Source organism: Micromonospora sp. NPDC002575 (assembly GCF_042889525.1).
Taxonomy (GTDB): Bacteria; Actinomycetota; Actinomycetes; order Mycobacteriales; family Micromonosporaceae; genus Micromonospora; species Micromonospora carbonacea.
The window spans coordinates 1-99,337 of record NZ_JBIARA010000023.1 but is presented as its reverse complement, the minus strand read 5'-3'; the positions used below and the strand labels follow the sequence as shown (position 1 = coordinate 99,337).

Sequence of the window (99,337 nt, the reverse complement as noted above, 5' to 3'; positions counted from 1 at the left end):
TTATCAAGCACCCTGTTGAGTTCTCAAAGAACAACCACACACCATCCGAAACCCCCACACCCGGGGGCCCCATCCGGGGCATCTCGTTCCATCCGCGCCCCCCGCTTCCGCGCCGGGCACTTTTACTACGTTACCCTCCGGTTTCCGCACTGTCAAACCGGAGAATCCCGATCCGACCCGCTTCCACCCGAATTACGGGCACCACTCGCTCACCGGCTTGCGCCGGCTTCACCCGTGGTTTCCGGCAGGCCGGCCGCTGCGGTCTCCCGCACGCTCGCCCGGTTCCCTACCGGCGGTGAACCTTACCCGGTCGGTCTCGCCTCACCAAATCCGCCCTGCGGCAGATCCGGGGCACCGCCCGGACCGAATCATGACGGGTAGTCCCGTCGTGACTCGATGTCGATCGCCGCGCTCCGGCCTCGGGGGCTTTCCGCCCCGTTTCGCCCGTTCCGCGCTGGCAGAGAGAAAGTTACGCCCCCGACGGATTGGTCGTCAAATCCGCCGGGGGCGTCCCGCGTCACACTTCCCACGCGCCGCTATCCGCGCAGCTCCACGCCGGCGAACGACTTCTTCCCGCGCCGCAGGACCAGGTACCGGCCGTGCAGCAGGTCCTCCGGGGTCGGCCGCGCGTCCACCTCGGTGATCCGGGTGTTGTTGACGTACGCGCCGCCCTCGGCGATCACCCGACGCGCCTCCTTGGCGCTCGGCACCAGACCCGACTCCCGCAGCAGCCCGGCGACGTCGGGCAACTCGTCGACGTGCACCAGCCCGGCCTCGGTCAGGGCCGCCCGCAGCGTCTCCGGGGTCAGGTCGTCCAGCGAACCCCGGCCGAAGAGGGCCTGGCTGGCGGCGACGGCCTGGGCCATCTCCCGCTCGCCGTGCACGAGGGCGGTCAGCTCCTCGGCGAGGGCCCGCTGGGCCAGCCGGGCCGACGGCCGCTCCGCGGTCTCCTTCTCCAGCTGCTCGATCTCGTCCCGCGAGCGGAAGCTGAAGTAGCGCAGGTAGCGGACCACGTCCCGGTCGTCGGCGTTGAGCCAGAACTGGTAGAACGCGTACGGGCTGGTCAGTTGCGGGTCGAGCCAGACGGCGCCGCCCTCGGTCTTGCCGAACTTCGTGCCGTCGGCCTTGGTCACCAGCGGCGTCACGAACGCCTGCACGGGGCCGGCCCCCCGTCGCCGGACGTAGTCGACCCCGGCGGTGATGTTGCCCCACTGGTCGGAGCCGCCGAACTGGAGCTGGCAGCCGTGCCGGCGGTGCAGCTCGTAGAAGTCGTGGGACTGGAGCAGCTGGTAGCTGAACTCGGTGAAGCTGATGCCGGTCTCCAGCCGGGCCTTCACCACCTCCCGGGCCAGCATCTTGTTGACCGGGAAGTGCTTGCCGACGTCGCGGAGGAACTCGACCACCGACATCTCGCCAGTCCAGTCCAGGTTGTTGACCAGCCGCGCCGCGTTCTCGCCGGCGTAGGACACGAAGGGCGAGAGCTGGTCGCGGATGCGGTCGACCCAGCCGGCCACCACCTCGGGCGGGTTGAGCGTGCGCTCGGCGCTCTCCTTCGGGTCGCCGATCTGCCCGGTGGCCCCGCCCACGAGCAGCAGCGGCCGGTGCCCGCCGAGCTGGAGACGACGGGCGGTGGCGACCTGCATGAGGTGGCCGACGTGCAGGCTGGCCGCCGTCGGGTCGAAGCCCACGTAGAAGGTGGCGCTCCCGCCGTCGAGCAGCGCGCGCAGCTCGTCGAGGCCGGTCGAGTCCTGGATGAGGCCCCGCCACCGCAGGTCTTCGGTCAGAGAGTCCCGCCCGGTCGGCGGGAGGCTGCTGTCGGTCACGGTCACCGATTCTCCCCCATCGCCGGAACCGGCTGGTACCGGGTTTGCCGCTGATCACGGTTGGCTACGCTGGCCCTCCCGAGGCGAGGAGGAGCCGCCGTGGAGATGCCCGAGCTGACCGGGGGCTTCGTCGCCCTGCTCGGCCTGAAGTTCGACGAGGCGAGCGCCGACCGGGTCGTCATCCGCTGGCTGGTCCGCCCGGACCTGCACCAGCCGTACGGCATTCAGCACGGCGGGGTCTACTGCGCGGTGGTGGAGACCGCCGCGAGCGTCGGCGGGGCGCTGTGGCTGGGCCCGCAGGGCCGGGTGGTCGGCGTGTCGAACCAGACGGACTTCCTGCGTGCGGTCCGCGAGGGCGAGCTGACGGCCGTGGGCACCCCGGTGCACCGGGGCCGCAGCCAGCAGCTCTGGCAGGTGGAGATCTCCGACGACGCGGGGCGGCTGGTCTCCCGGGGCCAGGTGCGTCTCCAGAACCTCGTGGGCTGACCCTCGCCCCCGCGCCGCTGCCCGATTAGGGCCTGACGGGCGTTTCGGTGCCTGAGGCGCGTTACGTCCCTATATCGTCGCGGCGATGGCACCCGTCGACCCGCGCCCGAGGTGAGGAAGCTCCTCGCCGCGACGCTCGGCGTGCTCTCCGCCGTCGGCGGGTTCGTGGACATCGGGGACCTGGTGGCGGCGAGCCAGGCGGGGGCGCGCTTCGGCATGGCGCACGCCTGGGTGCTGCTGCTCGGGGTGGTGGGCATCTGCGCGTACGCCGAGATGGCCGGCCGGGTCGCGGCCGTGAGCGGCCGGGCGGTGTTCGACCTGGTCCGGGAGCGGCTGGGGCCCCGGGTGGCGCTGCTGAACCTGGTGGCGTCCTACCTGGTGACCGTGCTGACCCTCGCCGCCGAGTTGGGCGGCGTGGGGCTGGCCCTGCAACTGGCCTCCGGGCTGAGCTATCTGCTCTGGGTGCCGGTGGCCGCGGCGGCGGTCTGGCTGGTGCTGTGGCGGATGCGCTTCCAGCTGATGGAGCGGGTGTTCGGCCTGGCGGGGCTGGCCCTGGTGGGGTTCGCGGTGGCGCTGTTCTGGCTGCCCACCAACTGGGCGGAGCTCGGGCGCTCGGCGGTGCACGGCGGGGCGGCGGGGCAGGGCTGGGGCGCGTACTGGTTCGTGGCGGTGGCGTTGTTCGCCTCCACGGTCAGCCCGTACGAGGTGTTCTTCTTCTCCTCGGGCGGCGTGGAGGAGCGGTGGAGCGCCGCCGACCTGGCCGACGCCCGGTCCAGCGTGTTGGTCGGGTTCCCGGTGGGCGGGTTCCTCGCCCTGTCGCTGATCGCCACGGCGGCGGTCGTGTACCACCCGGGCGGGGCGTCGCCGGACTCGCTCACCCAGGTGGCGCAGCCGGCCGTCCTCGCGTTCGGGGCGGCGGGGCTGGCGGTGGCGGCGCTGGCGTTCTTCGCCGTCACGTTCGGCGCCGCGCTGGAGACGGGGCTGTCCGCCGCGTACGCCGCCGCCCAGTATTTCGGCTGGCAGTGGGGCAAGTGGGTGAGCCCCCGCGAGGCGGCCCGGTTCCACAGCGTGCTGCTGGCCAGCGTCCTGCTCGGGGTGCTGGTGCTGCTGACGACGATCGACCCGGTGACCCTGACGGAGTACATGCTGGTCCTCAGCGCGGTGGTGCTGCCGCTGACGTACCTGCCGATCCTGATCGTGGCCAACGACCGGACGTACCTGGGCGACCGGGTGAACGGGCCGCTGGCGAACCTGCTGGGGGCGGTGTTCCTGCTGGTGATCGTGGTCGCGTCGGTGGCGGCGGTCCCGCTGGCGGTGGTGACGGGGATGGGGATGGGCCGGTGAGGATGCAGCTCGGCCGGCAACTGCTCGACCGGCAGATCGTCGACCGCGACGGCCGGCTCGTCGGCAAGGTCGACGACGTGGAGTTCGGCGTCGACGGCGACGGCGTGCCGTACGTGGCCGCGCTGCTGACCGGGCAGGGTGCGCTCGGGCAGCGGATCGGCGGCCGGATCGGGCGGCTCCTCGTCGCGGTGGCCGCCCGGTTCACCGAGGACCGGGCGGTGACGCCGCTGCGCATCCCGTACCGGTTGGTGGACCGGGTGGACAGCGCGGTGCGGCTGCGGGCCTGCCTCGACGACCTGCCCCCCTCGCCGGTGGAGCAGTGGCTGCGCCGGCACCTGATCGACCGGATCCCGGGGGCCGAGCGTGCGGGCGGGTGAGTTGCTCGGCCGCACCGCGTACGACCTGCACGGCCGGCGGCTGGGCCGGGTGGTGGACGTGGTGGTGCGCGGCGCGGTCCCCGACGGGCGGCTGCGGCTGACCGACGTGGTCGTCGCCGGGCGCTGGTACGCCCGGGTCAGCGGGCGGCTGATCGGCGCGGAGCGGCACCCGTCGGGGCCGTGGCTGATCCGCCTGGTCGCCCGGGCGCTCAGCGGCAGCAGCCGCCAGGTGCCCGCCGACGCGGTCCGGTTGGTGCCGCCCGTGCCCGGCTTCCCGTTCGGCGCGGCGCAGCCGGGGCAGCCGCATCCGGGGCAGCCACCACCGTCGGAGGGGCCGCCTGCGCAGCCGGAGGGACCGGCGGGGCCGGAGGGGCCGGAGGGGCCGGGCTGAGGGTCAGCCCCGGGCCGGGTCGAGGGCGGGCTGGGCGTCGGGCTCCGTGTCGGATTCCGTGTCGGGCTGTGCGTCGGCGTCGGGCTCGGCCGGGGCGGGGACGCGGCGCAGCCGTACCGCCGTGATGGCCCGCTGGTCGATGTCGGCGACCTCAAGGGCCCAGCCGTCGATGGCGACGTCCTCCCCGGGCACGGTGGGGATGTGCCCCAGCAGGGTCAGGACCAGGCCGGCGACCGTCGTGTAGTCGCCGGAGGGGCGGCCGGGCAGCTCGACGCCGACGTCGACAAGGTCGTGCACGGGGAAGGTGCCGGGCAGCAGCATCGCGCCGTCGGCCTCGGTGCGCACGGCGCGCACGTCCCGGTCGGTCTCGTCGTAGATCTCGCCGACGATCTCCTCGAGGATGTCCTCCAGGGTGACGATCCCGTCGACCGCGCCACGCTCGTCGACGACCAGGGCGATGTGCTGCCGTTCCGCCTTGAACTGGCGCAGCGCGTCGACCACCGGCAGCGAGTCGGGCAGCAGCATCGGCGGGCGGGCGCACTCGTCGACGGGCCGGTCGTCGGGCACCCCGACCAGGTCGCGCAGGTGGATCACGCCGACGGCGTCGTCGAGGCCACTGTGGCGCACCACCGGCGCGCGGGAGTGCCCGGTGGCGGCCAGCACCAGCCGCGCGGCCTCCGCCGTGGTGCCGCTGTCGAGCGTGAAGACCTGCAACCGGGGTACGAGCACCGCGCGCAGCCGCCGGTCGGTGATCTCGACCGCCCCGGCGATGATGGTCCGCTGTTCCTTGGTGAAGCCGTGGTTGCCGGCGACGATGTCGCGCAGCTCGTCCGGGCCGATCTCGTCCGGCTCGTGCCGGGGGTCGAGCCCGACGAGGCGGACCACCAGGTCGCTGGTCGCGCCGAGCGCCCAGACGGCGGGGCGGGTGAGGCTGGCGAGCAGGTCCAGGGGGCGGGCCACCAGCAGCGCCCAGCGCTCGGCGGCCTGCATGGCGATCCGCTTGGGGGCCAGCTCGCCGAAGACGAGGGTGACGAACGTCAGCACCAGGGTGACCGCGACGATCGCGACCGTCTCGGCGGCGGAGCCGAACACGCCGAGCAGCGGCACGAGGGGCTTGGCCAGGGAGACCGCCGCGGCGGCCGAGGCGAGGAAGCCGGCGAGGGTGATGCCGATCTGGATGGTGGCGAGGAAGCGGTTCGGGTCCTTGGCGAGGCGGGCCAGCACCCGGCCGGCCCGGCCGGTGCGTTCGAGTCGCTGGACCTGGCTGTCGCGCAGCGAGACCAGCGCCATCTCGCTGCCGGCGAAGATCGCGTTGAGGACGACCAGGACTCCGACCAGGGCCAGTTGGCTCCAGTAGCTCTGCACGCCCGGTTCTCTCCCTCGCTCCGACGGCCCCGGTCGGCGACGACCGGTGGTGACGCCGTCCGGCGGGCCCGGGCCGGCGTACGCCCCTCTTTGCCCCGTCGGCGGGTCGGCGAATCCTCCGGGCCGCCGAGCGCGGGCCAGGCCCGGTGTGTCCGCCGGCCGGCCGCGCCGTCGGGGACGGTCAGGCCCGGGCGGCGGCGGGCAGGTCGAGCACGTACGCGTCGTCCTCGGCGCGGAAGCCGAGCCGGTGGTAGTAGGGGGCGACCATGCCGGGCGGGCTGACCACGCGGCGGAAACCCCGGTCGGTGAACAGGCTGCTGCGCCGGTAGACGAACTCGCCGGGGGTGAAGTCACGAAACGGCGGGGTGACGTAGTCGAGGTCGACCTGGGCGGTGTCGCCGCCCTCGGCGTGCGCGAGGACCACCCCGACCACCTCGTCGGCGCGGACCACCAGGAACGCGGAGCGGCGGGCGGTGTGCTCGCCCCAGTGGAAGCCGGGGTTGAACCGGGCGATGTCGGCGGCGTGCACGCGCAGGGTGTGTGCCAGGAACTGGTCGTCGACGCCGACCTCGACCACCTGGTACGTCTGCTCGTCGTGCCGGGTCGCGAGCATCCTGCGCAGGTACCACACGTTGATGACGGCGAGCACGACGTTCAGCCCGACCATCGGCCACACGGCGAGGGCGGCGTTGTAGCCGATCAGCACGACGCAGCCGACGAGGTTGAGCGCGCGCAGGCGGAGGATGCGCGCCTGAAGCAGCGACCAGACCAGCAGCGCGGATCCGGTCCAGCCGATCATGTCCAGCCAGTTCACCCCGCGAGACTAGTGCCCGCCCAGCTCAGGCGGCCAGTTCGAGGACCCACTCCTCGACGACGGCGCGGCGGCCGTTGGCGTACCCGCTGTCCTCGCCGACGACGACGAAGCCGCACTTGCGCAGCACCGCGAGGGAGGCGGCGTTGTCCTTGGCGGCGCGGGCGCGCACCGGGCGGCGCGGCAGCTCGGCCAGCAGGGCGGCGAGGGCGCCGGTGGCGTGGCCGCGACCCCAGCGGGCCCGGTCGATCCAGTAGCTGACCTCGGTCTGGTCGTCGACGGGGAAGGCGGCCACGTGGCCGACGACGGCGTCGTCGACGGTGACGGTGCGGGTGACGATCGCCGGGTCGGCGCGGATGCGCCGCCAGTGCGCGTCGAACGCCGCCCGGTCCGCCGGGTCGACGGGGCCGAACGCGGCCACCCAGTTGGCCTGCGCGTCCTGCTCGAAGGCGAAGAAGTGCGGCAGGTCGTCGTCGCGCACGGGGCGCAGGCGCAGGGCCTCGGCAGGCGCGGCGCTCGGGCGCAGATCCTCGGCGGTCACGCAGGCAGGGTACCGGCGGGGTGGGACAGCCCGTGACCCGCCGCTCCACCGACCGGAATGCCTGACCGCCAACTGGGCGCCCGGTGGTCCCGCGACATCATTCCGCCGGGTGGCGTGATGATGACAGGATCGGGTGCCATGAGGAGATCACGGACGTCTCATCGGCTCCTGGGCCGGTTGACCCCGGCGCGGGCGACGGGCGCGGCGGCCACCGGCGCCCAGGCGACCGGGGCCCAGGCGACCGGGGCGCGGGCGGCGGGCGCAGCCGCCGTGGGGGCGATGGCCGTGGGGGCGATGGCCGTGGGGGCGACAGCCCTGGCCGTCGCCGCGATCGGTCGGCTGGTGGTCCGCCGGGCGATCATCCGAGAGCTGCGCATCGGTCGGCTGGAGGTCGACGAGTTGATCGTGCACCGCCGCGTCGACGGCGACGCCACCCGGCACCCCACCGAAGACGGGTAACAGCGGAGCCCCGCCCCGGCGGCACGGCACACGGTGATCAAGAGGTTTGCGTCATCGCCGAGGTCAATCCGGACGCTTTTCTCTTGATCACCCCCTTCCGGGGCGAGCCGGGCCAGAACCCCCGCCCGATGTCCCGGGTCAGCCCGTCGGGGGCAGGGCCATCGGGTAGCCGTACAGGTCGAGCAGGCGGATGCGGGCCGACTGGAGCCGGTCCACCACCACGCTCATGAACCGGGTGGTGAGCTGCCGGCCGAACGCGTCGTCGTACTCCATCATCCGGCGCACCCCGGCGGCGGTGAACTCCACCGCGGGGGTGCGGCGCACGGCGACCGCGCCGAACTGCCACCGGTACGGCGGGAACAGCCAGGACCAGCCGAGCACCCCGCCCGGGCCGATCGTGTCGATGCCCACGTCGCCGCGCCCGGGGACGGGGAAGTCCAGGGCCACCTCGCCGCCCCGGACCAGCCAGAACCGCTCGGCGGGCTGACCGGCCCGGAACAGCCTGTGCCCGGGGTGCCACACGACGGGGCGGGCGTACCCGGTGAGCCGGGGCAGCCACTCCTCGGGCACGCCGGTCAGGAACGGGTGTTCGCGGAGCATGTCCAGCGGGGTCATGGCGGCTTTCCTCGTCGTGGAAGGGGCCCGGCGCGCGGGCGCGAGCGTGTCGCCGCCCCTGAACCTCGTGACGGTGGACATCTTCGACCTCCTTGTCGATGTCCTGCCTCCCATCCGACTCCTCCGCGGCCTGCGGCGTCAGGGCCGTTGGTCCCGGGCCACGCGGGAGGAACGCCTCTGCCGCCAGGCCGGACGGCGGCGCGACCGTGGAGGCGGCGCGACGTGGAGGCGGCGCGGCGTGTCCGGGCAAATGCCGGTGCTGGGCGGGGGCCCACGCCGACAATGACCTGTGAGCGAGCACCGGGAGAGCTGATGAACCTACCTGTCGTGGCAGGGGTGGACGGATCCCCGTCGAGCCTGGTCGCCGCCGAGCACGCGGCGCAGCAGGCCGCCTGGCGGTCCCGGCCGCTGCTGCTGGTGCACGGTTACCTGCACCCGCTCGGCTACGGCGTGCCGCTCAACCCGTACGACATGGGGTTGCCCGCGCCGACCGAGGAGGCCCGGCGGATGCTGGACCGGACGGCGGAGGACCTGCGCGGACGCTGGCCCGGCGTCGCCGTCGAGGTGCGGCAGGTGGCCGGCGGTCCCGCCGCGACCCTGGTGGCGGAGTCCCGCCGGGCGGAGCTGGTCGTGGTCGGCAGCCGGGGGTTGGGCGGCTTCGCCGGCCTGCTGCTCGGCTCCGTCGGCGCGCAGGTGGCCGGGCACGGGCACTGCCCGGTGCTCGTGGTGCGGCCCGAGGAGCAGCCGATCCCGGCCGGTGGCCCGGTGGTCGCCGGGGTGGACGGGTCGGAGCCGGGGCGGCTCGCCGCCGGGCTCGCGGCCGACGAGGCGGCCCGCCGGGGCACCGGCCTGGTGCTGGTGCACGTGGCGACAACCGACGACGCCCGCGCGGTGCCGGACGAGGTGGCGGAGTCCGGGGCGGCGGCGCGGGCGGAGTCGGCGGACCTGCTGGACGCCACCGCCGCCGAGGTGACGGCCGCCCACCCCGGCCTGGCCGTCGAGCGGCGGCCGATGCGGGCCGCCAAGCCCGAGCGGGCCCTGATCGAGTTGAGCGGCGACGCGGCCCTGATGGTGGCCGGCTCGCGCGGGCGCGGCGGCTTCGTCGGCCTCGTGCTCGGCTCGGTCAGCCAGGCGCTCGTACAGCATGCGCACTGTCCGGTGCTGGTCGCCCACCCGCAGCCGGCCGACGCGGCGTGACCTGGACGGCCGCCCCGCCGGCCCCGGGCGGTCAGGAGGGGTCGCGGCCGGCGAGCAGTTCGTCGAAGCCGGCGGTGAGCGCGAACGGGTCGGGCGGCGCGGCGGGGGGCCGGCGCGCCACCTGGTCGGCCAGTTCGCCGGCCGCGCGCACGATCCGGGAGCGCAGGGCGCCCTCGGCCGACGCCTGCGACCAGTCCTCCGTGGCGGCGAAGACCGCCGTGGGCACGACCACCGCCCTGAGGTACGCGAACATCGGCCGGACGGCGTGTTCCAGGGCGAGGGAGTGCCGGGCGGTGCCGCCGGTGGCGGCGATCAGCACGGGCCGGTCCGCCAGCGTCGTGGCGTCGAGCACGTCGAAGAACGACTTGAACAGGCCGCTGTAGGACGCGTTGAAGATCGGCGTGACCGCCACGACGCCGTCGGCCGCGGCGAGCGTGTCCAGCGCGTCGCGCAGGGCGGGCGGCGGGAAGCCGGTGAGCAGGTGGTTGACCACGTCGTGGGCGTGGTCGCGCAGGTCGATCGGGCGCAGCTCGACCTCGACGCCCCGCCGGGCCAGCTCGTCGCGGGTGGCCGCGGCGAGCTGGTCGGCGAGCAGCCGGGTCGACGAGGGCTGGGAGAGCCCGGCGGAGACCACGGCGAGGGTACGGCGGCTCATCGCCCCACCTCCGCGCCGGTGCCGACGGCGTCGGCGGGGCCGGCAGCCGGGTCGACGGCGGCCTCGGCTGCGGCGGCGTCCCGGGCGGCCTTCAGCGACGCGTGCGTCGGGGCCTCGGGCACGTGCGCGGGCCGCAGGGCGGCGAACTCCCGGCGCAGCACGGGGACCACCTCCTCGCCGAGGAGGTCGAGCTGCTCCAGCACGGTCTTCAGCGGCAGGCCCGCGTGGTCGATCAGGAAGAGCTGCCGCTGGTAGTCGCCGACGTAGTCGCGGAAGCCGAGCGTGCGGTCGATCACCTGCTGCGGGCTGCCGACGGTCAGCGGGGTCTGCGCCATGAAGTCCTCCAGCGCCGGCCCGTGGCCGTAGACGGGGGCGTTGTCGAAGTACGGGCGGAACTCCCGCACCGCGTCCTGCGAGTTGCGCCGCATGAAGACCTGGCCGCCGAGGCCGACGATCGCCTGGTCCGGCGAGCCGTGCCCGTAGTGGGCGAAGCGCTCCCGGTAGAGGCCGACCATCCGCTGGGTGTGCTCCTTGGGCCAGAAGATGTGGTTGGCGAAGAAGCCGTCGCCGTAGTAGGCGGCCTGCTCGGCGATCTCGGGGCTGCGGATCGAGCCGTGCCAGACGAACGGCGGCACCCCGTCGAGGGGGCGCGGCGTCGAGGTGAACGACTGCAACGGGGTGCGGTGCTTGCCCGACCAGTCGACCACGTCCTCGCGCCAGAGCCGGCGCAGCAGGTCGTAGTTCTCGATGGTCAGCGGGATGCCGGCCCGGATGTCCTTGCCGAACCACGGGTAGACCGGACCCGTGTTGCCCCGGCCGAGCATGAGGTCGACCCGGCCGTCGGCGAGGTGCTGGAGCATCGCGTAGTCCTCGGCGATCTTCACCGGGTCGTTGGTGGTGATCAGGGTGGTGGCGGTGGAGAGCAGCAGCCGCTCGGTGCGGGCCGCGATCCAGCCCAGCATGGTGGTGGGCGACGACGGCACGAACGGCGGGTTGTGGTGCTCGCCGGTGGCGAAGACGTCGAGGCCGACCTCCTCGACCTTGCGCGCGATGGTCACCATCGCCTTGATCCGCTCGTGCTCCGACGGCTCCCGCCCGGTGGTCGGGTCGACGGTCACGTCTCCGACGGTGAAGACCCCGAACTGCATGACGACTCCTCGTGTGGCTGCCGGACCGTTCCGGCCCCGGACGCAGCGCACAACATATTTGACGAGTCAACTATTCCGCCGCTCGGGGGGTCCCGGTCCCGCTGACCGGACGCGGCGGCGGGCCGGGGCAGGTGGGCGGGGCGGGCGCGGATGGGGACGCGGGTCAGCCGCCGGCCACCGACGGGAGCACCTGCACCTCGGCACCCGGCGGGACGGGCGCGTCCAGCCCGCCCAGGTGGCGGCAGTCCTCGCCGTCGACGTAGACGTTGACGTGCCGGCGCACCTCGCCGCGCTCGTCGCGCAGCCGCCGGGCCAGTCGGGGCCACCGCACCGCCAGCTCGTCGAGGACGTCGCGCAGCGTGCCGGCCGCCGCGACGGTGAGCCGCGTCGCGCCCCCGACCTCGCCGCGCAGCGGCCCCGGCACCAGGACGGTGACCACTCAGACCTCCGCCGCGCGGACGCAGAGCACGTCGGGCAGGTGGGCGGCGACCAGCGACCAGGAGTCGCCCTCGTCGCGGCTGGCGTAGACCTCGCCGGAGCGGGTGCCGAAGTAGACGCCGGTCGGGTCGGCGTCGTCGGCGCACATCGCGTCGCGCAGCACCGCCGGATAGAACGGCCCGGCGGGCAGGCCCGCCGAGAGCGCCTCCCACGTCCCGCCCGCGTCGGCCGAGCGGTAGACCCGGCACCGCTCGTCGACCGGGAAGCGCCGGGAGTCGGCGGCGAGGGGGAACGACCAGATCACCCCGGGGCGGCGGGGGTGGGCCACCATCGGGAAGCCGAAGTCGCTGGGCAGGCCGGCGGCGATCGACACCCAGGTGTGGCCCCCGTCGTCGGAACGGTAGACGCCGTGGTGGTTCTGCGCGTAGAGCCGCTCCGGGTCGCCGGCGTCCCGGGCGACCTTGTGCACGCACTGGCCGAACTCGGGCCACTCGTCGGGCAGGAAATAGGCCCGGATGCCCGTGTTGCCCGGCGCCCAGCTCGCGCCCGCGTCGGCGGAGTGGTAGACCCCGCCGGTCGACATGGCCACCGTGATCCGTGCCGGGTCGTGCGGGTGCGGCAGGACGGTGTGCACCGCCTGGCCGCCGAAGCCCGCGCCCCACTGCTCCCGGTGCGGGTGCTCCCACAGCGCGCGGACCAGCGCGAAGGTGCGCCCCGCGTCGGTGGAGCGGAACAGCGCCGACGGCTCGGTGCCGGCCCAGAGCACGTCCGGCTCCGCCGGCCCGGCGGGCGCGAGCTGCCAGACCCGACCCAGGATCGCCCCGGTGTCGACCGGGAACGCGACCGGGGCCTGCTCCGGCTCCTGCCAGGACGCGCCCAGGTCGTCGCTGGTGGCCACGCTGGGCCCGAAGTGGGAGCTGGTCACCCCGGCGAGCAGGCGGGGCACGTCACGCCGCGCGTCCACCGCCACCGCGTATACCCCGGTCATGGGGTGGTAGGGGCCGCTGAGCTGCCAGGTGCGGCGGCCGTCGGTGCTGGTGGCGAGGAAGAGGCCCTTGCCGGTGCCGATCGCGAGCAGGGTCGTCATGGCGCGTCCTTCGCGGAGCCGGGAGCCGGATGGCGTGATTATCGCCACCGGGTCCGACAGAAACCGGCCGACGCACCGGCAGCGCCGGGGCCCAGCCGCAGGTCAGCGGCACCAGACACCTTGAGGGCGGCCCCGGCCGGTGTTCCATCAGACGGGGTCGATCGCGAGATCAATGACGTGGTCATCCTCGATGCCGAAGACGAACGCGAAGGACAGCGGCCCGCCGGGGAAGTCACCATCCCCGGAGGCCACCAATCGGTGACCTGTGAACGAGGTCGGCGTGATCACGACCTTGGGGTCGATCAGGTGCGACTGGATCCACGCGCGGATCTCGGCCTCGCCGGCCCAGGTTCTCCCGTCATCGCGCACGGTGGCACCGTCGCCGAAGACCGCGGCCAGCGCGGTCGCGTCGTGCGCGTTGTTGGCCGCGATGAAGTTCTCGACGGCCTTGGGCAGGATGATGTCGTTCATTCCTGTTCTCCGGTTCTTTCAGCCGTCAGGATGCGGTCACGTCCTGGCGGATTTCTGCCGCGCCTCAGCAGCACGGTGACGATGCGGGCGGCGACCCCCGCGAGTGGCAGACGCCGACTTCGGGAAACGGGCTCAGAAGTCCGCGCTGCGGGAGAGCTTCTCGTTCGCGCGCAACTCGGCGAGGGCGTTCTCGTGCATCGCGACAACGACGTCGTAGCCGGAGTTGCCGAGCACGATCCGGTGTGGCGGAACGGGTGCGTTCATCGCGGTGATCACGGCCTGCACCCCGCGTTCGGGGTCGCCCGCCTGCTTGCCGTCTTGGTCCACGAACGCCGCCTTGACGCCCTCGACCATCGGCACGTAGGCGTCGACGGTCTCGTTGACGGGCTCGTTCTGGAAGCCGGCGTAGGCCCTGGTGCGGAACGCTCCCGGCTCCACGACGAGCACGCGCACCCCGAACGGCTCCACCTCCTGGCGCAGTGTCTCCGACAGTCCTTCGAGCGCGAACTTTGCCGCCGAGTAGTAGCCGAAGCCTTGTGCGCCGACGAGGCCCGCCACCGACGACATGTTCACGATCCAGCCGTCGCCGCGCGCCCGCATACCGGGCAGCACCGCGCGGATCACGTCGACCACGCCGAACAGGTTGAGGTCGAACGCGCGGCGGACCGTCTCGTCCGGGGACCCCTCGACCGAGCCGAACCAGCCCCGGCCCGCGTTGTTGACGAGCACGTCGATCCCGCCGAACCGCTCCTCGGCCGCGTCGACCGCCGCTCGCACCTGCTCGGCATCGGTGACGTCGAGCGGAAGGACCTGCACCCGGTCGCCGTACGTTGCAGCCCATTCCCGCAGTTCAGATGGCCGGCGCGCGGTCACCACGACCTGATCGCCCCGTTCCAGTGCAGCCTCGGCGTAGGCCAGGCCGAACCCGCCGGGCGTCCCGCCCGTGATGAACCAGGTCCTCATGGACTTCCCCTCTCGCTATAGCAAACAATGTAGCGCTATGTAAGCTACTATAGCAAGTATGCAGAACGCACGAGATCGACTCCTGCTGGCCGCGGCAGAACTGCTGCAAGCCGGCGGCACGGTGTCCACGAGGGCGGTGTGCGACCGCGCCGGGGTGCAGGCCCCGACGCTGTACCACCACTTCGGCAGCAAGCAGGGCCTGATCGACGCCGTGGCGAACCACGGATTCACCCAGTACACGGCGGTCGAGAGCTCCGGCAACCCGCTGGACGACCTGCGCGAGGGCTGGGACAGGCACGTGCGGTTCGGGCTGGAGCACCCGTCGTTCTACGGTCTGCTCTACGGCCGTGTCGAGCCGGGAAAGCCCTGCGCCATCACCGCTCCCGCACACGCCGCGTTGCGGGAGCGATTCACCGCCGCCGCCGCCCAGGGCATGCTCAAGGTGCCGGCGGACGACGCCGCCGAGCAGGTGCTCGCGGCCAACGTTGGCGTCACGCTCACCTTGATCAGCCAGCCGGAGCCGGACTTCGGGCTGTCCGGACGCGTCCGCGAGGCCGCGCTGGCCGGCGTCCTGCACACACCTTCCGCCGACACCCCCACGACCCGCGCAAGCGCGGCCCTGACGTTGCGTGCGCTGACCGACAACGACCCGGGCGACCTCACCCCCGGCGAACGCGGACTGCTCGGCGAGCTGCTGGACCGCCTGGCCCGCTGAAGCACGCGATGCTTCTCCGAGGGGCCGCACGCCCTCGTCACCCCGGACGCGCGGCCCCACCCGGATGTGCCACTGCGCCACGTGGCCAGCTGGGGCTCGATGCCCACAAAGCAGGTGACCCCACCGTCTGCTTTCCTGGAAGCATGACCTACGCCTGGCTCGGCGCGCCCGCGGCTGCTGTCGCCGAAACGGCACGCGCCCTCCTCGGCTGGCTGGCTGTCGCCAACGGCGTCACCATCCGGATAACCGAGACCGAGGCGTATCTGGGTTTGGGGCAAGACCCCGCCAGCCACGCCCACCGCGGCCGCACCGCGCGTAACGCGGCCATGTTCGGCGCAGCGGGTCACCTCTATCTCTACCGCATCTACGGGCTGCATACCTGTGCGAACGTGACCTGCGGACCGGTGGGCGAGCCTGCGGCGGTTCTCTTGCGGGCTGGGCATGTCGTGCTTGGTGTCGACCTGGCCCGCTCCCGGCGGCCTGCGGCCAAACGCGACGTCGACCTCGCCTCAGGGCCGGCCCGCTTCGTTGAGGCGCTTGGCTTGCAGATGACGGCCTACGGGACGTCGGTCGTTGATGGCACCGGCCCGCTGACCCTGCATCCTCCGACTGAGCCGGTCCCGGACGAACGCGTCCTGGCCGGCCCTCGAGTCGGCGTAACCGCTGCACACGATCTGGCGTGGCGATTCTGGGTCGCCGGCGACCCGACCGTCAGCGCCTACCGTCGGCACGTGCCCCGTAGCCGGGCGGGGCGTCGCCATGTCGGCGACATGGGGGCTTCCCCGAGCCGGGACCACCCCATGTCGCCGACCTGGAGTCGATCACCCTTGAACGACACGTTGACAACGTATCGTTCAAGTGATGGCATCGGGGCATGAGTCTGGAGCAGCAGAAGTCGTTCGCCGCGCCCGATCCGGGGCGCGCACGGGCGCACCGCACCCACGCCGCGCTGGCCCGGATCGCCGAGCGGCACGCGGGCGACGAGGCGCGCCGCCGCCGCTACGCCCACCCGCACGTGCTGGACCCGTACGAGGCGGTGGCCCTGGTGACCGCGCTCGCCGCCGGTGGCGCGGAGCTGGCCGACGGCGAGGAGCCGGTCGACCAGGCCGACCTGGTCGCCGCGCTCACCCTCGTGCCGCACCTGCGCGCCGAGGTGGACGCGCTGGAGGCCGGCCTGCTGCGGCTCGCCCGCGACCGGGGGCTGACCTGGCAGGGAATCGCCCACGGGCTGGGGCTCGGCTCGGCGCAGGCCGCCCGGCAGCGCTACGAACGGCTCACCGGCCGGGTCGGCGGCACCCCGGACACCGGCGACCACAGCGACGGGGAGGCGTGATGGACCGCGCGGAACTGATGGCGTACTGCCTGGGCAAGCCCGGCGCGTGGCTCGACCAGCCGTGGGACGCCGAGGTCGTGGTGAAGGTCGGCAGCAGGATCTTCGCCTTCCTCGGCCCGGACTCCGACGACCGGGTGGGCCTCAAGTGCGCCCCGACCCGGGAGCTGGCCGACGAGTGGCTGCACCGGTTCCCCGGCGACGCGGTCGCGTCCTCGCACGTCGGCCGGTTCGGCTGGAACAGCCTGCGGCTGGCCGGGGCGATCGACGACGACGAGCTGCGCGAGGCGGTGGACACCTCGTACGAGGCGGTGGTGGCGAAGCTGCCGCGCCGCGAGCGCCCGACGACGCCGGCCTGATCCCGGCCTGACCCCGGCCGTCGGGGCGGGGTCAGCGATCCGGGTCGCCATCGGGGGCGGGGGCGGCACCGCCCCGGGCCCGGTTGAGGAAGCGTTCGCGCAGGTCGGGGCCGCGCCCGGGGCGAAGCTGGGCAAGCTGGGCGCGCGCCTCCACCTCACCTCCACCGCCACCCGGACCACCACTGCGGACGCCTGCCGGGCGAGCTGCCTGAGGCTGGCGCGCAAGATCGTGCTCAGTCCCGGAAACAGTGGTATCGCCGCCACGTTGATCCCACTCTTTCCCTGATCGAGCGGGCTCCCCGGCAGCGCGCCGGGGAGCCTTCGTCGTAGCAGGGTCGTAGGCGGGGAGGTCAGCGGGGCACGACGGTCTCGGCGGCCCACTCCCGCCAGCCCGCCAGCCTGTCGGCGGCGGTGGCGAGCTGGTCGGCGACCGGCCCCGGGCCGGTGGAGCCGGGGGTGGTCCGGGCGGCCAGGGCCGACCGCACCGACAGCACGTCGCGCACCGACGGGTCGAGGTGCTCGCTGACCGCCGCCAGGTCGGCGTCGGAGACCTCGTCGAGGGCGCAGTCCCGGACGGCGCAGAGCGCCACCAGCTTGCCGGTGATCTCGTGCGCGTCGCGGAACGGCACGTTGCGCCGGACCAGCCAGTCGGCGACCTCCGTGGCCAGGGAGAAGCCGACGGGGGCGGCGGCGGCGAGGCGGTCGACGCGTACCGTCATCGTGGAGATCATCCCCGCGAGGGCCGGCAGCAGCAGTTCCAGGGTGTCGACCGCGTCGAAGGCCGGCTCCTTGTCCTCCTGCATGTCCCGGTCGTACGTCATGGGCAGGCCCTTGAGCATGGTGAGCACGGCCATCAGCCCGCCGACGAGCCGGCCGGACTTGCCCCGGGCCAGCTCGGCGATGTCGGCGTTCTTCTTCTGCGGCATGATCGACGAGCCGGTGGCGAACGCGTCGTCCAGCTCGACCCAGCCGAACTCCTGCGACGTCCAGAGCACCACCTCCTCGCCGAGGCGGGACAGGTGCACCCCGATCAGCGCGGTGACGAAGAGGAACTCGGCGACGAAGTCCCGGTCGGCGACGGCGTCCATCGAGTTGGCGAACGACGTGCGGAAGCCCAGCTCCTTCGAGACGGCCACCGGGTCCAGCGGCAGCCCGGAGCCGGCGAGCGCGCCCGCGCCGAGCGGGCTGACCGCCGTGCGGTGGTCCCAGTCGCGCAGCCGTTCCAGGTCGCGCAGCAGCGGCTGCACGTGGGCCAGCAGCCAGTGCCCGAAGGTGACCGGCTGGGCGTGCTGGAGGTGGGTCATCCCCGGCGCGGCCGTGTCGACGTGCCGGGCGGCCTGCTCGACCAGGGCCTCGGCCAGCTCGACGAGGCGACCGGCCACGCCCCGGGCGTGGTCGCGCAGGTAGAGGCGCAGGTCGGTGGCGACCTGGTCGTTGCGGGACCGGCCGGCGCGCAGCTTGCCGCCGAGGCTGCCGAGGCGTTCCAGCAGCCCCCGCTCCAGGGCGGTGTGCACGTCCTCGTCGTCGACGGTGGGCCGGAACGCGCCGGAGGCGCAGGCCGCCTCCAGGTCGTCCAGGGCCGCCAGCATCCTGCCCAGTTCCTCGGGGTCGAGCAGGCCCGCGCCCGCGAGGACCCGGGCGTGCGCGCGGGACCCGGCGATGTCGTACGGGGCGAGGCGCCAGTCGAACTGCACGCTGACCGACAGCCGGGCCAGCGCCTCGGAGGGGCCGCCGGCGAAGCGGCCACCCCACAGGCTCGTACGGTTGGTCGCGGCGCTGTTCTCGGTGAGGCTCTTGTCGTCCACGCCGCCCATTGTCGTTGCCACGGTCAGCAGCCTCCCCACCGGGCGTCCCGCGCGGCGGCCAGCCTGCTCGGCAGGCCCCACAGCTGCACGAATCCCCTCGCCAGGGACTGGTCGAAGGTGTCGCCGGTGTCGTAGGTGGCCATGCCGAAGTCGTACAGGCCGGCCTCGGAGCGCCGGCCGGTGACGGTGGCCCGGCCGCCGTGCAGCACCAGCCGCACCTCACCGCTGACCTGCCGCTGGGCATCGTCGATGAACGCGTCCAGGGCCCGCTTCAGCGGGGAGAACCACAGGCCGTCGTAGACCAGCTCCCCCCAGCGCTGGTCGACGCCCCGCTTGAACCGGGCGAGGTCGCGTTCGACGGTGACCGCCTCCAGCTCCTGGTGGGCGGTGATCAGCGCGATCGCGCCCGGGGCCTCGTACACCTCGCGGCTCTTGATGCCGACGAGCCGGTCCTCGACCATGTCGAGCCGGCCGACGCCCTGCGCGCCGGCCCGCCGGTTGAGCTCCAGGATCGCCTGGTACGGGGTGACGGTCTCGCCGTCGATCGCCACCGGCACGCCCGCGTCGAAGGTGATCACGACCTCGTCGGGGTCGCGCTCCAGCGCCGGGTCGGCCGTGTACGCGTACAGGTCCTCGACCGGGGCGGTCCAGATGTCCTCCAGGAACCCGGTCTCGACGGCCCGGCCCCACAGGTTCTGGTCGACGGAGTACGGCGACTTCGCCGACACGTCGATCGGCAGGCCCTTCTCCTCGGCGAAGGCGATCGCCTTGTCCCGGGTCCACGCGAAGTCCCGGGCCGGGGCGATGATCTTCAGGTCGGGGGCGAGCGCGCCGAGGCCGACCTCGAAGCGGACCTGGTCGTTGCCCTTGCCGGTGCAGCCGTGCGACACGATCGTGCCGCCGTGCCGGCGGGCGGCGGCGACAAGGTGCCTGACGATCAGCGGCCGGGACAGCGCGGAGACCAGCGGGTAGCGGTCCATGTAGAGGGCGTTGGCGCGCATCGCCGGCAGGCAGTAGTCGGCGGCGAACTCGTCGCGCGCGTCGACCACCTCCGACTCGACGGCCCCGCAGTCCAGGGCGCGCTGCCGGATCGTGTCGAGGTTCTCGCCGCCCTGCCCGACGTCCACCGCGACGGCGACGACCTCGGCGCCGGTCTGCTCGGCCAGGTAGGGAATCGCGACGGAGGTGTCCAACCCCCCGGAGTACGCGAGGACGATCCGCTCGGTCATGGTGTGGCGTTCCCTTCCGCGCTCTCCTCGCGGCGGGACCACGCGGTGAGCTTCTCGCCCAGCGCGGCCCCGCCGACGGCCTCGCGGGCCACCACGAGGATGGTGTCGTCGCCGGCGATGGTGCCGACGACCTCGGGCAGGCCCGCCCGGTCCAACGCGCTGGCCAGGTAGTGGGCTGCGCCCGGCGGGGTGCGCAGCACGGCGATGTTGCCGCTGGAGTCGACCTCGTTGAGCAGCTCCCGCAGCAGCCGGATCAGCCGCGCCGGGGCGGCCTCGGCGTCGCGCAGGGGCCGGTGGCCGTCCTCCGGGATGACGTACACGGGGCGGCCGTCGCCGCCGCGGGCGGTGACCGCGCCGAGTTCCTTGAGGTCCCGCGACAGGGTGGCCTGGGTGACGGCGACGCCGTCGCCGGCGAGCAGATCGGCCAGCTCGGTCTGCGAGCGGACCGCCCTGTCGCGGATCAGCTCGACGATGCGGGCGTGCCGGGCGGCGCGGGTCAGCGGGCCGGTCACGCCGACTGCTCCAGCAGGTACGTCAGCACGGCCTTCTGCGCGTGCAGCCGGTTCTCCGCCTGGTCGAACACGGCGCTGGCCGGGCCGTCGAGCACCTCGTCGGTGATCTCCTCGCCCCGGTGCGCCGGCAGGCAGTGCAGCACGATCGCGCCCGGCGCGGCGTGCGCGAGCAGCTCCGCGTTGACCTGGTACGGCAGGAACGGGGTGATCCGGTCCAGCCCGTCGTCCTCCTGCCCCATCGAGGTCCACGTGTCGGTGGCCAGCACGTCGGCGTCGCGGGCGGCGGCGACGGGGTCGCGCAGCACGCGCACCGACCCGCCCGTGCCGGCGGCGATCTTCTCCGCGCGGGCCACCACGTCGGGGTCGGGGTCGAACCCGTCGGGGCCGGCGACGCGCACGTGCATGCCGGCGGTCGCCCCGGCCAGCAGGTACGACTGGGCCATGTTGTTCGCCGCGTCCCCCACGTACGCCAGGGTCCGGCCGTGGGTGCCGCCGCACCGCTCGCGGACGGTGAGCAGGTCGGCGAGGAGCTGGCAGGGGTGGAAGCCGTCGGTGAGGGCGTTGATCACCGGGACGCTCGCCCCGGCGGCGACCTCGGCGATCCGGTCGTCGCCGTGGGTGCGCAGCACGATCGCGGCCACGTAGCGGGAGAGCACCCGGCCGGCGTCGGCGAGGGTCTCGCCCCGGCCGAAGTGGGTGACCTGGGTGTCCACCACGAGGGGGTGGCCGCCCAGCTCGGCGATGCCGGCGTCGAAGGAGATCCGGGTGCGCAGGCTCTGCTTGTCGAACAGCACGGCCACCGACCTCGGCCCGGCCAGCGGCCGGTGGGCGAACCGTTCGGCCTTCATCCGGGCGGCGAGGTCGAGCACGGCCGCCTGTTCGGCGGGCGAGAGGTCGTCGTCGCGCAGCAGGTGGCGGGTCACGCGGGGGCCTCCTCGGTGGCGGCGGGGGCTTCCTCGTCGGCCGCCGCAGCGGCGGCGAGGGCGGGGGTGTCGGGAGTCGGTGCGGCGGCGTCGAGGGCGGCGGGCAGGGCGGCCAGGAACGCGTCGGCCTGCTCGACGGTGAGAATGAGCGGCGGGGCGAGCCGGACCACGCCCGGCTGCACCGGGTTGACCAGGAACCCGGCGTCGCGCAGGGCCGCCGCGAGCGGGCCGGCGGCGTCGGCGGTGAGCACGATGCCCAGCAGCAGGCCCGCGCCGCGCACCTGCGCGACGAGGGGGTGGCCGAGCGCCTCGACGCCCCGGCGCAGCCGCTCGCCGACCCGCTTGACGTGGTCGAGCAGCCCCTCGCTGGCGATGGTGGACACCACCGCGAGGGCGGCGGCGCAGCTGACCGGGTTGCCGCCGAAGGTGGCGCCGTGCGAGCCGGGGCGCAGCAGGTCGGCGGCGGGGCCGAAGGCCAGGCAGGCGCCGATCGGCAGGCCGCCGCCGAGGCCCTTGGCGAGGGTGACGATGTCGGGTTCGACGCCCTCGGCCTGGTGGGCGAACCAGTGCCCGGTGCGGCCGACGCCGGTCTGCACCTCGTCGAGCACCAGCAGCGCGCCGTGCCGGGCGGTGATCCGCCGGGCCTCGGCCAGATAGCCGGGGGGCGGGACGACCACGCCGTTCTCGCCCTGCACCGGCTCCAGGATGACCATGGCCGTCGCGTCGGTCACCGCGGCGGCGAGGGCAGCCGCGTCGCCGTACGGGACGTGGGTGACGTCGCCGGGCAGCGGGCGGAACGGGTCCGCCTTGGCGGGCTGCCCGGTGAGCGCGAGCGCGCCCATGGTGCGGCCGTGGAAGCCGCCGACCGTGGCGACCACGTGCGAGCGGCCGGTGAGCCGGGACAGCTTGAAGGCGGCCTCGTTGGCCTCCGCGCCGGAGTTGGCGAAGAACACCCGGCCGGGGCGGCCGGCGAGGGCCAGCAGCAGCTCGGCGAGGGCCACCGGCGGCTCGGCGACGAACAGGTTGGACACGTGCCCGAGGGTGGCGACCTGCCGGGACACGGCGGCCACCACGGCCGGGTGGGCGTGGCCGAGGGCGTTGACGGCGATGCCGCCGAGCAGGTCGACGTACTCCCGGCCGGCGTCGTCGACCACGACGGCGCCCGAGCCGGAGACCAGCGCCAGCGGAGGCGTGCCGTAGTTGTCCATCAGCGACTGCCGCCAGCGCTCCACCAGCGTGCTCACGACGGAACCACCATTGTGCCGAATCCTTCCGAGGTGAAGACCTCAAGCAGTGTGGAGTGGGCGACCCGGCCGTCGACGACGTGCGCGGCGGGCACCCCGCCGCGTACCGCCCGCAGGCACGCCTCCATCTTGGGGACCATCCCCGATTCCAGGGACGGCAGCAGCTCCGCCAGTTCGTCGGCGGTGATCTCGCTGACCAGGCTGTCGGTGTCCGGCCAGTTGGCGTAGAGGCCCGGCACGTCGGTGAGGACGACCAGCTTGCGGGCCCCGAGTGCGATCGCCAGGGCGGCGGCGGCCGTGTCGGCGTTGAGGTTGTGCAGCACCCCGTCGGCGTCCGGCGCGACGGTGGAGATCACCGGGATGCGGCCGGCCGCGATCAGGTCGGTCACCGCCGACGGGTTCACCGACTCGACGTCGCCGACCTGGCCGACGTCGACGGCCCGCCCGTCCACGTACGCCGGGCGGCGCACGGCCGTGAACAGGTTGGCGTCCTCGCCGGAGAGGCCGACGGCGAACGGGCCGTGCGCGTTGATCAGCCCGACCAGCTCCCGGCCGACCTGGCCGACCAGCACCATCCGGACCACGTCCATCGCCTCGGGGGTGGTGACGCGCAGGCCGCCGCGGAACTCGCTGTCGATGCCGAGCCGGCCGAGCATGGCCGAGATCTGCGGGCCGCCGCCGTGCACCACGACCGGCCGGATGCCGACGTAGCGCAGGAAGACCATGTCGGCGGCGAACGCCCGCTGCAACTCGGGGTCGATCATGGCGTTGCCGCCGTACTTGACCACGAGGGTGGCCCCGGACAGGCGGGCCAGCCAGGGCAGCGCCTCGATCAGCGTCTCGGCCCGGGCCTGGGCCCGGGCGAGGTCGTCGACGGCGCTCACGTCGAGTACGCCGAGTTCTCGTGCACGTACGCGTGGGACAGGTCGTTGGTCCACACGGTGGCCCGGGCGTCCCCGGCGTGCAGGTCGATGCGGATGACGACGTCGCGGCCGGCGAGGTCCACCTTGGACCGGTCCTCGGCGGCGGCGCCCGAGCGGCACACCCAGACGCCGTTGACGGCGACGTCGAGGGCGTCCGGCTCGAACGCGGCGGCGGTGGTGCCGACGGCGGCGAGGATGCGGCCCCAGTTCGGGTCGTTGCCGAACAGCGCCGTCTTGACCAGGTTGTTGCGGGCCACCGACCGGCCCACCTCGACCGCGTCGTCCTCGTCGGCCGCGCCGACGACCTCGATGGCGATCTGCTTGGTCGCGCCCTCCGCGTCGGCGACCAGTTGCTGGGCCAGGTCGTGACAGGCGGCGGTGACCGCCGCCGTCAGCTCGGCCTCGGTGGGCTCGACGCCGGACGCGCCGCTGGACAGCAGCAGCACCGTGTCGTTGGTGGACATGCAGCCGTCGGAGTCGACCCGGTCGAAGGTGACCCGGCAGGCGGCGCGCAGCGCGGCGTCGAGCGCCGCCGGCCCGGCCACCGCGTCCGTGGTGAGCACGCACAGCATGGTCGCCATGGCCGGGGCCAGCATGCCGGCCCCCTTGGCCATCCCGCCGACGGTCCACCCGCCGCCGGCCGCCACGGTGGTCTTCGGGCGGGTGTCGGTGGTCATGATCGCCTCGGCCGCCGCCGCGCCGCCGTCGCGGGACAGGGCGCGGATCGCCGCGCGTACGCCGGGCAGCAGCTTGTCCATCGGCAGCCGCTCGCCGATCAGGCCGGTGGAGCAGACCGCCACGTCGCCGGCGCCGAGCCGCAGCCGGGGGCTGGCCGAGGTGAGCGCGGCGGCGGTGTGCTCGGCGGCGGCGTGGGTGTCCTGGAAGCCGGCCGGGCCGGTGCAGGCGTTCGCGCCGCCGGAGTTGAGGATCACGGCCCGGGCCACCCCGCCCCGGACGACCTGCCGGGTCCAGAGCACGGGGGCGGCCTTGACCCGGTTGGCGGTGAAGACCCCGGCTATCCCGGCGTCGGGGCCGTCGTTGACGACGAGGGCCACGTCGGCGGCTCCGCCGCTCTTGAGGCCGGCGGCCACGCCGGCCGCCCGGAACCCCCGGGGCGTGGTGACGGTCACTGGGCCTGCCTTTCGTTCGCGGCTGCGGGACTGCGCTGCGCTGCGCTGCTCGCGCTCACGGTGCGACTCCGTAGGTGGACAGGCCCGTGGTCTCCGGAAGCCCGAGCATCAGGTTGGCGCACTGCACGGCCTGGCCGGCGGCGCCCTTGCCGAGGTTGTCGATGGCGCTGACCACGATCACCCGGCCGGAGTCGACGTCGACGGTCGCCTGGAGGTGGCAGGAGTTGACGCCGAGGGTGGCGGCGGTGTGCGGCCACGTCCCCTCGGGCAGCACGTGCACGAACGGCGAGTCCGCGTACGCCGCCGCGAGGACCGCCCGGGGGTCGGCGTCGCCGGCCGGCACGGCGGTGACCGTGGCGAGGATGCCGCGCGGCATCGGCGCGAGCACGGGGGTGAAGGACAGGCTGGTCGCGCCGGTGGCCTGCTTGATCTCCGGCACGTGCTGGTGCGCGCCGACCTTGTACGGCGACAGGTCGCCCATCACCTCGCTGCCGAGCAGGTGCGCCTTGGCGGCCCGGCCCGCGCCCGAGGTGCCGGAGGCGGCGACCACGACCACGTCGGCGGGGGCGACCGCGCCGGCGGCGACCAGCGGGGCGAGCGCGAGGATGGTGGCCACGGCGTAGCAGCCGGTGTTGGCCACCCGGGTCGCGGCGGCGATCTCCGCGCGCTGGCCGGGCAGCTCGGGCAGGCCGTAGACCCAGGCCCCCGCGTGCTCGCCGCCGTAGTACCGTGACCAGGCCGCGGCGTCGCGCAGCCGGTGGTCCGCGCCCAGGTCGACGACCCGGACCGACTCCGGCAGGGCGGCGGCCAGCGCCGCCGACTCGCCGTGCGGCAGGGCCAGGAAGACCAGGTCCGCGTCGGCCAGGGCCGCCGGTTCGGTCGCCGCGAACACCAGGTCCAGCCCGGCGAGCTGCGGGTGTACGGCGGTGACCGGCGCGCCGGCCTGGCTGTGCGCGGTGGCGGTGACCAGGTCGAACTCGGGGTGGCCGGCGATCAGGCGCAGCAGCTCGCCCCCGGCGTAGCCGCTCGCCCCGGCGACCGCAACTCGGATACCCATTCTAACCTCCGCATGACTATGCAGAGAAGGTTACCCGTTCATTACGCCGCATCGCAAGGTCATACACCCCACTGCATGAGCATGAGGAGCGGCTGCTGGCGTGCCAGCGTCCCGCCGCGTGCCCCGCGCACCGCCCCGATGCGGTTAGCAGGGGCCCCTTCCTATACAGAAAGCGTTAAGAGGGGGCCCCTGCTTACACCTCAGGCGCCGCGGAGGGTAGCGCCGAAGCGCTCGGCCGCGCGGGCCACCGCCGCGTCGCGGGCCGCCACCGCCTCCTCGACCGTCAGCGTGCGGTCGGGGGCGCGGAACGTCAGCTTGTACGCCAGCGACCGCCGCCCCGCCCCGAGCTGCTCGGAGGCGTAGACGTCGAACAGCCGCACGCCCTCCAGCAGCTCGCCCGCGCCCTCGACGAGGGCCTGCTGCACCTGCGCCGCCGGCACCCGCTCGTCCACCACGAGGGCCACGTCGATCAGGGCCGGCGGGAAGCCGGAGATCGTCGGAGCCGGGGCGACCGGGGCGGCCGGCAGCGCGTCGAGGTCCAGCTCCATGGCGCTGGTGCGCTTCGGCAGCTCCAGCGCGGCCAACACCGCCGGGTGCAGCTCGCCGGCGTGCCCGACCACGACACCGTCGACGAGCAGCTCGGCGCAGCGGCCGGGGTGCCACGGGGCGTGCTCGGCGGCGCGCACCTCGACCCGGTCGGCGGGCAGGTCTGCGGCGGCCAGCACCGCCCGGCCGGCCTCGATCGCGTCCGCCCAGCCGGCCGGGCGGCCCGCGCCCCACCAGCCGGCCGGCTCGACGTCCCCGGTCAGCACCACGGCGACGTGCCGGGGCTGGTCGGGCACGACCGCGTCGGCGGCGGCGAACTCGGCGTCGGTGGGCCGCCGGTCCACGCCCATGGCGGGCGGGGCGCCGACGCCGGGGCGCGGGTGGAAGACCGCCCCGATCTCGTACAGGGCCAGGTCGCGGTGGCCCCGGCCGAGGTTGCGCCTGAGGATGCCGAGCAGCGGGCCGAGCAGCGTGGTGCGCAGCAGCGGCTCCTCCTCCGACAGCGGGTTGGCCACCCGCACCGCCGCCCGGCGCGGGTCGTCGGCGGGCAACCCGAGCAGGTCGGCCAGCGAACCGGCGACGAACGGGTGGGCCAACACCTCCACGTACCCGCGTTCGGCCAGCGAGCGGGCCACCGCCCGGCGGCGGCGCTGCTGCCAGGTCAGGCCGCGCCCGGGGGGCGCGGTGGGCAGCACCGACGGCACCCGGTCGTACCCGTCGAGGCGGACCACCTCCTCGACCAGGTCGGCCGGGTCGGTGAGGTCCGGCCGCCAGCTCGGCGGGACGACGGTGAGCACGTCCGCGCCGCCGGCCGGCACGCCGGCGGTGCCCGGGTCCTCGCCGAGCCGGTCGACGCCCCGGGTGACGTGGCAGCCGACCTGCTCCAGCAGCGAGACCACCCGCTCCGGGGAGTAGGCGACGCCGACCCGCCGGCTCGGCAGGTCCACCGGCAGGGTGACCGGGTTACGCGGCCGGACGTGGTCGAGGTCGAGGATCTCGGCCCCGGCGGTGCCGCCCGCGTGGGCGGTGAGCAGCCCGACGGCCCGTTCGATGGCGACCAGCGGCAGGGCCGGGTCGACGCCCCGCTCCCAGCGCTTCGCCGCCTCGCTGAACAGCTTGTGCCGGCGGGCGGTGCGGCCCACCATCACCGGGTCCCAGTGGGCGGCCTCGAAGAGCACGTCGGTGGTGGACGCGACGACCTCGCTGGTCTCGCCGCCCATCACGGCGGCGAGCGAGACCGGACCGGTGTCGTCGCAGATCACCATGTCCTCGTCGGTGAGGGTGCGGGCCACCCCGTCCAGGGTGGTCACCTTCTCCCCCGCCGCGGCGCGGCGCACCACGAGCGGGCCGCTGATCCGCGCGGCGTCGAAGGCGTGCATCGGCTGGCCCAGTTCGAGCATCACGTAGTTGGTGATGTCGACCGGCAGCGAGATGCTGCGCACCCCGGCGACGGTGAGCCGCTGCCGCATCCAGCCGGGGGTCTGCGCGGTCGGGTCGATGCCGCGCACCATCCGGGCGGCGAACCGGTCGCAGCCGACGGTGTCGCGGACCTCCACCGGGTACGCCGGCTCGGCCGTCGCGCCGGGGGCCGGGGCCAGCCCCGGGTCGCGGAACGGCACGCCGAGGGCGTGGGCCAGCTCCCGGGCGATGCCCCGGACGCTGAGCGCGTACCCCCGGTCGGGGGTGATCTCCACCTCGACGACCACGTCGTCGAGGCCGACGACCGGGCGGGCGTCGTCGCCGGGCTTGGCGGGGGTGTCCTCGGGCAGCACGATGATGCCCGAGTGGTCGTCGCCCAGGCCCAGCTCCTTGGCGGAGCAGATCATGCCGTTGGAGTTGCGCCCGTACGTCCTGCGCGCGCCGATGGCGAAGCCGCCGGGCAGCACGCCGCCGGGGAGGATCACCACGACCCGGTCGCCGGGGGCGAAGTTGCGCGCCCCGCAGACGATCTCCTGTGGCTCGCCGGTGCCGTTGGCCGCGCCCACGTCGACCCGGCAGAACCGGATCGGCTTCTTGAAGCCGGTCAGTTCCTCGATGTCGAGGACCTCGCCGACGACCAGCGCGCCGGTGACCGTGGCCCGCAGGTCCACGATCGACTCGACCTCGATGCCGAGGTCGACCAGCGCCTGCTCCAGGTCGGCGGCGGGCAGGTCGGCGGGGAGGTCGAGGTACTCCCGCAGCCAGCTGACAGAAACTCGCATGACTCTCAGACCACCGTCTCGTTGTCTCGTGCCCGCACCGTCTACGCCCCGGCCCCGAACGCGCGGGTGAACCGCACGTCGCCCTCGGCCATGTCCCGCATGTCGCTGACCCCGTGGCGGAACATCACGGTGCGGTCGATGCCCATGCCGAACGCGAATCCGGAGTAGACCTCCGGGTCGATCCCGCAGGCGCGCAGCACCCGGGGGTTGACCATGCCGCAGCCGCCCCACTCGACCCAGCGCGGCCCGTCGCGGTGCTCGGGGAACCACACGTCGAACTCGGCCGACGGCTCGGTGAACGGGAAGTAGTGCGGCCGCCAGCGGGTCTTCGCGCCCTCGCCGAACATCGCGCGGGCGAAGTGGTCGAGGGTGCCGCGCAGGTGGGCCATGGTGATGCCCTTGTCGACCACGAGGCCCTCGACCTGGTGGAAGACCGGCGCGTGGGTGGCGTCGAGCTCGTCGGTGCGGTAGACCCGGCCGGGCACGACCACGTAGATCGGCGGCTTGCGGGCCAGCATGGTGCGCGCCTGCACCGGGGACGTGTGGGTGCGCAGCACCAGCCCGGAACTCTGCGCGCCGGCGGGCGGGGCGATGTGGAAGGTGTCCATCAGGCCCCGCGCCGGGTGGTCGGCGGGGATGTTGAGGGCGTCGAAGTTGGTCCACTCCAGCTCGACCTCGGGCCCCTCGGCCACCTCGTAGCCCATCCCGACGAACAGGTCGCTGATCTGCTCCATCAGGGTGCTCAGCGGGTGCCGGGCCCCGCGCGGCCGGCGGTCGTAGGGCAGGGTGACGTCGACCCGCTCGGTGGCCAGCACCCGCTGCGCCTGCTCGCGGTCGAGGACCTCGGCGCGGGCGGCGTAGGCGGCCTCGATCGCCCGGCGGGACTCGTTGACCCGCTTGCCGGCGTCGGCCTTCGCGGCCGGCGGCAGCGCGCCGATCTCGCGGCGGGCCAGGGCGACCGGGGACCGGTCGCCGAGGTGCGCGGGGCGCAGCGCGGTCAGCGCGTCCGGGTCGGCGGCGGCGGCGAACGCCTGCTCGGCGTCGGCCACGGCGCCGGCCAGGGCGTCCGGGTCGAGCAGGGCGACCTGCTTCGGGTCGTACGGATCGTTGCGGTAGGTCATGGCGTACGGGCACTCCTCACGGCGGCGCCGGCCCTGCGCGGGCGGCGAGGCGAGTCTACGGACGCGCGGCTTCGCCGCAGCCCGCCGGTGGGGAGTTCGCGCAGGGGAAGGGTCAGGCCCGCCGCCCGCCGACACCGGCGGGCTGGCTAAACGAACGCCGTGGCGCGTTCATCATCTCGGGCGACTCCCTGCTGGATGGCCGCACCGCACCCGTCAGGGGCGGCGGCGCAGTGCTCTGGCTGAAGCGTACAGGCAGACGGCGGCGGCCGCAGCCAGGTTGAGGCTCTCGGCGCGCCCGTGCAGGGGCACCCGGACCCGGGCGTCGGCGGCGGCGGTCAGCCCCTCGGGCAGCCCGTGCGCCTCGGAGCCGAACAGCCAGGCGGTCGGCGTCGCGAGGGCGCCGGCGTCGGCGAGGTCGTCGAGGTCGCGGTCGCCGTATCCGGTGGTGGCGAGGACCGCCAGGCCCGCGGCGCGCAACGCGGCGACGACCGCGAGGGGGTCGCCGGCCCGGACCACGTCGACGTGGAAGAGGCTGCCGGCGGAGGCCCGCACGCACTTGCCGTTGTACGGGTCGACGGCGTCGCCGGCGAAGACCACCGCGCCGGCCCCGGCGGCGTCGGCGGTGCGCAGCACCGTGCCGGCGTTGCCCGGGTCGCGGATCTCGGCGAGCACCGCCACGAGGCGCGGGCCGGCGGCGAGGGCTTCGGTCAGCGGCACGTCGAGGTGCCGGCAGACGGCGACGAGGCCCTGCGGGGCGACGGTCTCGGCGAGCGCGGCGAGGGCGTCGTCGGTGACGTCGGACACCGGCACGTCGGCGGCGACGGCGCGGGCGGCCAGGTCGGCGTGCCGGTCGAGGGCTGCGGGGGTGCCGAACAGCTCGGCGACCGTGCCGGGGCGGGCCAGGGCCTCCCGGACGGCCTGCGGGCCCTCGGCGAGGAACCGGCCGGTGGCGTCGCGGTCGCGGCGGCGGTGCAGCCGGCGGGCGGCGACGACCCTGGGCGTACGCGGGGTGAAGGGCATGGTGTGCGGCTCCACAGCGCGACCGAGGCGCCCGCCGCGCGTCGTGGACGACACGGGGGGCGCCTCGGTCGGGTGCTGGCGGATCAGGCGGCCTGGGCCGCCGCGCCACCGGTGCCCTCGGCCGCCACGGCGGCGCGGGCGACCTCGACGATCGCGGCGAAGGCCGCCGCGTCGTTGACGGCCAGGTCGGCGAGGATCTTGCGGTCGACCTCGACGCCGGCCAGGCGCAGGCCCTGGATCAGCCGGTTGTAGGTCATCCCGTTGGCGCGGGCGCCCGCGTTGATCCGGGTGATCCACAGCTGCCGGAAGTCGCCCTTGCGGTCGCGACGGTCCCGGTAGGCGTACTGCATCGAGTGCAGCACCTGCTCCTTGGCCTTGCGGTAGAGCCGGGAGCGCTGACCGCGGTAGCCGCTCGCGGTCTCCAGCAGGGTACGACGCTTCTTCTGGGCGTTCACAGCCCGCTTGACGCGTGCCATCTCAACTCCTTCTTCGGTTCAGGTGGCGCGCGTCAGCGGCCGAGCAGCTTCTTGATGCGCTTGGTGTCGGCCTTGGCCAGCTCGACCGTGCCGGTCAGCCGACGGGTCCGGGTGGAGGACTTCTTCTCCAGCAGGTGGCGCTTGCCGGCCTGCTCGGCGACGACCTTGCCCTTGCCGGTCACCTTGACCCGCTTGCCCATACCCGTGTGGCTCTTCATCTTCGGCATGTGGAACGTCTCTCCCCTGTTACTGACCGCTGGTGTCGGCGGTCGTGCCGGTCTCGCCGGCTGCTGCGGTCTCGCCGGCCGCCGGGGTCCCGCTGGCCGCCGGAGCCGCGGACTCCTCCGCGGCCCGCTCCCGGCCGGCGCCGCGGGACGCCGTGGCGGCGACCGCGGATGCCTTGACGGCCCGGTGCGGAGCGAGAACCATGATCATGTTTCGGCCGTCCTGCTTCGGGGCGGCCTCCACGTAGCCCAGCTCCGTGATCTCGGATTCGAGGCGACGCAGGAGCCGGTAACCCAGCTCCGGGCGGCTCTGCTCCCGACCGCGGAACATGATCGTCACCTTGACCTTGTCGCCGGCCTTGAGGAACCGCACCACGTGACCCTTCTTGGTCTCGTAGTCGTGCGGGTCGATCTTCGGCCGGAGCTTCATCTCCTTGATGACGGTCTGCTGCTGGTTACGCCGCGCTTCGCGCGCCTTGAGTGCGCTCTCGTACTTGAACTTGCCGAAGTCCATGAGCTTGCACACCGGCGGGCGCGCCATCGGCGCAACCTCGACCAGGTCCAGGTCGACGTCCGCGGCCAGCTGAAGGGCGCGCTCCAGCGGGACGATGCCCACCTGCTCACCCTCGGGACCGACCAGTCGGACCTCACGTGCCCGGATCTGCTCGTTCACGCGTGGTTCGACGCTGATGGGGCCTCCTCGAGTCGAGTGCTCTGCGGTGGCCGACTCCCGCGGCCCCCGTGGTGGGGGCCGACCCGGAAAGCAGAAGGCCCCGGCGCATGCCAGGGCCCGCTCGACCGGTCGGCACGATCACAGGATCGCGCATCCGGGCCCGGGACGTGCCCGAAACCGGTGACCGGGACCCGGCCACCGACTGGGGCGACTCGGGTGGGAGCAGGCGCTCCGCTTCAGGACTGCCCACACGTGCAACACGGGGGCAGTCTGGTCGACTCAGCAACACTACACCCCCGCCGGCCCGACGCCCAAACCGGGCACCCGGGCCCGGCGCGGCGGGTCAGCGGCCGGCCGCGCCCTCGGCCAGCGCCTCGAGGTGGGCCCGGTGCAGCCGGCGCAGGGCGCGCACGCCCTCGACCGCCAGCTCCTTGTCGGCCGCCTGGAGGGCCATCATCGGCACCAGGTCGTCGTCGTGCAGCTCCAGGCTCGCCCACGGCGCGCCCCGGTCGAAGCGCACCCCCCGCACGACCTCCCAGGGCAGCTCGTACGAGCCGAGCACGTTGCGCACGCGCACGCCCAGCGCGTCGGCCTCGACGCGGGGCCGGGTGAACAGCAGCACGCCGAGCGCGCCGAGGACGCCCAGGCCGATCATGGCGAGCTGGTCGCCGCGCTGGAAGGTGCCGTAGCCCTCGCCGGTGGGGCCGGTCAGGGACGTGGCCACCAGGCTGAACACGACCAGCAGCGCGGCGGCCGACACCCAGCAGACCAGTCGGATCCGGCGGGGACGCAGGGTCAGCGGTGCGGTTTCGCTCACCCGCCCAGTCTGCCACCCACCGGCGCGGGGCCGGTGCGCGGTCCCGCCGTGTCGCCGGCCCGACGGGGTGCGGGGCTGCGGCCGGCGACCACCACCGCCAGCAGGGTCAGCAGCGCGCCGGCCAGCACCGGCCAGCGCAGCCCGGCCCCGCCGGGCAGCACGACGTCCAGCAGCAGCGCGCCGCCGAGCTGCCCGGCGACCAGGGCCAGCCCGGTGCGCAGCACCCCCACGGCGCGCACGCCGAGCATCAGGGCGAGGACGATGCCGACGCCGTACAGGCCGCCGACGTAGAGGAACCAGTCGTGCGGCCAGGTCGGCGGCGGGCCGGAGAAGGCGCCGACGAACGCGGCCACCAGCACGACGACGGGGGTGCCGACGGCGAAGTTGACCGCGATCGCGGCGGTGGTGGTGCCCGCCGCCGACACCCGCCCGTTGAGGGCCGACTGCACCGCCACCGCCGCCCCGCCTACGACGGCGATCAGGACCCCGCCGACCGCGACCCCGCCCACCGGACGGCCGAGCTGGGCCAGGGCCACGGCGAGGACGCCGAGCAGCGCGCCGGCCACCCGGGGCCCGGTCAGCCGCAGCCGGCCGAGCGGGGCCAGGCCCGCCCGGTCCGCCGCGAGCCCGCCGAGGCTGCCCCCGGCCACCTGGGCGATGGTGAAGACCGCGATCCCGAGCACCGGGACGACGTACGTGGCGACGGTCACGACCGCCGCCCCGCCGAGCCCGCCCAGGTACGACCACCACGGCAGCCGGGCCCGGCGCAGCGCGTCGAGCCCGGCCCGGGTCGACGGCAGGCCCAGCAGGCCGACGAGGATCACCAGGCAGCCGCCGAGGTTGTTCACCAGCGCGCCGAGGACCGGTTCGCCGAGCCGCTCCCCCAGCACCGCGTTGCCCGCCGCCTGGGCCGCCGACGCCGCCCCACCGAGCACCACGGTGGCGAGGGCGGCGGCCGGCGGCAGCGGCCTCACAGCCGACAGGCGTGGATGTTGGTGACCAGGATGGCGCGGGCGCCCAGCTCGTACAGCTCGTCCATGATCCGGTGCACGTCGTCGCGCTGCACCATCGCCTGCACCGCCACCCAGCCCTCGCGGTGCAGGGGCGAGACGGTCGGCGACTCGATGCCGGGGGTCAGCGAGCTGGCCCGGTCCAGCAGCCCGGCCGGCACGTCGTAGGCGAGCATCACGTAGCGGCGGGCGACCAGCACCCCGTGCAGCCGGCGCAGCAGCTGCGCGGCCTGCGGGTGCTCGGGGGCGTCGACCCGGCGCACCAGCACCGCCGAGGAGCGCAGCAGCGGGTCGCCGAAGACGACCAGCCCGGCCTGGCGCAGCGTGGCGCCGGTCTCCACCACGTCGGCGACGACGTCGGCGACGCCGAGCCGGATGGCGTTCTCGACCGCGCCGTCGAGCCGGATCACGTCGGCCTTGACGCCGAGGTCGGCGAGGTACCGCTCGACCAGCCCCGGATACGCGGTGGCGATGCGGTGCCCGCCCAGCTCCTGGACGCCCGTGACGTCCTGCGGGCGGGCGGCGAACCGGAAGGTGGCCCGGCCGAACGCCAGGTCGACCACCTCCTCGGCGGGCGCGCCCGAGTCGATCAGCAGGTCCCGGCCGGTGATGCCGACGTCGAGGTCACCCGAGCCGACGTAGGTGGCGATGTCCTTCGGCCGCAGGTAGAAGAACTCGATGTCGTTGGCCTCGTCCGGGCAGACCAGGTCCTTGGGGTCGGCGCGCTGGCGGTAGCCCGCCTCGCGCAGCATCTGGGCGGCCTTCTCGGCCAGGGCGCCCTTGTTGGGTACGGCGACACGCAGCATGACGGAGTGCTCCCTCGATCGGTGGAGATGATCAGCGGACGGCGCACTCACAGATGTCGGTAGACGTCCTTCAGCTCCAGCCCGGTGGCGAGCATCAGCACCTGCGCCTGGTAGAGCAGCTGGGAGATCTCCTCGGCCGTCCGCTCCGGGCCCTCGTGCTCGGCCGCCATCCACGACTCGGCCGCCTCCTCGACGACCTTCTTGCCGATGAAGTGCACCCCCTTCTCCAGCGCGGCCACCGTGCCCGAGCCGGGGGTGCCGGCAGCGGCCTTGGCCTGCAGCTCGGCGAACAACTCCTCGAACGTCTTCACGGGGTGCGATTCTTCCAGCACCCGCCCGCCCCGGCGCGCGGCGGGTCCGCCGGTCCCACCGGCCCGGGCTCCCCGCCACGGCGGCGGGACACACCTGCGCGACGGCCGTCGATGGCTCTACGCTGTCCGCCATGCTCAGCTCCCGTACCGTCGCGCTCGCCGCCGCCGGCACCGTCCTCGTCGCGGTAGCCGCCTGCGCGCCCCAGGACGACGACGCCCCCGTCACCGCACCCACCCCCGCCGCCACCGCGGGCCCGGACTGCCAGAAGGACAAGCTGCCCACCCGGACCCCGGGCAAGCTCACCATCGCCACCGACGAGCCGGCGTACGAGCCGTGGTTCGTCGGCAACAAGCCGGAGACCGGCGAGGGCTTCGAGGCCGCCGTGGCCTACGCGGTGGCCGAGAAGCTCGGGTACGACCGCGCCGACGTCACCTGGACCCGGGTGAAGTTCGACGTCGCGGTCGCCCCCGGCCCCAAGGAGTTCGACTTCGACATCAACCAGTTCTCCATCACCGAGGAGCGCAAGAAGGCGGTCGACTTCACCGGGCCGTACTACCTGGTCCGGCAGGCCGTGATCGCGCGGAAGTCGGCGAAGATCGCCGGGAAGACGTCGCTGGCCGACCTGCGGGACGCCAAGCTCGGCGCGCAGGTCGGCACCACCAGCTACCAGGCGATCACCGACATCATCAAGCCGAAGGCCAAGCCGCAGGTCTACAACAGCAACGACGACGCCAAGAAGGCCCTCCAGAACGGGCAGATCGACGGCCTCGTGGTGGACCTGCCGACCGCGTTCTACATCACCGGCGCGGAGATCACCGACGCGACGGTCGTCGGGCAGCTTCCGCAGGTCGGCACGCCCGAGGTGTTCGGGCTGCTGCTGGACCACAACTCCCCGCTCACCCCCTGCCTCAGCGGCGCGGTCGGCCAGCTCACCGCCGACGGCACGCTCAAGAAGCTGGAGCAGAAGTGGCTGACCCAGGTCGCGGGGGCGTACGAGCTGACGTGATCCTCGCACCGCACGAACCCTCCGCGGCGCAGCGGCGGCGGCAGGCGCACCGCCGCCGCCAGACCGTCACCAGCGTGCTGGTCGCCGCCGCCTCCACGGCGGCGCTCGGCACGCTGCTCGTCGTCGCGGTCACCGGCGCGCCCGGGTGGGACCGGGTCCGCGCGTCCTTCGCCGACCCGGCGATCGCCTGGAACGCGCTGCCCGAGGTGCTCGCCGGGCTCTGGCTCAACGTGCGGCTGCTGGTCTGCTGCGCGGCCGGCGCGTTGCTGCTCGGCCTGCTCGTGGCGATCCTGCGCACGCTGCGGGGCCCGGTCTTCTTCCCGGTCCGGGCCCTCGCGGCCGGCTACACGTACACGTTCCGGGGCCTGCCCCTGATCATCGTGCTGTACGTGCTCACCCTCGGCGTGCCCGGCCTGCGGTTGCAGGGCATGCCGCCGGTGCTGGTGCTCGGCGGGCTGGCGCTGGTGCTCACCTACGGCGGCTACCTGGCCGAGGTGTTCCGGGCCGGCATCGAGTCCGTGCACCCCAGCCAGCTCGCGGCGGCCCGGTCGCTCGGGCTGACCTACCGGCAGACGATGCGGCACGTGGTGCTGCCGCAGGCCGTCCGCCGGGTGGCCCCGCCCCTGCTCAACGACGTGGTCGCGCTGCAGAAGGACGTCGGGCTGGTCTCCCTCGCCGGGCCGATCGACGCGGTACGCGCCGCGCAGATCGCCACCGCCGAGACGTTCAACTACACGCCGTACATCGTGGCCGGGGCGCTGTTCGTGCTGCTCGCGATCCCGCTGATCGCCGTCACCGACTGGGTGACGCTGCGGGCGGCCCGCCGGCAGGGAAGGGGCTGACCAGATGACGCTGCTGCGGTGCCGGGGGCTGCGCAAGACCTTCGGCGGCCACGTGGTGCTCGACGGGCTTGACCTCGCCGTCGACGAGCACCGGGTGGTGGCGCTGATCGGCGCGTCCGGGTCGGGCAAGTCGACGCTGCTGCGCTGCGTCAACCTCCTGGAGGAGTTGGACGACGGCACCATCGAGCTGGACGGCCAGGACATCTCCGACCCCCGGGTCGACCCCGACCGGGTGCGCCGGCGCATCGGGATGGTGTTCCAGGCGTACAACCTGTTCCCGCACCTGAGCGTGCTGGACAACGTCACCCTCGCCCCGGTGCGGGTGCACCGGCGGCCCCGCGCCGAGGCGGAGGCGCAGGCCCGGGAGCTGCTCGACCGGGTCGGGCTGGGGGCCAAGGCGAACGCCTACCCCGACCGGCTCTCCGGCGGGCAGCAGCAGCGGGTGGCGATCGTACGGGCGCTGGCCAACTCGCCCCGGCTGATGCTGCTCGACGAGGTCACCTCGGCGCTGGACCCGGAGCTGGTCGGCGAGGTGCTGGCCCTGGTGCGCGAGCTGAAGGCCGACGGGATGACGATGGTGCTGGCCACCCACGAGATGGGCTTCGCCCGGGAGGTCGCCGATCAGGTGTGCTTCCTCGACGGCGGGCGGGTCGTCGAGTCGGGGCCGCCGGAACGGGTGCTCGGCGACCCGACCGAGCCCCGCACCCGCCAGTTCCTGCGCCGCATCATCGAGGCGGGACGCCTCTGACGGGCCGACCATCTGGTCCTCGACGTGCGGATCTGCCGATGACGGTGCACAGGTCCGGCCGGCGGCGTGCCGGCAGCCGTCGGATGTCGTCGGCGCTAGTCGCCGGGCCGGGTCTCGGGCGGCGAAGGCGAGAGCGCCGCGCTGAAGCGGGCCGCGACCGTGGCCACGGCGGCATGGAGTTCGGGGCCTTCTTCCACCGAAAAGTCGAAGGGGACAACGGCGAGCCACTCCTGGGCGTACATCGCGGGGTTTCGGGTGCTGCCGACCAGTACGCACCGGTCGCCGTCCGGCGCGAGGCGGCCCATCGGCGGCCGGATCCACGGTGCCACCTTCTCCCGCGGCGCGTGGAACACCACGCGGGTGGGATACTTCCAGCCCGCGCCGAGATTCTCCTCGAGTGCGGCAACAGGATCCAGGTCGTCAGGCGGCGTGAAGCCGTGCGGCATCTGCCGCACGGCCCGAACCCGGTCGATACGGTACGTGCGGATCGCGTCCGCGCGGTGCGAGTGGCACAGCAGGTACCAGCGTCCATACCGCACCACGACTGCCCACGGGTCGACCTCGGCGTCCCACTCCTCGCCGCTCTCGCCTCGATAGGTGACCAGGACGCGGCGCCGGTCGGCGACGGCGGCGACCAGGGCGCTTGTGATGGCGGGGTCAGGGCGGGCCGAACGTCGGTCAGGGGCGGCCGAGGCGTACGCCCGCAGCGCCGCCGCCTGCCGTCCGACGCTGTCGGGGAGAGCCCGGATGACCTTGCTGAGCGCCGAGCCGACCAGGTCGTCGGCGTCGATGGCGGCCGGCTGCCCGTCGAGCACGGCCATGACCAGGCCGAGCGCTTGCTCCTGGGTGAAGACGACCGGCGGCAGCCGGGTGCCGCGGCCCAGCCGGTAGCCCCCGTGCGGCCCGCGGGCCGACTCGACCGGGATGCCGGCCTCGCGAAGGATGCCGACGTAGCGTCGCGCGGCCCGCTCCGTCACGCCCAGGAGAGAGGCGAGCTGGTCGGCAGTCACGCCGGGACGTGCCTGCAGGATCTCGAGCGCGCGCAGAGCCCGGGCGGTAGGGCTCGGACCGCTTCGCACAGCGGAAAGAGTACCGGAAGTAGAACGTCCGGAATCGCCTCTAGGGTGATTCCATGACTGCGGAACAGATCGTGCTCCTGGGTGGCCTGTGGCTCGACGGGTCGGCGTGGACCAGCGTCGCGGGCGAGCTGGAAGAGAGGGGCCGCCGTGCGGTGCCGGTGACCCTGCCGGGGCAGGGCGACGGAAACATGGCGGCGACGCTGGCCGACCAGCTGACCGCGGTGCTTGCCGCCGTGGACGCGGGTCCCGGCAGGTCGGTGGTGGTGGGGCACTCCGCAGCCTGCACCCTGGCCTGGATGGCGGCCGACGCGCGGCCCAGGCGCGTAGCCAAGGTCGTGCTGATCGGCGGATTCCCCGCAGGCGACGGGCGGCCGTACGCCGACTTCTTCGAGATCAGCGACGGTGTCATGCCGTTCCCCGGCTGGAAACCGTTCGACGGGGCGGACGCAGCCGACCTGGACGAGCAGGCCCGGCATGCCTTCGCGGCGGCGGCGATCCCGGTTCCCGAGGGCGTGGCCAGGGGCATCGTACGGCTGACAGACGAGCGGCGATTCGACGTCCCGGTCGTGGTGGTGTGCCCGGAGTTCACGCCTGCCGAGGCGCAGGAGTGGATCGCCGCGGGAGACGTACCGGAGCTGGCCCGGGCCAAGCACGTCGAGCTGGCCGACATCGACTCCGCACATTGGCCGATGATGACGCGGCCCACAGAACTGGCGCAGATCCTCGCCGCGGTCTGACAGGGCACGGAGAGCGCACGTGCGGCGTCGTGGTCTGCTGCCGGCTCCACAGCGTGACTCTGCGCTGGCTGACTCGGCGCGGAGAGGGTCAGCTATGCCGGCTTCGGGGGCGGTGTGAGCCAGGCCAGGGGTTGACCGGCGAGCGCGGCGTCCGCGAGGCGGTGCGCGGAGTCGGTCCTGAGCGCGGCGCGGCTGCTGTCGATCCAGCGTTGGACGTTGTCGATGCCCTGGTGGCGATACTCGACGGCTTGGACGAGGCATTCGAGTTTGTCGGCGTCGCGGGCGACGATGGCGTCGAGGGTTTCGCCGGCTTCGTACTCGGTGACGGCGGCGGTGATGGTGTCGATGACGGCGGGTGGGCAGCCGGCGACCTGGTCTGCGGTGATGGCGGCGTTGGAGGTGGCAGACAGGTAGCGCTTGGCGATGTGGGGCAGGTCGGTGGTGCGGGTCTCCTGGGTGTCGTGCAGGACGCAGAGCATCGTGACCCGGGCGGGGTCGGCTCCTTCCATGGCGGCGAGGATCATGCCGACCAGGGCGGTGCGGTGGGAGTGTTCGGCGATGGTTTCGGGGTGCTTGACGCCGGCGAACCACCAGCCGGTGCGGGCGGCGCGTTTGAGCACGCCGGCCTCGAAGATGAACCTCATCGCGGCGGCGTGCTGGTCCTCGCTCATCTCCCCGTCCCCGTGCCGGTGATGCCCTCTGTCCGCAGGCTGTAGACGATAGCGGCCTGGTTTCGCCTCAACGTCTCCGCAGCGACTTCCCCGAGTCAGGAGGCCGCAGCGGGTCCTTACGGGGTAAGCCATCGACAGCGGCGGTGTCGAGCGTCGACCGAAGAGGTCGGACCGCTCGTGGGGGTGGCAGTGGGCTATGTCGCCGTCGTGTTGTAGCGATCGAGGGTCGTCTTGGATGTCGAGGCGTCGCGGAAGACGAGTTCCCACGGGCCGGTGTTGATGTCCATGTCCTTGCCGAACCCGACCCACTTTCCGGCCATCCGTCGGCCGGTGGGCTCGGCCAGCAGTTGGATCGCGCCGTGGTATCGGGCACCCCGGTAGTAGCCCGTCGGGTCGGTCTGCTCCACCCACGTGCCGGTGACGACGGCGCCATCCACGGTGAGGTCCAGGGAGAGCGACGATGCCGCCGAGCCGGGCAGGCTGCGCGCGGTCAACCGGTCGCCGTGTTGAAGCAGCACCACGAAGTGCTGCCCGGCGAAGGAGTCGCCGCGACCACTGGAGTGGTACTGGTAGCGGCTGAGCCACACGCCCTCGTACGACCTGTGGGCTGGGGGCGGGCTGGGCTTCGGTGTCGGCGTGGCCAGGCTGGACATGGGGGAGGTCAGGTCGTGGCCGCCGTGCTGGTCCTGGGTGACGTGTTCGCCGGGCACCGCGGCGAAGCCGAGCAGCGAGATGGGTAGGCCGGTGACGACCTCCAGCGCGCGGGCGTAGACGGGTCGTGGTGCGGCAATAGCGCCGGATTCCCAGCGTTGGACGAGTCGCTTGTTGGCGTCGTTGGGCTCGCCGACGCGGTGACCGGCGGCCTGGAGCGCGCGGGCGAAGTCGTCCTGGCTCATGCGCATCCCGGTGCGGACGGCGCGGAGCGCGGTGTTCGGGGTGGTCACGCCCGCCACGATACCGGCATGTCGCCGAAACGTCGCCTCCTAAGTGTCTGGATTGTCGCTTCGTGTGCCGTCGCGTCCAGCGACGTTACGGCGTCATCGTTGATGGCGCGTCGGCATGCTGCCGCCGCGCCGACGGAGGTTGGGGCGATGCGCAGTCACGGCGAGGAGCCGCCCGGCGGCCACCGCCACCCGCGACGTCCTGCGCGCCGCCCGACGCCCGCGTCATGTCGGCGACATGGCGGTATCAACCGGCCCGGAATACCGCAATGTCGCCGACATGGCGACGCCCAAACACCGCCCCGCCCGACGCCCAAGCGCCCCACGCACGCCGACACCCCACGCCCAGCCCAGCCGGGCCAGGGCGGGTCAGTGGCCGAAGCCGACCCGGTGGCCCGCCGCCGCGTCCAGGCCGCGGACCGCCAGCGCCGCGTCCAGCGCCGCCACCGTCGCCGACCAGCCCTTGTCCTCGGCGGAGCCCGGCAGGCCGGCCCGGTCCCGGGCCTGCTCGATCGTGTCCACCGTGAGCACGCCGTGCGCCACCGGCTTGCCCTCGTCGAGGGCGACCCGGGTCAGCCCCTCGGTGACCGACTTGCACACGTAGTCGAAGTGGGCGGTGGCCCCGCGCACCACCACGCCGAGGGCGACCACCACGTCGAAGCGGCGGGCCATCGCCTGCGCCACCACCGGCAGCTCCACCGAGCCGGCGACCCGAGCCACCACGGCCCGCGCCCCGCACGCCTGCGCGGCGGCCACCGCCCGGTCGAGCATGTGGTCGGTCAGCTCACCGTGCCAGCGGGCGGCGACCACGCCGACAGTCATCCCGGCGGCGTCGACCGCCGCCACCCCCGGCTCACCGAAACCCGCCATCGCCCTACGCTCCGATCTCGTCGCTCGCCACCGGGCGGCCCAGCGGCCCCTCGGTCGTCTCGTCCAACTCGCCCAGCAGGTGGCCCATGCGGTCCCGCTTGGTACGCAGGTAGCGCACGTTCTCCGGGTGCGGCCGGATCGGCAGCGACTCGCGGCCGGTGACGGTCAGGCCGTACCCCTCCAGCCCGGCCCGCTTGGCCGGGTTGTTCGTTAGCAGCCGCATCGACCGCACGCCCAGGTCGTGCAGGATCTGCGCGCCGGTGCCGTAGTCGCGGGCGTCGGCCGGCAGGCCCAGGTCGAGGTTCGCGTCCACGGTGTCGCGGCCCAGGTCCTGCAACTGGTACGCCCGCAGCTTGTGCAGCAGGCCGATCCCCCGCCCCTCGTGCCCGCGCACGTAGAGCACCACCCCGCGCCCCTCCGCGGCGACGCGGGCCAGCGCGGCCTGCAACTGCGGGCCGCAGTCGCAGCGCAGCGAGCCGAACGTGTCGCCGGTGAGGCACTCGGAGTGCACCCGCACCAGCACGTCCTGCCCGTCGCCGAGGTCGCCCATGACCAGGGCGACGTGCTCGGCCGGGTCGTGCTCGGCGCGGTAGCCGAAGGCCGTGAACACCCCGTGCGGGGTGGGCATCCGGGCCGCCGCGACCTGCTCGACCTGCTTCTCGGTGCGCCGCCGGTAGGTGATCAGGTCGGCGATGGTGACCAGGGTCAGGCCGTGCTCGGCGCAGAACTTCTCCAGGTCCGGCAGGCGCATCATGGTGCCGTCGTCGTTGACCAGCTCGCAGAGCACGCCGGCCGGGCGCAGGCCGGCCAGCCGGGTCAGGTCGACGGCCGCCTCGGTGTGCCCGGGGCGGCGCAGCACCCCGCCGGTGCGGGCGCGCAGCGGCACCACGTGCCCGGGCCGGGCCAGGTCGGTCGGGTCGGTGGACGCGGCGGCGAGCAGCCGGATGGTGTGCGCCCGGTCGGCCGCCGAGATGCCGGTGTCGACGCCCTCCCGGGCGTCCACCGTCACCGTGTACGCGGTGCCCCGGCGGTCCTGGTTGGTGTGGTGCATGGGCGGCAGGTCCAGCCGGTCGCACTCGTCCTCGGTCAGCGGCACGCAGACGTAGCCGGAGGTGTAGCGGACCATGAACGCGACCAGCTCCGGGGTGGCCAGCTCGGCCGCGAAGATCAGGTCCCCCTCGTTCTCCCGGTCGGCGTCGTCGACCACGACGACGGGCCGGCCGGCGGCGATGTCCGCCACGGCCTGCTCGATGCTGGCGAAGGTGGTCATGCCACGACCTCCGAGTAGGTGGGTGACAGGGTGGCGGGGGCCGGGCGGGCGGCGCGCGAGGTGCGCCACCAGGAGACGAAGCCCCACACGCAGAGCGCCCCGTAGACGAGATACATGGCCGCCGACGGGTAGAACCCGCCGCGCAGCAGCAGCGGCACGCCGACGGCGTCCACGGCGATCCAGACCAGCCAGAACTCGACCCACCCGCGGGCCATGCCGTAGGTGGCGAGCAGGCTGCCGGTGAGGATCCACGCGTCGGGCAGCGGCCCCCACGAGCCGAGCGCGGCCAGCACGGGGTACGCGGCGGCGGTGCCGGCCGCGGCGGCCAGCAGCAGGCCGAGGCGCTCCCGCCGGGTGGCCCAGCGCGGGGCGACCGCCCCGGCGTCGCCGCCGGAGCCCGAGCGGCGGTTGCGCGTCCAGCGCCACCAGCCGTAGCCGCTGACGGCGAAAAAGAACACCTGCCGGCCGGCCTGGCCGTAGAGGTCGTGGGCCTGCGGGGTGGCGAACGCCCCGCCGAGGAAGACGGTGAGCAGCAGCGCGTTGCCGACCATGCCGACGGGCCAGGCCCAGACCAGCCGGCGCAGCCCGAGCAGGGCGGAGGCGAGGCCGAAGGCGTTGCCGACGATCTCGCGGACCAGCACGGGCGAGCCGGCGACGTGCACCTGGGCGTCGAGCAGCCAGCCGAGCGGCCCGGTCATTGGGTGCCCCCGCCGGCCGCGCGGTCGCCGAGGAGCCGCTCGACGTACTTGGCGAGCACGTCGACCTCCAGGTTGACCGGGTCGCCGACGGCGCGCTCGCCGAGGGTGGTCAGCTTGAGGGTGGTGGGGATCAACCCGACGGTGAACCAGTCGGGCCCGACGTCGGCCACGGTCAGCGACACCCCGTCGACGGTGATCGAGCCCTTCTCCACCACGTAGCGGGACAGGGCGGCGGGGAGCCGGAAGCGGACCGTCTCCCACTGCTGCGCCGGCTGGCGGGACAGCACCTCGCCGACGCCGTCGACGTGGCCCTGCACGAGGTGCCCGCCGAGGCGGCTGTTCAGCGCGGCGGCGCGCTCCAGGTTGACGCCGACGCCGGGGCGCAGCCCGCCGAGGGCGGAGCGGCGCAGCGTCTCGCCCATCACGTCGGCGGTGAAGACGTCGCCGTCGACGTCGACCACGGTCAGGCAGACCCCGTTGACGGCGATGGAGTCGCCGTGCCGGGCGTCGCTGGTGACCAGCGGTCCCCGGATGGCGACCAGCGCGGAGTCCGCGCCGGTCTCGGCCGTCCGGACGACCTCGCCCAGCTCCTCGACGATGCCGGTGAACATGTCAGCCCTCCCTCTTCCGGGGCAGCGCGGTGATGCGCAGGTCCGGACCGACCTGCGTAACGTCGGTGATCTCCAGGTCGATGGCGTCGGCGATGGTGGTCACGCCGGCGTCGGCCAGCGCGGTCGGCCCGGCGCCGAGCAGCTTCGGCGCGACGTAGGCGACGACCCGGTCGACCAGGCCGGCGGCGAGGAACGCGCCGGCCAGCTTCGGGCCGCCCTCCAGCAGCGCGGCCCGGACCCCCCGGTGGTGCAGCTCCGCGAGCAGCGCCGGCAGGTCGACCCGGCCGTCCGGGCCGGCGCCGACCTCGGCGGCGGTGGCGACCCACGTGCGGGCGGCGCCGTCGCGGACCCGGGCGTCGGCGGGGGTACGCCCGGAGGTGTCCACGACCACCCGCAGCGGCTGCCGGATGGCCAGGGTGCCGTCGCGCAGGTTGCGGGCGGTGAGCCGGGGGTCGTCGGCGAGCACGGTGCCCACCCCGGCGATGACCGCGTCGACCGTGCCGCGCAGGGCGTGCACGTCGATCCGGGCGGCCTCGGAGGTGATCCACATGCTGGTGCCGTCGGCGGCGGCGGAACGCCCGTCGAGGGTGGCGGCATACTTCCAGACGACGTACGGCCAGCCCCGGCGCATCGAGGTCAGCCAGGCGACGTTGCCGGCCTCGGCCTCGGCGGCGCGCACCCCCATCTCGACGTCGACGCCGCCGGCGCGCAGGGTCGCGGCGCCGCCGGAGGCGACCGGGTTCGGGTCGGGCACGGCGATCACCACCCGGGCGACGCCGGCGGCGATGAGCGCGTGGCTGCACGGGCCGGTGCGGCCGGTGTGGTCGCAGGGCTCCAGGGTGACGACGGCGGTGCCGCCCCGGGCCCGCCGGCCGGCCTGGGCGAGCGCGACGATCTCGGCGTGCGGTCCGCCCGCGTACGCGTGGAATCCCTCCCCGACGACCTCGCCGTCGGGGTCGAGCAGCACGCAGCCGACCACGGGGTTGGGGCTGGTGGTGCCGAGGCCACGGGCCGCGAGCGCGATCGCCCGACGCATCGCGTCGTCCACGGAGACGCTGGCCATCGCCCTGTCCTGCCCTCTCACTCGCCGGTCCGCGCGGGCAGGACACGGGAGGCCGCGGGCAGGCGGCGGCGGCCGGGGACGGCAGAGCCGACCCCGGGGAGCCCACGCGGCGGCCGAGGACAGCCGTCGGCACAGGGCCCGCCCCGTCCCGCGCGCTGTCTCCCATCCGGACTGTCTGGGGGTGGGTTGGCCCGCCCCCAACCGTCGGCCCCGGAGTCTCACCAGGTCCACCGGGCGGCAGGGCCGTCCGGGTCGCGGGCTTGCCACGGCCGCAGCCGTGGATCACCGCCGGTTCGGAATTACACCGAGTCCCGCCAGCGCGTGGTGGGTACTGTGAGAAGTGTGGCACGCCACCCGCCGCGCGTCTTCCCTCGGGGAGCTACCTCACACAGGTGGGCAAGATTCAAGAAAGGCTGCGCCGCCGGTCGACCGCCACGTACGAGCCGGGTTGGCTCTTGGCCACGGATTTCATCTCGGAGGCAACCGCGATCGCGTCCAGCGGGTTGGTCAGGCGCTTGCCGGCGTCGGAGACGGACACCCCGATCGACAGGGTGACCAGGGCGGCCCGCCGGATGTTGCCCCGCCGGTCCTTCAGCTCGACGTAGCCGCGCGCGGCGTCGGACGGGTCGTAGAGCTTGTCGGCAGCGGTCTCGAAGTCGACCACGGCCCGGGAGGTCAGCGGGCGCACCTGGTCGGGGGCGCAGACGATGACGAAGTCGTCACCGCCGACGTGGCCGAGGAAGGCCGGCGGCAGCCCGATCGCCACGACCGCCCGGTGCAGGCTGCGGGCCAGGGCGGAGATGAACTCGTCGCCCCGGACGAAGCCGTACCGGTCGTTGACGCTCTTGAACCGGTCGATGTCGACGTAGCCGACGGCGTAGTCGACGCCGCTGCGGACGCGGTCGCTGATCTCCCGCCGGATCCGGGAGTTGCCGGGCAGGCCGGTCAGCGGGGAGACCTCCCGGAACTCCTTGTTGCGGCGCAGCGTGGAGCTGACGCGGGCGACCAGCTCGGCGGTGTCGAAGGGCTTGACCAGGTAGTCGTCCGCGCCGGCGCTGAGCCCGTGGACCTTGTCCACGGTCATGCCCTTGGCGGTCAGCATGATCACCGGCAGGGCGGAGGTCATCGGGTTGGCGCGCAGCCGCCGGGTCAGCTCCAGCCCGTCGACGCGCGGCATCATCAGGTCGACGACCGCCAGGTCTGGCCGCTGCCGCTCGATCACCTCCAGGGCCTCCTGGCCGTCGCCGGCGTGGATCACCTCGAAGCCGTGCAGCCGCAGGTTGAACTCGACGAACCGGGCGATGTCGGCGTCGTCGTCGACGACGAGGATGAGGTCGGGTCGCTCGTCGGCCGGGTCCACCTCAGGCCCCGGCGGTCGCGCGCTCCGCCAGGCCCCGCAGGCGGCGCACCGCCTCGGCGGGATCCTCGGCGCCGTAGACGGCGGTGCCGGCGACGAACGCGTCCGCGCCCGCGCCGGCGGCCTGCTCGATGGTGTCGGCGGCGATGCCGCCGTCGACCTCGATGCGCAGCTCCAGGTGGCCGGCGTCGACGTGCCGGCGGGCGGCGCGCACCTTGTCCAGCAGCTCGGGGATGAACCGCTGCCCGCCGAAGCCGGCCTTGATCGTCATGATCAGCAGCGTGTCGAAGCTGGGCAGCAGCTCCAGGTAGGGCTCGATCGGGGTGTCCCGGTCGATCGCCAGCCCGGCCTTCGCACCGGCCGCCCGCAGGTCCTTGGCCAGCGACACCGGGTCGTCGCACGCCTCGGCGTGGAAGGTGACGTTGTGCGCCCCGGCGTCGGCGTACCCCGGGGCCCACCGGCGCGGGTCGGTGATCATCAGGTGCACGTCGAACGGCAGCTCGGTCGCGGCGCGCAGGCTCTGCACGACGGGCAGCCCGATGGTCAGGTTGGGCACGAAGTGGTTGTCCATGACGTCCACGTGCAACCAGTCGGCGGCGCCCTCGACGGCGCGGACCTCTTCGGCGAGGCGGGCGAAATCGGCGGCGAGGATGCTGGGCGCGATGATCGGCGGCGGTACGGTCACGAGGTCAGTGTACGAACGCGGCCATCAGCCGCCCGCATCGCGGCACCTTCTCGGACGCGCTGTGACCCAGCCGTGACCGATGGTGCAAGATGAGCCGGTCCGGACGGGCATCCCGGACGAAAAGTCAGCAGCGACTGGCCGATCGAGGCAAACGCGGCAAGACTCCATGCAGGACGGTCACGTAAGCTGCACGCCCGGTGGCGGAAACGCCCCCACGGGCCGTGGCGCCCGACCGTCAGCTCCCGGAAAGGGCGGACGATGCGACGGTGGCTTGTGGCGCTGGCGCTGGCCGGCACGGTGACGATGCTGCTGGGCGGCTGCGCCCGCCCGCACGGGGCGGACGGCGATCTCACCGACGACTGGCCGACGCTGCGGGAACCGCAGATGTTCATCCCGGCCACCGACGCCTGCCTGCCCCGGATCACGGCGGTCGTGCAGGCCGGCACGTACGAGACGGTGGACTGCGCCCGCAGCCACCTGGCCGAGACGATCCACGTCGGCATCTTCACCGACCCCCGCATCGACGCCGGCCCCCGCCCCGAGGCGGGCACCGCCGTCCTGCGCGTCGCCCGCGCCGAGTGCGACCAGCGGGCCCGCGAGGTGCTCGGCGGCGACTGGCACTCGGCCCGGCTGAGCCTCACCATCGCCCTGCCGTCGACCTCCGCCTGGGCGAGCGGCGCTCGCTGGTACCGCTGCGACCTCAGCGAGACCGACAGCATCGACAACACCCGGCCGGTCAACCGCGTCGGCAGCCTGCGCGGCGCGATGGTCGGCGACTCGCCGCTGACCCACCGCTGCTTCGACCCGAAGCTGATCGGCGCGAACCTGAACTACATGGCGCCCGTGTTGTGCACCGAGCCGCACCGCGCCGAGTTCGTCGGGGTCTACACCGAACGCGACATGACCTGGGCCGAGTTCATCCGGTCCAACCAGCAGGTGCACCGCCGCTGCATGGCGTTGATCGCCGAGTTCGCCAAGGTGCCCAACAACAGCGAGCTGCCGTACCGGGCGGGTTCGATCTTCTATCCCCCCTCGCAGCGGGAGTGGGACGAGGGCGACCGCGGGGTGCGGTGTTTCCTGTGGAGCGACGACCGCAAGCTCACCCGGTCGATGCGCGGCGCTGGGCCGAAGGGACTACCCGCGAGCTGAGCGCCGGTGCCGTAAAGTGCCGCTCCGTGGCGCGCCCGGCGACGGAGGCCGGTCTCCGCGACCACCGGCGACGGGGAGGTCGGCTGATGCGGCGAAGGTGGACGGCTCTCGCCGTGTCGGCGGTGGCGGCGCTGGCGCTGGCCGGCTGCGGCACACCCGCCGGGCTGGACGGCGACCTCGCCGACGACTGGCGGGCGATGGCCGCGCCGACGCAGTTCGTGCCCACCGCCGGGGCCTGCCACACCGTCTTCGCCGACGTCGGCTACCTCAGCGGCTACAACCCGGTGGACTGCGCGACGTCGCACCGGGTGGAGACCCTGCACGTCGGCACGCTGACCGGGCCCGCCGCCGAGCTGAGCGCGCCACCCGCCGCCGGCTCGGCCGGGATGCGGGCCGTCCGCGCCGAGTGCGACCGGGAGGTCAACAAGGCCCTCGGGGCCGACTGGCGCGCGGGCCGGCTGTTCCTGTCCCCGGTCTTCCCGTCCCGGGCGGCCTGGTCCGGCGGGGCCCGCTGGTTCCGCTGCGACGTGAGCGAGGTGGCCAGCGTCGACGACCCCAGCGCCGTGCCCCGCACCGGCAGCCTCGTCGGCGCGTTGAAGGGTTCCTCGGCGCTGGCCCACCGCTGCTTCAACCCCAAGATCAAGAAGGACGACGTGCAGGAGATGACGCCCGTCGCCTGCACCAGGAAGCACCGCGTCGAGTTCGTCGGCGTCTACCAGGCCCCCGACATCTCCTTCGCCCAGGTCGACAAGAACCGGATGCGCATCCACAAGGGCTGCCGCACGCTCATCGCCTCGTACGCGAAGGTGCCGAACAACGGCGACCTGGAGTACCGCGCGGGCACCATCTTCTACCACCCCTTCGAGGAGGAGTGGAAGGACGGCAACCGGGGCGTGCAGTGCTTCCTCTGGGTCGACCGCGACCTCACCCGCTCGGTGAAGGGCATCGGCACCAAGGGCCTGCCGGTGCAGTGACCCGCCCGGCGGGCGGCTGACGCGGCGGGGCGGCCCGGGAGGGCCGGCCCGCCGCGGTTTCGGCTCAGCCCCGGCGCAGGACCGCCAGGAACATGGCGTCGGTGCCGTGCCGGTGCGGCCACAACTGCACCGACGGCCCGTCGCCCAGCCCCGGCATGCCGGCCGGCAGCAGCGGCCGGGCGTCGACGAAGTCCGCCGGCACCCCGGCGCGCCGCGCCGCCTCGGTCACCGTCACGTGCGTCTCCACCGTGTGCGGGGAGCACGTCACGTACGCCACCAGGCCGCCCGGCCGGGCGGCCCGCAGCGCCGCCGACAGCAGCTCCCGTTGCAGACGGGTCAGCGGCGGCAGGTCCGACGGCTGCTTGCGCCAGCGGGCCTCCGGGCGGCGGCGCAGCGCGCCCAGGCCGGTGCACGGGGCGTCGACCAGGACCCGGTCGAAGTGCCCCTCCGGCAGCTCCGGATCGACGCCGACGGTGCGCCCGTCGGTGTGCAGCACGGTCACCGGCAGCCCCCGCGTGGCCTGGCCGACCAGCCGGGCCCGGTGCTCGGAGACCTCGACCGCGGTCAGCCGGGCCCCGCGCTGGGCGGCGAGCGCCCCGAGCAGGCCAGACTTGCCGCCCGGCCCGGCGCACAGGTCCAGCCAGTGGGCGTCCGACCCGTCGAGGGGGGCGACCGCAAGGGCGTTGGCCACCAGTTGGGAGCCCTCGTCCTGCACGTGCGCCCGCCCCTCGGCCAGCGCCGGCAGGTCGCCCGGCGCGCCGCCGGAAAGATAGACCGCATACGGCGAGAACGCCCCCGGCGCGCCGCCGACCTCGTCGGCCAGGGCGGCCGGGTCGGCCAGGCCCGGCCGGGCGCACAGGTGCACCGGCGGGCGCTCGTTGTCCTCGATCAGCAGCCGGGTGGTCTCGCCCAGGTCGCCGCCGAGCGCCTCGGCGAAGGACCGCACGATCCACTGCGGATGGCTGTACGCCAGGGCCAGGTGCCCGATCGGGTCGGTCTCGAAAGCCGGGGCGAGCTTCGCCACCCAGGCGTCGGCGTCGCGGCCGGCGACCTCGCGCAGCACGGCGTTGGCGAAGCCGGTCGCCCCGGTGCCGACCGCGCGCACCAGGTCGACGGTCGAGGAGACCGCTGCGTGCGCCGGCACCCGCGTGTGCAGAAGCTGGTAGGCGCCCAGCCGCAGCGCGTCGCGCACCGGCGGATCGATCCGGGCCACGTCGCGGCCGGCGGCGTCGGTGAGGATCGCGTCGAGGGTGCCGATGTGCCGCAGCGTGCCGTAGGTCAGCTCGGTGGCGAAGGCGGCGTCCCGGCCGGTCAGCCGCTCCTGCCGCAGCAACGCCGGCAGCACCAGGTTGGCGTACGCGTCGTCGCGGTGCACCGCCGCGACCGCCTGGTAGGCGACGTGCCGGGGCAGGTCGACGGCGGGCCGCGCCGGCCGCCGCGCGTCCCGGCGGTCGTCGCCCCGACCGGGGCGGGCCGGGCGGTCGCCGTACGCCGGGCGGTCGCCCCGGGGGCCGCCGGGCGACCGGTCGGGGCGGGGGGCGCGCTGCTCGTCGTACCGTCGTTGGGGCCGCTCCACGGGCCCCGTCACGCGAGCTCCTCCCCCGCGGTGACCCGGGCGCCGCGCGCCCAGTCGCTCGCCGGCATGGCCTTCTTGCCCGCGGCCCGCACCTCGCCGAGGGCCACCGGGACGGTGGCCGTCCCGGCCAGCACGCGGGACTTCTCCGCCAGCAGCTCGCCGGGCTTCAGCTCGGGGCCGTCGGGCACCGGGACGACCGGGCCAAGCTTGACCCGCTCGCCCCGGAACGTGGTCCACGGGCCGGGCGCGGGGGTGCACGCGCGGATGCGCCGGTCCACCGCGAAGGCGGGGTCGCCCCAGCGCACCCGGGCGTCGTCGACGGTCAGCTTGGGCGCGAGCGACACCCCGTCGGCCGGCTGCGGCTCGGCGCGGGCGGTGCCCGCCTCGATCGCGTCGAGGACGGCCACCAGCAGCCCGGCCCCCGAGTGGGCGAGCCGCTCCAGCAGGTCGCCGGAGGTGTCGGTGGGGCGGATCTCGTCGGTGACGGTGCCGTAGACCGGGCCGGTGTCCAGCCCCTCCTCCAGCGCGAAGACGCTCGCCCCGGTCAGCTCGTCGCCGTGCAGGACGGCCTGCTGGACGGGGGCCGCGCCCCGCCAGGCGGGCAGCAGCGAGAAGTGCAGGTTGATCCAGCCGTGCCGGGGGATCTCCAGGGCGACCGGGGGCACCAGCGCGCCGTAGGCGACCACCGGGACGCAGTCGGGGGCCAGCTCGCGCAGCCGGTCGAGGAACTCCGGCTCGCGCGGGCGGGCCGGGGTGAGCACCTCGACGCCGCGCTCGTCGGCCCAGGCCCCGACGGGCGAGCGGACCAGGCCCCGGCCCCGGCCGGCGGGGGCGTCGGGGCGGGTGACGACGGCGACGAGGTCGTGGCCGGAGGCCGCGATGGCGTCCAGGGCGGGCAGGGCGACGGCCGGCGTGCCGGCGAAGATCAGGCGCACCGGGTCACCGCCCCAGGCCGAAGGGGCTGCCGGCGTGCGGGTCGAGCTTCACCGTCGGCGGGGCCGCCGCGTCGTACCACTCGGCCTGGCGGATCGCCTTCATCGCCTCCTTGCGGCCGGCCGGGTCCAGCCGGTCGACGAAGAGCACGCCGTCGAGGTGGTCGGTCTCGTGCTGCACGCAGCGGGCCATCAGGCCCGTGCCGACGATCTGGACGGGGTCGCCGTAGCTGTTGTAGCCCTTGGCGACGACGTTCTGCCGGCGCTTGGTGTCGAAGTAGAGCCCGGGGATGGACAGGCAGCCCTCGGGGCCGTCCTGCTCCTCGGCGTCGGGGAACTCCAGCACCGGGTTGACCAGGTGGCCGAGCACGTCGTCGACGTCGAAGGTGAACACCCGCAGGCCCACTCCGAGCTGGGGCGCGGCGAGACCCGCGCCGTTCTGCTCGCGCATCGTGTCGGTGAGGTCGGCGACGAGCCTGCGCAGCTCGGCGTCGAAGTCGACCACCGGATCGGCCGGCGTGCGCAACACCGGATCCCCGAACAGACGGATGGGCTGGACGGTCACGCGGGACGACTCCTTCGGTCGGGCGGGTCAGGGCCGTACCAGTCTACGGACTGCCCGGGGCCTCCCCCGCCCGCGACCGGGACGGGTCAGGCGCCGGGGGCCGGATCGCCGGCGAGCACGGCGTCGCCGGCCAGCAGGCAGTGCGCCGGCAGCGGCAGGGTGATGCCGTGGGCGGCCTCCCAGTCGTACACGGTGCCGGGGCGGACCTGGGCGGTGAAGTAGTCCGCCGCGCTCGTCCCGCCCACCACCGGCTCGTCGACCTCGGCGACCAGCCGGGCGGGGACCAGCGGGAAGCCGCTGCGGATGGCCGCGCTGAGCCGGCGGTGGCCGTCGACGACGAAGAAGTATTCCCCGGTGAAGCCGATGGTCAGGGGCTCCAGCGCCTCGTCGCCGGCGGCGGCGACCTCGTCGACGAAGCCCGAGTCCCACAGCCCGCGCAGGGCGCCGACGTCCTCGGTCGGGTAGACCCGGGTCGGGTCGAGCAGCAGCAGCGGCGGGGCGTCGCGCAGCACGTCCGCGCCGAGCCGCCCCTCGTACACGTCGATGATGTGGCCGATCACCTGCTCCGGGTTGGCCCGGGTGGAGTCGCAGATCAGGTCGTAGTTGCGCAGCCGGGCCTTGTCGACGCCGTAGCGGACGATGAACCGGCCCCGCTCGCTCTCGCTGCGCTCGCGCAGCTTGGCCCGGGCCTCCTCCAGCGAGGTGTAGCTCTCGGCCGGGCCGGAGGGGCGGGCCAGCACCCGGCGGGCCGCCTCGGTCGGCTCGGTGATCATGTGCACCTTGAGCGCGTCGGTGAAGAAGTGCCAGGCGAGCCGGGAGTCCATGACGAGGCTCTCGCCGGAGGCCGCGATGTCCTGCTGGAGCTGGTCGACGTAGCCGTCGACGGCCTGGTCCAGCTCGGCGTGCAGGTTGAGCTGGAGCGCGGTCATCTGCCGCTCCTGCGCCATCTGGCGGTAGAGGTCGCCGACGCTGACCCGGCGCAGCCCCAGCCGCTTGGCGATCTCGACGGACACGGTGCTCTTGCCGCTGCCGAGGTCACCGTTGAAGACGATCGATTGACGAACGGTCACGACTGGTCCACCCCTGATCACCGGCTGACTGACGTCATCGACGTGGCGTCGTACCGACGCGCCGTCGTGCGCCCGGGCATGACGGGCGATGCTATCACGCACCGGCGACCACGGATCGTGACCGCCACTCCGATCCCCTAGAACAGCGAAAGAGGGTCGATCTGGACGCGGACCGGATCGGTGGCCTTACGGAGCGTGCGCGCCCCGGCGGCGGCGTGCAGCGCCTCGGCGAGGGCCGCCGCCCGGGCCCGGGGCACCCGGACCAGCATCCGCTCCTTCTCGCCGTCGGCGGGCACCGGGCCCAGCACCTCGGCCGCCTCGGGCAGCCGGGCCGCGGCCAGCAGGTCGGCCACCGCGTCGGCCTGGCCGGTGACGCTGGCCATCCGCACCGCCGGCGGGAACCCCAGCTCGCGGCGCTCGGCCAGCTCCCGGGCGGCGAACCAGGCGGCGTCCCAGCGCAGCAGCGCCTGCACCGGCGCGAGGGCCCCGTCGGCGACCACCACCACCCGGCCGCCGGCCGCCGCGGGCCGGGCCAGCGCGGCGGCGGCCAGCCAGCGGCGCAGCGCCTCCTCGCCGGCCCGCAGGTCGGCCCGGGTGAGCAGGGCCCACGAGTCGAGCAGCAGCACCGCGCCGTAGCCGCCGTCGGCGACCGGCTCGGCCCCCGGGGTGGCCACCACGAGGCCGGCGCCGCCGGGCACGGCGGTGAGCACCTCCTCCCGGCCGGAGGTGCGCACCGGCACCCCGGGGAAGGCCCGGCCCAGCTCCTCGGCGGTGCGCCGGGCGCCGGTGACGGCCGCGCGCAGCCGCCGGCCGCCGCACTCCGGGCAGGCGTACGCGGCGGCGATGCGGCCACACCAGCGGCAGGCCGGGGCCCCCCGCGCCGACGGCAGGGCGAGCGGGCCGGCGCAGTGCGGGCAGCGGGCCGGGGTGCGGCAGTCCGCGCAGGAGATCGACGGCAGGTAGCCGCGCCGGGGCACCTGGACCAGCACCGGCGCGTCGCCGCCGAGCGCGTCCCGGGCGGCGGCCCAGGCCAGGCTGGGCAGCCGGGCCGTCGCCGCGCCGGGGTCGCGGGCCAGCTGCGGGTCGTCCCCGGTCGGCGCGACGGCGGGGGTACGCGCCCGCACGGTGGCCCGGTCGGCGACCACCTCCCGCGCCCAGCCGGTCTCCACCAGCAGCTGCGCCTCGGCGCTGCGGGCGTACCCGCCGACCAGGGCCGCCGCGTCGGCGAGCCGGGCGCGGGTGAGCAGCACCTCGCGGGCGTGCGGGTAGGGGGCGCGCGGCTCGGCGTGCAGGTCGTCGCCGTCATCGACGATGGCGACCAGGCCGAGCCGGGCCACCGGGGCGAACATCGCCGCGCGGGTGCCGATGACGACCGGCACGTCCCCGCGCCGGGCGGCCAGGAAGGCGCGGTACCGGCGGGCGGGGCCGGCGGCGGCGGAGAGGGCGACGTGCCGCCCGGGGCCGAGGGCGGCGGCCAGCGCCGCGTCGAGGCGGTCGAGGTCCCGGGCGTCGGGCACGACCACCACCGCGCCCCGCCCGCCGGCCACGGTCGCGGCGACCGCCTCGGCGTACCGGGCGGGCCAGTCCTCCCCGGGCAGCGCGGACCAGACCGCCCGGGCGGGCCGGCCCTCGGCCAGCGCGCGCAGGAACGCCGGCCCGGCCGGGTACGCCCGCCAGCCGGCCGCCTCCGGCGGGGCGAGGGGCGCGGGCGGCGCAGGCGGGGCGTGCGGCTCCTTCTCCACCCGGGCGTGCCGGGGCGGCACGGCCAGCCGGAGCACGTCGGCGAGGCTGCCGGCGTACCGGTCGGCGACGGCCCGGGCCAGTTCGGCGATCTCGCCGGCCAGCACCGGCTCCGGAGAGACGAGCCGGTCGAGGTACGCCAGCTTGCCGGTGTGCCCCGAGTCGTCGGCCCGTTCCAGCAGCCAGCCGTCGACGAGCTGGCCGGCGAAGCGCACCTTCACCCGGGTGCCGGGGACCGCGGTGTCGGCCAGCTCGGCGGGAACCAGGTAGTCGAAGGGGCGGTCGAGGTGGGCCAGGGGCACGTCGACGCAGACGCGAGCGACCGGCGACCCGTCGGCGGGTCGCCGGTCGCGGCGCGTGTTGCCGGTCAGGCTCCCGCGGCCGACTTGAGGTCGGCGGCCCGGTCGGTGCTCTCCCAGGTCAGCTCGGGCAGTTCCCGGCCGAAGTGGCCGTACGCCGCGGTCTGCCGGTAGATCGGGCGCAGCAGGTGCAGGTCCCGGATGATGGCGGCCGGGCGGAGGTCGAAGACCTCGTTCACGGCCTTCTCGATCGAGGCGACCGGTACGGTCTCGGTGCCGAACGTCTCGATGAACAGGCTCACCGGGTGCGCCTTGCCGATCGCGTACGCGACCTGCGCCTCGCAGCGCTCGGCGAGGCCGGCGGCCACCACGTTCTTGGCCACCCAGCGCATCGCGTACGCCGCCGAGCGGTCCACCTTGGACGGATCCTTGCCGGAGAACGCGCCGCCGCCGTGCCGGGCGTACCCGCCGTAGGTGTCGACGATGATCTTCCGGCCGGTGAGGCCGGCGTCGCCCATCGGGCCGCCGATCTCGAACCGCCCGGTCGGGTTGACCAGCAGCCGGTAGCCGTCGGTATCCAGGCCGAGGCTCTCCAGCTCCGGCGCGATGACGTGGTCGCGCACGTCCGGGGTGAGCAGCGAGTCCAGCGAGATGTCGGCCGCGTGCTGGCTGGACACGACGACCGTGTTCAGCCGGACCGGGCGCAGCCCCTCGTACTCGATGGTGACCTGGGTCTTGCCGTCCGGCCGCAGGTAGGGGATCGTGCCGTCCTTGCGGACCGCGGTGAGCCGGCGGGCGAGCCGGTGCGCCAGGGCGATCGGCAGCGGCATCAGCTCGGGCGTCTCGGAGCAGGCGAACCCGAACATCATGCCCTGGTCGCCGGCGCCCTGGGCGTCCAGCGCGCTCTCCGACGAGCCGGTGCGCAGCTCCATCGCGTTGTCGACGCCCTGCGCGATGTCCGGGGACTGGGCGCCGATGGAGACGCTGACGCCGCAGGACGCGCCGTCAAAGCCCTTCTTCGACGAGTCGTAGCCGATGTCGAGGATCGTCTCCCGCACGATGGTCGGGATGTCGGCGTACGCCTTGGTGGTCACCTCGCCGGCCACGTGCACCTGGCCGGTGGTGATCAGGGTCTCGACGGCGACGCGGCTGTGCGCGTCCTGAGCCAGCAGTGCGTCGAGAATGCCGTCGCTGATCTGGTCGGCGATCTTGTCCGGGTGGCCTTCCGTGACCGATTCGGACGTGAAGAGGCGGCGTGTCACGGCACTCCTAAGTTATGGAAAAGTCGTTCCGCGGAAGTGTAGTCACCCGGGCTAAACGCGCGCTGGAACGGTCGCTACCCCGTCACTCCTCGGGAAGATGGCCAGCGCGCCACGACGAGGTCCCAGACGCCGTCGGCCAGCTCCTCCTTGGACTGTTCGGCCATCGGGTGCACCGAGCCGTCCGCGCCGATGACGGTCGCCGCGTTGGTCTCGGCGCCGAAGACCTTGTCCGGCCCGACCTCGTTGATGACGATGAGGTCGGCCCGCTTGCGGGCGAGCTTGGCCCGGCCGTTGGCCTCCGCGTCGTTGGTCTCCGCGGCGAACACCACCAGCACCTGCTCCGGTCGGCGTTGCCGGCCCAGCTCGGCGGCGATGTCCGGGTTGGTGACGAGCTCGATCGTAGGTGCCCCGGCGTCTGTTTTCTTCATTTTGGCCGACGTGTAGGTGGCCGGCCGGAAATCCGCGGGCGCGGCGGCCATCACGACGGCGTCCGCGCCGGCCGCCGCACGAAGCGTGGCCGCGCGCAGCTCCTCGGTGGTGCCGACGCGCACCAGGTCCACGCCGGCCGGGTCGGCGAGCGCCACGTTGGCGGCGATGAGGGTGACCCGGGCGCCCCGGGCGACCGCCGACCGGGCGAAGGCGTAGCCCTGCTTGCCGGAGGAGCGGTTGCCGAGGAACCGGACCGGGTCGAGCGGCTCGCGGGTGCCGCCCGCGGTCACCACCACGTGCCGGCCGGCGAGGTCGGCCGGGGCGTGCGGGCCGCGAGCGAGGGTCCGCCGCGCGACGGCGAAGATCTCCGCCGGGTCGGGCAGCCGGCCCTTGCCGGTGTCGACGCCGGTGAGCCGGCCGACGGCGGGCTCGATGACGCGGACGCCCCGGGAGCGCAGCGTGGCGACGTTGGCCACGGTGGCGGGATGCTCCCACATCTCGGTGTGCATCGCCGGGGCGAGCAGCACCGGGCACCGGGCGGTGAGCAGGGTGTTGGTGAGCAGGTCGTCGGCGAGGCCGTGGGCCGCCCTGGCGAGCAGGTCGGCCGTGGCCGGGGCGACCACCACCAGGTCGGCCCGCTGGCCGAGCCGGACGTGTGGGACCTCGTGCACGTCGGCCCAGACGTCGTCGGCGACCGGCTGGCCGGACAGGGCGGCCCAGGTCGGCGCCCCGACGAAGCGGAGCGCCGACGCGGTGGGCACCACGCGGACCCGGTGGCCCGACTCGGTGAAGAGCCGCAGCAGCTCACACGCCTTGTAGGCGGCGATGCCGCCGCCGACCCCGAGGACGATCTCGGCGGACATCGGCGCGGGGCGCGGTTACGGCTGGTCGGTCGGCTCGGCGGTGAGCAGGCCCGCGTTGATCTCGCGCATGGCGATGGAGAGGGGCTTCTCCTGGGGAGTGGTCTCCACGAGCGGGCCGACGTACTCCAGCAGGCCCTCGCCGAGCTGGCTGTAGTAGGCGTTGACCTGGCGGGCGCGCTTGGCAGCGAAGATCACCAGGGCGTACTTCGACGTCGTCTTCTCGAGCAGCTCGTCGATCGGCGGGTTGGTGATGCCCTCGGGGTTGGCGATGGATCCCACGAAATAACCTCTGCGTCTGTCGTCACCGCGCGGACGCGGTTCGTCTGGCCAACCACGCGGACGCGGTTGGTGCGGTCACTCAGCCGCTCCGCCGCGGTCGGGCCGGAGCCAGATGGGAAGAACCGAACAAGCCTACCAGCTCATCCACCGCCCGCTCGGTGCGGTCGTGCGCCACGACGTGCGCGTCGCCGGCCGGGCCGACCGCCTCCGGCCGCCAGCCGGGCGGGGCGAGCAGGACCAGCCGGGCGTCGGGGCGCGCCGCGCGGACGGCGAGCGCGCCGGGCAGGTCGAGCGGGAGCAGCACCGGCCGGCCGGCGGCGAGCCGCTCGGACACCGGCGCGGCCGGGGTGCCGCGGTCGTACGGCCCGATGCGGGCCCACTCCAGCAGCCCGCCCGCGGCGACCAGCCGGTCGAACTCCGCCGGGGCGAGGAAGACCCGGTCGACGCCGTCCACCTCGCCCGCTCGGCGGGGCCGGGTGGTGGCCGGCACCGGGATCCAGACCGACGGAAAACGCGCCCGGAACGGCTCGACGACACTGCCCACCCCGGCCCCGGAGGGACCGGTCAGGACGGTGAGCCGAGCCGCCGGGCGCGCCTCGTCATCCGTGCTCACGGCTCGTTTCTACACGGCGCCGTGCGCGGCCGGCGGCGAACCGCCGGGCTCAGTTGGCGGCGAACTCGCCGAGCAGCGCCTTGCGCTGCTGCTCGCCCAGGCCACGCAGGCGACGGCTGTCGGCGATCTTCAGCTTCTCCATGATCTGGGTCGCCCGGATCTTGCCGATCCCCGGCATCGCCTGCAGGACGGCCGAGACCTTGAGCTTGCCGACGACGTCGTCGCCCTCGGCCCGCTCCAGAACCGCGGCGAGGGTGGTCTTGCCCTGCTTGAGCTGCTCCTTCAGCTCAGCACGGGCCTTGCGGATCTCCGCGGCCTTCTCGAGCGCAGCTGCGCGCTGCTCGGGGGTAAGTGACGGGAGGGGCACCAGTTCTCCTCAGGTCCTTGTCGCGACGGGCGGGACGCCACGCCGCAGATGTGAAACGTGGAGTCGCCGGAAACCAAAGGGGTCCGTGGTTCCCAGCGCGGGGAAAACTAGCGGTCGCGGACGCATTCGGCAACGTGGGCACGCCACGACCACGGCAAAATGACCGAGCCTTCACTCAGTCAGGAGCCGCCGAGGGCCGCCCGGCAGTCGGCCAGGGCCCGCTGTGCGGCGGCCCGCAGGGCGGCCACGTCGGGCCCGGCGTGCAGCACCTCGCGGGAGTACGACGGCAGGACCCACGGCAGGCTCGCGCCGAACACGGTCCGTAGGTCGGCGGCCGTGGCGCCCTGCGCGCCGAGCCCCGGGGCGAGCAGCGGGCCCCGCACCACCGACAGGTCGTGGCCGGTGTCGCCGATGGTCGCCCCGACCACCAGACCGAAGCTGCCCATCGTCTGCGCACCCCGGTTGAGCTGGGCAATCTCGTCGATCACCGCCTGCGCGACGGTGCGCCCGTCGGCGCTGCGGGCGCGCTGCACGGCGGCACCCTCGGGGTTGGAGGTGAGCGCCAGGACGAACACCCCGCCGCCGTGCGTGGCGGCGAGCTCGAACATCGGGGCCAGCGACATTACTCCCAGGTAGGGGCTCGCGGTGACCGCGTCGACATACAGCGGGCTGGATGGATCGAGGTACGCGGAGGCGTACGCGGCGACGGTGGAGCCGATGTCTCCGCGCTTGACGTCCAGCAGAACGAGCGAGCCAGAATCCCGCAACTGTCGGATAGTTGACTCTAGCACCGCCACGCCCCGCGCTCCGAAGCGCTCGAAGAACGCAGACTGGGGCTTGACCACCGCGACCCGGTCGCCTAGGGCCTCCACCACCGTGCGGCAGAACCGCTCCAGACCGTCGACGTCGTCCGTCAGCCCCCAGCGGGTCAGCAGCCCCGGGTGCGGGTCGATGCCCACGCAGAGCGGACCGCGCTGCGCCACCGCCCGGTGCAACCGGTCACCGAAGCTCTCCATCCGCGCCTCTTCCTCTCGACTCCTCCGGGCGTCCGGCGTCCGCCGGCCCGCCATGCCTATCCGATCGCGCTCACGCGGCCACCCGCGAGGGGGCACCGGTCAGCCGGCCGCCGCGGCGGCGGCCATCCCGGCGGCGATCCGGGCCACGTCCGCGTCGTCGGCGACGTACGGCGGCATGGCGTAGACCAGGTCGCGGAACGGCCGCAGCCACACCCCCCGGTCCACCGCCGCGGCCGTCGCCCGCGCCACGTCCACCTCGTGGTCGAGCTGGACCACCCCGATCGCGCCCAGCACCCGCACGTCCGCCACGCCGGGGGCGCCCCGCAGCGGCTCCAGGCCGGCCCGCAGGGCCGCGCCCACCCTCGACACCTCGGCCGCCCAGTCTCCGGCCCGCAGCAGGCCGATGGAGGCGTTCGCGACCGCACAGGCGAGCGGGTTGGCCATGAACGTGGGCCCGTGCGCGAGCACCCCGTCGCGGGAGATGCCCGCCGCCACCTCCGCCGTGCACAGCGCGGCGGCCAGCGTCAGGTAGCCGCCGGTGAGCGCCTTGCCGACACAGAGGACGTCGGGGCTCACCCCGGCGTGCTCGGCGGCGAACATCGTGCCGGTGCGGCCGAAGCCGGTGGCGATCTCGTCGAAGACCAGCAGCACCCCGTGGGCGCGGGTCACCTCGCGCAGCACCCGCAGGTAGTGCGGGTGGTGGAAGCGCATCCCGCCCGCGCCCTGGACCACCGGCTCCACGACCACGGCGGCCAGCTCGTGCGCGTGCCGCGCCACCGCGTCGACCAGCGCCGCGCAGTACGCCGGGTCGGGCGGGGTGTCGAAGCCGGCCGGCGGCACGGGCGCGAAGACCTGCCGGGGCAGCACGTCGCCCCACAGGTGGTGCATGCCGCCCTCGGGATCGCAGACGCTCATCGGGTGGAACGTGTCGCCGTGGTAGCCGCCCCGCCAGGTGCCCAGCCGCCGGCGCTCCGGCCGCCCGAGCGCCCGCTGGTACTGCAGGCACATCTTTACCGCCACCTCGACGCTCACCGAGCCCGAGTCGCACAGGAAGACCCGCTCCAGCCCCTCCGGGGCCAGCTCGACCAGCGTCTGCGCCAGGCGCACGGCCGGCTCGTGGGTGAGCCCGCCGAACATCACGTGGCTCATCCGGCCGAGCTGGTCGACCACCGCCGCGTCCAGCACCGGGTGCCGGTAGCCGTGGATCGCCGCCCACCACGACGACATCCCGTCCACCAGCTCCCGCCCGTCGGCCAGCCGCAGCCGCACCCCCCGCGCGCCCGCCACCACGTACGGGGGCGTCGCGGGGGGCAGCGGCGCGTACGGGTGCCACACGTGCTCCCGGTCGGCGGCGAGGATCTCCTCCGGCGTCACCCGCGCCCCCTCCGGCCCCCGGCGGGACCCGCTGTGGCCGGCTCCCCGGTCACGACCGGCCGCCCGACGGCACGGGCGCGGGCGTCGGCCGGCCGGCCCGGACGGCGGCGCGGACGAGGGCGGGGCCCCGGTAGATGAAGCCGGTGTAGAGCTGCACCAGGGCCGCCCCGGCGTCGAACATGCGCGCGGCGTCGTCGGGGTCGACGATGCCGCCCACCCCGATCACCGGCAGCCGCCCGCCGGTCTCCCGGTGGACGAAGGAGACCACCGCGCGGGCACGCGCGGCCAGCGGACGCCCCGACAGGCCGCCCGCCTGCCCGCCGCGCTCCCGGTCGGCGGGGGCGAGCCCGTCGCGGGCCAGGGTGGTGTTGGTGGCGATCAGCCCGGCCGCCCCCCGGTCGAGGCAGACCTCCAGCAGCTCGGCGATCGCCGGCTCGGTCAGGTCCGGGGCGATCTTCACCAGCACCGGCTTCTCCCCTGCCAGGGCTGTCAGCAGCGCGTCCAGGTGGGCGCGGTCCTGCAGCGAGCGCAGGCCCGGGGTGTTGGGCGAGGAGACGTTGACGGCGAAGTAGTCGCCGTGGTCGCGCAGCGCCCGGTAGGAGGCGAGGTAGTCCTCCACGGCCTCGTCCAGCGGGGTCACCTTGGACTTGCCGAGCGAGATCCCCAGGGGCGCGCCGACCGGGCGGGGCAACGCCGCCAGCCGGTCCGCCAGGGCCCGCGCCCCGGCGTTGTTGAACCCCATTCGGTTGACCACGGCCTCGCTGTCGCGCAGCCGGAACAGCCGGGGCCGGGGATTGCCCGGCTGGGCGTGCGCGGTGACCGTGCCGACCTCGACGAAGCCGAAGCCCAGCGCCGGCCACGCCGGCAGCGCCGCGCCGTCCTTGTCCATCCCGGCGGCCAGCCCCACCGGGTTCGGGAAGTCCACCCCGAACACCGTCCGGGGCGCCCGCACGGCGTAGCGGGCCCGCAGCGCGGCGAGCGCCACCGGCGACCGCGACACGGCGGCCAGCCGGCGCAGCGTCCACTCGTGGGCGGCCTCGGCGTCGCCGCCGCCGAGGCGGAACAGGCCGGGCCGCACCACCCGCTCGAAGATCACCGGACGCCCCCGGGTCCGTCGGCGATCACTCGCCCGCCCGCAGGGTGGCGTGCAGGTCCTGGAGGGGACGCACGGTCATGTCGCCGCGGATACGGGCCTCGATGCCCATCACCGCCGCCGCCGCGCCGGGCACCGTGGTGATGCACGGGATGTCGGCCGTCACGGCCGCGCTGCGGATCTCGTAGCCGTCGGAGCGGGCGCTCGCCCCGGAGCCCTGCGGCGTGTTCACCACCAGCGCCACGTCCCCGGCGAGGATCATCGACACCGCGTCGGCGCCCGCCCCGGCCTCGTAGTGCTTGCGGATCTGCTCGCAGGCGATGCCGTGCCGGCGCAGCACCTCCGCCGTGCCGGCGGTCGCCACGATCTCGAAGCCCAGGTCGGCCAGGCGCTTGATCGGGAAGATCATGCCGCGCTTGTCCCGGTTGGCCACCGAGACGAAGATCCGGCCGGACGTCGGCAGCGATCCGTACGCGGCGGACTGGCTCTTGGCGAAGGCGTGCCCGAACTTGGTGTCGATGCCCATCACCTCGCCGGTGGACTTCATCTCCGGGCCCAGCAGCGAGTCCACGCCCTTGCCGGCCGGGGTGCGGAACCGCTTGAACGGCAGCACCGCCTCCTTCACCGCGATCGGCGCGTCGGCCGGCATCGTGCCGCCGTCACCCGTCGGCGGGAGCAGCCCCTCGGCGCGCAGCTCGGCGATCGTCGCGCCGAGCGCGATCCGGGCCGCCGCCTTGGCCAGCGGCACCGCCGTCGCCTTCGACACGAACGGCACCGTCCGCGACGCGCGGGGGTTGGCCTCCAGCACGTACAGCACGTCGTCCTTGAGGGCGTACTGGACGTTGAGCAGGCCGCGCACCCCCACGCCCCGGGCGATGGCCTCGGTGTAGCGGCGCACCTGCGCCAGGTGCGAGCCGGCCAGCGTCATCGGCGGCAGCACGCAGGACGAGTCGCCGGAGTGGATGCCGGCCTCCTCGATGTGCTCCATCACCCCGCCGAGGTAGACCTCGCCGTCGGCGTCGCAGAGGGCGTCCACGTCGATCTCGATGGCGTCGTCGAGGAACCGGTCCACCAGCACCGGGTGGTCCGGGGAGATGTCGGTGGCCCGCCCGATGTAGTCGCGCAGCGTCGGGTCGTCGTAGACGATCTCCATGCCCCGCCCGCCGAGCACGTACGAGGGGCGCACCAGCACCGGATAGCCGATCTCGGCGGCGATCGCCTTCGCCTCCTCGTAGGAGGTGGCCATGCCGTGCGCCGGGGCGCGCAGCCCGGCCCGGGCCAGCACCGCGCCGAACGCGCCGCGCTCCTCGGCCAGGTGGATCGACTCCGGGGAGGTGCCGACGATCGGCACGCCCGCGTTCTTCAGCCGCTGCGCCAGGCCCAGCGGGGTCTGCCCGCCGAGCTGCACAACCACCCCGACCACGCCCGGCCCGCCGGCAGCCCTGCCGGACGAGTCCTCGGCGTGCCAGACCTCCAGGACGTCCTCGAAGGTCAGCGGCTCGAAGTAGAGCCGGTCGGCGGTGTCGTAGTCCGTCGACACGGTCTCCGGGTTGCAGTTGACCATGACGGTCTCGTAGCCGCCAGCGCCACCACCGGCAGTGTCGTGGCCGCCACCGCCGGCGGCCGGGCCGACGGGCGCGGCGCGCAGCGCCTGGACGGCGTGCACGCACGAGTAGTCGAACTCGATGCCCTGGCCGATCCGGTTCGGCCCCGAGCCCAGGATGATCACCTTGGGCCGGGCCGACGGCGCGACCTCGGTCTCCGAGTCGTACGTCGAGTAGTGGTAGGGCGTGGTCGCCTCGAACTCGGCGGCGCAGGTGTCCACGGTCTTGTAGACGGGGCGGACGCCGAGCCGGTGGCGCAGGGTGCGTACCCCGTCCTCGGCGGCCAGCTCGGGGCGCAGCGCGGCGAGCTGCCGGTCGGACAGGCCGGCCCGCTTGGCGTGGCGCAGCAGGTCCGCGTCGAGCACCGGGGCGGCGACGATCTCCGCGCGCAGCTCCACCAGGGCGGCGATCTGGTCCAGGAACCACGGATCCATCCCGCCGGACGCGGCGGAGACCTCCGCGACCGACGCGCCGAGCCGCAGCGCCCGCTCGACGGTGTAGAGCCGGCCGTCGTGCGGCGTGCCCAGCGCGGCGAGCGTGTTCTCCTTCGTCGCGCCCTCCGGGTCGGGGACGGTCCAGAACCCGGCGGACTTGGTTTCCATCGAGCGCATCGCCTTGTTCAGCGCCTCGGTGAAGTTGCGCCCGAGGCTCATCGCCTCGCCCACCGACTTCATGGTGGTGGTCAGCTCCGGGTCCGCGCCGGGGAACTTCTCGAACGCGAACCGGGGGATCTTCACCACCACGTAGTCCAGGGTCGGCTCGAACGCCGCCGGGGTCTTCAACGTGATGTCGTTGGGGATCTCGTCGAGGGTGTAGCCGATGGCCAGCTTCGCCGCGATCTTCGCGATCGGGAAGCCGGTCGCCTTCGACGCCAGGGCCGACGAGCGCGACACCCGGGGGTTCATCTCGATCACCACGATCCGGCCGTCGGCCGGGTTCACCGCGAACTGGATGTTGCAGCCGCCGGTGTCCACCCCGACCTCGCGCAGCACCGCGATGCCGAGGTCGCGCAGCCGCTGGTACTCCCGGTCGGTCAGCGTCATCGCCGGGGCCACCGTCACGCTGTCGCCGGTGTGCACGCCCATCGGGTCGACGTTCTCGATCGAGCAGACGACCACCACGTTGTCGTGACGGTCGCGCATCAGTTCGAGCTCGTACTCCTTCCAGCCGAGCACGCTCTCCTCGATGAGCACCTCGTGCACCGGGCTGGCGGCCAGGCCCGCGCCGGCGATGCGCTCCAGGTCCTCGTCGGTGTGCGCCATGCCGGAGCCGAGGCCGCCCATGGTGAACGACGGCCGGATGACCACCGGCAGGCCCAGCTCGGCGACCGTCTCGCGGACCTCGGCCATCGAGTGGCAGACCCGCGACCGCGGCACCAGCGAGGCCGGGTCGTCCCACCCCAGGCGTACGCCGGCCTTGGCGACGATGTCCTTGAACAGCTGCCGGTCCTCGCCCCGGTTGATGGCCTCGATGTTCGCGCCGATCAGCTCGACGCCGTACTTGTCCAAAACGCCCGCCGAGTGCAGGGCGACCGCCGTGTTCAGCGCGGTCTGCCCGCCGAGGGTGGGCAGCAGCGCGTCGGGGCGCTCCTTGGCGATGACCAGCTCGACGAACTCCGGGGTGATCGGCTCGACGTACGTGGCGTCGGCGAACTCCGGGTCGGTCATGATCGTCGCCGGGTTGGAGTTGACCAGGCTGACCCGGATCCCCTCGCTGCGCAGCACCCGGCACGCCTGGGTGCCGGAGTAGTCGAACTCGCAGGCCTGCCCGATGACGATCGGCCCCGAGCCGATCACCATGATGTGCTTGAGATCGGTCCGCTTAGGCATGCGCGCGCCCCTCGCTGTGGGTCCGGCCCTCGCTGGGCCGCTGGTCGGGGGCACGGCCCTCGATCAGCTCGGCGAAGCGGTCGAACAGGTAGTCCGCGTCGTGCGGGCCGGCCGCCGCCTCCGGGTGGTACTGAACGGTGAAGGCGGGCACGTCGAGCGCCCGCAGCCCCTCGACCACGTTGTCGTTGAGGCAGACGTGCGACACCTCGACGCCGCCGAACTCGGTGTCGATCACCTGGTCGGGCACGACCGCGCCGGCCTGCGCGCCCGGCGCCTGCACGGCGCTCCGCCCCTGTTCGCGGCCCGGCCAGGCGACCGCGAAGCCGTGGTTGTGGCTGGTCACCTCGACCTTGCCGGTGGCCCGGTCGAGCACCGGCTGGTTGATGCCCCGGTGGCCGTAGCCGAGCTTGTAGGTGCCGAAGCCCAGCGCCCGGCCGAGGATCTGGCTGCCGAAGCAGATGCCGAACAGCGGGATCCGCCGGGTCAGCACCTCCCGGGCCAGCCCCACCGGGCCGTCGGCGGTCGCCGGGTCGCCCGGGCCGGGCGAGAAGAAGACGGCGTCCGCGCCGGTGGCGAGCAGGTCGTCGATGCTCGACCCGGCGGGCAGCACGTGGGTGGTGACGCCGCGCGCGGCGAGCCGGCGCGGCACGTTGCGCTTGATGCCCAGGTCCAGGGCGGCCACCGTGAACCGGTGCGTGCCCTCGGCCGCGACGACGTACGGCTGCGCGGTGCTCACCTCGGCGGAGAGGTCCGCGCCGACCATCTGCGGCGACTGGCGGACCCGGGCCAGCAGGGCGCGCGGGTCGTCGTCGACGCTGGAGATGCCGACCCGCATCGCGCCGCGCTCACGCAGGTGCCGGGTCAGCGCCCGGGTGTCCACGCCGCTGATGCCGACCACGCCCTCGGCGGCGAGCCGGTCGGCCAGCGCGCCGGTGGACCGCCAGTTCGAGGCGACCCGGGCCGGGTCGCGCACCACGTAGCCGGCGACCCAGATCCGGGCGGACTCGTCGTCCTCGGCGTTGACGCCGGTGTTGCCGATGTGCGGGGCGGTCTGCACCACCACCTGCCGGTGGTAGGACGGGTCGGTCAGGGTCTCCTGGTAGCCGGTCATGCCGGTGTTGAAGACCGCCTCGCCGAACGTCTCGCCGACGCTGCCGTACGCCTCGCCGTGGAACGTGCGCCCGTCCTCCAGCACCAGGATCGCGCTCCTGCGCTTCTCCATAATCAGTTAACAGCCTTTCCGTCCAGGACCGTCGGCTCGCCGCGCAGGAAGGTCGCCACGATGCGACCCGGCAGCGTCATGCGGGCGTACGGGGTGTTGCGACTGCGGCTGGCCAGCTCCGCGGGCTCGATCACCCGGCGGGCGGCCGGGTCGACCAGGGTCAGGTTGGCCGGCACGCCGGGGGCCGGGTCGACGCCGTGGCCGTCCAGCCCGGCGATGCGGGCCGGGGCGCGCGACATGCGCTCGGCGATCAGGTCCCACTGCGGGCCGAGCACGTCGAGCGCGATCGACAGCGCCGTCTCCAGGCCGAGCATGCCCGGCCGGGCGTACGCCCACTCGCACTCCTTGTCCTCCACGGCGTGCGGGGCGTGGTCGGTGGCGATGACGTCGATCACGCCCTCGGCCAGCGCGGCGCGCAGCGCGGCGATGTCGGCGGCCGTACGCAGCGGCGGGTTGACCTTGAACACCGGGTCGTAGGTCTCGGCCTTCTCATCCGTCAGCAGCAGGTGGTGCGGGGTCACCTCGGCGGTGACGCGTACCCCCCGGGCCTTGGCCTGGCGCAGCACCTCGACGCTGCCGGCGGTGGAGACGTGGCAGACGTGCAGGCGGCTGCCGACGTGCTCGGCGAGCAGCACGTCGCGGGCGATGATCGCCTCCTCGGCGACCGCCGGCCAGCCGGTCAGCCCGAGCCGGGTGGACACCTCGCCCTCGTGCATCTGCGCGCCCTCGGTGAGCCGGGGCTCCTCGGCGTGCTGGGCGATGATCCCGTCGAACGCCTTGACGTACTCCAGCGCCCGGCGCATCAGCTTCGGGTCGGCGACGCAGTGCCCGTCGTCGGAGAAGATCCGCACCCGGGCCGCCGAGTCGGCCATCGCGCCCAGCTCGGCCAGGCGCTCGCCGGCCAGGCCGACGGTGACCGCGCCGATCGGCTGCACGTCGACCAGCCCGGCCTCCCGGCCGAGCCGCCAGACCTGCTCGACCACGCCGGCGGTGTCCGCGACCGGGGAGGTGTTCGCCATCGCGCAGACCGCCGTGTAGCCGCCCAGCGCCGCCGCCCGGGAGCCGGACTCCACGGTCTCGGCGTCCTCCCGGCCGGGCTCGCGCAGGTGGGTGTGCAGGTCGACCAGGCCGGGCAGGGCGACCAGCCCGGTGCCGTCGACAGGCGTGGCGTCGGGCGCGGTGAGGCCGACGCCGGTCTGCGCGACGACGCCGTCGCGGATCAGCAGGTCGGTCGGCGCGGCGCCGACGACGCTCACGTTGGTGATCAGGTACGCGGTCACAGGTTGTTCCCCCCGAGCAGCAGGTAGAGGACGGCCATCCGCACGGAGACCCCGTTGGCGACCTGTTCGACGATGGTGGAGCGGGGCGAGTCGGCGACCTCGGGCGTGATCTCCATGCCCCGGTTCATCGGCCCGGGGTGCATGACGATCGCGTGCTCCGGCAGCCGGCGCATCCGGGGCGCGTCGAGGCCGTAGCGGCGGGCGTACTCGCGGGCCGAGGGGAAGTAGGAGTCGGTCATCCGCTCCCGCTGCACCCGCAGCATCATCACCACGTCCACGTTCGGCAGCACGGCGTCGAGGTCGTAGGAGACGTCGATGCCGGGCGCGAGGGCCTGCGCGATGTCGACGGGGATCAGCGTGGGCGGGCCGACCAGGGTGACCTTCGCCCCGAGGGTGGACAGCAGCAGCACGTTGGACCGGGCCACCCGGGAGTGCAGCACGTCCCCGACGACCGCGACGTGCAGGCCGGCGAGCCGGCCCAGCCGGGCCCGCATCGTGTACGCGTCCAGCAGCGCCTGGGTGGGGTGCTCGTGGGTGCCGTCGCCGGCGTTGACGACCGACCCGTCGACCCAGTCGGCCAGCCGGTGCGGGGCGCCCGAGGCGGGGTGCCGCACGACGACCGCGTCGGCCCCCATCGCCTGGAGGGTGAGCGCGGTGTCCTTCAGGCTCTCGCCCTTGGCGACGCTGGAGCCCTTGGCCGAGAAGTTGATCACGTCGGCGCTGAGCCGCTTCGCCGCCGCCTCGAACGAGATCCGGGTGCGGGTGGAGTCCTCGTAGAAGAGGTTCACCACGGTCCGCCCGCGCAGCGCGGGCAGCTTCTTGACCTCGCGGCCGGCGACCGTGGCCATCTCGGCGGCGGTGTCCAGGATCAGGGTGGCGGTGACGGCGTCCAGGTCGGCGCCGGAGAGCAGGTGGCGGATCATGCGGCGGTCGCCTCCCCGTACAGCTTGACCTCGTCGACGCCGTCGGTCTCGGCGAGGGTGACCTTCACGTTCTCGGCCAGCGCGGTCGGGATGTTCTTGCCGACGTAGTCGGCGCGGATGGGCAGCTGCCGGTGGCCCCGGTCGACCAGGACGGCGAGCTGCACCGAGGCGGGGCGGCCCACGTCGCTGAGCGCGTCGAGCGCGGCCCGGACGGTGCGGCCGGAGAAGAGGACGTCGTCGACGAGGACGACCCGCCTGCCGTCGATCCCGCCGGCCGGAAGCTGGGTCGGGCCGACCGCGCGGGTGGCGTGCCGGCGCAGGTCGTCGCGGTAGAGGGTGATGTCGAGCACACCGGCCGGGACGGCGACGTCCTCGAAGGCGCCGATCCGGGCCGCGAGCCGCCGGGCGAGCGGCACCCCGCGGGTGGGAATCCCAAGCAGAACCGTCTCGGCGGCGCCCTGGGTCTTCTCGAGGATCTGGTGCGCGATGCGGTCGACCACGCGCGAGACGTCCGCTGCGGCGAGGATCACCTTCACCGAGGGTTGTCGCGGTGGCGACGGGTGGGCAGCCGACGGGTAGGCCACGGCGGACCTCCTTCCCCGCCTCACGGGACGGGTCGTTAAAGGACGTCTGACGCCTCCGACCGGCCACGGACGGCCCGGGCGGGGGCTGCGTGCCACGTTACCAGCGGTCACGGGACCGCCCGACGCCGGCACTGACCCCAGAATCAGGCTGGCGAATCGGTACAACTCCCCCCGCCCAGCCCAACGGTAGGGTCACGACCACTTGACCAGTTGTCGCAATCCCCGTACCGTCACGCTCCGTAGCGATCGCGGGGTGAACCCCGAGCAGCACTGGGAGTGTCCGAATGCCCTCTGAATACGCCAAGTCGCTGGGCGCCCGCCTGCGCTCCATCCGCCAGCAGCAGGGCCTGTCCCTGCAGGGAGTGGAGGAGAAGTCCAACGGGCGGTGGAAGGCCGTGGTGGTCGGCTCGTACGAGCGCGGTGACCGCGCCGTCACGGTGTCCCGCCTGGCCGAGCTGGCCGACTTCTACCGGGTGCCCGTCTCCGAGCTGCTGCCCGACGGCAGCGGGGTGCGACACGAGCCCACCAGCAAGATCGTCCTGGACCTGGAGCGGCTCTACGACGACGCCTCCGAGGACCTGGCCTACGTCGCCCGGTACGCCCGCGCCATCCAGCAGCAGCGGGGCGACTACAACGGCCGGGTGCTCTCCATCCGCGCCGACGACCTGCGCGCCCTGGCGATCGTCTACGACGCCTCGCCGTCCGGGCTGATCGAGCGCCTCACCGAGCACGGCGTGCTCGTCGCCGACCCGCGGGCGTTCTTCGCGTCCTGACGCGCCCACGGGGCGTCCTCCACGCCCCGAACAGGTCACGCCGAAAGGGCCCGTGCCGCAGGCACGGGCCCTTTTCGACACCGCCGCGCCGGCCGACGCCCCGAGGGGCGGTGGTCAGCGGGTGGCGTACTCGGCGATCCGGCCGAGCACCCCGTTGAGGAAGCGCGGCGAGTCGTCGGTCGACATCTGCCGGGCCAACTCGACGGCCTCGCTGATCGCCACCGCGTCGTCGAGCTCGTCGACGTAGAGCAGCTCGTAGACGGCGATGCGGGCCAGGTTGCGGTCCACCGCCGGCATCCGGTCCAGCGTCCAGCCCTCGGCGTAGCTGGCGATCAGCTCGTCGATCCGGTCCAGGTGCGCGGCCACCCCCTCGACGAGGCCGACCGCGTACCCCAGGTGCTCCGGGTGGGGCTTCTCGATCCGCTCGACGTAGCCGGCGAGCACCTCCACCGGCGGCCGGTCACGCAGGTCGGCCTCGAAGAGCACGTCCAGCGCCCGCTTGCGCGCCTTGCGGCGCGCCGGCATCTGCTGCTTGGGCCCCTCGGCCATCAGGCGCGGCCGAGGTAACGGCCGTCGCGGGTGTCGACCTTGATCTTCTCGCCGGTGGTGATGAAGAGCGGCACCTGCACGGTCGCGCCGGTCTCGACCGTCGCCGGCTTGTTGCCGCCGGTGGACCGGTCGCCCTGCAGGCCCGGCTCCGTGTAGGTGATCTCCAACACCACGGAGGTCGGCAGCTCGATGTAGAGCGGCACGCCCTCGTGGGTGGCGACGGTCGCCTCGGCCTCCGGCAGGAGGTAGTTGGCGGCCTCGCCCACGGTGCCCCCGGGGACGGTGATCTGGTCGAACGTCTCCAGATCCATGAAGACGTAGTCCTCGCCGTCGGCGTAGAGGTATTGCATTGTGCGCTTGTCCACGGTCGCGGTCTCGACCTTGGTGCCCGCGTTGAAGGTCTTGTCGACCACCTTGCCGGACAGCACGTTCTTCAGCGTGGTACGCACGAAGGCGCCACCCTTACCGGGCTTGACGTGCTGGAACTCTACGACGGCCCAGAGCTCCCCGTCGAGGTTGAGTACCAGGCCGTTCTTCAGGTCGTTGGTGGTGGCCATTTCCTGCCTTGATCATCAATTGGCGGACAGACCTGGCAAGTCTACTAGCTGCCGCCGCCGGCCGTTCCCGCCGTCAGCCGCCGGCCGTTCCCGCGCCCGCGCGGGCCGCCAGGTGGTGCAGGGCCAGCCGGTAGCCGTCCACGCCCAGCCCGCAGATCACCCCCGTCGCCACCGCCGAGACCACCGAGTGCGCGCGGAACTCCTCCCGGGCGTGGATGTTGGAGATGTGCACCTCCACCAGCGGGCCGCGCAGCAGGGCGCAGGCGTCCCGCACCGCGATCGAGTAGTGCGACCAGGCGGCCGGGTTGAGCACCACCGCCGCCTGCTCGTCGGCCGCGTCGTGCAGCCAGCCCACCAGCTCGTGCTCGGCGTCGGTCTGCCGCACCGTCACGTCCAGCCCCAGCTCCCGGCCGGTCGCCTCGCAGAGCCCCACCAGGTCGGCGTAGCTGGTCGCCCCGTAGACGTCGACCTGGCGGGTGCCCAGCCGACCCAGGTTCGGCCCGTTGAGCACGTACACCCTCATGAGGACACCTCCCGGTAGGCGGCGTGCAGCAGCTCGTCGTCCGGGCCCTCCAGGATCGCCGGGCGGGCCAGCGCGTCGAGCACCACGAACCGCAGCCGCGAGCCGCGGCTCTTCTTGTCCACCCGCATCGCGGCCAGCAGCTGCGGCCACGCGTCGGCCCGGTACGCCGTCGGCAGCCCCAGCGCCGTCAGCACCGTGCGGTGCCGCGCGGTGGTCTCCGGGTCCAGCCGGCCCGCGAGCCGCGCCAGCTCCCCCGCGTAGACCAGCCCGACGGACACGGCGTGCCCGTGCCGCCAGCGGTACCCCTCCACCTTCTCGATCGCGTGGGCGAGGGTGTGACCGTAGTTGAGCACCTCGCGCACCCCGGACTCGCGCAGGTCGCCGGAGACCACGTCGGCCTTCACCCGGATCGCCCGCTCGATCAGCTCCCGGACCACCGGCGACGTCGGGTCCGTCGCCGCCGCCCGGTCCCGCTCGACCAGGTCGAGGATCACCGGGTCGGCGATGAACCCGCACTTGACCACCTCGGCCAGCCCCGCCGCCAGGTCGGCCGGGGGGAGGCTGTCGAGCACCGCGAGGTCGCACAGCACCCCGACCGGCGGGTGGAAGCCGCCCACCAGGTTCTTGCCGGCCGCCGTGTTGATCCCCGTCTTGCCGCCCACCGCCGCGTCGACCATGCCCAGCAGCGACGTCGCCACCGGCACCCAGCGCACCCCGCGCAGCCAGCAGGCCGCGACGAACCCGGCCAGGTCGGTGACCGCGCCGCCGCCCACCCCGACCACCGCGTCCGTACGCGTGAAGCCCGCCTCGCCGAGCCGGTCCCAGCACGCGGCGGCCACCTCGATGGCCTTGCCCGCCTCGGCGTCCGGCACCTCCACGAACAGGGGGGCCACCCCGGCCGCCGCTAGGCGCGCGCCGATCGCGTCGGCCAGCCCCTTCAGCGGCGGCGCGTGCAGCACCGCCACCCGGGTCGCGCCGGGCAGCAACGTCGGGAGCGAATCGAGCAGGTCGCGTCCCACCAGCACGTCGTACGGCCGTTCGCCGCCGACCGGAATCCGGGTCACCTCGTCCATCGCCCGGCAGCCTAGTCCAGCCACGGCCCGCACGACGGAGCCTGTCCACTCCGTGGCGCACGGATTGCATGCAAGGAAGGGCCCCTTGTTAACGCTTTCTGTATAGGAAGGGCCCCTTCCTCACACCGCTGCCGGCGCGACACCGGCGTTCGGCGGGTCGCCCGCCACCCGTGACCAGCGGCAGCCGGGCGGCGTTTAGCCGGGCAGAACGGGGGCAGCGTTCCGCAGGACCGGGCGACGAGGCGGAGGGACCCCGCGATGAGTATTTCCACCGACAGCGCAGCCGACATCCGGCTGCCCGCCACGGTCCTCGGCGTCGGCCTCGGCGGCTTCGCCGACGGCATCGTGCTGCACCAGGTGCTCCAGTGGCACCACATGCTCAGCGGTACCGGCAGTGACAACGTCGGGGTCCGGGCGTACCCGGTCGACACCGTGTCCGGCCTGGAGATGAACACCCTGTGGGACGGGATCTTCCACGTGGTGACCTGGGTGGCAGTGCTGACCGGCCTGGCGCTGCTCTACGCCCGGGTCACCCGGTCGCGGGGCCGGCTGTGGCGCTCCCCCGTGCTGTGGGGCTGGGCGCTGGTCGGCTGGGGGCTGTTCAACCTCGTCGAGGGGATCGTCGACCACCACCTGCTCGGCATCCACCACGTGCGCGAGGGCGCGTACCGGACCTGGTGGGACCTCGGGTTCCTGGCGCTCGGGGCGGCGCTGGTCGCCGCCGGCTGGCTGGTGCAGCGCCGCGGCACGACCGTGGACGTCTGCGCCGACCGCCGGTGACCCGATGGTGACCGGCGGCCTGGCCGCGGGCGGAGGGGGCCACGGCGGGCACGACGGGTACGCGCCGGGGCCGGCGCTGCTCGTACCCCTGGTGCTGTTCTGGGTCTATCTCGCCGCCGCGCTGCGGCAGCGCGGGCCCGACGGCGGCGGCTGGCCGCACCGGCGCACGGCGGCCTTCGGCACGGGGGCCGGCCTGCTGGCGGTGGGGCTGGCCCTGCGGGCCGGCGGCTTCGCCGCGCACGCCTGGCAGCACCTGCTGGTCGGCATGCTCGCGCCGCTCGGGCTGGTGCTCGGCGCGCCGGTCACCCTGGCGCTGCGCAGCATCGACCGGCGGCGCGGCCGGGCCCTGGTGCGGCTGCTGCGCCGCCCCGCCCTCGCCGCGCTCGCCCACCCGGCGACCGGCCTCGCGCTCACCACCGGCGGGCTGTACGTGCTGTACCTGACGCCGCTGTACCGGGCGGCGCTGGCGCACCCGGCCCTGCACCACCTCGTACACCTGCACTTCCTGCTCTCGGGGCTGCTTTTCACCTGGTCGGTCGCCGGCACCGACCCCGGCCCGCACCGCCCCCGGGTGCCGGCGCGGCTGGTGGTGCTCGGGGTCGCCGTGGCCGCCCACGCCGCCCTCGCCCAGTTGCTGTACGCGGGACTCGCCGTGGACGTCCCGGCCCCGCCGGAGCAGCTACGCGCCGGGGCGACGGTCATGTACTACGGCGGCGACCTGGCCGAGATCGCCCTGGCGCTGGCCCTCCTCGCCACCTGGCGTCCGCAGGCGAGGCACCGCCGCGTGTCGGTGGGGGCGGTTAGCATCCGCCGGTGACCCTCACCCCTGACGACCTCGTCGGCTACGTCGCCCACGGGCTCGACGCCGATCTCGCCCGCTGGTTCGCCGACCGTCCGCCCGTCACGGTTCCCGCCGGGACCCGGCCGGTCGCGCCGATGCTCGACCGGCTCCCGCCGGCGGCCGCCACCGCCCTGGCGGCGCTCGACCAGCGCGTACGGTCGGGGCGCATGCCCCAGTTCCTGGACATCTACGACTGGTCCTACGGATTCGACTTCGCGGGCAACGACTGCGGGATCCTGGACGCCGACTACGAGACGGTGCTCACCGACGACGACGTCTACTCGATCGGCGCCGACGGGGGCGGCAACCTGCACGTGGTGCTCGCCAACGGGCAGGTCGGCCTGTGGTTCCACGAGGAGGAGGTCGTCGAGGGCGGCACCCGCTTCGACAGCCTCGACGTCTTCGCCTGGTCGGTGGTGCGCTACCACGCGGTGCGCGCGGGGGTGCTCGACCGGGCGGCGGTCGAGGCCGACTTCCTGTCGCTGGGTCAGGACGGCGCGCTGGAGCCGGAGGTCGGGCTGCTCAGGTCCATGAAGTAGGCCGGGCGACCGGGAGCGGGGAGCCCCTCAGGGCTTGAGCAGGGCGGCGACCTCGGCGGCGATCTCCTCCGGCGCACGCCCGTCGGTGACCACCGTCGCGGTCGCCACCTCGGCGTAGAGGGGGCGGCGCTGGTCCATCAGGTGCTTCAGCGTCGCCCTCGGGTTGATCGCCAGCAGCGGCCGGCCGGCGCCCAGACCGACCCGCTTCACCGCGTCGGCCAGCTCGACGCTCAGGTGCACCACGGTGTGCCCGACCAGGGCGGCGCGGTTCTCCTCGGCGAGCACCGCGCCGCCGCCGAGGGCGAGCACCCCGGCGCAGGAGGTCAGCGCCGCGGCGGTGGCGGCCCGCTCCAGGGCGCGGAAGTGGTCCTCGCCCTCGTCGACGAAGATCTCCGGGATCGGTTTGCCGGCCATCGCCTCGATGTCGGCGTCGGTGTCGCGGAACTCCACCCCGAGCAGCGCGGCGAGCGCCTCCCCGACGGTGGTCTTCCCGGAGCCGGGCGACCCGACGAGGACGACCACCGGCCGCGTCCGGCTCACCGCAGCACCACTGCGGCTCTCCGCAGCACCGCCGGGCGGCTGGCTCACCGGATCACCAGGGAGTCGAGGTAGCCGGCCAGGTTGCGGCGCATCTCGGCCACCGAGTCGCCGCCGAACTTCTCGACGGCGGCCTCGGCGAGCACCAGCGCCACCATCGCCTCGGCGACCACGGCGGCGGCCGGCACGGCGCACACGTCGGAGCGCTGGTTGATGGCGGTCGCCGGCTCCCCCGTGGTCACGTCGACCGTGGACAGGGCCCGGTTCAGCGACGAGATCGGCTTCATCGCCGCCTTCACCCGCAGCGGCTCGCCGGTGGTGATGCCGCCCTCCAGGCCGCCGGCCCGGTCGGTCACCCGGCGCACCCCCGTCGCGGTCGGCACGATCTCGTCGTGCGCCTCCGAGCCACGGGAGCGGGCCTGCAACCAGCCGTCGCCGATCTCCACGCCCTTGATCGCCTGGATCGACATCAGCGCGGTGGCGAGCCGGGCGTCGAGCTTGCGGTCCCACTGCACGTGGCTGCCCAGGCCCGGCGGCACCCCGTACGCCAGCACCTCGACCACGCCGCCCAGCGTGTCGGCGGCCTTCTTCGCGGCGTCGACCTCGGCGACCATCCGGGCGCTCGCGTCGGAGTCGAGGCAGCGCAGCGGGTCGGCGTCGATGCGCTCGGCGTCCTCCGGCGTCGGGCGCAGCCCCGGCTTCGCGGCGACCGGGCCCAGCTCCACGACGTGCGAGACGATCTCGATGCCGAGGGCCTGCTTCACCAGGGCCTTCGCCACGGTGCCGACGGCGACCCGGGCGGCGGTCTCCCGCGCGCTGGCCCGCTCCAGGATCGGCCGGGCGTCAGTGTGGCCGTACTTCTGCATGCCGGCAAGATCGGCATGGCCCGGACGCGGGCGGGTCAGCGGCGCGTTGCGGGCCTGCTGGGCCAGCTCGTCGGGGTCCACCGGGTCGGCGGCCATCACCGTCTGCCACTTGGGCCACTCGGAGTTGCCGACCCGGATGGCGACGGGGCTGCCGAGGGTGACGCCGTGCCGGAGCCCGCCGATGATCTCGACGACGTCCTGCTCGAAGGCCATCCGGGCGCCCCGGCCGTAGCCGAGCCGGCGGCGGGCCAGCTCACCGGCGATCTCGCCGGTGGTCACCTCGATCCCGGCGGGCACGCCCTCCAGCATCGCGACGAGGGCGGGACCGTGCGATTCACCTGCAGTCAACCAGCGCAACACGTGGGCAAGTCTGTCACGCCCGGGTCACGTCCCACCGGGCCGCCCACCGCGTCCCGCCCTACGGACGCGGTGGGCGGCCCGGGCCCGGCGCGGGGCACCCGGCCCCGGAGCAGACGAGATCTTGGACGCTTGCTGTCCGCGGCTGACAGCAGGTGTCCAAGGTCTGGCGCCTACTGCCGGGTCAGCCCGAGGACGGTGGCCAGGCGGGTGACGTCAGCGGAGGTGGGGCCGGTGCGAAGAATCGTGGTGAGGGCGACCCTGGCGGCGGAGCGGGCGCGGGTCTCGGCCGGGGCGAGGCGGTCGGCGGTGAGCAGAGCACGGCCGGCAGCCGCCGGGTCGCCGAGGTCGAGGTGGGCGCGGGCGATGTCGACGAGGTGGGCGGCGCGATGCTCGGCGGGGAGCCGGTGCCAGCCCTCGCCGTTGACGGCGTGTCGGTGCAGCGTGACGGCGTGGTGGTGGTCGCCGAGGTGGGTGGCGGCCAGGGCACGGGCGAGGGTGACAGCGACCGGGCCGAAGGCGACGCCGTCGCCGTCGTACTGCCGGTTGCCGTGGGCGGCGGCGAGGTGAGCAGCGCGTCCGTCGTTCCCATGTGTCCAGTTGACCCCGCCCAGGCCGGGGCGAAGGTAGGTGCGCGTGGTGCCTGTCGGTGCGGATCAGTGCCGCTCTCACCCGACAACGAACCCGTCAGCTACTGTCCGTATGGGCATCAGTACGCGCGAGGGGGCAGAGGGTGGCAACCAGCGGAGAGGCGATCGCGCGCTTACTGGCTGAGGCGGGCTGGCAGCCCGAACAGCTCGCTCGACGCCTCAACGAGTGCGCCGAACGGCACGGACGCACAGAACGGCTGCATCCCAAGACGCCGTACAAGTGGAAGAGGGGCGATGTTCCCCGCAGTCCCTGGCCGGCGCTGACCACAGCACTGCTGTCCGAGCAGTTGCAGCGGACGGTCAGCCTCGACGAACTGGGTTGGCCCGACGACGGGTTCGAGGCAGCACCCGCCTCCGCTGGTCTGGATCTGCCCTGGTCCTCAGCCGGGGCCTTGCGGGCAGCCGAGGTGGTGAACGAATCTGAGGGAATGATGCACCGACGGATGTTCCTCACTCTGCTCGGTTCCGCGCTCACGTCACCGGCACACGAATGGTTGATCGCCCAACCACCCCCGGACATCGCGTCGACCGCCGGCCGGCGGCTGTCCGGCGAGTTCGTCGACCACCTGGACGCGGTGACGGCCACCCTGCGACGCATGGACGACCATCTCGGCAGCGGTCACACCCTCGGGCTCGTCCGGCAGCATCTGAGCGTGGTGGTCGGGGCGCTGCGAGAGCGCAGCTACACCGACGGCGTCGGTCGGCGTCTGCACGGCACAGCCGGTGAGTTGTTGCGCCTCGCCGGCTGGCTCTCCTTCGACGACGGCCACCACACGCAGGCCCAGCGCTTCTGGATCGCCGGGCTCTACCAGGCCAACGCCGCCGGCGACCGTGGACTCGGCGCGAACATCCTCGGCTTCATGTCCTGCCAGGCCAAGGACCTGGGCCAGCTCCGCCAGGCCGTCACCCTCGCCGAAAGCGCGCGAGCCAGCTACCCCGCCGCCAGCCCGAAGGTGGCGACGATACTCGACCTGCGGGCCGCCGAGGCGTACGCCAACAAACGGGCGGCGACCGACACCCGGCGTGCGCTTGACAGCGCGTTCGGCAGGTTCACCGACCGGCGGCCGGAGCACGGTGACCCGGACTGGTCCTACTGGATCAACGAGGCGCAGGCGCATGCCCAGGCCGGCTACTGCTTCGTCAAGCTCGAAGACTGGCCACGCGCCCGCGATCATCTCCGCACCGCGCTGCGGCTACAGGGCAACGAGTACACCCGCGAGGGCGCGCTGCGAAACGCTTTGCTCGCCACCACCTATGTCCAACAGGAGCAGCCCGAGCTGGTTAAGGCCCTCGCGCTCGGCGACCAGGCCGTCCAAACCCTGACGGGACAGGTCACCTCCGCCAGGTGCACCAAGCACGTGCGCAAACTGGTGGGCGCGCTGGCCCCGTACCGTCGTACGCCCGCCGTCCGGCAGTTCTGCCAAGACGCCAAGGACCTCATCGCCGCCTGAGGCGGCAAGAAGAGCCGACGCAGCTATTCTCCTTTGCCGGCCTCGCCGAAGGTGTGATGTGGACGCGAAACCGTGCAGAGATGGGTCAGCCGGGGCGCGTCCCTCATCCTCGTTCCAGAGTGCGGGCGGCCGACATGTCGGGCGAGGATGTGAGGGTGCGATGGCCTGAGATGATCAGACGTACCGTCAAGGTTGGAAGCGATCGCGAGTTGGTCGGCATCTATCCTCGCCGCGCGGACCTACCCCGGTCGGTGTTCCGTGATGCCATCGGGCGGGCCAGTTCCCGGCTCTGGTTCGGCGGATACACCAGCTACTTCCTCTGGCTGGAGGTGCCCGGCATCTCCGCCGCGCTCGAAGCCAAGGCAAGCGCCGGGGCCGACCTGCGATTCCTGCTCGGTCATCCGGACAGCCCGGTCACCATCGAGCGGGAGAGGATAGAAGCGACTCCCCTCACGCTTTCGACTCGCATCGCGATGACGCGCGCAGAGCTCGGCAAGGTCGGTGGCGCGATTCCGGTCCGCTTCTCCGCTCGCCATCTCGCCATGTCCGTTTGGGTCTTCGACGAGGAGGCCATAGTCGCCACGCACATCGGGGCGGGGCTCGGGCAGGACTCCGTGACGCTGCACCTGCGACGGCGCCAGAACGGAGGAGCCTTCGACCGATATGTCGAGCACTTCGAGTCCTTGTGGACCGACGGCAAGCCCGCCCCACAGCCCTGAGCCCCAACCGCCACGCCACCTCACCCCCTCCCTCCCACCCCGCCCCCACCTCTCGCCCCGGTGATCAAGAGAAAAGCGTCAAGTTTGATCTTCACGATGACGCAAACCTCTTGATCACCGGCCGGAGCGGAGCGGAGCGGGGCGGGGCGCACGTAGGGGGCGGGGCGGGGGTTAGCGGGTGGCTAGGGTGCGCGCGTCGGCGGCGATGACGCGTGCCTTCGCCTCCGGCAGGAAGCGGCCCGCGTGCTGGTCGGCGTACCGGGCCAGCTCCGCGTACCGGCCCTTGACCAGGTGGTTGGTGAGCACCGTCAACGCCTGGTCCGCAGCGCCGGAGGTGAGCACCAGGTGACCGAGGCCCGCCGGGGTCACCGCCACGGTGAAGGTGGCCTCGGCGGTGGCCGTGCCCTTCGGGCCGGTCGCCACGGCGCGCAGCCGGTGCGCGCCGGCCGCCAGCGCCGTCAGGTCGAGGGGCTTGCCCACCGGCACCGCAGCCCCGTCGAGGGTGACGGTCACGGTGTCGGCGTCGGTGGCCGGCACGGTGAGCACGGGCCGCTGCGCCCGGTCCAGCTCCACGCCGTCGGCGGGGGCGGCGATCGACACGGTGGGTGCGGCTGCGCCGAGCTGACCGGCGGCGTTCCAGCCGGCCAGCTCCGCCGGCCGGTTGGTGATGATCCCGTCGGTGCCGATCCGCTCCAGCTGCTGCCACTGGGCCGGCGAGTCGACCGTCCAGGCCATGACGGCGACACCGGCGGCGTGCAGGTCGGCGATCACCGACGGCCGGGCCAGCAGCGCCGTACCCGTCGGGTTGTACGCCGTGACGCCCAGCTCCCGCGCCACGGCGACCGGGTCGGCGTCCAGGCCGCTGCGCAGCAGGCCGGTCGGCAGCTCGGGGGCGAGTTCCCGGGTGAACCGCAGGGCATCGACCTCGAAGCTCTGCACGAAGACCCGGGTCGTCATCTTCTCGGCGCGGATCACCTCGACGATGCGGGCCACCTCGTCACGGGTGTGCGCGCCCTTGATCTCCAGCAGCAGGTTGCCGCCCCGGTTCCGCAGGTCGGCGAGCTGCTCGGCGAGGGTGGGCAGCCGGGCCCCGGCGTACTGCGGGGCGAACCAGGAGCCGGCGTCGAGCGCCTTGAGCTGAGCGGCGGTGAGGGTACGGATCGCGCCCGAGCCGTTGGTGGTGCGGTCGACGGTGGCGTCGTGCAGCACGAACGGGACCCCGTCGCGGCTGGGCTGCACGTCGTTCTCGACGAAGTCCGCGCCGGAGCGGCGGGCGACCTCCTGCGCGACGAGGGTGTTCTCGGGGGCGGCGGCGGACGCGCCCCGGTGGGCGATGACGGTCAGCGGCGCGCCAGCCGGGCGCAGGTAGCCGTTCGGCGGCAGCTCAGTGACCAGCACGTCGTCGAAGGAGACGCTGCCGCCGTTGACGATCAGGGCCTGCCCGCCGTCGGTGGACCGGGTGAGGCTGCTGGTGCGCAGCAACTGCCGGCCGTCGAGGAACCAGCGGGCCTGGTTGCCGTGCACCTCCACGGCGACCTGCATGTCCCGCCCGGTGCCGGCGGCGTACGGCGCGGAGCCGGTGTTGGTGACGTTCCAGGCGTTGGCGGTGGTGAGCTGGGCGAACTCCAGGCCGTTCGCGGCGGTGGTGCCGCTGCGCATGGTGGCGATCCACCACGGGGTACGCCCGTCGGCGGGCACGTCGAGGCCGAGCGCCGTCCACCGGGTCGCCTCGGCGACGGACTCGAAGCGCACGGTGGCGGAGAACCGGAAGTCGGTGAGGTGCCGGCCGAAGGTGATCTTCCGGGTGCCGCTGGCGGCGGTGCCGTGCAGCCGGCCGTCGCGCACCGTCCACTCGCCGTCGATGGGCCGCCAGCCGGCGGGCAGCGTACCGGCGGAGAAGTCCTCGGCGACGACGACGTCACCGGGCTTCGCGGCGGCCGGGGCGGGGGCGGATATCTGGACGGCGGCGAGCAGGCCGGCGGTCGTGGCGAGCGCCACCAGGACGGCCACGGGCCGGCGCGGCCGTCGGTTCAAGGTCAACATGCCCCGCACGCTAGGAACCGCACCCGAACGCCCGGTGTCGCCCCCGCTGCCACCAGCCGCCCCCCAGATGCACACCAAGCGCCCTCCCCCCTCCCCTCGCCCCTCCCCCTCGCCCCAATGATCAAGAGAAAAGCGTCACGGGTGATCTCCACGATGACGCAAACCTCTTGATCACCGCGGCGACCCGGGGCCCGGCGGGCGCGGGCGACCCGGGCCACGGCGCGCGGGCGACCCGGGCCGCGGCGGGCGGGGCGACCCCGGGCCCGGCGCGAGGGCGGGGCCGGGGGCTAGCGGGTTGGGGGGATCTCGATGCCCACCTCGGCCGACAGGGCGGCGGCCATCGCCGCGACCGGGGCGCGGACGCCGGTGAAGTGCTCGAACTGGCCGACCGCCTGGGCGACCAGCAGGTCCAGCCCGGACACCACCCGGCAGCCGGCCGCCTCCGCCGAGGCGGCGAGGGGGGTGGGCCACGGGTCGTACAGCGCGTCGAAGTAGACCGCGCCGGGCCGCCACCGGGCCTGCGCCGCGACCGGGTCGGCGACGCCCTTCGGGACGGTGGAGACGACCACGTCGGCGTCGGTGTGCCCGGCGGCGTCGGCCCAGTCGGCGCCGGCCAGCCGCAGGCCGAGCGCGTCGGCGGCCGGGCGCAGCTCGTCGATGGCCGACGCGCGGCGGGCCACCACGGTCACCGTGCCCGAGCCGAGGCGGGCGGCGGCGGCCAGGGCGGCCCGCGCGGTGCCGCCCGCGCCGAGCACGGTGAACCGGGCCCCCGGCGGCACGCCGGCCGCGCCGAGCAGCTCGATCATGCCGGCGGCGTCGGTGTTGTCCGCGTACCACGAGCCGTCGGGGCGGTGGACCAGCGTGTTCGCCGCGCCCATCGCGGCGGCGACGGGCGACACCTCGGCCGCGAGGGCGAGGGTCGCCTCCTTGCACGGCATGGTCACCGACAGCCCGGCCCACTCGGGGCCGAGGCCGGCGACCATCGCCGCCAGCTCCGCCTCCGCGCACTCGATCGTCGTGTACGACCACCCGGCGAGGCCGGCGGCGGCGTAGCCGGCGTTGTGGATCACCGGGGAGAGGGAGTGTGCGATCGGCTTGCCGACCACCGCCGCCCGCCGTGGCGTCGTCATCAGATGATCCCGGCCTCCCTGGCCTTGTCCTCGTTGCGCTGGTGCTGCGCGTAGGTCTCGGCGAACGCGGAGTGCCCCTCCTTGTCGATCGCCACGAAGTAGAGCCACTTGCCGGTGGGCGGGTCCATCGCCCCCTCCAGCGCCTGCTTGCCCGGGTTGTTGATCGGGGTGGGGATCATCCCGCGCAGCTTGCGGTTGTACGGGTTCTTCGGGTTGTCCAGCTCGGCCGCGGTCATGTCCTTCGACTTCTTGCCCTCCTGGCCGATCGACTCGAAGTAGTAGTTGACCGTGACGTCCATCTCCAGGCAGTTGCACGGGAACTCGCCGTACACCCGGTTGTAGGCCACCCGGGCGACCTTGCCGAGGTCGTCCTTGTTGCCGGCCTCGGCCTGGGCGAGGGACGCGACGATCAGCGCCTCGTACGGGCTGATGCCGCCCCGCTCCTCCTGCACCCGGTCGGCGAACTTCATCTCGCCGGTGACGGTTAGGAAGTTCTGCACCATCGTCGACAGCAGGATCTCGGCGGTGGCCTTCGGCGGGATCTCGTACGTGTCGGGGTAGAGGAAGCCCTCGACCGACTTCTTCGCCGGCTTGCCGTCGGTGCGCTTGAACCACCAGTCCGGCACGCCGAGCCCCTCCGGGTCCTTCGCGGCGGCCTCGAACTCCTTGACCGGGATCTTGGTCTTCTCCGACAGCAGCTTGTAGACGTTCTTGGCGGTGCGCCCCTCGGGGATGGTGACCTGGTTGGTGATCTTGTTCTTCAGGTCGAGCAGCATGACCAGGGCCTGCTCGCCGCTCATCTGCTTGCGCACCTTGTAGGTGCCCGGCTGGATGTTCTTGCTGCGCGAGTTGGCCTCGGCCGCCTCGATGAACGCCTTGGCGCTCTTGACCACCCCGGCGTCGTAGAGCGCGACGGCCATGTCGGCGATCAGCGCGCCCTGCTTGATCTCGACGGTCACCTCGCCCGTGCCGGCACCGTCGTAGTCGGGGGTGACGAAATAGCTCTGCACCCGGTCGAAGCCGTAGAAGGCCCCGCCGCCGATGACGCCGAGCAGCACGAAGGCCATCAGCAGGGCGAGCGCGGTCCTGCCCCCGCTCCCGCCCGACTCGCCCTTGCGCTTGCGCACGTAGCTGCGCCGGTGCTTGCCCTTGTCGCCACTCCGTTCCGACTCGTCGAAACCGAGGTCCAGATCGTCGATCATCGCGTCCGCCTCCGCTGCGCGTCCAGCCAGCTCTGCAGGATCTCGACCGCGGCGGCCTGGTCGACCACCGCGCGTTGGCGCTTTCCCCGGACGCCACGCTCGGCAAGCCTACGAGAAGCCACGACCGTCGACATCCTCTCGTCGGTGAGCGTTACCGGAACGGGCGTTATCACCTCAGCCAGTCGGTCAGCATACGCCTTCACGTTCCGGGCGGCCGGGCCGTGCTGGCCGGAGAGGTTGACCGGTAGGCCGACGACGACCTCGACGCACTCGTGCTCGGCGATCAGGGCGACGAGCTCGGCCATGTCGCCGGGCACCGCGTCCTCGGCCGCTGTCAGGTCCCGGGCGAGTGTCACCAGCGGGGTGGCCAGCACCCCGTGCGGGTCGGAGCGGGCCACCCCGACCCGCACCTGTCCCACGTCGACGCCCAGCCGGACCCCGCGCACCGTTTCGGTCATCTTTCGTTCATCCTGCCCTGGAGACCCGTTCATCCTGTCCCGAAAAGACCGTTGTCCACCCCGAAGGGGTGTTCGTCCCGCCCTGGAACGGGTCAGGGCGGACCGTGACGGCCCGCCCTGACCCGACGTGCGGTGCGCTCACGCGTCGGCGATCGCCTGCTCGACCGTGGCCAGCAGCTTCGACGCCTCGGCCGCCGGCAGGCCGCCGCCCTGGGCCAGGTCGTCGCTGCCGCCGCCCCGGCCGGAGAACGCCGCCTTGACCAGGTCCTTCGCCGCCAGGCCCCGGCTGCGGGCCGCCGCGTTCACGGCCACCACGAGGGACGCCTTGCCGTTCGACCGGGCCGCCACGGCCACCACAGCCGGCCGCGCCGGGTCGATCTTGCCGCGGATCTCCTGGGCCAGGGTCCGCACGTCGTTGCCGGCCGCGCCCTCGGGCGCCTCGGTGCCGACGTACGCCACCCCGCGCACGTCCTTCGCCTGTGCGGCGAGGGCCGCCGCGCCGCCGAGCACGAGCTGGGCGCGCAGCTTCTCCAGCTCCTTCTCGGCGTCGCGGAGCTGGGTGACGGTCTGCTCCACCCGGTCGGCGACCTGGTCGCCGGGGACCCGGAACAGCTCGGCGAGCCGGGAGACGAGCAGGTGCTCGCGGGCGAGGAAGCCGAACGCGTCCATGCCGACGAGGGCCTCGATGCGGCGTACGCCCGAACCGACCGACGACTCGGAGAGGATCTTGACGAGGCCGAGCTGGGCCGAGCGGGCCACGTGGGTGCCGCCGCACAGCTCCCGGGCGTAGTCGCCGACCTCGACGACCCGCACCCGCTCGCCGTACTTCTCGCCGAACAGCGCCATCGCGCCGATGCGGCGGGCCTCCTCCTGGCTGGTGACGAAGGCGTGCACCTCCAGGTCGGCCAGGAGCACCTCGTTGACCTGCTGCTCCACGTCGTGCAGGACGCTCGGCGACACCCCGGTCGGGGTGTTGAAGTCGAACCGCAGCCGGCCCGGCGCGTTCAGCGAACCCGCCTGGGTGGCCGACTCGCCGAGGAAGTTGCGCATCGTCTGGTGCACCAGGTGGGTGGCCGTGTGCGAGCGGGAGATGGCCCGCCGCCGGGTCACGTCGATCTCGGCGTACCCGGACTCGCCGGCGCGCACCTCGCCCCGGACGACCCGGGCGCGGTGCACGATCAGGCCCGGGACCGGCTGCTGCACGTCGAAGACCTCGACCTGGCCGCCGCCGACGGTGATCAGTCCCTGGTCGGGCTGCTGGCCGCCGCCCTCGGCGTAGAACGGGGTGGTGTCGAGCACCAGCTCGACCGTGTCGCCCTCGACGGCCGCGCCGACCTGGTCGCCGCCGGCGAGCACGGCGCGGACCCGGGACTCCCGGGTGAGCTCCGTGTAGCCGGTGAACTCCACCGGCCCGCCCGCGTCCAGCACCGACCGGTAGGCCGACAGGTCGGTGTGCCCGGTCTTGCGCGCCCGCGCGTCGGCCTTGGCCCGGGCCCGCTGGTCGGCCATCAGCCGGCGGAACCCGTCGGCGTCGACCGCAAGGCCCTGCTCGGCCGCGATCTCCAGGGTCAGGTCGATCGGGAAGCCGTAGGTGTCGTGGAGCTGGAACGCCTTGTCGCCCGACAGCGCCGGCTTGCCCGCCGACTTGGTCTCGGCGATCGCCGTGTCCAGGATCGTCGTCCCGGCGCGCAGCGTCGCCAGGAAGGCGTCCTCCTCGGCGTACGCGTACTGCGAGATCCGGTCGAACTCGGCCGCCAGCTCCGGGTACGACGGGGCCATGCAGTCCCGCGCCACCGGCAGCAGCTCCGGCAGCGCCCGGTCCTGCCAGCCGAGCAGCCGCACCGCCCGGATGGCGCGGCGCATGATGCGGCGAAGCACGTACCCGCGCCCCTCGTTGCTCGGGGTGACCCCGTCGCCGATCAGCATCAGCGCGGTGCGCACGTGGTCGGCGATCACCCGCAGCCGCACGTCGTCGGGGTGCGACTCGCTGGCGACGTGGCCGGAGTGCGCGCCGTACCGCTTGCCGGTCAGCTCGGCGGCGCGGGCCAGGATCGGCCGGACCTCGTCGATCTCGTAGAGGTTGTCGACGCCCTGGAGCAGCGACGCCATCCGCTCCAGGCCCATGCCGGTGTCGATGTTCTTCTTCGGCAGGTCGCCGACGATCTGGAAGACTTCCTTGCTCTGCACGTCGTCGATCTGGAACTGCATGAAGACGAGGTTCCAGAACTCCAGGTACCGGTCCTCGTCGACCTCCGGGCCGCCCTCGCGCCCGTAGGCGGGGCCCCGGTCGTAGTACAGCTCGGAGCAGGGGCCGGCCGGGCCGGGAATGCCCATCGACCAGAAGTTGTCCTTCTTGCCCCGCCGGACGATCCGCTCGGCCGGCATGCCGACGGAACGCCAGATCTCGGCCGCCTCGTCGTCGTCGAGGTAGACCGTCGCCCAGATCCGCTCCGGGTCCAGCCCGAAGCCGCCCTCGGCGACCGACTTGGTGACCAGGTCCCAGGCGAGCGGGATCGCCCCGGCCTTGAAGTAGTCACCGAAGGAGAAGTTGCCGTTCATCTGGAAGAACGTGCCGTGCCGGCTGGTCTTGCCGACCTCGTCGATGTCGGGGGTGCGGATGCACTTCTGCACGCTGACCGCCCGGGAGTAGGGCGGGGTGTGCTGCCCCAGGAAGTAGGGGACGAACTGCACCATGCCGGCGTTGACGAACAGCAGGTTCGGGTCGCTGATGGCGGGCAGCGGAGCGGACGGCACCACGGCATGGCCGTTCGCCTCGAAGTGGGCGAGATACCGCCGCTTGATCTCCGCCGTCTTCATCGCTGGTGCTCCTCCGGAAAGATCTCTCGGTCGCCGATGCGCGGGTCCTCCCGCAGCTCGGCGAACTGGTCGTCGAACGCCTCGCCCCGGGCGAACGCCTCGTGGATCTCCTGCTCGCGCTCGGCCATCCCGATCCGGACGTCCTCCACGAAGCTACGCAGCGACTCCACCAGGCCGCCAGCGGATTGCGACAGGCCACCGGCGATGCCGGCCGGCGTGTACGCGTGCGCGGCGCGGGTCGCCTTGCGCACCACCACCACGCCGACGGCCAGGCCGATGCCCAGCCAGAACAGGCGTCTCATGTTCTCGTCCCTCCGTCGCCGGCCGGCTCAGGCGTTGCCGCGCTTGGCGGCGCGGCGCTGCTGCTTGATGGTGTCGCGCACCTCGCGCTCGGTCTCGGCGTGCCGGCGGGCGGCGGCGGCCCGACGCACGCCGTAGCCGAACGCGGCCACCTTCACCAGCGGGTTCGCGGCGGCGGCCGAGACCACGGTGGCCAGGTTCGCCACGTTGGCGGTGACGTTCTGGGCGTGGCTGGTCATCGTGTCCACCTTGGCCAGCTGGAGGTTGACCCCGTCCAGCGAGACCTGCACCTGCTCCAGGGCGGTGTTCACGTTCTTCACGGTGGTGTTGACGTCACCGAGCAGGGGCGCGGTGCGGTCGTTGAGGTCGTTGATCATGCGGGTGGCCGCGTCCACGGTGTGCCGCAGCCGCAGGATGGGCAGCGTCAGGATCAACACGAGCATCGCGAACGCGATCGCCGCGATCAGCGCCGCGACCTCTCCAAAACTCACGCCTGTCCTCCTCCAGCAGAGTTCCGGGGCCCGACGCCCCGGAACGCGCGACCGTCATACCCACACCGTCGTGCGGCGACCCGCCCCGGGTCAGCGGGGGCAGGCGGGCCTACCAGCCCCAGACCCTACCGTCAGTGATGAAACCCGGCTCACGACGGTGAGGGTGTCGGCGTCAACTCGCCGAGCGGATCCTCGCTCAGGGTCGGGAAGGGATCCTCGCCGGTGAGTGACGGGTCGGTGCTCGGCTGGGGCCGGGTCCGCTCGTCGTCGATGGCGTTGCGGACCTTCACCGACACCAACGACCCATTGCACTCCCCCGCTGCGGGGGGCGTGGCCAGGGACGTCGGCGCGGGCTCCCCGTCGATCGGCGGCGGGACGCAGGTCGGCTCGCGCACCCACAGGTCGAGGGTCAGCTCGTCGCGACGCCAGCAGGTGTAGTCGCCCTTCGCCGGTTGCTCGGGGCAGCGGGTCACCTTCCACGGCTGCCAGCCGGACTCGGTCAGGGCCCGCTCGTAGGCCCGCGCCGTCTCCTCGACGGGGCGCTGCGACTCGACGGTGCGCTCGCGCAGCCGGCACTCCTCCACGCACCAGCGGCTGCCGCTGACGTTGTCGACGGTCTTCGTGGCCGCCCAGCCGGGCACGTCCAGCCCGTCGAGGGTGTCGAAGACGGGGTCGCGGCTCAGCGTACGGATGCCGAAGTAGAGCGGCAGGGCGCCCAGCAGCACCACGCTGACCAGCGCGAGCACGCCCATCCGCAGCCGACGCCGTTGGCGCAACTGCCGCCGCAGCTCCGACCGGGCACCGGGCGGGCCGCCCGACGTCGTCTCGTCCGCGTCGTCCGGGTCGTCCGCGTTCGCGGCCCGGCGCAGCTGGGCCGCGCCGGCGGGCTCCGCGCCGCCGGGGCCGGGCGCGTCGCCGCCCGGGCGGAGGGCGGGGCCCGGGCCGAGCCGGTGCACCTCCAGGCCGGGCCGGTGCTCCTCCGAGCCGGATCGGTCCGCGTCCGGGCCGGGTCGGGACGGTGGCGCGTCGGCGGCCGGCACCACGGCGGCGGCCCGGGCCACTGCGGGCGGCTGGTCAGGACGGGCCGACGGCACCGCACCGCCGGACGGCTCCGGCGGCCGGCGGTGCGGGTGCGCTCCACCGGGGCCGCCCGGCGGGGGCGGCGACGAGGGGCCGGGGCCGCGCTGCGGCGCCGCCGCGCCGCCGGGGCCGTGTTGCGGCACCGCGGCGCTACCGGAGTCGCGTTGCGGCGGTGCCGCACGGCCGTCGGCCTGGTCGCCCGGCCGCTCGCCGGGGCGACCGGGCGGGATCACCACCCGTGCCACGCCGGGCTGGTGGGGTCCGGCGGTCGGGGCGTCGGGCGGCACGGCACGGCCGGCGGGCCCTCCCGGCGGCGTCGCGCGGCCGGCGGGACCGACCGGAGGCGCGGCGCGACCGGCGGGAACGGACGGGGGCGCGTCCCGGCCGGCAGGACCCGACGGGGGCACGTCCCGGCCGGCGGGACCGGACTGGGGTACACCCCGGCCGGCGGGACCAGGCGGAGGTACATCCCGGCCGGCAGGGCCGGCCGGCGGGTTGACCGGGCCGGCGACGCCGGGCCCGGGAGCGACCCGACCGGCGGCGGGACCGCCGGGCGGGGTGGCGCGACCGGGCGCGGTGGGGGCCGCCGACGCCCGGGCGGCCGGCCCGGACTCGGGGACGGACCCGGCGGGCCGGCGGCCAGCGGCAGCCCCGGACCGCGAATCCGGGCTGGAGCCGGCACCGGGGCGCGCGTCGGACCCGACCGGCGGGGCCTGCGGGAGGCGCTCCTGCGGCGAGGCGGAACGCAGCTCACCGGTGCGCGGGTCCACGGCCGGCGGACGCATCTCGCCCGTACGCGGATCCACCGGGGGACGGGGGCCGCCCGCGCGGGGATCGGCCGGCGGACGGGGCTCGCCGCTGCGTGGGCCCGCCACCTGCGGACGGGACGGCGCTGCCGCCCGGCCGGTGGGCAGCGGGATCGGTTCCTCCACCGGGTCGACGGGCGCGGCGGGCCGGGCCCTGCCCACCGGGGCGGCCGGCCCAGCGCCGGTGGCGTGCTGCGCCCCGGCGCCCCGGCCGCCGTCACCGGCCCGGTGGCTCGGTTCCCCGGCCGGCGGCGCGACGCCCGGCGGCGGGGAGGGCACGCCCGCCCGGTTGACCATCGGCATCGCGGCGTCCGGGTGGGCGCCGCGACCGGCCTGGCGCAGCCACTCCGCCGGACGCTGCGGCCGGTCGCCGTGGCCCTGCGGGGGGCCGCCCCGCTCGGCGGGGCCGACGAACCCGTCGTCGACGGGGCCGGCCGGACGGCGCGACGGCCCGTCGCCCGGGTCCGCCTCGGACCGGGCCCGGCGGCGGCCACCGGGCTCCCGGCCCGTGGCCGCCGGCCCCTGGGCGACGGCCGGATCCACGCCGGTGGGGCCGTTCGGCACCCCCGGCACCTCGGGGGCGTTGCCGCTGAGCGGGACGATCGGCGGCTGCTCCTCGGCGGCCCGCCGCCGACCGCCGGGGCCCTGCGCGGGCGCGACCGACCCCGCCGCGCCACGACCCGTCGGCTCGTCCGCGGGGGGACCGGCGGGACCCCCGGGGCGCTCGCCTGTCGGCTCGCGCCGGGGCCCGTCGCCGGGAGGCGCCGGGGCCGGGTAGGGAGGGCCGGCGGGAGCCGGCGCGGCGCGGCGCGGCGCGGGCGGCGGAGCGGTGGCCCGGCCGGCCGGGGGCGGCGAGCTGACGGCCCGGCCAGCCGGGGGCGGGGCGACGGCCCGGCCGGCGGACCGCTCACCCGGCGGGCCCACCGGCCCCGCCGGTGCCGTCGCCCGCGGCAGTTCACCTGACGGTTCGCCGTCGTCGTGCGAGCGCCGGGGCGCGGCGTCCGCCGGGTACGGGGCCCGGGCGGGCTGACCCGCCGGGTACGGCGGCCCGGACGGTTGACCCGCCGGGCGGGGCGGGGCCGACGACTGGGCCGGCCCCGGCATCGGCCCGGCCGGCGCTGCCGACGGGTGGGCCGGCGGCTGCGGGGGGCCCTGCGGTGGGCGGGCCGCCTGCTGCGGAGCCCGGGGCGGCTCCGCCGAGCCGTGCGGTGGGCGGCCCGGCTGGTGGGGCGGCTGCGGGGGGCCCTGCGGCAGGCGGTTCGGCGGCTGCGGCGGGGTCTGCGGCGGGCGCGGCGGCTCGGCGGGCCCGGGGCGACGGCCCGGCTGCGGCGAGCCGGGCCACGGACCGTCGACCGGCCGCGGACGCGCCGGACCGGGTTCGCCGCCGTACATCGGGGCCGCCGGCGGCTCGCCCGGAGCGCGCCGGGCCTGCGGGTCGGGCTGGCCGGGTGGCGGTGCCTGTCCCGGTGCGCCGTCGGGCCCCAGCTCGCCGCGCTGCCGCTTGGCGGAGCGCAGGTCGTCGATCCAGCCGAACTCCTCGCCGGCGACCGGCTCCTCGGGCTCGCTGTCGGGTCGGCTCCGGCCCCACCGGCGCCCCTTGGCGCGCGGCTCGCGCCGCTCGTCGGGGCCGTCCTCCGGTCGCTCCGAACCACGGGATCTCACTGCTGACCCTCCCCGACGGCGCCTGTGCCGTCCTCGTCCGCCGCGCTGGCGTGCCCGTTGCCCGACGGGTGGCGGCCGTTCCCCGGCGGGGCCGGTTCGTCCGGACGCGCCGGGGCTGGCAGCCCTCGAACGATCCGGCGCAGCAGGGGCAGCCGGGCGGCCACCGCCCGCTCCGCACCGTGCCCGCTCGGACGGTAGTAGTCGGCTCCGACAAGATCGTCGGGAGCGTACTGCTGGGTGACCACTCCACGGGGGTCGTCGTGCGGGTAGCGGTAGCCCGTGCCGTGGCCGAGCCCCCGCGCGCCGGAGTAGTGGGCGTCGCGCAGGCCGCGCGGCACCGGCCCGCCACGGCCGGCGCGGACGTCGGCCGTGGCGGCCCCGATCGCGGTGGTCGCCGAGTTGGACTTCGGCGCGGTGGCCAGGTGGATCACGGCCTGGGCGAGGTTGAGCTGCGCCTCGGGCAGGCCGACGAACTCCACGGCCTGCGCGGCGGCGGTGGCCACGCTCAGCGCGCCCGGGTCGGCCATCCCGACGTCCTCGCTGGCGAAGATGACCAGGCGACGCGCGATGAACCGGGCGTCCTCGCCGGCCACCAGCATCCGGGCCAGCCAGTGCAGGGCCGCGTCGACGTCCGAGCCGCGCATGCTCTTGATGAAGGCGCTGGTCACGTCGTAGTGCGCGTCGCCGGCCCGGTCGTAGCGCACCGCCGCGACGTCCACCGCCTGCTCGGCGGTGGCCAGGTCGATCCGGTCGACGCCCAGCGCCGCCGCCGAGGCCGCCGCGGCCTCCAGGGCGGTCAGGGCCTTCCGCACGTCGCCGCCGGCGAGGCGGACGAGGTGGTCCTCGGCGTCGGTCTCCAGCGTGAACGCGCCGGCGAGGCCGCGCGCGTCGGTGACCGCGCGGCGCAGCAGGCCGCGCACGGCCGCGTCGTCCAGGGGCTGGAGGGTGAGCAGCACGCACCGCGACAGCAGCGGTGAGATGACCGAGAAGTACGGGTTCTCCGTGGTCGCCGCGAGCAGGGTGACCGTCCGGTCCTCCACCGCGGCGAGCAGCGAGTCCTGCTGGGTCTTGCTGAACCGGTGCACCTCGTCGATGAACAGCACGGTCGGCGGGCCGCCGGAGCGGCGCTGCCGACGGGCGGTGTCGATCACCGCGCGGACGTCCTTGACCCCGGCGGTCAGCGCCGACATGGCCACGAAGCGGCGGTCGGTGGCGTTGGCCACCAGGTGCGCGATCGTGGTCTTCCCGCAGCCGGGCGGCCCCCAGAGGATCACCGACATCGGGGTGACGCCGCCGACGAGCTGGCGCAGCGGCGCGCCCGGCGCGAGCAGGTGCCCCTGCCCCACCAGCTCGTCGATGCTGGCCGGGCGCATCCGGACGGGTAGCGGCGAGTCGGCCGCCACGGGGGTGAAGCCGTCGACGCCGACGGGACCCGTGGGGGCGCCGGGCGCCCCGGCGGGCGCGCCGAGGGAGAAGAGAGCGTCGGACTCCATCACGAAGACAGTACCGGGCCGGGTCCGCAGCGCCGGAACTGCGCCGCGGGCCCGGCCCGATTAGATCATTTACGGTCAGCCGCGACCGGGGCGGCGGCCCCGGTACCAGCGGCCCCCGCCACCGCCGCGCGGGCCGCTGCCCACGCCGGCAAGGTAGAGGGAGAGCAGCAGCAGGCCCAGCGTCAGCAGGGTGTGCAGGTTGAACAGGTCCGGCGCGCCGAAGGTGGTGTCGAGCAGGTCGAGCAGCAGGGCGAAGCCGAAGACGACGGCCGCGAGGATGGCGAGCATGACGGTCCTCCGGTGGGGGTTCCCAGTAGGTCGCCGGGGGATGTACCCAATCGGTCCGATCGCCAATCTCCACGGTGGACCGGCCTCGCCCGGACGACGGTGGGTCACCGCCCGCTCGCCCGCGGTGCAAGGAGGGGCCCCTTGTTAACGCCTGCGGTAGAGAAGGGTCCCCTCCTCACCGCCGAGCCGGGGAGGCGGCGGGGGAGGCAGCGGGGACGGGGGAAGCGGCGGCGGGGGCGGCGGGGGCAGCGGAGGCGGGGGCGGCAATGGCGGGGGTGCGGGCGGCGCGCCAGGCGGGCAGGTACAGCGGGGCGGCGGCGGCGAGCACCACCGCGCCGACCAGCATCGCCGTGCTGACGCTGGCGTGCTCGGCGAGGGCGGTCAGCGCCACCGCGCCGAGCGCCCCGGCCGGCTGCGCCACCATCGAGTTGAGCGAGAGCACGCTGGTGCGGTAGGGGCCGTCGACCTGGCGGTGCAGCAGGCCCACGTGCAGCGGGTTGGACGCGCCGTGCACGGTGTAGCAGGCCAGGTACGCCACGAGCACCCCGACCGGGCCGGCGAACAGCCCCATCGCCACCACGGTCGCGCCCTGCCCGACGCGCAGCAGCGCGGCGCCGGGCGCGGCCCCGGGCCAGCGCAGCAGCAACGGGGTGAGCGCGGCCCCGGCGGCCGAGGCGAGCCACGCGGCGGAGCTGGCGGGGCCGAGCAGCGCGGCGGCCCGCTCGGGGTCGCCGACGACCTCGGCGAGCCGGACCGGCAGCAGCGACTCGAAGGTGACCATGCCGAAGCCCCAGAACAGCTCGACCGCCACGAGGGCGAGCAGCACGCGGGAGCGGCGCAGCAGGCCGAACGCCTGCCGGACCATCCGGGGTGCCTCGGCCACCGACGCGCGCAGCGCCCCGGCCCCCTGCGCCGGCCGGACCTCGGCCAGCAGCGCCAGCAGGGCAGCCAGCGCCACCGCCTGCGCCGCCACGGCGGCCAGCACCGGCACGGTCAGCGCGCTCACCGGGCCGAGCGGGCCGAGCGTGATCAGGCCGCCGGCGAGCAGCGCGCCGCCGGCGATGGCCACGCCGGCGACGGTGCCGCCGAGGCCGAGGCCGCGCTCGTACTCGGCGTCGGGGTCGGCGGCGAGGGTGGCGTCGACGTACCAGGACTCCAGGGGGCCGCTGTCCAGCGCTCGGTAGACGCCCTGCAGGGCGAAGACCAGGACGAACAGGGCGAGGGAGTCGGCCACCGCGAACAGCGCCAGCGACGCGAGGTTGAGCGCCGTGGCGGCGACCAGCACGGGCCTGCGGCCCAGGGCGTCGGCCATGCCGCCGGTCGGCAGCTCCAGCGCCAGCACCACGAGGCCCTGGGCGGTGAAGGCGATGCCGATCTGCGACAGCGACAGGCCGCGCTCCTGCATCAGCAGGATCATGACCGGGATCAGCAGGCCGGTGGGCAGCCAGCGCAGCCCGTGCAGGACCAGGTAGCGCGACCGCACCTGGCGGACGGACAGGGCGCTCACCGGGTCGGCTCGATCATCGGGTACGCGGCCAGGAAGACCTGCACCGGCCGGGCGTCGGCCTCGTCGGGGCGCGACTGGTCGCGGTAGCGCATGAGGACCTCCCACAGCTCCGCCTCCATCGCCCGGAGCCGCTCGGGCCCGAGGTGCAGCAGGGCGTCGCTCATACCGGCGGCGTCCCGCCAGGCGGGTGAGAAGTCCTGCTGGACGGCGAACCACCGGTCGGAGTGCTCGACGACCAGGCGCACCTGCTCGGCCTGGATCCACTCGGCGGCGGCCCGGGCGTCCGGGTCGTCGTCGAAGTCGGACGGCTCCCAGCTGCTGATGTCGTGCGCCGCCCGCCACCAGCGCTGCCGCCCGCCGGCGAGCTCGTGGGCCTCGACGACGAGCCCGGCCTCGGCGAGCTGACGCAGGTGGTAGCTGGTGGCCCCGGTGTTGGTGCCGAGCCCTTCGGCGAGCCCGGTGGCGGTGGCGGGACCGTCGACCCGCAGCGCGCCGAGCAGCCGCAGCCGCAGCGGGTGCGCCAGCACCCGCACCTGTCTCGGGTCCAGCCTGACCTGGCGGGGCGTCTGCCGCCCCGTGCTCTCGTCGTCGTCCATGACAGCACAATAACTGTGCACACTTCCTATGCACAATAGTTGTGCATAGGAGGCGCACGGGGCCGACAGGCCCGGGACGGGCCGTCAGGGGGCGAGCAGCTCGCGGACCCCGCGCAGGCGGGTCCGCAGCAGGCCGGCGGCGCGGGAGCTGTCGAGGCGTACCTCGACGGGGCGGACCAGGCCCGACGCGGCGCTCGTGGCGGTCCGCAGCCCGCCCGGGTCGAGCCCGAACCGCCGGGCCACCAGCAACCCCAGCTCGGCGCGGCTGACCGCGTCCGGCCCCGCCACGTTGAGCGGGCCGGCGTAATCGGACGCGGCCAGCTCCAGCACGGCGGAGGCCAGGTCGCCCACGTCGACCGGGCAGCGGACCTCGTCGGTGAACAGGGCGCCCCGGCCCGCGAGGGCGTCCAGGCAGAGCCGCACCTGCCTGCTCCGCTCGTCGCCCACGATCAACGAGGTACGCACCAGCGCCGCGCCCGGGTCGACCACCCGCACGGCGGTCTCCGCCGCCGCCTTCGCCGCCCCGTACGCGAACACCGGCGTCGGCACGTCGTCGTCGGCGTACGGCTCGGGACGGCCGGCGTGCAGCGCGTCGCTGGACAGGTGCACCAGCCGCGCCCCCGCCCGCGCGGCGGCGTACGCCACGTTCGCCGCGCCGTCGGCGGTGACCGTCCAGTCGTCGTACCGGTAGGGGGTGCTCACCACGACGGCCGGCCGCACCGCCGCGACCAGCGCGCGCACGGCGGCCCGGTCGGTCACGTCGAGCCGGCGCGCCTCGACGCCGGCCGGCGCGACGGGGTTGGCGTGGTACGTGCCGACCACCCGCTCCACCGCCGCGACGGCCCGGCGGCACACCTCGCCGCCGAGGTGCCCGCTGGCGCCCACCACGAGCAGCGTCACGCGTCGCCCCCTCCACGGCGGCGGGCGGCCCCACCGTGGGGCCGCCCGCCGGGATCGCTGGTCGTCCCGGCCGCCTCAGCTCAGGCCGGGTCGCAGGTCGACTCAGACCGGGTCGGCCACCGGGGCGGCCGGGCCGGCGGTGCCGGCGTGCGCGCCGGTCGGCGCCTTCGGCTTGGCGTCGACGCCCGCCTCGGCGCGCTGCTGCGCGGTGATCGGCGTCGGCGCGCCCGTCAGCGGGTCGAAGCCGCCCCGGGTCTTCGGGAACGCGATCACCTCGCGGATCGAGTCCGCGCCCGCCAGCAGCATGCAGACCCGGTCCCAGCCGAACGCGATGCCGCCGTGCGGCGGGGCGCCGTACTTGAACGCCTCCAGCAGGAAGCCGAACTTGTCCTGCGCCTCGGCGGGGGTGATGCCGAGCAGGTCGAACACCCGCTGCTGCACGTCGCCCCGGTGGATACGGATCGACCCGCCGCCGATCTCGTTGCCGTTGCAGACGATGTCGTACGCGTACGCCAGCGCCCGGTCCGGGGCCTCCTCGAACCGGTCGACCCACTCGGCGTTCGGCGAGGTGAACGGGTGGTGCACGGCCGTCCAGCCACCCTCCCCGCCGGCTTCGTCCGAGGTCCGTTCGAACATCGGGGCGTCGACCACCCAGCAGAACGCCCACGCCGACTCGTCGACCAGCTTCGCCCGCTTGGCGATCTCGATGCGGGCCGCGCCGAGCAGCTCCTGCGCCTCCCGGGCGTCGGCGCTGGCCGCGAAGAACACCGCGTCGCCCGGCTTCGCGCCCACCGCGTCGGCCAGCCCCGCCAGGTGCTCCTCGGAGAGGTTCTTCGCCACCGGGCCCCGCGGCGCGCCGGTCTCGGCGTCGAGCACCACGTACGCGAGGCCCTTCGCCCCGCGCGCCTTCGCCCAGTCCTGCCAGCCGTCCAGCTCCTTGCGGGTCTGGCCCGCGCCGCCCGGCATGACGACCGCGCCGACGTAGCCACCCGCGTCGATCGCCCCGGCGAACACCCGGAACGCCGTGCCGCGCAGGTAGTCGGTCAGCTCGGTCAGCTCGACGCCGTAGCGCAGGTCCGGCTTGTCGGAGCCGTAGCGGGCCATCGCGTCGTGCCAGGTGATGCGCGGGATGGGCCGGGGGATCTCGTAGCCGGCCAGGTCGGACCAGAGCGCCGACACGATCGCCTCGCCGAGGTCGATCACGTCGTCCTCGGTGACGAAGGACATCTCGATGTCGAGCTGGGTGAACTCCGGCTGCCGGTCGGCGCGGAAGTCCTCGTCGCGGTAGCAGCGGGCGATCTGGTAGTAGCGCTCCATGCCGCCGACCATCAGCAGCTGCTTGAACAGCTGCGGGGACTGCGGCAGCGCGTACCAGCTGCCCGGCTGGAGCCGGACCGGGACCAGGAAGTCGCGCGCGCCCTCCGGGGTGGACCGGGTCAGCGTCGGCGTCTCGATCTCCAGGAAGTCGCGCTCGTGCAGCACGCCCCGGGCGAGCTGGTTGGCCCGCGACCGCAGCCGCATCGCCTTCGCCGGGCCGCCCCGGCGCAGGTCCAGGTAGCGGTACTTGAGCCGGATGTCGTCGCCGGCCTCGACCTGGTCGTCGACGGGCAGCGGCAGCGGCGCGGCCTCCGAGAGCACCTCCAGCGCGCTCGCGGTCACCTCGATCTCGCCGGTGGGCAGCTCCGGGTTCTCGTTGCCCTCGGGGCGGCGGGTCACCTCGCCGGTCACCTTCACGCAGAACTCGTTGCGCAGCGCGTGGGCGTCCTCCTCGCGGAAGACCACCTGGACGATGCCGGAGCCGTCGCGCAAATCGACGAAGATGACACCGCCGTGGTCGCGCCGGCGGGCGACCCACCCGGCGAGCGTCACCGTGGTGCCGGCGTCCGTCGCGCGCAGGCTGCCGGCGTCATGGGTACGGATCACGGCTTGCGTCTCCTCATCGTCTGCGTTCGGTCTGCCCTCGCATTCTGTCAGGGCGCCCCGCCCCCCGCCGTCACCGGGCGCGGTTGGGGGGTAAGGAAGGGCCCCTTGTTAACGCTTTCTGCTTGGGGTCTAGCGGTCCTCGCAACGCCTAGTTCTTCTGGGGGTTGCGAGGACCGTGGTCGTTTCCGCTGAGGTCAAGGC

General features: G+C 74.3%; 98 protein-coding genes and 1 pseudogene. 22 read left to right on the top strand and 77 right to left on the bottom strand.

Annotated features, from left to right (window positions below):
* Positions 1-536 precede the first annotated feature (536 nt).
* A complete protein-coding gene (tyrS, locus tag ACFYWL_RS27010; RefSeq protein ID WP_386978144.1) occupies positions 537-1,823 on the bottom strand; it encodes a tyrosine--tRNA ligase in 1,287 nt (428 codons plus the stop codon).
* A gap of 105 nt (positions 1,824-1,928) precedes the next feature.
* On the opposite strand from tyrS, the gene ACFYWL_RS27005 reads away from it, so the two are divergent.
* The 4 genes from ACFYWL_RS27005 to ACFYWL_RS26990 all read left to right on the top strand — a co-directional run bounded on the left by ACFYWL_RS27005 (position 1,929) and on the right by ACFYWL_RS26990 (position 4,421).
* Positions 1,929-2,309: a PaaI family thioesterase gene (locus ACFYWL_RS27005; protein WP_386978141.1), complete on the top strand. Its 381-nt coding sequence runs from the start codon at positions 1,929-1,931 to the stop codon at positions 2,307-2,309.
* 111 nt (positions 2,310-2,420) lie between these two features.
* The gene (locus ACFYWL_RS27000; protein WP_386978118.1) at positions 2,421-3,653 is read left to right on the top strand and encodes an NRAMP family divalent metal transporter; all 1,233 of its coding nucleotides are present in this window, start codon (positions 2,421-2,423) and stop codon (positions 3,651-3,653) included.
* 2 nt (positions 3,654-3,655) lie between these two features.
* Positions 3,656-4,030, top strand: coding sequence for a hypothetical protein (locus ACFYWL_RS26995; RefSeq protein ID WP_386978139.1), 375 nt, complete (start codon positions 3,656-3,658; stop codon positions 4,028-4,030).
* Positions 4,017-4,421 (top strand): PRC-barrel domain containing protein, encoded by a 405-nt coding sequence (locus ACFYWL_RS26990; RefSeq protein ID WP_386978115.1) that lies wholly within the window; start codon positions 4,017-4,019, stop codon positions 4,419-4,421. The genes ACFYWL_RS26995 and ACFYWL_RS26990 overlap by 14 nt, the downstream gene beginning before the upstream one ends.
* Before the next feature lie 3 nt (positions 4,422-4,424).
* Here the strand turns inward: ACFYWL_RS26990 and ACFYWL_RS26985 are convergent, their stop codons facing one another.
* The 3 genes from ACFYWL_RS26985 to ACFYWL_RS26975 form a co-directional block, all read right to left on the bottom strand.
* A complete protein-coding gene (locus ACFYWL_RS26985; RefSeq protein WP_386978112.1) occupies positions 4,425-5,786 on the bottom strand; it encodes a hemolysin family protein in 1,362 nt (453 codons plus the stop codon).
* Positions 5,787-5,967: 181 nt separating this feature from the next.
* Positions 5,968-6,600 carry a hypothetical protein gene (locus ACFYWL_RS26980; RefSeq protein WP_386978109.1) on the bottom strand — a complete coding sequence of 211 codons (633 nt, stop codon included), beginning with the start codon at positions 6,598-6,600 and terminating at the stop codon, positions 5,968-5,970.
* A gap of 25 nt (positions 6,601-6,625) precedes the next feature.
* The gene (locus tag ACFYWL_RS26975) at positions 6,626-7,138 is read right to left on the bottom strand and encodes a GNAT family N-acetyltransferase (protein ID WP_386978107.1); all 513 of its coding nucleotides are present in this window, start codon (positions 7,136-7,138) and stop codon (positions 6,626-6,628) included.
* Positions 7,139-7,276: 138 nt separating this feature from the next.
* Between ACFYWL_RS26975 and ACFYWL_RS26970 the strand changes: the two genes are divergently transcribed.
* Positions 7,277-7,597, top strand: a complete 321-nt coding sequence (locus ACFYWL_RS26970) for a hypothetical protein (protein WP_386978104.1) — start codon at positions 7,277-7,279, stop codon at positions 7,595-7,597.
* Between the two features lie 138 nt (positions 7,598-7,735).
* Here the strand turns inward: ACFYWL_RS26970 and ACFYWL_RS26965 are convergent, their stop codons facing one another.
* Entirely contained in the window at positions 7,736-8,212 is a 477-nt protein-coding gene (locus ACFYWL_RS26965) for a cyclic nucleotide-binding domain-containing protein (RefSeq protein ID WP_043968061.1), read from the bottom strand.
* 312 nt (positions 8,213-8,524) lie between these two features.
* Here ACFYWL_RS26965 and ACFYWL_RS26960 point away from each other — a divergent pair, with 312 nt between their 5' ends.
* Positions 8,525-9,409, top strand: coding sequence for a universal stress protein (locus tag ACFYWL_RS26960; protein WP_386978101.1), 885 nt, complete (start codon positions 8,525-8,527; stop codon positions 9,407-9,409).
* 31 nt (positions 9,410-9,440) lie between these two features.
* Here ACFYWL_RS26960 and ACFYWL_RS26955 read toward each other — a convergent pair whose 3' ends face one another.
* From ACFYWL_RS26955 to ACFYWL_RS26930, 6 genes are all read right to left on the bottom strand, one after another.
* Positions 9,441-10,064, bottom strand: a complete 624-nt coding sequence (locus tag ACFYWL_RS26955) for an FMN reductase (protein ID WP_386978098.1) — start codon at positions 10,062-10,064, stop codon at positions 9,441-9,443.
* Positions 10,061-11,212 (bottom strand): LLM class flavin-dependent oxidoreductase, encoded by a 1,152-nt coding sequence (locus ACFYWL_RS26950; RefSeq protein WP_386978095.1) that lies wholly within the window; start codon positions 11,210-11,212, stop codon positions 10,061-10,063. The genes ACFYWL_RS26955 and ACFYWL_RS26950 overlap by 4 nt, the downstream gene beginning before the upstream one ends.
* A gap of 163 nt (positions 11,213-11,375) precedes the next feature.
* Positions 11,376-11,651 carry a ubiquitin-like small modifier protein 1 gene (locus ACFYWL_RS26945; protein ID WP_386978092.1) on the bottom strand — a complete coding sequence of 92 codons (276 nt, stop codon included), beginning with the start codon at positions 11,649-11,651 and terminating at the stop codon, positions 11,376-11,378.
* A complete protein-coding gene (locus ACFYWL_RS26940) occupies positions 11,652-12,737 on the bottom strand; it encodes a WD40/YVTN/BNR-like repeat-containing protein (protein ID WP_386978089.1) in 1,086 nt (361 codons plus the stop codon).
* Positions 12,738-12,884: 147 nt separating this feature from the next.
* Entirely contained in the window at positions 12,885-13,208 is a 324-nt protein-coding gene (locus tag ACFYWL_RS26935; RefSeq protein ID WP_386978086.1) for a nuclear transport factor 2 family protein, read from the bottom strand.
* 132 nt (positions 13,209-13,340) lie between these two features.
* Positions 13,341-14,171, bottom strand: coding sequence for an SDR family NAD(P)-dependent oxidoreductase (locus tag ACFYWL_RS26930; RefSeq protein WP_386978083.1), 831 nt, complete (start codon positions 14,169-14,171; stop codon positions 13,341-13,343).
* A gap of 58 nt (positions 14,172-14,229) precedes the next feature.
* Between ACFYWL_RS26930 and ACFYWL_RS26925 the strand changes: the two genes are divergently transcribed.
* The 4 genes from ACFYWL_RS26925 (at position 14,230) to ACFYWL_RS26910 (ending at position 16,575) form a co-directional block, all read left to right on the top strand.
* Entirely contained in the window at positions 14,230-14,886 is a 657-nt protein-coding gene (locus tag ACFYWL_RS26925) for a TetR/AcrR family transcriptional regulator (protein ID WP_386978080.1), read from the top strand.
* 143 nt (positions 14,887-15,029) lie between these two features.
* Complete coding sequence (locus tag ACFYWL_RS26920) at positions 15,030-15,764, top strand: DNA-3-methyladenine glycosylase (protein ID WP_386978078.1); 735 nt, start codon at positions 15,030-15,032, stop codon at positions 15,762-15,764.
* A complete protein-coding gene (locus tag ACFYWL_RS26915) occupies positions 15,761-16,219 on the top strand; it encodes a DNA-binding protein (protein ID WP_386978074.1) in 459 nt (152 codons plus the stop codon). Before ACFYWL_RS26920 ends, ACFYWL_RS26915 begins: the two co-directional genes overlap by 4 nt.
* Positions 16,219-16,575, top strand: coding sequence for an MmcQ/YjbR family DNA-binding protein (locus ACFYWL_RS26910; protein ID WP_386978072.1), 357 nt, complete (start codon positions 16,219-16,221; stop codon positions 16,573-16,575). The genes ACFYWL_RS26915 and ACFYWL_RS26910 overlap by 1 nt, the downstream gene beginning before the upstream one ends.
* Positions 16,576-16,925: 350 nt before the next feature.
* Here the strand turns inward: ACFYWL_RS26910 and argH are convergent, their stop codons facing one another.
* The 18 genes and pseudogenes from argH to ACFYWL_RS26820 form a co-directional block, all read right to left on the bottom strand.
* Positions 16,926-18,389, bottom strand: coding sequence for an argininosuccinate lyase (gene argH, locus ACFYWL_RS26905; RefSeq protein ID WP_386978136.1), 1,464 nt, complete (start codon positions 18,387-18,389; stop codon positions 16,926-16,928).
* A 14-nt stretch (positions 18,390-18,403) separates the two neighbouring features.
* On the bottom strand, positions 18,404-19,609 hold the full coding sequence (locus ACFYWL_RS26900) for an argininosuccinate synthase (protein WP_386978069.1): 1,206 nt from the start codon (positions 19,607-19,609) through the stop codon (positions 18,404-18,406).
* Positions 19,606-20,121 carry an arginine repressor gene (locus tag ACFYWL_RS26895; RefSeq protein ID WP_386978133.1) on the bottom strand — a complete coding sequence of 172 codons (516 nt, stop codon included), beginning with the start codon at positions 20,119-20,121 and terminating at the stop codon, positions 19,606-19,608. Before ACFYWL_RS26895 ends, ACFYWL_RS26900 begins: the two co-directional genes overlap by 4 nt.
* Positions 20,118-21,044, bottom strand: coding sequence for an ornithine carbamoyltransferase (gene argF, locus ACFYWL_RS26890; protein ID WP_386978066.1), 927 nt, complete (start codon positions 21,042-21,044; stop codon positions 20,118-20,120). Before argF ends, ACFYWL_RS26895 begins: the two co-directional genes overlap by 4 nt.
* Positions 21,004-22,288 (bottom strand): annotated as a pseudogene (locus ACFYWL_RS26885) (acetylornithine transaminase); the annotation flags it as partial. The pseudogene ACFYWL_RS26885 and the gene argF, both read right to left, overlap by 41 nt.
* Entirely contained in the window at positions 22,285-23,172 is an 888-nt protein-coding gene (argB, locus tag ACFYWL_RS26880; RefSeq protein WP_386978063.1) for an acetylglutamate kinase, read from the bottom strand. The pseudogene ACFYWL_RS26885 and the gene argB, both read right to left, overlap by 4 nt.
* Positions 23,169-24,341: a bifunctional glutamate N-acetyltransferase/amino-acid acetyltransferase ArgJ gene (gene argJ / locus ACFYWL_RS26875; protein ID WP_386978060.1), complete on the bottom strand. Its 1,173-nt coding sequence runs from the start codon at positions 24,339-24,341 to the stop codon at positions 23,169-23,171. The genes argB and argJ overlap by 4 nt, the downstream gene beginning before the upstream one ends.
* Before the next feature lie 55 nt (positions 24,342-24,396).
* Entirely contained in the window at positions 24,397-25,398 is a 1,002-nt protein-coding gene (argC, locus tag ACFYWL_RS26870) for an N-acetyl-gamma-glutamyl-phosphate reductase (protein ID WP_386978057.1), read from the bottom strand.
* Positions 25,399-25,598: 200 nt separating this feature from the next.
* A complete protein-coding gene (gene pheT / locus ACFYWL_RS26865) occupies positions 25,599-28,145 on the bottom strand; it encodes a phenylalanine--tRNA ligase subunit beta (RefSeq protein WP_386978054.1) in 2,547 nt (848 codons plus the stop codon).
* 41 nt (positions 28,146-28,186) lie between these two features.
* Positions 28,187-29,266 carry a phenylalanine--tRNA ligase subunit alpha gene (pheS, locus tag ACFYWL_RS26860; protein ID WP_386978051.1) on the bottom strand — a complete coding sequence of 360 codons (1,080 nt, stop codon included), beginning with the start codon at positions 29,264-29,266 and terminating at the stop codon, positions 28,187-28,189.
* Positions 29,267-29,479: 213 nt separating this feature from the next.
* Complete coding sequence (locus tag ACFYWL_RS26855) at positions 29,480-30,286, bottom strand: TrmH family RNA methyltransferase (RefSeq protein WP_386978048.1); 807 nt, start codon at positions 30,284-30,286, stop codon at positions 29,480-29,482.
* Between the two features lie 83 nt (positions 30,287-30,369).
* A complete protein-coding gene (gene rplT / locus ACFYWL_RS26850; RefSeq protein WP_007075852.1) occupies positions 30,370-30,762 on the bottom strand; it encodes a 50S ribosomal protein L20 in 393 nt (130 codons plus the stop codon).
* Between the two features lie 32 nt (positions 30,763-30,794).
* Entirely contained in the window at positions 30,795-30,989 is a 195-nt protein-coding gene (rpmI, locus tag ACFYWL_RS26845; RefSeq protein WP_386978044.1) for a 50S ribosomal protein L35, read from the bottom strand.
* Positions 30,990-31,008: 19 nt separating this feature from the next.
* Positions 31,009-31,659, bottom strand: coding sequence for a translation initiation factor IF-3 (gene infC / locus ACFYWL_RS26840; RefSeq protein WP_386978041.1), 651 nt, complete (start codon positions 31,657-31,659; stop codon positions 31,009-31,011).
* 343 nt (positions 31,660-32,002) lie between these two features.
* Positions 32,003-32,476, bottom strand: coding sequence for a PH domain-containing protein (locus tag ACFYWL_RS26835; RefSeq protein ID WP_386978038.1), 474 nt, complete (start codon positions 32,474-32,476; stop codon positions 32,003-32,005).
* Entirely contained in the window at positions 32,473-33,450 is a 978-nt protein-coding gene (locus ACFYWL_RS26830; RefSeq protein ID WP_386978035.1) for a DMT family transporter, read from the bottom strand. The genes ACFYWL_RS26835 and ACFYWL_RS26830 overlap by 4 nt, the downstream gene beginning before the upstream one ends.
* Positions 33,447-34,292 (bottom strand): ATP phosphoribosyltransferase, encoded by an 846-nt coding sequence (hisG, locus tag ACFYWL_RS26825; RefSeq protein WP_386978032.1) that lies wholly within the window; start codon positions 34,290-34,292, stop codon positions 33,447-33,449. The genes ACFYWL_RS26830 and hisG overlap by 4 nt, the downstream gene beginning before the upstream one ends.
* Before the next feature lie 47 nt (positions 34,293-34,339).
* Positions 34,340-34,603: a phosphoribosyl-ATP diphosphatase gene (locus ACFYWL_RS26820; protein ID WP_386978029.1), complete on the bottom strand. Its 264-nt coding sequence runs from the start codon at positions 34,601-34,603 to the stop codon at positions 34,340-34,342.
* 131 nt (positions 34,604-34,734) lie between these two features.
* On the opposite strand from ACFYWL_RS26820, the gene ACFYWL_RS26815 reads away from it, so the two are divergent.
* From ACFYWL_RS26815 to ACFYWL_RS26805, 3 genes are read left to right on the top strand one after another with little or no spacing between them, the layout of a single operon-like run.
* Positions 34,735-35,610: an ABC transporter substrate-binding protein gene (locus ACFYWL_RS26815; RefSeq protein WP_386978026.1), complete on the top strand. Its 876-nt coding sequence runs from the start codon at positions 34,735-34,737 to the stop codon at positions 35,608-35,610.
* Positions 35,607-36,452 carry an amino acid ABC transporter permease gene (locus tag ACFYWL_RS26810; RefSeq protein ID WP_386978023.1) on the top strand — a complete coding sequence of 282 codons (846 nt, stop codon included), beginning with the start codon at positions 35,607-35,609 and terminating at the stop codon, positions 36,450-36,452. Before ACFYWL_RS26815 ends, ACFYWL_RS26810 begins: the two co-directional genes overlap by 4 nt.
* Positions 36,453-36,456: 4 nt before the next feature.
* Positions 36,457-37,200, top strand: a complete 744-nt coding sequence (locus tag ACFYWL_RS26805; protein WP_386978020.1) for an amino acid ABC transporter ATP-binding protein — start codon at positions 36,457-36,459, stop codon at positions 37,198-37,200.
* Positions 37,201-37,295: 95 nt separating this feature from the next.
* On the opposite strand, the gene ACFYWL_RS26800 is transcribed toward ACFYWL_RS26805, so the two are convergent.
* A complete protein-coding gene (locus ACFYWL_RS26800; RefSeq protein ID WP_386978016.1) occupies positions 37,296-38,279 on the bottom strand; it encodes a helix-turn-helix transcriptional regulator in 984 nt (327 codons plus the stop codon).
* A gap of 53 nt (positions 38,280-38,332) precedes the next feature.
* Here ACFYWL_RS26800 and ACFYWL_RS26795 point away from each other — a divergent pair, with 53 nt between their 5' ends.
* Complete coding sequence (locus ACFYWL_RS26795) at positions 38,333-39,016, top strand: alpha/beta fold hydrolase (protein WP_386978014.1); 684 nt, start codon at positions 38,333-38,335, stop codon at positions 39,014-39,016.
* Positions 39,017-39,108: 92 nt separating this feature from the next.
* Here the strand turns inward: ACFYWL_RS26795 and ACFYWL_RS26790 are convergent, their stop codons facing one another.
* From ACFYWL_RS26790 to rpe, 9 genes are all read right to left on the bottom strand, one after another.
* Positions 39,109-39,687 (bottom strand): HD family hydrolase, encoded by a 579-nt coding sequence (locus tag ACFYWL_RS26790; RefSeq protein WP_386978011.1) that lies wholly within the window; start codon positions 39,685-39,687, stop codon positions 39,109-39,111.
* A gap of 194 nt (positions 39,688-39,881) precedes the next feature.
* Positions 39,882-40,589 carry an XRE family transcriptional regulator gene (locus ACFYWL_RS26785; protein ID WP_386978130.1) on the bottom strand — a complete coding sequence of 236 codons (708 nt, stop codon included), beginning with the start codon at positions 40,587-40,589 and terminating at the stop codon, positions 39,882-39,884.
* 408 nt (positions 40,590-40,997) lie between these two features.
* A complete protein-coding gene (ribH, locus tag ACFYWL_RS26780) occupies positions 40,998-41,498 on the bottom strand; it encodes a 6,7-dimethyl-8-ribityllumazine synthase (protein ID WP_386978008.1) in 501 nt (166 codons plus the stop codon).
* Positions 41,499-41,502: 4 nt separating this feature from the next.
* Positions 41,503-42,768 carry a bifunctional 3,4-dihydroxy-2-butanone-4-phosphate synthase/GTP cyclohydrolase II gene (locus tag ACFYWL_RS26775; RefSeq protein ID WP_386978005.1) on the bottom strand — a complete coding sequence of 422 codons (1,266 nt, stop codon included), beginning with the start codon at positions 42,766-42,768 and terminating at the stop codon, positions 41,503-41,505.
* Positions 42,765-43,466, bottom strand: coding sequence for a nicotinamide riboside transporter PnuC (gene pnuC / locus ACFYWL_RS26770; protein WP_386978002.1), 702 nt, complete (start codon positions 43,464-43,466; stop codon positions 42,765-42,767). Before pnuC ends, ACFYWL_RS26775 begins: the two co-directional genes overlap by 4 nt.
* Entirely contained in the window at positions 43,463-44,077 is a 615-nt protein-coding gene (locus ACFYWL_RS26765) for a riboflavin synthase (RefSeq protein ID WP_386977999.1), read from the bottom strand. Before ACFYWL_RS26765 ends, pnuC begins: the two co-directional genes overlap by 4 nt.
* Position 44,078: 1 nt before the next feature.
* A complete protein-coding gene (gene ribD, locus ACFYWL_RS26760) occupies positions 44,079-45,140 on the bottom strand; it encodes a bifunctional diaminohydroxyphosphoribosylaminopyrimidine deaminase/5-amino-6-(5-phosphoribosylamino)uracil reductase RibD (protein ID WP_386977996.1) in 1,062 nt (353 codons plus the stop codon).
* 403 nt (positions 45,141-45,543) lie between these two features.
* Positions 45,544-46,500, bottom strand: a complete 957-nt coding sequence (locus ACFYWL_RS26755) for a response regulator (protein WP_386977993.1) — start codon at positions 46,498-46,500, stop codon at positions 45,544-45,546.
* Between the two features lies 1 nt (position 46,501).
* The gene (gene rpe / locus ACFYWL_RS26750) at positions 46,502-47,182 is read right to left on the bottom strand and encodes a ribulose-phosphate 3-epimerase (protein WP_386977990.1); all 681 of its coding nucleotides are present in this window, start codon (positions 47,180-47,182) and stop codon (positions 46,502-46,504) included.
* 258 nt (positions 47,183-47,440) lie between these two features.
* On the opposite strand from rpe, the gene ACFYWL_RS26745 reads away from it, so the two are divergent.
* Together ACFYWL_RS26745 and ACFYWL_RS26740 are read left to right on the top strand one after the other, a co-directional pair.
* Positions 47,441-48,331, top strand: coding sequence for a septum formation family protein (locus tag ACFYWL_RS26745; RefSeq protein ID WP_386977987.1), 891 nt, complete (start codon positions 47,441-47,443; stop codon positions 48,329-48,331).
* Between the two features lie 86 nt (positions 48,332-48,417).
* A complete protein-coding gene (locus ACFYWL_RS26740; RefSeq protein ID WP_386977984.1) occupies positions 48,418-49,305 on the top strand; it encodes a septum formation family protein in 888 nt (295 codons plus the stop codon).
* Positions 49,306-49,369: 64 nt separating this feature from the next.
* Here the strand turns inward: ACFYWL_RS26740 and ACFYWL_RS26735 are convergent, their stop codons facing one another.
* The 18 genes from ACFYWL_RS26735 to pyrR all read right to left on the bottom strand — a co-directional run bounded on the left by ACFYWL_RS26735 (position 49,370) and on the right by pyrR (position 70,225).
* Positions 49,370-50,881: an RsmB/NOP family class I SAM-dependent RNA methyltransferase gene (locus ACFYWL_RS26735; RefSeq protein WP_386978127.1), complete on the bottom strand. Its 1,512-nt coding sequence runs from the start codon at positions 50,879-50,881 to the stop codon at positions 49,370-49,372.
* 8 nt (positions 50,882-50,889) lie between these two features.
* Positions 50,890-51,816 carry a methionyl-tRNA formyltransferase gene (gene fmt / locus ACFYWL_RS26730; RefSeq protein ID WP_386977981.1) on the bottom strand — a complete coding sequence of 309 codons (927 nt, stop codon included), beginning with the start codon at positions 51,814-51,816 and terminating at the stop codon, positions 50,890-50,892.
* Positions 51,817-51,820: 4 nt separating this feature from the next.
* Positions 51,821-52,378 carry a peptide deformylase gene (gene def / locus ACFYWL_RS26725; protein WP_386977978.1) on the bottom strand — a complete coding sequence of 186 codons (558 nt, stop codon included), beginning with the start codon at positions 52,376-52,378 and terminating at the stop codon, positions 51,821-51,823.
* Between the two features lie 86 nt (positions 52,379-52,464).
* Complete coding sequence (locus ACFYWL_RS26720) at positions 52,465-53,448, bottom strand: AAA family ATPase (RefSeq protein ID WP_386977975.1); 984 nt, start codon at positions 53,446-53,448, stop codon at positions 52,465-52,467.
* A 137-nt stretch (positions 53,449-53,585) separates the two neighbouring features.
* The gene (locus ACFYWL_RS26715) at positions 53,586-55,559 is read right to left on the bottom strand and encodes a primosomal protein N' (RefSeq protein WP_386978124.1); all 1,974 of its coding nucleotides are present in this window, start codon (positions 55,557-55,559) and stop codon (positions 53,586-53,588) included.
* Positions 55,556-56,749, bottom strand: a complete 1,194-nt coding sequence (metK, locus tag ACFYWL_RS26710) for a methionine adenosyltransferase (RefSeq protein ID WP_386977972.1) — start codon at positions 56,747-56,749, stop codon at positions 55,556-55,558. The genes ACFYWL_RS26715 and metK overlap by 4 nt, the downstream gene beginning before the upstream one ends.
* Positions 56,750-56,823: 74 nt before the next feature.
* Positions 56,824-58,041: a bifunctional phosphopantothenoylcysteine decarboxylase/phosphopantothenate--cysteine ligase CoaBC gene (gene coaBC, locus ACFYWL_RS26705; RefSeq protein WP_386977969.1), complete on the bottom strand. Its 1,218-nt coding sequence runs from the start codon at positions 58,039-58,041 to the stop codon at positions 56,824-56,826.
* A gap of 15 nt (positions 58,042-58,056) precedes the next feature.
* On the bottom strand, positions 58,057-58,320 hold the full coding sequence (gene rpoZ, locus ACFYWL_RS26700) for a DNA-directed RNA polymerase subunit omega (RefSeq protein ID WP_007075826.1): 264 nt from the start codon (positions 58,318-58,320) through the stop codon (positions 58,057-58,059).
* 79 nt (positions 58,321-58,399) lie between these two features.
* A complete protein-coding gene (locus ACFYWL_RS26695) occupies positions 58,400-58,933 on the bottom strand; it encodes a guanylate kinase (RefSeq protein WP_386977965.1) in 534 nt (177 codons plus the stop codon).
* A 49-nt stretch (positions 58,934-58,982) separates the two neighbouring features.
* Positions 58,983-59,300 (bottom strand): integration host factor, actinobacterial type, encoded by a 318-nt coding sequence (gene mihF, locus ACFYWL_RS26690; protein ID WP_007075824.1) that lies wholly within the window; start codon positions 59,298-59,300, stop codon positions 58,983-58,985.
* A gap of 179 nt (positions 59,301-59,479) precedes the next feature.
* Positions 59,480-60,316 (bottom strand): orotidine-5'-phosphate decarboxylase, encoded by an 837-nt coding sequence (gene pyrF / locus ACFYWL_RS26685; RefSeq protein WP_386977962.1) that lies wholly within the window; start codon positions 60,314-60,316, stop codon positions 59,480-59,482.
* A 99-nt stretch (positions 60,317-60,415) separates the two neighbouring features.
* On the bottom strand, positions 60,416-61,690 hold the full coding sequence (locus tag ACFYWL_RS26680) for an adenosylmethionine--8-amino-7-oxononanoate transaminase (protein ID WP_386977959.1): 1,275 nt from the start codon (positions 61,688-61,690) through the stop codon (positions 60,416-60,418).
* A gap of 49 nt (positions 61,691-61,739) precedes the next feature.
* Positions 61,740-62,786, bottom strand: coding sequence for a quinone-dependent dihydroorotate dehydrogenase (locus ACFYWL_RS26675; protein ID WP_386977957.1), 1,047 nt, complete (start codon positions 62,784-62,786; stop codon positions 61,740-61,742).
* Between the two features lie 25 nt (positions 62,787-62,811).
* Positions 62,812-66,216 carry a carbamoyl-phosphate synthase large subunit gene (gene carB / locus ACFYWL_RS26670; RefSeq protein ID WP_386977954.1) on the bottom strand — a complete coding sequence of 1,135 codons (3,405 nt, stop codon included), beginning with the start codon at positions 66,214-66,216 and terminating at the stop codon, positions 62,812-62,814.
* Positions 66,209-67,438, bottom strand: coding sequence for a glutamine-hydrolyzing carbamoyl-phosphate synthase small subunit (carA, locus tag ACFYWL_RS26665; RefSeq protein WP_386977950.1), 1,230 nt, complete (start codon positions 67,436-67,438; stop codon positions 66,209-66,211). The genes carB and carA overlap by 8 nt, the downstream gene beginning before the upstream one ends.
* A gap of 2 nt (positions 67,439-67,440) precedes the next feature.
* Positions 67,441-68,718, bottom strand: a complete 1,278-nt coding sequence (locus ACFYWL_RS26660) for a dihydroorotase (protein WP_386977947.1) — start codon at positions 68,716-68,718, stop codon at positions 67,441-67,443.
* A complete protein-coding gene (locus tag ACFYWL_RS26655) occupies positions 68,715-69,641 on the bottom strand; it encodes an aspartate carbamoyltransferase catalytic subunit (protein WP_386977944.1) in 927 nt (308 codons plus the stop codon). Before ACFYWL_RS26655 ends, ACFYWL_RS26660 begins: the two co-directional genes overlap by 4 nt.
* Positions 69,638-70,225, bottom strand: coding sequence for a bifunctional pyr operon transcriptional regulator/uracil phosphoribosyltransferase PyrR (pyrR, locus tag ACFYWL_RS26650; RefSeq protein ID WP_386977941.1), 588 nt, complete (start codon positions 70,223-70,225; stop codon positions 69,638-69,640). Before pyrR ends, ACFYWL_RS26655 begins: the two co-directional genes overlap by 4 nt.
* Before the next feature lie 284 nt (positions 70,226-70,509).
* On the opposite strand from pyrR, the gene ACFYWL_RS26645 reads away from it, so the two are divergent.
* On the top strand, positions 70,510-70,998 hold the full coding sequence (locus ACFYWL_RS26645) for a transcriptional regulator (RefSeq protein ID WP_007075816.1): 489 nt from the start codon (positions 70,510-70,512) through the stop codon (positions 70,996-70,998).
* 114 nt (positions 70,999-71,112) lie between these two features.
* Here ACFYWL_RS26645 and nusB read toward each other — a convergent pair whose 3' ends face one another.
* The 4 genes from nusB to aroB all read right to left on the bottom strand — a co-directional run bounded on the left by nusB (position 71,113) and on the right by aroB (position 73,700).
* A complete protein-coding gene (gene nusB, locus ACFYWL_RS26640; RefSeq protein ID WP_176734315.1) occupies positions 71,113-71,523 on the bottom strand; it encodes a transcription antitermination factor NusB in 411 nt (136 codons plus the stop codon).
* Positions 71,524-71,546: 23 nt separating this feature from the next.
* Positions 71,547-72,104 carry an elongation factor P gene (gene efp / locus ACFYWL_RS26635; RefSeq protein WP_007075814.1) on the bottom strand — a complete coding sequence of 186 codons (558 nt, stop codon included), beginning with the start codon at positions 72,102-72,104 and terminating at the stop codon, positions 71,547-71,549.
* Positions 72,105-72,177: 73 nt separating this feature from the next.
* On the bottom strand, positions 72,178-72,627 hold the full coding sequence (gene aroQ, locus ACFYWL_RS26630; protein WP_386977936.1) for a type II 3-dehydroquinate dehydratase: 450 nt from the start codon (positions 72,625-72,627) through the stop codon (positions 72,178-72,180).
* A complete protein-coding gene (aroB, locus tag ACFYWL_RS26625; RefSeq protein ID WP_386977933.1) occupies positions 72,624-73,700 on the bottom strand; it encodes a 3-dehydroquinate synthase in 1,077 nt (358 codons plus the stop codon). The genes aroQ and aroB overlap by 4 nt, the downstream gene beginning before the upstream one ends.
* 258 nt (positions 73,701-73,958) lie before the next feature.
* Here aroB and ACFYWL_RS26620 point away from each other — a divergent pair, with 258 nt between their 5' ends.
* The 3 genes from ACFYWL_RS26620 to ACFYWL_RS26610 are packed head-to-tail and all read left to right on the top strand — an operon-like array spanning position 73,959 to position 75,860.
* Positions 73,959-74,480: a DUF2243 domain-containing protein gene (locus ACFYWL_RS26620; RefSeq protein WP_386977930.1), complete on the top strand. Its 522-nt coding sequence runs from the start codon at positions 73,959-73,961 to the stop codon at positions 74,478-74,480.
* A 4-nt stretch (positions 74,481-74,484) separates the two neighbouring features.
* Complete coding sequence (locus tag ACFYWL_RS26615; protein WP_386977927.1) at positions 74,485-75,297, top strand: cytochrome c oxidase assembly protein; 813 nt, start codon at positions 74,485-74,487, stop codon at positions 75,295-75,297.
* Entirely contained in the window at positions 75,294-75,860 is a 567-nt protein-coding gene (locus ACFYWL_RS26610) for a hypothetical protein (protein WP_386977924.1), read from the top strand. The genes ACFYWL_RS26615 and ACFYWL_RS26610 overlap by 4 nt, the downstream gene beginning before the upstream one ends.
* 27 nt (positions 75,861-75,887) lie before the next feature.
* Here the strand turns inward: ACFYWL_RS26610 and ACFYWL_RS26605 are convergent, their stop codons facing one another.
* Both ACFYWL_RS26605 and aroC read right to left on the bottom strand, forming a co-directional pair.
* Entirely contained in the window at positions 75,888-76,400 is a 513-nt protein-coding gene (locus ACFYWL_RS26605; RefSeq protein ID WP_278127644.1) for a shikimate kinase, read from the bottom strand.
* Positions 76,401-76,444: 44 nt separating this feature from the next.
* Positions 76,445-77,623 carry a chorismate synthase gene (gene aroC / locus ACFYWL_RS26600; protein ID WP_386977921.1) on the bottom strand — a complete coding sequence of 393 codons (1,179 nt, stop codon included), beginning with the start codon at positions 77,621-77,623 and terminating at the stop codon, positions 76,445-76,447.
* Between the two features lie 730 nt (positions 77,624-78,353).
* On the opposite strand from aroC, the gene ACFYWL_RS26595 reads away from it, so the two are divergent.
* Both ACFYWL_RS26595 and ACFYWL_RS26590 read left to right on the top strand, forming a co-directional pair.
* The gene (locus ACFYWL_RS26595) at positions 78,354-79,721 is read left to right on the top strand and encodes a hypothetical protein (protein ID WP_386977918.1); all 1,368 of its coding nucleotides are present in this window, start codon (positions 78,354-78,356) and stop codon (positions 79,719-79,721) included.
* A 170-nt stretch (positions 79,722-79,891) separates the two neighbouring features.
* Positions 79,892-80,440, top strand: a complete 549-nt coding sequence (locus ACFYWL_RS26590) for an XRE family transcriptional regulator (RefSeq protein WP_386977915.1) — start codon at positions 79,892-79,894, stop codon at positions 80,438-80,440.
* 171 nt (positions 80,441-80,611) lie between these two features.
* Here the strand turns inward: ACFYWL_RS26590 and ACFYWL_RS26585 are convergent, their stop codons facing one another.
* The 14 genes from ACFYWL_RS26585 to aspS all read right to left on the bottom strand — a co-directional run bounded on the left by ACFYWL_RS26585 (position 80,612) and on the right by aspS (position 99,136).
* Positions 80,612-82,483, bottom strand: a complete 1,872-nt coding sequence (locus tag ACFYWL_RS26585) for a glycerophosphodiester phosphodiesterase (protein WP_386977912.1) — start codon at positions 82,481-82,483, stop codon at positions 80,612-80,614.
* Between the two features lie 287 nt (positions 82,484-82,770).
* Positions 82,771-83,613, bottom strand: coding sequence for a shikimate dehydrogenase (locus tag ACFYWL_RS26580; protein ID WP_386977909.1), 843 nt, complete (start codon positions 83,611-83,613; stop codon positions 82,771-82,773).
* The gene (gene mltG, locus ACFYWL_RS26575; protein WP_386977906.1) at positions 83,613-84,815 is read right to left on the bottom strand and encodes an endolytic transglycosylase MltG; all 1,203 of its coding nucleotides are present in this window, start codon (positions 84,813-84,815) and stop codon (positions 83,613-83,615) included. The genes ACFYWL_RS26580 and mltG overlap by 1 nt, the downstream gene beginning before the upstream one ends.
* A complete protein-coding gene (ruvX, locus tag ACFYWL_RS26570; RefSeq protein WP_386977903.1) occupies positions 84,812-85,273 on the bottom strand; it encodes a Holliday junction resolvase RuvX in 462 nt (153 codons plus the stop codon). Before ruvX ends, mltG begins: the two co-directional genes overlap by 4 nt.
* Before the next feature lie 138 nt (positions 85,274-85,411).
* Positions 85,412-88,090: an alanine--tRNA ligase gene (alaS, locus tag ACFYWL_RS26565; RefSeq protein WP_386977900.1), complete on the bottom strand. Its 2,679-nt coding sequence runs from the start codon at positions 88,088-88,090 to the stop codon at positions 85,412-85,414.
* Complete coding sequence (locus ACFYWL_RS26560; protein ID WP_386977897.1) at positions 88,087-88,392, bottom strand: hypothetical protein; 306 nt, start codon at positions 88,390-88,392, stop codon at positions 88,087-88,089. Before ACFYWL_RS26560 ends, alaS begins: the two co-directional genes overlap by 4 nt.
* A gap of 27 nt (positions 88,393-88,419) precedes the next feature.
* The gene (locus tag ACFYWL_RS26555; RefSeq protein ID WP_386977894.1) at positions 88,420-88,881 is read right to left on the bottom strand and encodes a DUF948 domain-containing protein; all 462 of its coding nucleotides are present in this window, start codon (positions 88,879-88,881) and stop codon (positions 88,420-88,422) included.
* Between the two features lie 149 nt (positions 88,882-89,030).
* Positions 89,031-89,669 carry a hypothetical protein gene (locus ACFYWL_RS26550; protein WP_386978120.1) on the bottom strand — a complete coding sequence of 213 codons (639 nt, stop codon included), beginning with the start codon at positions 89,667-89,669 and terminating at the stop codon, positions 89,031-89,033.
* A gap of 2,756 nt (positions 89,670-92,425) precedes the next feature.
* Positions 92,426-93,922 carry a replication-associated recombination protein A gene (locus ACFYWL_RS26545; RefSeq protein WP_386977891.1) on the bottom strand — a complete coding sequence of 499 codons (1,497 nt, stop codon included), beginning with the start codon at positions 93,920-93,922 and terminating at the stop codon, positions 92,426-92,428.
* A 75-nt stretch (positions 93,923-93,997) separates the two neighbouring features.
* Positions 93,998-94,210, bottom strand: a complete 213-nt coding sequence (locus ACFYWL_RS26540) for a hypothetical protein (protein ID WP_386977889.1) — start codon at positions 94,208-94,210, stop codon at positions 93,998-94,000.
* 175 nt (positions 94,211-94,385) lie between these two features.
* A complete protein-coding gene (locus tag ACFYWL_RS26535) occupies positions 94,386-95,717 on the bottom strand; it encodes an MFS transporter (protein ID WP_386977886.1) in 1,332 nt (443 codons plus the stop codon).
* Positions 95,714-96,313: a helix-turn-helix domain-containing protein gene (locus ACFYWL_RS26530; RefSeq protein ID WP_386977883.1), complete on the bottom strand. Its 600-nt coding sequence runs from the start codon at positions 96,311-96,313 to the stop codon at positions 95,714-95,716. The genes ACFYWL_RS26535 and ACFYWL_RS26530 overlap by 4 nt, the downstream gene beginning before the upstream one ends.
* Positions 96,314-96,397: 84 nt before the next feature.
* Positions 96,398-97,213: a sugar nucleotide-binding protein gene (locus tag ACFYWL_RS26525; RefSeq protein WP_386977880.1), complete on the bottom strand. Its 816-nt coding sequence runs from the start codon at positions 97,211-97,213 to the stop codon at positions 96,398-96,400.
* Positions 97,214-97,315: 102 nt separating this feature from the next.
* The gene (gene aspS, locus ACFYWL_RS26520) at positions 97,316-99,136 is read right to left on the bottom strand and encodes an aspartate--tRNA ligase (RefSeq protein ID WP_386977877.1); all 1,821 of its coding nucleotides are present in this window, start codon (positions 99,134-99,136) and stop codon (positions 97,316-97,318) included.
* Between the last annotated feature and the right edge of the window lie 201 nt (positions 99,137-99,337).

Excerpts from the sequence above, each read along its gene's own strand:
- ACFYWL_RS26590 (WP_386977915.1), top strand. The coding sequence starts at position 79,892 with ATGATCAGACGTACCGTCAAGGTTGGAAGCGATCGCGAGTTGGTCGGC.
- ACFYWL_RS26970 (WP_386978104.1), top strand. The coding sequence starts at position 7,277 with ATGAGGAGATCACGGACGTCTCATCGGCTCCTGGGCCGGTTGACCCCG.
- efp (WP_007075814.1), bottom strand. The coding sequence starts at position 72,104 with ATGGCCACCACCAACGACCTGAAGAACGGCCTGGTACTCAACCTCGAC.
- pheT (WP_386978054.1), bottom strand. The coding sequence starts at position 28,145 with ATGCGAGTTTCTGTCAGCTGGCTGCGGGAGTACCTCGACCTCCCCGCC.
- aroQ (WP_386977936.1), bottom strand. The coding sequence starts at position 72,627 with ATGAGGGTGTACGTGCTCAACGGGCCGAACCTGGGTCGGCTGGGCACC.
- ACFYWL_RS26930 (WP_386978083.1), bottom strand. The coding sequence starts at position 14,171 with ATGAGGACCTGGTTCATCACGGGCGGGACGCCCGGCGGGTTCGGCCTG.
- carB (WP_386977954.1), bottom strand. The coding sequence starts at position 66,216 with ATGCCTAAGCGGACCGATCTCAAGCACATCATGGTGATCGGCTCGGGG.
- ACFYWL_RS26775 (WP_386978005.1), bottom strand. The coding sequence starts at position 42,768 with ATGACCACCTTCGCCAGCATCGAGCAGGCCGTGGCGGACATCGCCGCC.
- ACFYWL_RS26900 (WP_386978069.1), bottom strand. The coding sequence starts at position 19,609 with ATGACCGAGCGGATCGTCCTCGCGTACTCCGGGGGGTTGGACACCTCC.
- ACFYWL_RS26940 (WP_386978089.1), bottom strand. The coding sequence starts at position 12,737 with ATGACGACCCTGCTCGCGATCGGCACCGGCAAGGGCCTCTTCCTCGCC.
- ACFYWL_RS26580 (WP_386977909.1), bottom strand. The coding sequence starts at position 83,613 with ATGACGACGCCACGGCGGGCGGCGGTGGTCGGCAAGCCGATCGCACAC.
- ACFYWL_RS26795 (WP_386978014.1), top strand. The coding sequence starts at position 38,333 with ATGACTGCGGAACAGATCGTGCTCCTGGGTGGCCTGTGGCTCGACGGG.
- rpmI (WP_386978044.1), bottom strand. The coding sequence starts at position 30,989 with ATGCCGAAGATGAAGAGCCACACGGGTATGGGCAAGCGGGTCAAGGTG.
- carA (WP_386977950.1), bottom strand. The coding sequence starts at position 67,438 with ATGGAGAAGCGCAGGAGCGCGATCCTGGTGCTGGAGGACGGGCGCACG.
- ACFYWL_RS26995 (WP_386978139.1), top strand. The coding sequence starts at position 3,656 with ATGCAGCTCGGCCGGCAACTGCTCGACCGGCAGATCGTCGACCGCGAC.
- ACFYWL_RS26805 (WP_386978020.1), top strand. The coding sequence starts at position 36,457 with ATGACGCTGCTGCGGTGCCGGGGGCTGCGCAAGACCTTCGGCGGCCAC.
- nusB (WP_176734315.1), bottom strand. The coding sequence starts at position 71,523 with ATGCCGGCGCGCCGCAAGGCGCGCAAGCGGGCGCTGGACGTGCTCTTC.
- ACFYWL_RS27005 (WP_386978141.1), top strand. The coding sequence starts at position 1,929 with ATGCCCGAGCTGACCGGGGGCTTCGTCGCCCTGCTCGGCCTGAAGTTC.
- ACFYWL_RS26540 (WP_386977889.1), bottom strand. The coding sequence starts at position 94,210 with ATGCTCGCCATCCTCGCGGCCGTCGTCTTCGGCTTCGCCCTGCTGCTC.
- ACFYWL_RS26620 (WP_386977930.1), top strand. The coding sequence starts at position 73,959 with ATGAGTATTTCCACCGACAGCGCAGCCGACATCCGGCTGCCCGCCACG.
- ribH (WP_386978008.1), bottom strand. The coding sequence starts at position 41,498 with ATGGCGGGTTTCGGTGAGCCGGGGGTGGCGGCGGTCGACGCCGCCGGG.
- rplT (WP_007075852.1), bottom strand. The coding sequence starts at position 30,762 with ATGGCACGCGTCAAGCGGGCTGTGAACGCCCAGAAGAAGCGTCGTACC.
- argC (WP_386978057.1), bottom strand. The coding sequence starts at position 25,398 with ATGGGTATCCGAGTTGCGGTCGCCGGGGCGAGCGGCTACGCCGGGGGC.
- pnuC (WP_386978002.1), bottom strand. The coding sequence starts at position 43,466 with ATGACCGGGCCGCTCGGCTGGCTGCTCGACGCCCAGGTGCACGTCGCC.
- hisG (WP_386978032.1), bottom strand. The coding sequence starts at position 34,292 with ATGCTGCGTGTCGCCGTACCCAACAAGGGCGCCCTGGCCGAGAAGGCC.
- alaS (WP_386977900.1), bottom strand. The coding sequence starts at position 88,090 with ATGAAGACGGCGGAGATCAAGCGGCGGTATCTCGCCCACTTCGAGGCG.
- ACFYWL_RS26965 (WP_043968061.1), bottom strand. The coding sequence starts at position 8,212 with ATGACCCCGCTGGACATGCTCCGCGAACACCCGTTCCTGACCGGCGTG.
- ACFYWL_RS26765 (WP_386977999.1), bottom strand. The coding sequence starts at position 44,077 with ATGTTCACCGGCATCGTCGAGGAGCTGGGCGAGGTCGTCCGGACGGCC.
- ACFYWL_RS26585 (WP_386977912.1), bottom strand. The coding sequence starts at position 82,483 with ATGTTGACCTTGAACCGACGGCCGCGCCGGCCCGTGGCCGTCCTGGTG.
- ACFYWL_RS26745 (WP_386977987.1), top strand. The coding sequence starts at position 47,441 with ATGCGACGGTGGCTTGTGGCGCTGGCGCTGGCCGGCACGGTGACGATG.
- pheS (WP_386978051.1), bottom strand. The coding sequence starts at position 29,266 with ATGACCTACCGCAACGATCCGTACGACCCGAAGCAGGTCGCCCTGCTC.
- ACFYWL_RS26920 (WP_386978078.1), top strand. The coding sequence starts at position 15,030 with ATGACCTACGCCTGGCTCGGCGCGCCCGCGGCTGCTGTCGCCGAAACG.
- ACFYWL_RS26935 (WP_386978086.1), bottom strand. The coding sequence starts at position 13,208 with ATGAACGACATCATCCTGCCCAAGGCCGTCGAGAACTTCATCGCGGCC.
- ACFYWL_RS26855 (WP_386978048.1), bottom strand. The coding sequence starts at position 30,286 with ATGCCCTTCACCCCGCGTACGCCCAGGGTCGTCGCCGCCCGCCGGCTG.
- argH (WP_386978136.1), bottom strand. The coding sequence starts at position 18,389 with ATGGGCGGCGTGGACGACAAGAGCCTCACCGAGAACAGCGCCGCGACC.
- ACFYWL_RS26645 (WP_007075816.1), top strand. The coding sequence starts at position 70,510 with ATGCCCTCTGAATACGCCAAGTCGCTGGGCGCCCGCCTGCGCTCCATC.
- ACFYWL_RS26950 (WP_386978095.1), bottom strand. The coding sequence starts at position 11,212 with ATGCAGTTCGGGGTCTTCACCGTCGGAGACGTGACCGTCGACCCGACC.
- ACFYWL_RS26615 (WP_386977927.1), top strand. The coding sequence starts at position 74,485 with ATGGTGACCGGCGGCCTGGCCGCGGGCGGAGGGGGCCACGGCGGGCAC.
- ACFYWL_RS26925 (WP_386978080.1), top strand. The coding sequence starts at position 14,230 with ATGCAGAACGCACGAGATCGACTCCTGCTGGCCGCGGCAGAACTGCTG.
- ACFYWL_RS26960 (WP_386978101.1), top strand. The coding sequence starts at position 8,525 with ATGAACCTACCTGTCGTGGCAGGGGTGGACGGATCCCCGTCGAGCCTG.
- ACFYWL_RS26545 (WP_386977891.1), bottom strand. The coding sequence starts at position 93,922 with ATGGAGTCCGACGCTCTCTTCTCCCTCGGCGCGCCCGCCGGGGCGCCC.
- ACFYWL_RS26530 (WP_386977883.1), bottom strand. The coding sequence starts at position 96,313 with ATGGACGACGACGAGAGCACGGGGCGGCAGACGCCCCGCCAGGTCAGG.
- mltG (WP_386977906.1), bottom strand. The coding sequence starts at position 84,815 with ATGATCGACGATCTGGACCTCGGTTTCGACGAGTCGGAACGGAGTGGC.
- ACFYWL_RS26815 (WP_386978026.1), top strand. The coding sequence starts at position 34,735 with ATGCTCAGCTCCCGTACCGTCGCGCTCGCCGCCGCCGGCACCGTCCTC.
- ACFYWL_RS26740 (WP_386977984.1), top strand. The coding sequence starts at position 48,418 with ATGCGGCGAAGGTGGACGGCTCTCGCCGTGTCGGCGGTGGCGGCGCTG.
- aroB (WP_386977933.1), bottom strand. The coding sequence starts at position 73,700 with ATGGACGAGGTGACCCGGATTCCGGTCGGCGGCGAACGGCCGTACGAC.
- ACFYWL_RS26560 (WP_386977897.1), bottom strand. The coding sequence starts at position 88,392 with ATGAGACGCCTGTTCTGGCTGGGCATCGGCCTGGCCGTCGGCGTGGTG.
- ruvX (WP_386977903.1), bottom strand. The coding sequence starts at position 85,273 with ATGACCGAAACGGTGCGCGGGGTCCGGCTGGGCGTCGACGTGGGACAG.
- ACFYWL_RS26915 (WP_386978074.1), top strand. The coding sequence starts at position 15,761 with ATGAGTCTGGAGCAGCAGAAGTCGTTCGCCGCGCCCGATCCGGGGCGC.
- ACFYWL_RS26655 (WP_386977944.1), bottom strand. The coding sequence starts at position 69,641 with ATGATCCGCCACCTGCTCTCCGGCGCCGACCTGGACGCCGTCACCGCC.
- ACFYWL_RS26785 (WP_386978130.1), bottom strand. The coding sequence starts at position 40,589 with ATGCGCATGAGCCAGGACGACTTCGCCCGCGCGCTCCAGGCCGCCGGT.
- pyrF (WP_386977962.1), bottom strand. The coding sequence starts at position 60,316 with ATGGAGAGCTTCGGTGACCGGTTGCACCGGGCGGTGGCGCAGCGCGGT.
- ACFYWL_RS26955 (WP_386978098.1), bottom strand. The coding sequence starts at position 10,064 with ATGAGCCGCCGTACCCTCGCCGTGGTCTCCGCCGGGCTCTCCCAGCCC.
- ACFYWL_RS26910 (WP_386978072.1), top strand. The coding sequence starts at position 16,219 with ATGGACCGCGCGGAACTGATGGCGTACTGCCTGGGCAAGCCCGGCGCG.
- ribD (WP_386977996.1), bottom strand. The coding sequence starts at position 45,140 with ATGGCCAGCGTCTCCGTGGACGACGCGATGCGTCGGGCGATCGCGCTC.
- ACFYWL_RS26790 (WP_386978011.1), bottom strand. The coding sequence starts at position 39,687 with ATGAGCGAGGACCAGCACGCCGCCGCGATGAGGTTCATCTTCGAGGCC.
- coaBC (WP_386977969.1), bottom strand. The coding sequence starts at position 58,041 with ATGTCCGCCGAGATCGTCCTCGGGGTCGGCGGCGGCATCGCCGCCTAC.